At 65.0% G+C, this 115,343-nt stretch carries 82 protein-coding genes and 1 riboswitch (2 of these 83 cut by a window edge); of the genes, 36 read left to right on the top strand and 46 right to left on the bottom strand.

Translation table 11 applies throughout. The features are described 5' to 3' along the window. The 8 genes from AB0362_RS03420 to AB0362_RS03385 all read left to right on the top strand — a co-directional run. Nucleotides 1–340 carry the 3' end of a hypothetical protein gene (locus tag AB0362_RS03420; RefSeq protein WP_317533970.1) on the top strand. The gene continues 422 nt to the left of window position 1, outside the view, so only the last 340 of its 762 coding nucleotides appear in the window; its start codon lies off the left edge, out of view; its stop codon occupies nucleotides 338–340. A gap of 267 nt (nucleotides 341–607) precedes the next feature. Continuing rightward, nucleotides 608–1,024 (top strand): PaaI family thioesterase, encoded by a 417-nt coding sequence (locus AB0362_RS03415; protein ID WP_300523231.1) that lies wholly within the window; start codon nucleotides 608–610, stop codon nucleotides 1,022–1,024. 5 nt (nucleotides 1,025–1,029) lie between these two features. Next, nucleotides 1,030–2,310: an aldolase/citrate lyase family protein gene (locus AB0362_RS03410; protein ID WP_366234799.1), complete on the top strand. Its 1,281-nt coding sequence runs from the start codon at nucleotides 1,030–1,032 to the stop codon at nucleotides 2,308–2,310. 85 nt (nucleotides 2,311–2,395) lie between these two features. Next, complete coding sequence (locus AB0362_RS03405; RefSeq protein WP_094670151.1) at nucleotides 2,396–3,028, top strand: urease subunit gamma; 633 nt, start codon at nucleotides 2,396–2,398, stop codon at nucleotides 3,026–3,028. Beyond that, on the top strand, nucleotides 3,028–4,749 hold the full coding sequence (locus tag AB0362_RS03400) for an urease subunit alpha (RefSeq protein ID WP_094641743.1): 1,722 nt from the start codon (nucleotides 3,028–3,030) through the stop codon (nucleotides 4,747–4,749). The genes AB0362_RS03405 and AB0362_RS03400 overlap by 1 nt, the downstream gene beginning before the upstream one ends. Beyond that, a complete protein-coding gene (locus AB0362_RS03395) occupies nucleotides 4,749–5,405 on the top strand; it encodes an urease accessory UreF family protein (protein ID WP_366234798.1) in 657 nt (218 codons plus the stop codon). Before AB0362_RS03400 ends, AB0362_RS03395 begins: the two co-directional genes overlap by 1 nt. A gap of 39 nt (nucleotides 5,406–5,444) precedes the next feature. Beyond that, on the top strand, nucleotides 5,445–6,149 hold the full coding sequence (ureG, locus tag AB0362_RS03390) for an urease accessory protein UreG (RefSeq protein WP_094641747.1): 705 nt from the start codon (nucleotides 5,445–5,447) through the stop codon (nucleotides 6,147–6,149). Nucleotides 6,150–6,155: 6 nt separating this feature from the next. Beyond that, entirely contained in the window at nucleotides 6,156–6,824 is a 669-nt protein-coding gene (locus AB0362_RS03385; RefSeq protein WP_269594077.1) for an urease accessory protein UreD, read from the top strand. An 86-nt stretch (nucleotides 6,825–6,910) separates the two neighbouring features. Here AB0362_RS03385 and AB0362_RS03380 read toward each other — a convergent pair whose 3' ends face one another. The 5 genes from AB0362_RS03380 to dapA form a co-directional block, all read right to left on the bottom strand. Beyond that, nucleotides 6,911–8,314: an NAD(P)/FAD-dependent oxidoreductase gene (locus AB0362_RS03380; RefSeq protein ID WP_269594078.1), complete on the bottom strand. Its 1,404-nt coding sequence runs from the start codon at nucleotides 8,312–8,314 to the stop codon at nucleotides 6,911–6,913. Nucleotides 8,315–8,411: 97 nt separating this feature from the next. Then, entirely contained in the window at nucleotides 8,412–9,212 is an 801-nt protein-coding gene (locus tag AB0362_RS03375) for a DUF2470 domain-containing protein (RefSeq protein WP_317810443.1), read from the bottom strand. 23 nt (nucleotides 9,213–9,235) lie between these two features. Beyond that, a complete protein-coding gene (locus AB0362_RS03370; RefSeq protein ID WP_317810441.1) occupies nucleotides 9,236–9,913 on the bottom strand; it encodes a GAP family protein in 678 nt (225 codons plus the stop codon). An 83-nt stretch (nucleotides 9,914–9,996) separates the two neighbouring features. Beyond that, entirely contained in the window at nucleotides 9,997–12,381 is a 2,385-nt protein-coding gene (locus AB0362_RS03365; RefSeq protein WP_317810440.1) for an excinuclease ABC subunit UvrA, read from the bottom strand. A gap of 6 nt (nucleotides 12,382–12,387) precedes the next feature. Beyond that, nucleotides 12,388–13,332, bottom strand: coding sequence for a 4-hydroxy-tetrahydrodipicolinate synthase (dapA, locus tag AB0362_RS03360; protein WP_317810439.1), 945 nt, complete (start codon nucleotides 13,330–13,332; stop codon nucleotides 12,388–12,390). Between the two features lie 72 nt (nucleotides 13,333–13,404). Here dapA and AB0362_RS03355 point away from each other — a divergent pair, with 72 nt between their 5' ends. Next, nucleotides 13,405–14,304 (top strand): LysR family transcriptional regulator, encoded by a 900-nt coding sequence (locus AB0362_RS03355; protein ID WP_317810438.1) that lies wholly within the window; start codon nucleotides 13,405–13,407, stop codon nucleotides 14,302–14,304. Here the strand turns inward: AB0362_RS03355 and helR are convergent. The 4 genes from helR to AB0362_RS03335 form a co-directional block, all read right to left on the bottom strand. After that, complete coding sequence (helR, locus tag AB0362_RS03350; RefSeq protein WP_317810435.1) at nucleotides 14,265–16,442, bottom strand: RNA polymerase recycling motor ATPase HelR; 2,178 nt, start codon at nucleotides 16,440–16,442, stop codon at nucleotides 14,265–14,267. The two genes, AB0362_RS03355 and helR, sit on opposite strands and share 40 nt — an antisense overlap. A 231-nt stretch (nucleotides 16,443–16,673) precedes the next feature. Next, a complete protein-coding gene (locus tag AB0362_RS03345; RefSeq protein ID WP_317810433.1) occupies nucleotides 16,674–18,869 on the bottom strand; it encodes an EAL domain-containing protein in 2,196 nt (731 codons plus the stop codon). 96 nt (nucleotides 18,870–18,965) lie between these two features. Continuing rightward, nucleotides 18,966–19,640 (bottom strand): methyltransferase domain-containing protein, encoded by a 675-nt coding sequence (locus AB0362_RS03340; protein WP_317810430.1) that lies wholly within the window; start codon nucleotides 19,638–19,640, stop codon nucleotides 18,966–18,968. A gap of 37 nt (nucleotides 19,641–19,677) precedes the next feature. Further along, entirely contained in the window at nucleotides 19,678–20,217 is a 540-nt protein-coding gene (locus tag AB0362_RS03335; RefSeq protein WP_317810429.1) for a hypothetical protein, read from the bottom strand. A 103-nt stretch (nucleotides 20,218–20,320) separates the two neighbouring features. Between AB0362_RS03335 and AB0362_RS03330 the strand changes: the two genes are divergently transcribed. Then, on the top strand, nucleotides 20,321–20,821 hold the full coding sequence (locus AB0362_RS03330; protein ID WP_317810426.1) for a GNAT family N-acetyltransferase: 501 nt from the start codon (nucleotides 20,321–20,323) through the stop codon (nucleotides 20,819–20,821). An 8-nt stretch (nucleotides 20,822–20,829) separates the two neighbouring features. Here the strand turns inward: AB0362_RS03330 and AB0362_RS03325 are convergent, their stop codons facing one another. Together AB0362_RS03325 and AB0362_RS03320 are read right to left on the bottom strand one after the other, a co-directional pair. After that, entirely contained in the window at nucleotides 20,830–21,219 is a 390-nt protein-coding gene (locus AB0362_RS03325) for a transcriptional regulator (protein ID WP_149405751.1), read from the bottom strand. A gap of 2 nt (nucleotides 21,220–21,221) precedes the next feature. After that, nucleotides 21,222–21,710 (bottom strand): hypothetical protein, encoded by a 489-nt coding sequence (locus AB0362_RS03320; RefSeq protein WP_317533957.1) that lies wholly within the window; start codon nucleotides 21,708–21,710, stop codon nucleotides 21,222–21,224. Between the two features lie 80 nt (nucleotides 21,711–21,790). Here AB0362_RS03320 and AB0362_RS03315 point away from each other — a divergent pair, with 80 nt between their 5' ends. The 5 genes from AB0362_RS03315 to AB0362_RS03295 all read left to right on the top strand — a co-directional run bounded on the left by AB0362_RS03315 (nucleotide 21,791) and on the right by AB0362_RS03295 (nucleotide 25,489). Then, nucleotides 21,791–22,264 (top strand): hypothetical protein, encoded by a 474-nt coding sequence (locus AB0362_RS03315; protein ID WP_068047269.1) that lies wholly within the window; start codon nucleotides 21,791–21,793, stop codon nucleotides 22,262–22,264. Nucleotides 22,265–22,449: 185 nt separating this feature from the next. Beyond that, nucleotides 22,450–23,034: a hypothetical protein gene (locus AB0362_RS03310; RefSeq protein ID WP_317533956.1), complete on the top strand. Its 585-nt coding sequence runs from the start codon at nucleotides 22,450–22,452 to the stop codon at nucleotides 23,032–23,034. Between the two features lie 47 nt (nucleotides 23,035–23,081). After that, entirely contained in the window at nucleotides 23,082–24,233 is a 1,152-nt protein-coding gene (locus AB0362_RS03305) for a GNAT family N-acetyltransferase (protein ID WP_317533955.1), read from the top strand. A gap of 75 nt (nucleotides 24,234–24,308) precedes the next feature. Further along, on the top strand, nucleotides 24,309–24,653 hold the full coding sequence (locus tag AB0362_RS03300; RefSeq protein ID WP_317533954.1) for a nuclear transport factor 2 family protein: 345 nt from the start codon (nucleotides 24,309–24,311) through the stop codon (nucleotides 24,651–24,653). Next, the gene (locus AB0362_RS03295) at nucleotides 24,650–25,489 is read left to right on the top strand and encodes an SDR family NAD(P)-dependent oxidoreductase (protein WP_317533953.1); all 840 of its coding nucleotides are present in this window, start codon (nucleotides 24,650–24,652) and stop codon (nucleotides 25,487–25,489) included. The genes AB0362_RS03300 and AB0362_RS03295 overlap by 4 nt, the downstream gene beginning before the upstream one ends. A 1,096-nt stretch (nucleotides 25,490–26,585) precedes the next feature. On the opposite strand, the gene AB0362_RS03290 is transcribed toward AB0362_RS03295, so the two are convergent. The 3 genes from AB0362_RS03290 to AB0362_RS03280 all read right to left on the bottom strand — a co-directional run bounded on the left by AB0362_RS03290 (nucleotide 26,586) and on the right by AB0362_RS03280 (nucleotide 29,351). After that, a complete protein-coding gene (locus AB0362_RS03290) occupies nucleotides 26,586–28,259 on the bottom strand; it encodes a cation:proton antiporter family protein (protein ID WP_317784733.1) in 1,674 nt (557 codons plus the stop codon). A gap of 212 nt (nucleotides 28,260–28,471) precedes the next feature. Continuing rightward, nucleotides 28,472–28,927, bottom strand: coding sequence for a TerB family tellurite resistance protein (locus tag AB0362_RS03285; protein ID WP_032398482.1), 456 nt, complete (start codon nucleotides 28,925–28,927; stop codon nucleotides 28,472–28,474). Between the two features lie 91 nt (nucleotides 28,928–29,018). After that, the gene (locus AB0362_RS03280) at nucleotides 29,019–29,351 is read right to left on the bottom strand and encodes a hypothetical protein (protein ID WP_068051195.1); all 333 of its coding nucleotides are present in this window, start codon (nucleotides 29,349–29,351) and stop codon (nucleotides 29,019–29,021) included. Between the two features lie 192 nt (nucleotides 29,352–29,543). Between AB0362_RS03280 and AB0362_RS03275 the strand changes: the two genes are divergently transcribed. The 3 genes from AB0362_RS03275 to pabB all read left to right on the top strand — a co-directional run bounded on the left by AB0362_RS03275 (nucleotide 29,544) and on the right by pabB (nucleotide 32,642). Beyond that, nucleotides 29,544–29,882, top strand: a complete 339-nt coding sequence (locus tag AB0362_RS03275; protein ID WP_027497120.1) for an RNA polymerase-binding protein RbpA — start codon at nucleotides 29,544–29,546, stop codon at nucleotides 29,880–29,882. A 281-nt stretch (nucleotides 29,883–30,163) separates the two neighbouring features. Continuing rightward, a complete protein-coding gene (locus AB0362_RS03270) occupies nucleotides 30,164–30,559 on the top strand; it encodes a chorismate mutase family protein (RefSeq protein WP_082898863.1) in 396 nt (131 codons plus the stop codon). A gap of 10 nt (nucleotides 30,560–30,569) precedes the next feature. Beyond that, nucleotides 30,570–32,642, top strand: a complete 2,073-nt coding sequence (gene pabB / locus AB0362_RS03265) for an aminodeoxychorismate synthase component I (RefSeq protein ID WP_149405758.1) — start codon at nucleotides 30,570–30,572, stop codon at nucleotides 32,640–32,642. Between the two features lie 55 nt (nucleotides 32,643–32,697). Here pabB and AB0362_RS03260 read toward each other — a convergent pair whose 3' ends face one another. From AB0362_RS03260 to AB0362_RS03230, 7 genes are all read right to left on the bottom strand, one after another. After that, nucleotides 32,698–33,294, bottom strand: a complete 597-nt coding sequence (locus AB0362_RS03260) for a hypothetical protein (RefSeq protein ID WP_094641778.1) — start codon at nucleotides 33,292–33,294, stop codon at nucleotides 32,698–32,700. Nucleotides 33,295–33,394: 100 nt separating this feature from the next. Further along, entirely contained in the window at nucleotides 33,395–60,232 is a 26,838-nt protein-coding gene (locus AB0362_RS03255) for a non-ribosomal peptide synthase/polyketide synthase (protein WP_366234797.1), read from the bottom strand. A 658-nt stretch (nucleotides 60,233–60,890) separates the two neighbouring features. Next, nucleotides 60,891–62,414 carry an apolipoprotein N-acyltransferase gene (gene lnt, locus AB0362_RS03250; RefSeq protein WP_317810344.1) on the bottom strand — a complete coding sequence of 508 codons (1,524 nt, stop codon included), beginning with the start codon at nucleotides 62,412–62,414 and terminating at the stop codon, nucleotides 60,891–60,893. A gap of 58 nt (nucleotides 62,415–62,472) precedes the next feature. Next, complete coding sequence (locus AB0362_RS03245) at nucleotides 62,473–64,068, bottom strand: amidohydrolase (RefSeq protein WP_317810346.1); 1,596 nt, start codon at nucleotides 64,066–64,068, stop codon at nucleotides 62,473–62,475. A 17-nt stretch (nucleotides 64,069–64,085) separates the two neighbouring features. After that, entirely contained in the window at nucleotides 64,086–64,610 is a 525-nt protein-coding gene (locus tag AB0362_RS03240) for an FxsA family protein (RefSeq protein ID WP_094641784.1), read from the bottom strand. Between the two features lie 81 nt (nucleotides 64,611–64,691). Then, a complete protein-coding gene (locus AB0362_RS03235; RefSeq protein ID WP_094641786.1) occupies nucleotides 64,692–65,348 on the bottom strand; it encodes a response regulator transcription factor in 657 nt (218 codons plus the stop codon). Nucleotides 65,349–65,364: 16 nt separating this feature from the next. After that, entirely contained in the window at nucleotides 65,365–66,522 is a 1,158-nt protein-coding gene (locus AB0362_RS03230) for a sensor histidine kinase (protein WP_149405763.1), read from the bottom strand. Between the two features lie 17 nt (nucleotides 66,523–66,539). Between AB0362_RS03230 and AB0362_RS03225 the strand changes: the two genes are divergently transcribed. From AB0362_RS03225 to AB0362_RS03215, 3 genes are read left to right on the top strand one after another with little or no spacing between them, the layout of a single operon-like run. Continuing rightward, a complete protein-coding gene (locus tag AB0362_RS03225) occupies nucleotides 66,540–67,307 on the top strand; it encodes a TSUP family transporter (RefSeq protein WP_317784728.1) in 768 nt (255 codons plus the stop codon). Between the two features lie 11 nt (nucleotides 67,308–67,318). Then, on the top strand, nucleotides 67,319–68,845 hold the full coding sequence (locus AB0362_RS03220) for a TldD/PmbA family protein (protein ID WP_317810348.1): 1,527 nt from the start codon (nucleotides 67,319–67,321) through the stop codon (nucleotides 68,843–68,845). Further along, on the top strand, nucleotides 68,842–70,209 hold the full coding sequence (locus AB0362_RS03215; RefSeq protein WP_317810350.1) for a metallopeptidase TldD-related protein: 1,368 nt from the start codon (nucleotides 68,842–68,844) through the stop codon (nucleotides 70,207–70,209). The genes AB0362_RS03220 and AB0362_RS03215 overlap by 4 nt, the downstream gene beginning before the upstream one ends. A gap of 43 nt (nucleotides 70,210–70,252) precedes the next feature. Here the strand turns inward: AB0362_RS03215 and AB0362_RS03210 are convergent, their stop codons facing one another. From AB0362_RS03210 to cobN, 3 genes are all read right to left on the bottom strand, one after another. Next, the gene (locus AB0362_RS03210; protein ID WP_223145638.1) at nucleotides 70,253–70,690 is read right to left on the bottom strand and encodes a VOC family protein; all 438 of its coding nucleotides are present in this window, start codon (nucleotides 70,688–70,690) and stop codon (nucleotides 70,253–70,255) included. Between the two features lie 70 nt (nucleotides 70,691–70,760). Continuing rightward, complete coding sequence (locus AB0362_RS03205) at nucleotides 70,761–71,144, bottom strand: PPOX class F420-dependent oxidoreductase (protein WP_149405768.1); 384 nt, start codon at nucleotides 71,142–71,144, stop codon at nucleotides 70,761–70,763. 18 nt (nucleotides 71,145–71,162) lie between these two features. Then, nucleotides 71,163–74,768, bottom strand: coding sequence for a cobaltochelatase subunit CobN (gene cobN / locus AB0362_RS03200; protein WP_366234796.1), 3,606 nt, complete (start codon nucleotides 74,766–74,768; stop codon nucleotides 71,163–71,165). Between the two features lie 89 nt (nucleotides 74,769–74,857). After that, nucleotides 74,858–74,933, bottom strand: a riboswitch (cobalamin riboswitch). 82 nt (nucleotides 74,934–75,015) lie between these two features. Here cobN and cobG point away from each other — a divergent pair. From cobG to cobJ, 3 genes are read left to right on the top strand one after another with little or no spacing between them, the layout of a single operon-like run. After that, entirely contained in the window at nucleotides 75,016–76,146 is a 1,131-nt protein-coding gene (cobG, locus tag AB0362_RS03195) for a precorrin-3B synthase (protein ID WP_366234795.1), read from the top strand. 54 nt (nucleotides 76,147–76,200) lie between these two features. After that, nucleotides 76,201–76,827, top strand: coding sequence for a precorrin-8X methylmutase (locus tag AB0362_RS03190; protein WP_068050694.1), 627 nt, complete (start codon nucleotides 76,201–76,203; stop codon nucleotides 76,825–76,827). Continuing rightward, the gene (gene cobJ / locus AB0362_RS03185) at nucleotides 76,824–78,317 is read left to right on the top strand and encodes a precorrin-3B C(17)-methyltransferase (RefSeq protein ID WP_366234794.1); all 1,494 of its coding nucleotides are present in this window, start codon (nucleotides 76,824–76,826) and stop codon (nucleotides 78,315–78,317) included. The genes AB0362_RS03190 and cobJ overlap by 4 nt, the downstream gene beginning before the upstream one ends. Here the strand turns inward: cobJ and AB0362_RS03180 are convergent. From AB0362_RS03180 to AB0362_RS03170, 3 genes are read right to left on the bottom strand one after another with little or no spacing between them, the layout of a single operon-like run. Continuing rightward, entirely contained in the window at nucleotides 78,314–79,045 is a 732-nt protein-coding gene (locus tag AB0362_RS03180) for a cobalt-precorrin-6A reductase (protein ID WP_366234793.1), read from the bottom strand. The two genes, cobJ and AB0362_RS03180, sit on opposite strands and share 4 nt — an antisense overlap. Next, nucleotides 79,042–80,271 carry a precorrin-6y C5,15-methyltransferase (decarboxylating) subunit CbiE gene (gene cbiE / locus AB0362_RS03175; protein WP_366234978.1) on the bottom strand — a complete coding sequence of 410 codons (1,230 nt, stop codon included), beginning with the start codon at nucleotides 80,269–80,271 and terminating at the stop codon, nucleotides 79,042–79,044. The genes AB0362_RS03180 and cbiE overlap by 4 nt, the downstream gene beginning before the upstream one ends. Then, nucleotides 80,271–81,029 carry an SDR family NAD(P)-dependent oxidoreductase gene (locus tag AB0362_RS03170; protein WP_366234792.1) on the bottom strand — a complete coding sequence of 253 codons (759 nt, stop codon included), beginning with the start codon at nucleotides 81,027–81,029 and terminating at the stop codon, nucleotides 80,271–80,273. The genes cbiE and AB0362_RS03170 overlap by 1 nt, the downstream gene beginning before the upstream one ends. A 45-nt stretch (nucleotides 81,030–81,074) precedes the next feature. Between AB0362_RS03170 and AB0362_RS03165 the strand changes: the two genes are divergently transcribed. Continuing rightward, the gene (locus AB0362_RS03165) at nucleotides 81,075–81,488 is read left to right on the top strand and encodes a TIGR03618 family F420-dependent PPOX class oxidoreductase (protein WP_068050764.1); all 414 of its coding nucleotides are present in this window, start codon (nucleotides 81,075–81,077) and stop codon (nucleotides 81,486–81,488) included. Here the strand turns inward: AB0362_RS03165 and AB0362_RS03160 are convergent. Together AB0362_RS03160 and AB0362_RS03155 are read right to left on the bottom strand one after the other, a co-directional pair. Continuing rightward, nucleotides 81,485–82,081, bottom strand: a complete 597-nt coding sequence (locus AB0362_RS03160; RefSeq protein ID WP_366234791.1) for a nucleotidyltransferase family protein — start codon at nucleotides 82,079–82,081, stop codon at nucleotides 81,485–81,487. The two genes, AB0362_RS03165 and AB0362_RS03160, sit on opposite strands and share 4 nt — an antisense overlap. After that, nucleotides 82,078–83,220: a Xaa-Pro peptidase family protein gene (locus AB0362_RS03155; protein ID WP_149405775.1), complete on the bottom strand. Its 1,143-nt coding sequence runs from the start codon at nucleotides 83,218–83,220 to the stop codon at nucleotides 82,078–82,080. Before AB0362_RS03155 ends, AB0362_RS03160 begins: the two co-directional genes overlap by 4 nt. Nucleotides 83,221–83,247: 27 nt before the next feature. On the opposite strand from AB0362_RS03155, the gene AB0362_RS03150 reads away from it, so the two are divergent. Next, entirely contained in the window at nucleotides 83,248–84,225 is a 978-nt protein-coding gene (locus AB0362_RS03150) for a 5'-3' exonuclease (RefSeq protein ID WP_149406012.1), read from the top strand. Between the two features lie 19 nt (nucleotides 84,226–84,244). Here the strand turns inward: AB0362_RS03150 and AB0362_RS03145 are convergent, their stop codons facing one another. From AB0362_RS03145 to pafA, 7 genes are all read right to left on the bottom strand, one after another. Further along, a complete protein-coding gene (locus AB0362_RS03145; RefSeq protein ID WP_366234790.1) occupies nucleotides 84,245–85,156 on the bottom strand; it encodes a DUF4333 domain-containing protein in 912 nt (303 codons plus the stop codon). 94 nt (nucleotides 85,157–85,250) lie between these two features. Next, a complete protein-coding gene (locus tag AB0362_RS03140; protein WP_317547291.1) occupies nucleotides 85,251–88,025 on the bottom strand; it encodes a DEAD/DEAH box helicase in 2,775 nt (924 codons plus the stop codon). A gap of 27 nt (nucleotides 88,026–88,052) precedes the next feature. Further along, nucleotides 88,053–89,024 carry a twin-arginine translocase subunit TatC gene (gene tatC / locus AB0362_RS03135; protein WP_068050772.1) on the bottom strand — a complete coding sequence of 324 codons (972 nt, stop codon included), beginning with the start codon at nucleotides 89,022–89,024 and terminating at the stop codon, nucleotides 88,053–88,055. A gap of 111 nt (nucleotides 89,025–89,135) precedes the next feature. Then, on the bottom strand, nucleotides 89,136–89,402 hold the full coding sequence (tatA, locus tag AB0362_RS03130; protein ID WP_149405778.1) for a Sec-independent protein translocase subunit TatA: 267 nt from the start codon (nucleotides 89,400–89,402) through the stop codon (nucleotides 89,136–89,138). Between the two features lie 86 nt (nucleotides 89,403–89,488). After that, nucleotides 89,489–90,484 (bottom strand): YafY family protein, encoded by a 996-nt coding sequence (locus tag AB0362_RS03125; RefSeq protein WP_269594109.1) that lies wholly within the window; start codon nucleotides 90,482–90,484, stop codon nucleotides 89,489–89,491. Further along, nucleotides 90,481–91,473 carry a YafY family protein gene (locus AB0362_RS03120; RefSeq protein ID WP_317810358.1) on the bottom strand — a complete coding sequence of 331 codons (993 nt, stop codon included), beginning with the start codon at nucleotides 91,471–91,473 and terminating at the stop codon, nucleotides 90,481–90,483. The genes AB0362_RS03125 and AB0362_RS03120 overlap by 4 nt, the downstream gene beginning before the upstream one ends. A 69-nt stretch (nucleotides 91,474–91,542) precedes the next feature. Then, entirely contained in the window at nucleotides 91,543–92,901 is a 1,359-nt protein-coding gene (gene pafA / locus AB0362_RS03115; RefSeq protein ID WP_170944814.1) for a Pup--protein ligase, read from the bottom strand. 98 nt (nucleotides 92,902–92,999) lie between these two features. Between pafA and AB0362_RS03110 the strand changes: the two genes are divergently transcribed. Further along, nucleotides 93,000–94,469, top strand: a complete 1,470-nt coding sequence (locus tag AB0362_RS03110; protein WP_317810359.1) for a phosphatase PAP2 family protein — start codon at nucleotides 93,000–93,002, stop codon at nucleotides 94,467–94,469. Between the two features lie 33 nt (nucleotides 94,470–94,502). Here the strand turns inward: AB0362_RS03110 and prcA are convergent, their stop codons facing one another. From prcA to arc, 5 genes are all read right to left on the bottom strand, one after another. After that, nucleotides 94,503–95,276, bottom strand: coding sequence for a proteasome subunit alpha (prcA, locus tag AB0362_RS03105; RefSeq protein ID WP_068050778.1), 774 nt, complete (start codon nucleotides 95,274–95,276; stop codon nucleotides 94,503–94,505). After that, on the bottom strand, nucleotides 95,273–96,214 hold the full coding sequence (prcB, locus tag AB0362_RS03100) for a proteasome subunit beta (RefSeq protein ID WP_068050779.1): 942 nt from the start codon (nucleotides 96,212–96,214) through the stop codon (nucleotides 95,273–95,275). Before prcB ends, prcA begins: the two co-directional genes overlap by 4 nt. After that, the gene (locus tag AB0362_RS03095; protein WP_008716348.1) at nucleotides 96,211–96,405 is read right to left on the bottom strand and encodes a ubiquitin-like protein Pup; all 195 of its coding nucleotides are present in this window, start codon (nucleotides 96,403–96,405) and stop codon (nucleotides 96,211–96,213) included. The genes prcB and AB0362_RS03095 overlap by 4 nt, the downstream gene beginning before the upstream one ends. A 194-nt stretch (nucleotides 96,406–96,599) precedes the next feature. Continuing rightward, nucleotides 96,600–98,099, bottom strand: a complete 1,500-nt coding sequence (dop, locus tag AB0362_RS03090) for a depupylase/deamidase Dop (RefSeq protein ID WP_068050780.1) — start codon at nucleotides 98,097–98,099, stop codon at nucleotides 96,600–96,602. Nucleotides 98,100–98,181: 82 nt separating this feature from the next. After that, on the bottom strand, nucleotides 98,182–99,945 hold the full coding sequence (gene arc / locus AB0362_RS03085; protein WP_366234789.1) for a proteasome ATPase: 1,764 nt from the start codon (nucleotides 99,943–99,945) through the stop codon (nucleotides 98,182–98,184). A gap of 185 nt (nucleotides 99,946–100,130) precedes the next feature. Between arc and AB0362_RS03080 the strand changes: the two genes are divergently transcribed. Beyond that, entirely contained in the window at nucleotides 100,131–100,616 is a 486-nt protein-coding gene (locus tag AB0362_RS03080) for a hypothetical protein (RefSeq protein WP_317810413.1), read from the top strand. Nucleotides 100,617–100,650: 34 nt separating this feature from the next. Here the strand turns inward: AB0362_RS03080 and AB0362_RS03075 are convergent, their stop codons facing one another. Continuing rightward, the gene (locus tag AB0362_RS03075) at nucleotides 100,651–101,517 is read right to left on the bottom strand and encodes a tRNA (adenine-N1)-methyltransferase (RefSeq protein ID WP_149406013.1); all 867 of its coding nucleotides are present in this window, start codon (nucleotides 101,515–101,517) and stop codon (nucleotides 100,651–100,653) included. 393 nt (nucleotides 101,518–101,910) lie between these two features. Between AB0362_RS03075 and AB0362_RS03070 the strand changes: the two genes are divergently transcribed. Beyond that, on the top strand, nucleotides 101,911–102,717 hold the full coding sequence (locus tag AB0362_RS03070; RefSeq protein ID WP_317784744.1) for a RecB family exonuclease: 807 nt from the start codon (nucleotides 101,911–101,913) through the stop codon (nucleotides 102,715–102,717). After that, nucleotides 102,714–103,526 (top strand): thioesterase family protein, encoded by an 813-nt coding sequence (locus AB0362_RS03065; RefSeq protein WP_317810360.1) that lies wholly within the window; start codon nucleotides 102,714–102,716, stop codon nucleotides 103,524–103,526. The genes AB0362_RS03070 and AB0362_RS03065 overlap by 4 nt, the downstream gene beginning before the upstream one ends. A 48-nt stretch (nucleotides 103,527–103,574) precedes the next feature. Here AB0362_RS03065 and hisG read toward each other — a convergent pair whose 3' ends face one another. The 4 genes from hisG to metH are packed head-to-tail and all read right to left on the bottom strand — an operon-like array spanning nucleotide 103,575 to nucleotide 109,017. Further along, complete coding sequence (gene hisG / locus AB0362_RS03060; RefSeq protein WP_094642360.1) at nucleotides 103,575–104,426, bottom strand: ATP phosphoribosyltransferase; 852 nt, start codon at nucleotides 104,424–104,426, stop codon at nucleotides 103,575–103,577. A gap of 47 nt (nucleotides 104,427–104,473) precedes the next feature. Continuing rightward, entirely contained in the window at nucleotides 104,474–104,737 is a 264-nt protein-coding gene (locus AB0362_RS03055; RefSeq protein ID WP_032398466.1) for a phosphoribosyl-ATP diphosphatase, read from the bottom strand. Nucleotides 104,738–104,786: 49 nt separating this feature from the next. After that, nucleotides 104,787–105,455, bottom strand: coding sequence for an HAD family phosphatase (locus tag AB0362_RS03050; RefSeq protein ID WP_366234788.1), 669 nt, complete (start codon nucleotides 105,453–105,455; stop codon nucleotides 104,787–104,789). After that, a complete protein-coding gene (gene metH, locus AB0362_RS03045; protein ID WP_300516517.1) occupies nucleotides 105,448–109,017 on the bottom strand; it encodes a methionine synthase in 3,570 nt (1,189 codons plus the stop codon). Before metH ends, AB0362_RS03050 begins: the two co-directional genes overlap by 8 nt. A gap of 173 nt (nucleotides 109,018–109,190) precedes the next feature. Here metH and AB0362_RS03040 point away from each other — a divergent pair, with 173 nt between their 5' ends. The 6 genes from AB0362_RS03040 to AB0362_RS03015 form a co-directional block, all read left to right on the top strand. After that, nucleotides 109,191–110,093 carry a PAC2 family protein gene (locus AB0362_RS03040; RefSeq protein WP_068050790.1) on the top strand — a complete coding sequence of 301 codons (903 nt, stop codon included), beginning with the start codon at nucleotides 109,191–109,193 and terminating at the stop codon, nucleotides 110,091–110,093. A gap of 100 nt (nucleotides 110,094–110,193) precedes the next feature. Continuing rightward, nucleotides 110,194–110,541, top strand: coding sequence for a molybdopterin oxidoreductase (locus AB0362_RS03035; RefSeq protein WP_300516514.1), 348 nt, complete (start codon nucleotides 110,194–110,196; stop codon nucleotides 110,539–110,541). Continuing rightward, nucleotides 110,541–113,030, top strand: coding sequence for a nitrite reductase large subunit NirB (nirB, locus tag AB0362_RS03030; protein ID WP_366234787.1), 2,490 nt, complete (start codon nucleotides 110,541–110,543; stop codon nucleotides 113,028–113,030). Before AB0362_RS03035 ends, nirB begins: the two co-directional genes overlap by 1 nt. Further along, nucleotides 113,027–113,326: a Rieske 2Fe-2S domain-containing protein gene (locus AB0362_RS03025; protein WP_366234786.1), complete on the top strand. Its 300-nt coding sequence runs from the start codon at nucleotides 113,027–113,029 to the stop codon at nucleotides 113,324–113,326. Before nirB ends, AB0362_RS03025 begins: the two co-directional genes overlap by 4 nt. A 79-nt stretch (nucleotides 113,327–113,405) precedes the next feature. Then, nucleotides 113,406–114,929: a TIGR02677 family protein gene (locus AB0362_RS03020; protein ID WP_317784711.1), complete on the top strand. Its 1,524-nt coding sequence runs from the start codon at nucleotides 113,406–113,408 to the stop codon at nucleotides 114,927–114,929. Further along, nucleotides 114,926–115,343: the beginning of a DUF2398 family protein gene (locus tag AB0362_RS03015; RefSeq protein WP_317784710.1), read on the top strand. The gene runs 1,016 nt beyond the window's last position; only the first 418 of its 1,434 coding nucleotides appear in the window; the start codon lies at nucleotides 114,926–114,928; the stop codon falls past the right edge of the window. The genes AB0362_RS03020 and AB0362_RS03015 overlap by 4 nt, the downstream gene beginning before the upstream one ends.

Raw genomic sequence — 115,343 nt, 5'->3', positions numbered from 1 at the left:
GCGCGTGCTACCCGAGGATCCCGCCGCGGGTGAGCCCGGCACGGTCACACTTCCGTGCGAACAGGCTCTGTTGGTCTGGACTGCACATCGATGCACGACGTCGCTCGGCGCGGTGTTCCGCGCGATCGCCGACCGCGCACCGCTGGATGCGCGTGTCTTCTGGGCTCTGGTCGGCGACGCCATCCTGGGGGCCTCGACGTATGTACCGATTCTGGCTGGGGCGAGCGCATCGGCAGGTGCGCGCCGGGGTCAGATGCTGCTCGACGCCATGGTCGCGGCCGGGGCACCCGTGCGTTCACGCGTCGGCGTTCCTGGCCGCGCGAGACTACGGGCATCGTGAAGGCCTTGCGTCATAAATAAGGTTTGCCTATGCTGACTTCGTACCAACGGACCGTGCCGGAGTTCTGAGGGCTGCAGTGACTCCCGGTCCTTGCCACGGTGGGCCTCTCGTTCTTCGCGAACGAGAGGCCCACCGATTTTTGTGGGTCCATCGTCGTGTATCCCTGAACGGGAGCCGACTGCCGAGTCGGCCACCCTCTCGACGCAACCGAAAGGCACAGCAATGACGGACTCGAACGGCACCACGGGGGAGACCTCCTTCGACACCATGACGCCGGAACAGCTCACCGAATTGTGTGCACGAGGATTCGACGGGGTCATCGGCCTGCGGTACCTCGAGGTGTCCGGCGACGAGGTGCGCGCGGAATGGACCGTCACTCCGCAGCTCCATCAGCCGGCCGGAATCATGCACGGCGGGGTTTTGTGCTCGGTGGTCGAGTCGGTGGCGAGTATCGGCGGATCGGCCTGGTTCGGCTCCCGGGGGCACGTGGTCGGAACCAACAACAACACCGACTTCCTGCGCGCGACTCGATCGGGAACCCTGGCCGCGCACGGACATCCGATTCATCGGGGCCGCACCCAGCAGCTCTGGCAGGTCGACATGACGGACGAGAGTGGACGCCTGGTTGCTCAGGGCAAGGTCCGGCTGGCGAATATCGAAAACACGGCGCATCTGGGACAGTGATGCCCATGACGGGACACAGCGACAGCGCCGACTCTTCCATCCGGCCGGGCGCAACTTCACTGACTGCCGACGCCTTCGATCGCCTCGAATCACTGTTCGGTCCCATCGACGACGAACTCGCGCAGCATTATCCGGGCGACCGAGTCGGTGGCCAGCCCTCTCACACCGTCTACGTATCGGCCTCGGATGCGTCGGCGGCTGTGTCCGCCGAATGGGGTGCTGCCGCTCTGGCAATCCTGGACGCCCACCCCGAGGTGTTCGCCGGACTCGACACCCAGAACGCCTTACCTCTCGTACGCGACCGGCTCGGAAGTGCGCCCATCCAGGACCTCAGATTCGATTTCGAGGACGGTTACGGATGGCGATCCGACGCCGTCGAGGACCGCCACGCGACCGCAGTCGGGACAACACTGTCCACCTTGGCCGAAGATCCGGCCGGACCGACGTGGCTCGGGATCCGCGCCAAAGGGCTTGCCGCACATGAGCGTCGGCGTGGAATTCGCACCCTGGAGCTGGTCCTGGACGGAGCCGGGGGAGTACCCGACGGCTTCGTGTTCACCGTACCCAAGCTCCGTGCCGCCTCGCAGGTAGCCGCTGTGGTCGCCCTGTGCGAGGAACTCGAGCGTGCGCACGGCCTGCCCGATCGCGCCCTTCGCTTCGAGCTGCAGATCGAGAGCCCACAGGCGGTGATCGGGGCCGACGGAACGGCGACCCTCGCGAGGGCGATCACCAGGGCGGACGGCCGCTGCACCGCCCTGCACTACGGTACCTACGACTACAGCGCCGCCTGCGGAATCACCTCTGCACAACAGTCACTGGCCCATCCGGTCGCGGACCATGCGAAGAACGTCATGCTGGCGGCAGCGGCGCAAACCGGGGTATGGGTGTGCGACGGTTCGACTCAGGTGGTGCCGACGGGCGATTCCGCGCAGGTGGCCGCGTCCGCGCGTCGACATTTCGAGCTGGTGACCAGATCCCTCGAGCGTGGTTTCTATCAGGGTTGGGACATGCATCCCGGCCACCTGGTGACGCGATGGGCGGCGACATTCGGCTTCTTCCGTCAGGCCATGCCGGTCGCTGCTGCTCGGCTGGGCAGCTACCTCGACCGCCAGGGTGGTGAGGTGATGGACGAGCCGGCGACAGCGCAGGCGTTGGCAGGCGTTCTGGTGCGGGGCCTGGATTCGGGCGCATTCGGCATCGCCGAGTTGCAGAACGTGGCTGCCGGCATCGACCGAAACGTGCTGCGGGGACTGCTCGATCGATCGGTGACCGTGCCGCTCGGATGAGGTGCGTCGGCGCGCTCCGCTGCCGGCGGGTCGTAAGCGTGTCAGAATTGCCGGGCACCATCACCGATCGGGACGGAGAACTCCAATGCGGTTGTCTCCGCACGAGCAGGACCGACTGCTCGTCAGCTACGCGGCCGAGCTCGCTCGGCGTCGCCAGGCACGCGGCCTCAAACTCAATCACCCCGAGGCGATCGCGGTCATCACCGATCATCTCCTCGAGGGTGCCCGCGACGGCCGGTCGGTCGCAGACCTGATGTCCTCGGGTCGCGAGATTCTCGGGGCCGACGACGTCATCGACGGCGTGCCCGAGTTGCTCCCCGAGGTGATGGTCGAAGCGACCTTCCCGGACGGCACGAAACTGATCACGGTGCACGAGCCGATCTCTCCGAAGCGGGGTGACGGTCACCTGATTCCGGGCGAGATCATTACCGTCGCAGGCGACATCGAGATCAACGACGGCGCCGAGGTGATCTCTATGGCCGTCGTCAACGCGGGAGATCGACCGGTACAGGTGGGTAGCCACGTGCATTTCCCGCAGTCGAACGCAGCTCTGCAGTTCGACCGCGAACGGGCGCACGGCTGCCGCCTCGACATCCCTGCGGGCACGGCGGTGCGTTTCGAGCCCGGCATAGAACAGACGATTCGGCTCGTGCCCCTCGGCGGCACGCGCGAGGTACACGGATTGAGCATGACACCTCCCGGAAAGTTGGACAGCTGATGGCGCGTATGAGTCGCAGTCGATACGCCCAGTTGTTCGGTCCCACCACGGGTGATCGAATCCGCTTGGCAGACACCGATCTTCTGATCGAGGTCACCGAGGACCGCAGTGGTGGCCCCGGCAACGCCGGTGAGGAGGCCGTGTTCGGCGGTGGCAAGGTGATCCGTGAATCGATGGGTCAGTCCCGAGCCACCCGCGCCGACGGCGCTCCCGATACGGTCATCACCGGGGTTGTCGTCGTCGACTACTGGGGAATCATCAAGGCCGATCTCGGTATCCGCGACGGACGCATCGTGGCGCTGGGCAAGGCGGGCAATCCCGACACCATGACCGGGGTGCATCCCGATCTCGTCATCGGCCCGTCCACCGAGATCATCGCGGGCAACGGAAAGATCGTCACCGCAGGCGGTATCGACTGCCACGTCCACCTGATCTGCCCGCAGATCAAGGAGGAGGCTCTCGGTGGCGGCATCACCACGGTGATCGCAGGCGGTACCGGTCCCGCCGAAGGGAGCAAGGCCACCACCGTCACCCCGGGCGCATGGCACCTGTCTCGGATGCTCGAGTCACTGGACGACTGGCCGATGAACATCGTGCTCCTCGGCAAGGGCAACACGGTCAATCCCGACTCGATGTGGGAGCAATTGCGCGCCGGCGCATCGGGTTTCAAACTGCACGAGGACTGGGGATCGACCCCGGCCGCGATCGACGCGTGCCTGCGAGTGTGCGAGGACGCAGGCGTTCAGGCAGCGTTGCACTCGGACACTCTCAACGAGGCCGGATTCGTCGAGACCACCCTCGATGCGATCAGGGGACGCGGAATTCACGCGTATCACACCGAGGGTGCGGGCGGCGGGCACGCACCCGACATCATCACCGTGGCGGCGCAGCCGCACGTCCTCCCCAGCTCGACCAACCCGACGCGGCCCCACACCGTCAACACCCTGGACGAGCATCTCGACATGCTGATGGTGTGCCACCACCTCAGTCCGTCGATTCCGGAGGATCTGGCCTTCGCCGAGAGCCGAATTCGGCCGTCGACGATCGCAGCCGAGGACCTGCTGCACGACATGGGTGCGATCTCGATGATCGGCAGCGACGCTCAGGCGATGGGCCGGATAGGCGAGGTGGTTCTGCGCACCTGGCAGACGGCCCACGTGATGAAGTCTCGTCGCGGCTTCCTCGCAGGTGACAACGGAGCCGACAACAACCGAGTCATGCGCTACGTCGCCAAGTACACCATCTGCCCGGCCGTCGCACATGGCCTCGACGACGAGATAGGTTCGATCGAGCCGGGCAAACTCGCCGACCTGGTGCTGTGGGATCCGGCATTCTTCGGGGTGCGTCCCCACATGGTCATCAAGGGCGGCATGATCGCCTGGGCTGCCATGGGCGATGCCAACGCGTCCATCCCGACCCCACAACCCGAACTGCCACGTCCTATGTTCGGGGCGTCGCCGAAGGCAGCCGCCGCGACGTCGCTGCATTTCGTTGCCCCGCAGGCGATCGAGGACGGACTGGCCGGACGTCTGAACTGCGATCGTCGGTTGGTTCCGGTCAAGAACGTGCGCGGTGTCAGGAAGTCGGACATGGCACTCAACGACGCTCTGCCCGACATCCGAGTCGATCCCGATACCTTCACGGTCCGTATCGACGGGGACGTGTGGACGGAGCAGCCGGCAACCGAACTGCCGATGGCGCAGCGATACTTCCTCTTCTGATGCCCGATGCCCGACTGCAGGTGACCACGCTTCTCTCGCTTGCGGATTCACGGCTGCCCACCGGTGGCCACGTGCATTCCGGCGGCGTGGAGGAAGCGATCGCCTCGGGCTTCGTCCGAGACATCGCGACGCTCGAGGCGTTTCTGCGACGCCGCATCCGAACCTCCGGGGCCACAACGGCGTCCATTGCCGCATCGCTGGTGTACGGGTCGTCGAGCACGGACGAGGCAGATGCCGAATCCGACGCACGAACACCGTCCCCGGCCGCGAGGTCCGCTTCCCGTGCTCAGGGCCGCGGACTGCTTCGGCTGGCCAAATCTGCTTGGCCGCATCATGATTGGGCGGCCATCGGCCGCAAGCCGCATCTGGCCGTTGCCGCCGGACACGTCGGACTCGCGGCGGGCCTGTCGGTTACCGACACGGCCGCCGTGCAGGTGTACATCACCATGACCGGGTCGGCGATTGCCGCCCAGCGTCTGCTCGCGCTCGATCCGGCCGAGGTCGCGGCGTGCACCATCCGGTTGGGCGACTTCTGCGACGACGTGACCGCGGCGTTGTGCGAGTGCCTGCCCGAGCTGATGGAGTTGTCGGATCCGTTGCTGGACATGTTCGCCGAAGCCCACGCCGTCCGCGATCGGCCGTTGTTCGTATCCTGAGTACGGATCCATTTTTTCTCTAGCGACAAGGAGTTCGACATGCCCCCGCACCTGATCGACGGTGAGCCCCACGACCACGGTTTGGATCGGCCCAAGCGCGCACGGGTGGCAGGTGACGCGCTGCGCGTCGGCATCGGTGGACCCGTCGGTTCCGGGAAGACGGCGTTGGTTGCTGCGCTGTGCCGCGAACTGCGCGACGAACTTTCGCTCGCCGTACTCACCAATGACATCTACACCACCGAGGACGCGGACTTCCTGCGTCGGCACGCCGTGTTGCCCGACGAGCGCATCACGGCGGTCCAGACCGGTGGATGCCCACACACCGCGATCCGAGACGACATCACGGCCAATCTCGACGCCATCGACGATCTGATCGAGAACAACCCGCCCCTGGATCTGATTCTCGTGGAATCCGGTGGCGACAATCTGACGGCGACGTTCTCGTCCGGTCTGATCGACGTGCAGATATTCGTCGTCGACGTGGCCGGGGGAGACAAGGTGCCGCGTAAGGGCGGTCCCGGTGTGACGTTCTCCGACCTGTTGGTCGTCAACAAGACCGACCTCGCTCCGTACGTCGGAGCTGATCTCGGTGTCATGGAACGGGACGCGGCTCAGGTACGCGAGGGGCGCCCGACTGCGCTGATCTCCCTCACCGACGATCCGGCGGCGACCATGGTGCTCGAGTGGGTGCGGGAGCAGCTGAAGGTGATCGCCGACGCCGACGCGCACGCCCACACACACTGAGCGTCGATGCACACAGAGCTCTGCATCGACGCGAGCCGCAGCCGCAGCCCACGCATCACCTCGGTGGGCGGACTCGCCGGCCGACAGACCGGACCGGACACGGTTCACCTGATCGGAACGGCGGCAACTCCTCTCGGCGGTGACACCATCGTGGTCAGAATCTCGGTGGCGGCCGGCGCGCACCTGGAGGTGCGCAGTGTCGCAGCCTCGTTGGCTATGCCCGGTGGGCTGCATCGTCACTCCTCCGCGCAGTGGCACTTCGAGGTCGGTGCAGGTGCGTCGCTGGTCTTCGACCCGGAACCGATGGTCGTCGTCTCCGATGCCTCGCACTCGGTGATCAACACCGTTGTGCTGGAACAGGATTCGACTCTGTGGTTACGAGAGCGAACGCAGATCGGCCGCTTCGAGGAAGCGTCGGGACAGTGGAGCAGTGCGATGCGATGCGACGTCGGAGGCAGCCCGCTGCTGCGTCATCGGGTGGAACTGGGTGCGGGATCGGTTGCGCACGACGCGTTGTCGGCACCGCTGTCGATGTCCAGCACGCTGAGGTATCCCGATACTCGGGCGTCCGAGGTCGATCTGGCAGACGGTTCCGTCCGGCTGGCGCTGGCCGGAGGCGGTTCGCTGAGTACCTCGGTGGGGCGTCGTCTACAGCCTGTCGATTCGCTCGGCTGAGACAGCCCCGACAAACGAACGACGCACGGGCCGACGGAATGTCGTCGGCCCGTGCGTCGTAGTCGTAGCGACGGGTCAGCTGCTGATCAGCCTGCGGCCTTCTCGCGTTCCTGCTCCTGATCGGCTGCGTCCGTCTTGACGGCACCTGCACGTTCGAGGGAGTTGAGTTGCTCGATGGCCAATCGCGCGAACACCTGCTGTTCGGTCGACGCCATCTGCGCGCGGCCCTTGCCGAGGAACGTCACGAACCACGAGATGACGGTCGTGATGCGGCTGCGGTAGCCCACGAGGTAGTACAGGTGCAGAGCGAGCCACATGAGCCAGGCGATGAATCCACCGAACTCGAGCTTGCCGACCTTGGCGACGGCGTTGAATCGCGACACCGTCGCCATCGAACCCTTGTCGAAGTACTTGAACGGGGCCCGCTGCGCGGGATCGTCCTGGCCCTTGACCGACGCCTTGATCAGCTTGGCAGCGTAGGTCGCTCCCTGAATGGCGCCCTGCGCCATGCCCGGAACGTCCTTGACCGACATCAGGTCGCCGACCACGAACACGTTCGGGTGACCCTTGACGGTGAGGTCCGGTTCGACCAGCACGCGTCCGGCGCGATCGGTCTCGGATCCGGACTGGTCGGCGAGCTGCTTGCCGAGTGGGCTGCCCTGCACGCCTGCGGACCAGACCTTGCACTGCGCCTCGATGCGACGCGTCGTGCCGTCCTTCTCCTTGACGGTCAGGCCGTCGTTGTCGACGTCGGTGACCATCGCGTTGAGCTGGATTTCCACGCCGAGCTTCTCGAGCCGCTCGGCAGCCTTGCGGCCGAGCTTCTCACCCATCGGCGGCAGCACGGCGGGAGCGGCGTCGAGCAGGATGACGCGGGCGTCACGCGGATCGATGTTGCGGAAAGCTCCGTCGAGGGTGCGATCGGCGAGCTCGGCGATCTGCCCGGCGAGCTCGACACCGGTGGGACCCGCGCCGACGACCACGAAGGTCATGAGGCGGTCCTTCTCCTCCTGATCGTCGGAGAGTTCGGCCTGCTCGAACGCACCGAGGATGCGTCCTCGCAGTTCGAGTGCATCGTCGATGGTCTTCATGCCGGGCGCGAACTCGGCGAAGTGGTCGTTGCCGAAGTAGGACTGCTGTGCGCCTGCAGCGACGATCAGGCTGTCGAACGGAGTGACGGTGATGCGTTCGAGGAGCTTGGACGTCACCGTCTTGGCCTCGAGATCGATGTTCAGCACGTCTCCGAGCAGCACCTCGGCGTTTTTCTGCTTGCGCAGAATGACGCGGGTGGTGGGAGCGATCTCGCCGACGGACAGAATGCCTGTCGCGACCTGATAGAGGAGAGGCTGGAAAAGGTGGTGTGTCGTCTTGGCGACGAGGGTGATGTCGACGTCGGCTTTCTTGAGCGCCTTGACGCCGAACAGACCTCCGAACCCGGAACCGATGACGACGACGCGGTGACGCTTCGATTCGAGCGGTTGGATGCTCATTACCTGCTCCCTAACGATTGCGGTGTGCGGTCAACGGTAGTCGCCATCGATCGCGGCGTCTCGACAAGGTCGTCGTGTCTGTGGTGGCAGTGCACACCTATCGGCCGGCTGCTGCGCGCTTCGCCAGTTCCACGGTCGCGGCTCGCAGTTCGGCAGCCGAGCCGATCGGAGTCGCATAACCGACCCTGGTGTACGCGATTCCGCGCGGCGTGTGCACCTTCAGATCCAGTCCGTAGCGGTCCGCTGCCGTGCACTCCGCGGACGTCGCATCGGGAAAGCCGCCCAGTTCGCGGGCCATCGCAGTCAGCGACGTCGAGTGGTCGGCGTTGAGGTGCTCGACCGCGTACGCGGAGGTCGGCGACACCGGATCGGGCGCGGCCTGGGAATACGCTTCGGCAGTTGCAGAATCCATCCGGCCGTATCCGCCGACCCACCGGACCCGATGCACGCGCATGACCCAGAGCGTGAAATCGCTGTAGTCGAGGTAGTACTTCGCCGCCGGTACGCCGTCGAGGTGCGCCGCGCGTGCTGCGGCCAGCTCGTCGCCCTCCGGCCGCTCGACCACACCTGCCAGCGTGATTCGGCCCGACGCCAGCGGATCGGTCTGCGATTGCGGTGCCACGATCGACAGGCTCATCCGTTGATCACCGGTGAGGTTGCGTCCATGTTCGGCCATTCGCGAGACACACAGAACCGGAGCGCCGTCGAGCAATCCGTACGTGACGAACGAAGCCCAGGGATCGCCGTCCGCGGTCAGGCTCGCAAGAGTTGCGGTGTTGGTGGACGCAGCGATCGTGCGTGCTTCCTCGGCCGCGGACGGCCGACGGTCCTCGACGACGGGGGTCAGGGGAGGGGGAACGGACGGGGCGTCACCGGGATCGCCATGATCGAGTGCCATGCGCAGAAGCTTACGGCGACGACCTACAGGAGGTCTCGGGCATGAACGAGCGCGTCGGCGACGAGTGCGACACCGAGTACGACGAAGATGACGCGCACCGTCGGCGGGCCGTACCGCGTCAGGGCCCGTTCGGTCGCGGTGAACGCCCGCCGGGAACGTCGACTCTTCCTCGACGCCAGAATCAGAACGAGGATGGGCGGTAGCAGCCCGATCAGGCAGTACACCACGACGATGGCCGGCCACCACGGCGGACGGGGATCGTAGGTGGAGAGCATCGTCAACCCGGCGAGATACGGCACTGCCGTCGGGCCCTGCACCAGACCGATCGTCAGTCCGGTCAGGGCAACGACGGGAATGCTCGAGCCGGCGCGGGCTGCCCACGCCGGCGGGCGACGTTCGGTGGTGGGCAGTGCACCGAGACCGATCAGCACCAGCCCCACAACCAGTTCCGTTCGATACCGGAGCGTGGCAGTGATGGTGATGTCGAACAGATCGGTGAAGAAGTCGATGCCGAGAACGGTGAGGATGCCGAAGGTGGTCGTGGCCGTGAACACTCCGCCGACGAACGCCAGCCCGGCTCGGAAAGGAGACCGGCGGGTGGTTCTCGAATGCACAGCGATGGCAGCGGTCACGCCGATCAGCAGCACGTCGAGTGAATCGAGTAGTGCAAATCCGACAAGCGCAAGCAGCAAGGTCACCATGGAGGGTCCAGGATATCGGTCAGTCGAAGGTGACCTTCTCGGTGAAGACGGCCTCGGCGGTCCGGCCGGGAATCGGTTGCACGTCAACTCCCGACATACGTGGCCAAGTGCTTGCCCGTCAGGGTCGAACCGTCCGCCACCAGATCGGACGGCGTGCCCTCGAACACGACCAGTCCGCCGTCGTGCCCGGCACCGGGACCGAGATCGATGATCCAATCGGCGTGGGCCATGACGGCCTGATGATGCTCGATGACGATCACCGACTTGCCCGAGTCGACCAACCTGTCCAACAGCCCCAGGAGCTTGTCGACATCGGCGAGGTGCAGCCCGGTGGTGGGTTCGTCCAGCACGTAGATCCCGCCTTTGTCGGCCATGTGCGTCGCCAGCTTGAGGCGTTGGCGTTCTCCACCCGACAGCGTGGTCAACGGCTGGCCGATCTTCAGGTAGCCCAGTCCGACGTCGTTCAATCGCTGCAGAATCCTGTGTGCCGGGAGCAGTTTCGCCGGCCCGTCGGAGAAGAATTCCTCGGCCTCGGCGACCGACATCGACAACACCTCGTCGATGTTGCGCCCGCCGTAGTGGTACTCGAGTACCGATGCCTGGAATCGCTTGCCCTCGCACTCCTCGCACGTCGTGGCCACCCCGGCCATCATCGCGAGGTCGCTGTAGAGGACGCCAGCGCCGTTGCACGTCGGGCACGCGCCTTCGGAGTTCGAGCTGAACAACGCGGGTTTGACGGCGTTCTCCTTGGCGAACGCCTTGCGGATCGGTTCGAGCAACCCGGTGTACGTCGCGGGGTTGCTCCGCCGCGACCCGCGTATCGCCCCCTGATCGACCGACACCACATCGTCTGTCCCCGAGAGCGATCCGTGAATGAGCGAACTCTTGCCCGAGCCTGCGACGCCGGTGACGACAACCAGTACTCCGAGTGGAACGTCGACGTCCACGTCGCGCAGATTGTGGGAGTCCGCGCCGCGGATTTCGAGTACTTCGGAGAACTCGCGCACCGATTCCTTCAGTGATGCCCGATCGTCGAAATGCCGACCGGTGACGGTGTCGCTCTGCCGCAATCCGTCGACGGTGCCCTCGAAACAGACGTGCCCGCCCGCGCTTCCCGCGCCGGGGCCCAGATCGACCACGTGATCTGCGATGGAGATCGTCTCGGGTTTGTGCTCGACCACGAGTACGGTGTTTCCCTTGTCCCGCAACTGAAGCAGCAGGTTGTTCATCCGCTCGATGTCGTGGGGATGCAGACCGGTGGTCGGCTCGTCGAACACGTACGTCACGTCGGTCAACGAGGATCCGAGGTGGCGAATCATTTTGGTGCGCTGGGCCTCTCCACCGGACAACGTTCCCGACGGACGATCCAGGCTCAGGTAGCCGAGCCCGATCTCGACGAACGAGTCGAGGGTCTCGCCCAGTGTGGTCAGCAGCGGTGCCACCGACGGTTCCTTCAGGCCGCTCACCCACTTCGCCAGGTCGCTGATCTGCATCGAACATGCGTCGGCGATGTTGATGCCCTTGATCTTCGACGACCGAGCACCTTCGTTGAGCCTGGTTCCGAGGCAGTCCGGGCAGGTGGTGAAAGTGATCGCGCGTTCGACGAAGGCGCGGATGTGGGGCTGCATGGCGTCGACGTCCTTGGACAGGAACGACTTCTGAATCTGCGGCACGAGCCCCGAATAGGTCAGATTGATGCCGTCGACCTTGATCTTCGTCGGTTCGCGATAGAGCAGGTCGTCGAGTTCCTTCTTGGTGTACTTCGAGATGGGCTTGTCCGGGTCGAAATACCCGCAGCCGCGGAATATGCGGCCGTACCAGCCCTCCATGCTGTAGCCGGGGATCGTGATCGCGCTCTCGTTGAGCGACTTGCTCGCGTCGTAGAGAGCGGTGAGATCGAAGTCGCTGACGGAGCCTCTGCCCTCACAGCGCGGGCACATGCCACCGGTCACGGTGAAGGACTTCTTCTCTGTGGTCTGCCTGCCGCCCTTGTCCACCTTGTACGCACCTGCACCGGACACCGACGCGACGTTGAACGAAAAGGCCTGTGCGGAGCCGATGTACGGCTTTCCGATTCGGCTGAACAGAATCCGCAGCATGGCGTTGGCATCGGTTGCGGTGCCGACGGTGGAGTGAGGATTCGCGCCCATGCGCTGTTGATCGACGATGATGGCCGTTGTGAGTCCGTCCATGACGTCGACATCCGGGCGGCCGAGCGTGGGCATGAATCCTTGTACGAAGGCACTGTAGGTCTCGTTGATCATGCGTTGCGATTCGGCCGCAATCGTACTGAAGACCAGCGAGCTCTTTCCGGAGCCGGAGACCCCGGTGAACACGGTCAGTCGCCGCTTGGGCAGCTCCACATCGATGTCCTGGAGATTGTTCTGCCGCGCCCCGTGAACACGAATCGAATCGTGACTGTCGGCAGCATGCCGTGCCGAGCCCTCCGAGACCTTCTTCGTCGCCATGAGCAGTCACGCTAGTCGTACCGAAGCCTGCTCGCTTCTCGATTCCTGATCGAATCCGGTGGCGGACAGGGCCGCGTCGAGTCGGCTCAGGTCGGCGGCCGAGGAGGCGAGAAGTGGGCGTCGCACGGTCGCGTCGGAGATGACGCCGATCCTGGCGAGCGCGGCCTTCGCCATGATGGCCCCCTGCGTCGTGCGCATGACGGCGTCGGTCAACGGCAGGAGCGATCGCTGTACTGCGTTCGCTCGGTCCAGGTCGCCGACGCGGATTGCCGCGATCAGCTCGGCGTAGCGGTCTGCCACCACGTTTCCGGTGACGCTGACCAATCCTGTTGCACCGGAGGCGAGGTAGGGCAGCGCGAGTTCGTCGATTCCGCAGTAGTAGGCGAGGTCCGTCGAGGACATGACGGTCATGGCCTCGTACAGATCACCCTTGGCATCCTTGACAGCACCGATGAGCGGGTGGTGAGAGAGCTCGACGAGCGTCGACGCCTCGATCGCCACACCTGTGCGCGCCGGGACGTCGTACGCCATGACCGGTAGCCCACCTGCCTCGGCGATGGCGACGATGTGCTCCGCAATGCCGGCCTGAGTGGGGCGCGAATAGTAGGGAGCGGTGATGAGCAGTGCGTCGGCGCCGGCTGCCGCCGCGGACCGTGCCATCTCGATCCCCGCGGCGGTGTTGTTGGTGCCGATTCCCGCGGTCACGCGAAGAGCGTGACCGGAGTGCCTGCGGGCTCGAGCGATCAGCTGCGAGATCTCGTGGCCCGTCAAGGTCGGTGCTTCGCCGGTCGTTCCGGCGATGACGACGCCGTCGCATCGTGTAGCCAGCAGGTGTGCGAGAAGGGCATCGACGCCCGCAAGGTCGAGTGAACCATCGGGGTGCATCGGGGTCGCCATGGCGACGAGGTTCGTGCCGAAGATCGTCGAGGCCGGCGACGGAGCGATGGTCATGGTCCGAGTGTGGACTGCTCGATACATGAGGTCCAGCGAAGTATTTTCCGCATTACTGCGTACTGTTGCTTCATGATCGACATGGGTGCTTTGCACGCCCTGCGCGCTGTGGCAGCTCTGGGCACTCTCGCGCGGGCCGCCGACGAGCTCGGCTACACCTCCTCGGCGATCTCCCAGCAGATCAAACGACTCGAACGGCAGATCGGCACCCCGGTACTGGCCCAGGCCGGTCGGGGAGTCGTGCTCACCCCCGCAGGTCGGGCGGTGGTCGAGTCCGCAGGGGACGTGTTCGACGCTCTCGAACGGTGCGTCGAGGCTGCTCGATCCGCCGACGAGGGCGTCGCACGTGGGCTCGTTCGGTTGGTCGGCTTCTCGACCGCAGTTCGTGGGCTGCTGGCACCCGCGCTGATCGAGCTGAATCGACGGTATCCCGATCTGACGGTGCACATCAGCGAGGAGGATCCCGACCGCGCACTGCACAGCGTGTCTGCCGGGACCGCAGACCTGGCGCTGGTGCACGATGCAGACGGAGTATCCGCGCCCGCTCCGCCCTCGGTCGTTCGGCAACGGATTCACACGGATTTCGGCGACGTGATCATGAAGCGCACCCACCCCCTCGCCCACTGCGAGATCGCGTTGACCCATGCCGAACTCGCTCGGTACCCGTGGGTGACGAGCCCGGCCGGGACGGTGTGTCACCAGTGGTTTCGGCGGCTGTTCGCCGATACGTCCGCCGAGGTCGACGTTCGCCATCTCGTGGACGACTTCTCCACGCAACTCGCGCTGGTCGAAGCGGACGATGTCCTCGCTCTCGTGCCTCGCCTCGCGCGTCCGGTGCTCGGTGCAGGTCTCGTCGCGGTTCCGCTCGAGCGCGCTCCTGCTCGTGAAGTGCAGGCCGCGTGGCGGCGCAGCGCCGATGCCAGCCCGGCAATTCATGCCGTGCTGGACGTCCTCGACGCGGCCTCGCGCTGACTGGTCAGAACGACCAGATGGCCGGTCGCTCGCGTCATCGCCACGTACCTGTCTACGGCACCGGCGATTCCTGATCCGAACGAATCCGGGTCGATCAGGACGACCAGATCGAATTCGAGGCCCTTCGTCAACTGCGGTGTCAGCGAGCGGATGCGCTCCGACGGAGCAAACGTGGGATCACCGATGACGCAGGCGATTCCGTCGACGTTCGACTCCAGCCAGCGATCGAGGACCGATGCCAGCTGTGCCGCGTCGCCGTACTCGACGGGCACACCGGTGCTGCGGATGGAGACCGGAACATTGGCGTCCGGCATCGCCGCGCGGATCACCGGCTCGGCCTCGGCCATGACTTCCTGCGGTGTGCGGTAATTGACACCGAGGGTCGCGATCCTGACCCGGTCGAGTCCCGCACGTCCAAGCCGTTCGCGCCAGGACTCGGCGAATCCCTGTCGCGCTTGCGCGCGGTCTCCGACAATGGTGATGCTGCCCGACGGGCACCGGCGCAGAACCATCTGCCACTGGGCGTCGGTCAACTCCTGCGCCTCGTCGACGACGATGTGTGCGAACGGCCCCGCCAACGGATCCGACGGGATGTCCTCGAAGCCCGCCGAATCGACGAGTGCGTCGCGAATCCCGTCCTGCCGCAACTGTGCAGCCATCATCTCGTCGTCGTCGGCGGCCATGAGTTCATCGACCACGCGGTCCATCCGCACGCGCTCCGCAGCCGCGGCTACCTCCCTGCGCCGAGTGCGGCGCGCGTGCTCGGGATCTCCCAGCCTTATCCGTGCGGCGTCGAGCAGCGGCAGATCGGACACCGTCCATCGCGTCGGATCGGGTCGTTGTAGTGCGCGGACATCCTCGGGGGCGAGCCAGGGTGCGCACGAACGAAGGTACGCCGGCACGCTCCACAGGTCTGCGACGAGGTCGGCGGCATCGATGATCGTCCAGGATCGTTCCAGCTCCGCGCGTAGAGACTCGTTGTTCTGCAGTGACTTTCGTATGTCGTGGGGGGCCTCATCGCCGTCGTAGCGGTCCGTCAGAATCGTCAGCAGCAATTCCCAAACCTGTTCACGAGCCTCGTTGTGCGGAGTGCCGGGGTCGGGTGCCTCGAACGACTCGGCCCAATCGGCGGCAGTCAACGTCAGATCGTCCCATTCGGTCTCCACGATCATGGTCCGAGTCGGCGGCTGTTCGTAGAACGCAACGGCCGCCTCGATCGCCACGCTCATGTTCGCGGTCGCCTTCAATTGCGCCACAACAGGATTCGTCTCCTCGATCACGTTCGATCCTTCGGCGACGAGATCTCGAAGAGTGCAGGTCTGCACACCGTCCTCGCCCAGACTCGGTAGGACGTCGGAGACGTAGGCGAGGTACGGCTCGTGTGGGCCGACGAACAGCACGCCGCCGCGGCTGTGTCCGAGACGCGTCTCCGTGTACAGCAGATACGCGGTGCGATGCAGTGCGACCACGGTTTTCCCGGTTCCAGGACCACCGTCGACGACCAGCGCGCCGCGGGCGTCCGATCGAATGATCGCATCCTGATCTGCCTGGACGGTGCCCAGCACGTCGCGCATTCGAGGTGAACGCGCCGCACCCAGACTGGTGATGAAGGCGGACTGATCGTCCAGCGCAGCTTCGGTGATCGGTCCGGTCAGGTCGAACACCTCGTCCCAGTAGTCGGTGATGGTGCCGTTCGTCCACCTGTATCTACGACGACTTCGCAGCCCCATGGGATTGGCGTGAGTAGCGCCGAAGAACGGTTCGGCTGCGGGGGAGCGCCAGTCGACGAGGAGTTGCTCGCCCGCGGTTCCCAGCAGTCCGAGTCGTCCGATGTATACCGGCTCCTCCGCGTCGGTGGTCACGACGCGACCCAGGCACAGATCGACTCCGTACCGACGCAGTGAACGGAGACGGCCGCCCAAGCGGTGTATCTCGAAGTCGCGTTCCATCACTTCTCGGCCCATACGGCCCGACGACTTCTGCGCTGCCTCCAGCCGTGCCGACGTGTCGAGACGAGACTTCTCGATACTCGATCGAATAGCTGAAAAGTGTTGCTTGTCTTGGCCGATCAATGCCGAGTCACGCTTGCGCGCGAGATTGTCGGGTAGGTCGAAAACACTCGGGTACGCATGTTTCACAGGACTCCGATCGATTGCTACGTGGCTGCAGCGTGCAATTCTGAGCCCTGTACGGGGTCTTGCCGCAAGCCCCTGGGTGCGCTATACATTGAAAGGGGAAAAGAAGTAACAGTCGCTCTCGATCCCGTCCCCAGACACCAATGCCGACGAAACCGGCTGTGCATCAGATGATTCGAAGTCAGGATCAGGCCACAGGTGCGCGGCCGGCGAACTGCCCCTCGCGGTCGGGGTTCATCGATCGCCGAGAAGCAGATCGGCGATGGCTCCGGCACCGACCGGCCGACCCAAGAGGTATCCCTGCGCGAAGTCGCAGCCGGTGGCGGCCAGTGCGTCGAGTTGCTCCTCGGTTTCGACACCCTCGCCGACGACGGTGACGTCGAACGCGCGGGCGAGCGAGACGATTGCCGAGACGATCGCACGTGCCCGAGGGGCCGGCAGCCGGGCTATGTACGACTTGTCGATCTTGAAGCACTCGAACATGGGGTAGCGGTCGAGATACGACATGGAGCTGTGGCCTTTGCCCATGTCGTCGAGTAGGAGAGCCACCCCCATGGCGTGCAGTGCGGAGACGGTGTCGGCGACCCGTTCGGTGTCGGCGACCCACACGGTTTCGGTCACCTCGAGACCGAGAGCGAAGGCAGGCAGTCCTGTCTCTTCCAGTACTGAGGCGACCTCGGTGGGAAAATCGGGATCGCGGAGTTGAAGCGCGCTGACGTTGACGCGGACCACGATGTCGGAGAACGTTCGCCATCGCGCCGCGGCCGTGCATGCGGTGCGCAGCGCCCACGCGCCCAACGGCGTTGCAAGACCGGTTCTTTCGGCGACTCCGACGAACTCGCTCGGTTCGATGGGGCCGAGTTCGCGGTGATTCCAGCGGGCGAGCGCCTCCACGGCAACGATCTTCCGTGTGGCGATGTCCACCAACGGTTGGTAGGCGAGAGTGAGTTCATCGGCGAGCAGTGCGGCTCGGAGATCGATCGACAGCGATCTGATGCGATCCGCGTCGTAGAGATCGGTGGGATCGAACACTGCATGCCCACCGGTACCACTGTCCTTTGCGCGGTACATGGCCAAGTCGGCGCGGTGGATCAGCTCGTGCCGACTCGAATTCGGTTCGGACACCGCAATACCGATGCTGGCGCTCAGGGGGATGGGCACGTCTTCGGCGGAGAAGGGAACGGCGATGGAACTCGAGATGTGTCGAGCGAGTTCCTCCGCGTGAGCAACGCTGTCGACGCCTTCACAGACGATCAAGAATTCGTCTCCGCCCAGGCGCGCGATGGTGTCGGCGTCTCTGATTGCCGAGGCGAGCCGTTCGACGAACTTGACCAACGCCCTGTCCCCGGCGTCGTGTCCCAGGCTGTCGTTGATGATCTTGAAGTCGTCGATGTCGAGCAGAAGCAGTGCTACGGTGCCTGCCTGTTGTCTGGCACGGTCCAACGCCGAATCTATGACCTCGTACGCGAGGGTGCGGTTCGGCAGACCGGTCAGGGCGTCGTGCGTACTCCGTCGTCGCAGTTGGAGTTCGAGGTCGATGCGTCGTATCGCCGCGGATACGATCCCGGCAACCGAACTGAGAAACGATACTTCTTCGTCACGATAGAGACGGGCCTCAGCGCTGTGGATGGAGAGAACTCCCCAAACCTTTCCGGCGGCGGTGAAGATGGGGACTCCGACGCCGCTGCGGAGGCCGAGAGAGATCATCGTGTCGGTACGGAAACGATTCTCGGCGTGACTGTCGTTGCACACGACAGGCTCCGAGAGCGTCAGTACGAATCCCACCAACGAACCGTTCCCGGACGGAACGTTCTGACGCACGCCCAGTGCACCGCTGGCCGCGTCCATGGTCAAGTACGGATCGGTCGGGTGCTCGAGATGGGCGATGGCGGAGTTGCCCACGCCGATCAAGGTGGCGGCAGTGTCGGTTGCTGCGGTGAGCAACCTGGGTAGCTCGGCGATGACGGCGAATCGGCTCAGATCGGCGAGAGCCTTCTGCTCTAGCGCGTGACGACCGGCGATCACCGCGTCGGCCGCCATCCTGGCACTGCGCTGTTCCACCGTGTGTCGGTGCCTGATGGTGGATACGACCACGTCGGGGCCACCGTCGTCACGACTGATCACATAGGAAGACACCACGACCGGCATGCCGGTACCGGTCACGTGATGGCGCAGCTCGCAGTAGCCCTCCCACTTGCCTTCTGAGAGCAGACCGGCGGCGATGTCGTCGGTGAGATCGAGTCCGTCGGAAGTCAGCAGATCCAAAGCCGACAGTTGGCCGATATCGGCCACGTCCGTGACCCCGATCAGCTCCGAACCCGCCGGATTGATGTACAGAATCTTCCCCGTGAAATCGGACAGCGCAACGAAATCAGGGGAGCGTTCCAGGAAGGATCGAAGACTCACCGGATCACCCGGGAGATCGAACATCGGCCCTCCGATCCGTGTCGCCCGGGATACGTGCGGCTCCGGGCCCATATTATTCGTCGTTCGTGGCCAGTGTGCCCGAACAGTCCGCGCCGGGTATCAGTCTGTCCGTTGTCGTGCCTCGATGGGATGTCGAGCGACGAAAAGCGCCACATTTCCCACCATCGTGACCTCTACCTGCTCGAATCTGTCGGACAGGACTTGTCGTAAGCCGGGCAGATCGTCGTGCCGATTACCGAAGGCACCGATTCTGTTGTAGGCGAACATCAGCGCCGCACCGAGTGCTGTGTACTTCTGGTCGACGCCGATCACGGTCGATCCGAACAACACGCCTTCCGGTCTCAGCACGTTCGCTAGGTTCGTCAGTGCTACGGACTTGGTCGACCAGTCGCCGGGGAGGCAATGCAGGACATAGTTGATCGACACCGAATCGAATGTGTCGACGTTCTCCGGCAACGGCCGCATCACATCGTGTTCGATCAGTGTGGGCGAGACGTCCAGGCGCGAGTCGGTGTGCTCGAGTGAGTTGGCATTTAGATCGACGAGGGTGAGGTCGATATTGGTGGGAAGGTCGATGTTGGCGAGAACCCAGCCCGATCCGGGGCCGACTTCTAGGTGACGCCGACCGATACGCTCACGGTACAGGTCGACGAAATGTTTTCTGTTACAACGCCACCCGTAGTCGTTCGAGAGTCTGATCACCCACAGGTCGTAGATGGCGAGAAAGAGCTTGCTGTACGGGGCGGCCCCAGGTCGGGTGGATTGCGAGTTCATCGAATCTTTGCCTCGGAGCTGTGGGACGTCGGAACGGTCACCGCACCACCGTCCGATCCTCGACACGAACGCGACCGAAGAATCGGTGCATGATGTCGTTGCCGAAGTGGTTGTAGCTGTTCACGATTACGGCGATGTCGTCGACGAGAGCGCATAGCGCAGGGGAGTGGACGTCGATTCCGTCGTCGTGCTGCCAACCCCATGCGGTGGGGACGCAGCTGATCGTGACAACGATCTCGCAGTCGCGGCGGGCTTCGACCTCGAACCGTATGTCGGCAGGCGCGTCAGCAACCGGATTACTCCTCGCCAGGCCGTAGGGTTCGGCCGGGCAGGGTCGGTCGGTGCGCGCCGACGCCAGGTCGTGGCGAATCATCTCGGCGACATCTTCGAGGCCCGCATGTCGACCCAATCGGCCGTGACTGGAACCGTACTGTCGAGTGCTGCCGGAGGTTGAACGCATCGAGCGGAACAATCGATTCAGCATGCGCTGCGCCACATCTCGTTCCGAGTTGCCAGTGCGAGGGTGATCGATCAATGCCTGCAGCCGAGACATTCGGACGGCGGGATCGATGGGCACGGGGTGAGGATATCGCGTCGATTCGATCGTCGGGCAGCTATGTTGGGCAGATGGTGATGTCGCTGTGTGAGCGCGCGAGAATCACCCCGATTGTGACGGGTGCATGAAACGTTCCGGTAGACCCGTCATCGTGGCCGGAGATCCCGAGGACCTGCACGCGGTGGCGTCGATCTGGGCACGCTCGACTGCCGTTCGCGACGGGCGTCGGACACCGGGCAGTCCATCATCGGCGGTCGCGGGGATCAGACGCAGACTCGACATCGCCGGTGCGGCGATTCTGGTGGCCGAAACGGATAATCGGACAGTCGGTTTCGTCCTCTTTGCCCCGCGCGGTCGCAACTTCGAGATCTTCTACCTAGCCGTGGATCCGGCGATGTGGGGCGAAGGGGTTGCCACGGAGTTGCTGCGCAGCGTCGAGACGCATGTACACGCTGTCGATTGCGCAACTCTGGAACTATGGGTGATCGATGACAACGACCGCGCAATTGGCGTGTACGAGAATGCAGGGTGGATCGGAACCGATGTCACGCAGGTGGACGGCGCATCAGGGCGAGTGGAGCGGCGGTTCGTTCGGATGCTGGGTGGTGGAAATTGCACCCGGTGACATGCAGTTCAGCCCAATTCGGGGGTGGCACCGAAGGTCGGACTCCACGTCATGAGGGGCGGTCGCGACGGCGATGGTTCCGGGTGGCCGTGGGCGATGACATGAAGTTCGGCGATATGAGCATCGAACGCCTCCCGTCCGGCACCTGTCAGCTTCACCCACGTCACTCTCCTCGAGTCCGAACGTGACAGCGACGCAGTCTTCTTCATCGAGACGTAGCCCGCGTCGGAGAGCGCTTTGAGATGTTTCGACAGCGACGCGTCGCTGATCTCGAGTGTGTCGCGTATGACCGCGAAGTCGATTTCGTCGATTCGCCGCAGAATTCCGCAGACACGCAGGCGGATTGGAGCATGTATGACGGAATCGAATTTCGGCCCGAAACCGGGATCTTCGGTCACGATCAGTTACTCCTGGACCGGCGGCCGGTGAGCTGCCGGACGCCTCCAGCGTGCAGATGGGTTCGGTACACGCCGTCGAACAGACGACCGCCGAACAGCACGACGACGAAGCACACGGCCTGCGGCACAAGTACCCACCACGCAGACAGCGACGCCACCACACCGTAGGACACGCTCAACAAGCCGAGCACGCTCACCAGGAGCCCGATGAGAACACCCCATCCCACCATGCCTACTGCCGCCGGTCGCACCCCGGATATCCGGGGGTAGAGCAGAGCCAATGTCGCGGCTGCCGCTACCGGGAGAGCGGCGAATGCGGCACCCACGTTGCTGTCCGACAATACCGGCGTTCCTACGTGCAGAGCGGTCACGGCGGCGAAGACCGGGTAGAACCAGGACGGTGCAGCGAGACGATCTGCGAGGGAGACGCGATCGGCGTGGAGCGCATCCAGAAGATCGCGCACGTCGTCCGGCGACTGATTGCTTTCCATGTTGGCAACTCTAACACTTTCCGTCTAGGCAAGTGTTACGTTGAATCCTGAAAGTACACCGCGCACATCCATGGAGGGTCATGAAGAAGCATCCGGTCGTCACTCGTTCACTCGTCCTCGCCAGCGCGCTCACAGCCGTGATCGGTACCAGCGCCGCGCAAGCCGGTGCCCAGGAGAGATACTTCTCGCCGCAACAACGGATTTACACGCTCGCCGAGGTTCCCCAATGTCTCGGCGGTACCGTCGATGTGAATGTCCAGAGCGGCTACGCGCCCAACGAGATTCGTGCGAATTTCACCACCCACCTGTACAGCCCGGCATGGGCCGGATCAGCCGACTACGAGTGTTATCTGAGCATCTATGCGGATTGGCGTAACCACGACACAGGACTCAGCGGAACCGCCGAGCAGCGGGTGGCGAGCTGGCGGTTCCAGGGCCCCAATGTGGCAAACCCTTACGTGGACATCGAGACAGGGGAGGGGCCGCTTACGGTCACCTTCAGAACGAGTGCCGCGCATACACCGAGCCCCACCTTCGAGGTGCCGGCCCGCTGAACAGCGCCGAACCGGCTTCCGGCGGGCGAGAGCCGTGACGTCTTCATGTCGACTCGAAAGAGAAAAGAGAAAACGTGACAATTGCTCGGAAGTCAGTTGTTCTGGTCGCGACTGTGTGCGGATTGGCCCTAGGTGGTTGTGCGAGTGGCGATTCGGACACCAGTGCCGCGCCGGACACGACACGTGTGCCCGCTGGGACGACGACGTCGCCCGCGGGGACGAGCACCGAGTCGTCGGTTGTGGCCGAGCCGCCGACTCGGCTCGAGGCCGAATCCCCACAGAAATCTGCAGTCGCTCCGTCGACGCGAACGCCGGAGGAAGCAGCGGACCTGGTGCCGGGTGGTGGTGGTGCGATCTTGCAGCCGTCGGGAGACGAAGCAGGCAACGTCGATCCCGTGACGTTCCGGACGGGGAGTGACAAATACAACTTCACGTCGCCGACGGGCAACATTCACTGCGGCATCTGGGACGCCGACGGGCCCGAGGGGCGAGTGGGATGTCAGGCCGTGGACGGCAGAAATCCTTTCGACGGACCGCAATGCTCGAACGCAGAGAACGACAAGGTCGCTGTTCGCGTAACCGCGGCGGGCTCGGAAAGCATGTGCACGACACAGGGCATCTACGTGGATGCGAACGCCCCAATACTCGAGTTCGGCCAGGTGCTGTCGGTCGAGGACGTGGTGTGCCGGTCCGGGCCCGACGACATAATCGGGTGTACCGCACCCACGGGCGGATTCACGTTCTCCCGAGGTATCAACTACACCTACTGATTCGAACGTTGCGGGGTGTGAGTCGACAGTCCACACTTGGACCCACCATGACGAACTACGATCTGCGCGCCAACCCCCGGAAATTGCGGCCGCGGCCAGCGGTCCCGCGCGAGGTGGCGGTCGAGCTGACGTCCAGCGGGGTGCCTGTTGCCGAGCGCGACTTCTTCGTCGAGGAGTTCCGAGGGGTCACGATCGTGATCGCCCTTCCCATAGTGAGCGTCGCGGCTCTGGAAGCAGTGGAACGGACGGTCGGTGAGTTCGGCACCGGCGACACGCGATTCATATTCGTGGTTCCGGCCGACCATGCTCCGGAAGTCACCGCTGCAGTCGGTGGTGTGGCCATGACCGGTGCGACTGTCTGGAACGACGAGTCCGTCGCCCGTCTGTGGCTCGCAATCGCGGACTCGGAATGCGTCGTGATCGGGGCGGAGGCGGCCGCTGTCGCGCGCACTGCCGGCACCGTGTCTGCGAGCGTGCGGGCATCGAAAATGGTCCTGACCGATCCGGGCGGGGGCTGGGGTAATCCTCCTCGTAGCTTCGCCGACATCGACCTGCACCGCGAGCGCCTGGTCGCCCACCTGGCCGAACGGGGGCTCGACGATTTCCCCCCAGCCGCCGAGGCAGCACTTGCCGGTGGTGCATACAGCGTAAACCTCTGTCGTGCTGAGGATCTCGAATTCGAGCTGTTCACATTCGACGGCCGAGGGACCGTCCTGACCCAAGGCCGCTACCTGCACTTGGCCTCGCTACAGGTGGACGACTTCCCGGCGATAGAGGCTTTGGTGGCACAGGGAGTGCGAGAAGGGGTTCTCAAGCAGCGCAGTCGGATCGAGATTGCCAGGATGGCTGTCGGTGGGCTCGGTGCTCGGGTACTGCGCACGGGGCACCTCGCCGGCATCGTCGGACTCGAGGTGGACCGTTACGCCGGAACCGGATTCGGCGAAGTGTCCGGCTTGATCACCGTTGCCGAGTTCTCCGGACTGGGAGCAGGCGGCTTGTTGATGGACGGATTGTTGGAGGTCTGCCGCACGAAAGGCATCTCGACCCTGTTCGCGGTCACCGTCAGCAGTGAGGCCGCGGAGTTCTTCGCCAAACGCAGTTTCGTCGAGGTCGGGCATCAGGATGTGCCTGCCGCGAAGTGGGAGGACTACGACGCCGATCGGCTCGAGTCTGCTCGCTGTTTTCTACGATCCGTCTGAATATTTGCGAGGAGTGTTTTACCCGGGTGGACCTGGTGTTGACACTCCCCTTGGGGGAGGCATCACCGTGGGGTCATGACCACACAATGGGATGGACTCCCGGACAACGTGAAGAAGTTCATTACCGCACTCGACTCCAAGCAAGGCGCTCGCGGGCTCTCCGTATTCACCGCGGATGCCGTGGTAACCGATGAGGGCCACGACCACTCGGGCCGAGACGAGATCGAGGCCTGGCTGATCGCCTCGGTCAGTGAGAGTGAGTACACCTACACGAGCAAGTTCACCGGAGCGACCACATCCGGCACGACTGTCGACGTCGAGCAGCACCTGGAAGGCAACTTCCCCGGGGGAGTCGTCGACCTGCACTACCGCTTCACGCTCGACGGTGCGCTGATCCAGGGGCTGGTGATCGAGCCATGAGCAAGCGATGGTTCATCACCGGTGGCACACCCGGCGGTTTCGGCATGGCGTACGCCGAGGTGGCGCTGGAGGCGGGGGACCGCGTGGTACTCACCGCCCGGCGTCCGGAGGAATTGGTGTCGTGGGCCGATCGTTACGGTGACCGCGTGCTCATCGTGCCCATGGATGTCACCGACGCGGCGCAGGTGCTCCGCGCGGTACACACGGCCGAGGAGCATTTCGGCGGTATCGACGTGCTGGTCAACAACGCCGGTCGCGGCTGGTACGGATCGATCGAGGGAATGGACGAGTCCTCGATACGGGCGATGTTCGAGCTGAACTTCTTCGCCGTGCTGTCCGTCACGCGCGCAGTGCTACCAGGTATGCGCACCCGCGGAAGCGGGTGGATCGTCAACGTGTCCTCGGTGGCCGGGCTTCTGGCGGCGGTCGGATTCGGCTACTACAGCGCCACGAAATACGCGATCGAGGCCGTCACCGACGCGCTGCGCCAGGAAGTCGCCGAGCACGGCATCTCCGTGTTGGCAGTCGAACCGGGCGCTTTCCGCACGAACGCTTACGCCGGATTCGCCGACGAGCCCATCGCGGAGGCCATTCCGGAATACCGCGAGATGCTGGAACAGGTGCGGGCCGACTTCGTCGACATGAACGGGGTGCAACCGGGAGACCCGCATCGCGGTGCCCGTGCAGTGGTCGCAGCGATGGCCCAGAACCCACCGCCACACCGGCTGATCCTGGGCAACAGCGGATACGACGCCGTGATCGACGCGCTGGAACAAAATCTGAGCGACATCCGGTCGAACGAAACACTGTCTCGCAGCGTGGATTTCCCCGCCTAGCCAGGCCCGCTGAATCAAAATTCGATAGCGACCCATCCGGAACATCGGACTACCGATGCCACGGTGGTGACGGCCAGGTCGTTCTCGACGACCCGGCCGTCACCACGGCACAACAGCAGCCTGCAAAGCTGTGCGAATGGCCTTCACCATTACACTGTCGACACCGATCGCCGCGGACCCAACAGCAGTCTTCGAACTGGAGTCGGATGCCCAGGTCCACGCGGAGTCTCAGGGTTCGTTCGGAGAAAGTGTTCGGTTCACATCCGATCGCAGTAGCCTCCGCCGGGGGGATGAGATCCAGATCCGCTCCAGACACCTCGGGTTCTGGTTCACCTTGACCAGCCGTATCACAGAGCACGAACGTCCTCGATATTTCGTGGACGAACAAGTCACCGGCCCTTTCTCTTCGATGCGTCACGAACACTTCTTTCTCGCAACACGTGATCACACCCAGATGGTCGACGTCATGTCAGTACAGTTTCGCGGAGGACGACTCGCCGCTCTGATTCTGGATATCCCAGGAAAGCTGTACCTTCGACGCATCCTGTGTATTCGGAACGAGTTCATCAGGCACCGCGCCGAAGCCGATCAGGCAGCGAAGGGTCGGTAACTGGTCAGAGTGTCAGCGCCCTCTGGCATTGTTCCTACTCGGAAATGCTTGGACGGCGAGAGGTATTGCGCTGCAACAAGCAGTGGGTTCCGGTTAGTTGACATAATGTTGATTATCGGCAAAACGGAGCCGCAGTTCAGGGGGTGTCGATGGACGCTGCGGCGGTTCGGTTCCTGTGGCCGACGCATTGACGGCGCTTCAGCGTCGAACGCTGTGTGCACGTCCCACTCGAACGCTGCGGCGGACACTCGACGCTGTTGTCCAACGGGCAGCTCCTCGCGACTGTTGACTGAAATGTGTGGATCCGGATGAAATGTGCGATTCCGATCGAGCTTGCGCCACTCTCTTGCATTCCCCTCGCCCAGCTCCACCCTTCCGAATCGTCACTGTGACGATTCGGAAGGGTGGAGCTGGGACGAGCAGGCCGCGGTCCAGTCGCCGATTCGGTGTCTCTCCCATGGCCCTCGAATATCCCACGCGAATCGGTCAGGGATGCTCGTCGAGCGGTACCGGTTTCGTGGTCGGCCGAGGGATCTTTTCGGACTGTGAGGTACCGAGGTCGGAGTCGCTTTCGTTGCCGACGGGATCGGGCGATGTCGTGGCGACCTGATCCGCCAATTCCAACCCCGCACCTGCATAGACATTGAACGCGATGTCCACGCCGTGCTCCTTGGCCCACTGCACTTCGTCGTCGTAGCGGGCCACTGCCGCAACTGTTCCACTGAATCCGGATTCGCGCAGACAGGCGAGTGCTGTGACATTGGCACCGTGACGCGGCATCGCGAGCACGGCAATGCGTACCGACTCGGAATGCCGTAGTTGATGCCAGAAATCGAGATCGGTTGCGTCCCCTTCGATGACTCGTAATCCCTGATCGGCCAGGCGACGAATGCGAGGCCCGTCGTAGTCGACGCCTACGGCATCGAGGCCGTAGTGATCGGTGAGCCGCTGATATGCCGCGAACCCGACACGCCCCATTCCGATCACGACCACCTCGGCGTCGCCGGCATCGCCGGAGCGTTCCTCGGGATGCAGGCTCAACTCGTCCTGCTCGGGTAGACGTGTCGCGATCTTCTCGACCATCAGGTGGCCACGGCCGTTCACCAGAGCCGACGCGACGAAACTCAAAGCCACGGCGATCGACATCTCGACCAGCCAGGCCGGTGCGAGTAGGCCGGTCGTCACTCCTACCGACACGACGATCAAGCCGAATTCGGAATAGTTCATCAGGCTCAGTCCGGCCAGGAGCGCGGTCCGATACCGCAACTTCATCAGGGCGAACAGCGCCAGGTACAAGACGGATTTGAGTGGCAGCAGAAGCACCATGAGGAGGGCGACACCGAGACTGGGTAGGTCCGGCAGCCCGGACAAACCGATCGAGACGAAAAAGCCCACCAGGAGCAGTTCCTTGATGTGGAACAGCGATCGTGACAGTTCGGACGAGGCCGGATGCGATGCCAGCAATACGCCGATGACCAGTGCGCCCAGGTCCCCCTTGAGACCCAGGGCGGAGAACAAGGCGTAACCCGGGACCAGCGCCATCACGATGCCGAACAGTGACTGCATTTCGCCGTGGCCGAGTCCGCTCCAGATCCTCCGAAGGATCCGCGTCACCGGCCACAGCAGTACGAGCGTCACCGCCCATGGGCTCGGCAGCGAGCCGCTGGTTATGGTGAGAAAAACCACGGCAACGATGTCCTGCATGACCAGGACGCCGATCGCCACCCGTCCGTAGAGGGCGTGCGACTCCCCTCGCTCTTCCAGAACCTTGACCACGAACACTGTGCTCGAGAACGACATCGCGAAGGCGAGCAACGCTATCGTCGTCAGGCTCTGGCCTGACAGCATGGCCAACCCGGCGACGGCGGCGAGCCACAGCACGGTGGTACCGACCACGATGCTCGCCACCAGATGCACCGACGTCGTCAGCCACACCTCCCGGCGCAGAAGAATACGAACGTCGAGCTTGAGACCGATAGCGAACAACAGCAGCGTCACACCCAGGTCGGCGATCAGCTCGAGCTGGGGCACCTCACCGACATCGAGCGCATTGATGACGAAACCGGCAGCGAGAAACCCGACCAAGGGAGGTAGCCGTACCACCATGGCAAGTCCGCCCAGACCGAAGGCGATGACGAGGTAGATCGCGGCAACTGTCATGCACGGTCCCTTTGCTGGTGGGGCTGCAACCGGATCTCCAACGGATCGTTCGACGTCGGCCCATGCCGTCGGAGTGCCCCTAGTATCCCGGCATACGCCACATTTCACAGCGGACGACTGCCGACGAGAACGGCGATCGACGAAGTCGCCTGATGACTTCGTCGATCGCCGTCAGCACGATCGACTACCGCGGTCCTTCCGTACGGAAGGACTCAGAGCTCGAACTCGGCCGGATCGATTCCGACTGCGAAGCACGCATTGCGCACGGCAGCCTTCTCGTGATCGTCGAAGTGGCCGTCCGCGCCGCCGATGATGATGCCGATCTGGATGACGGCCCGTGCCTGGTCGGGCTTCGACTTCAGCTTGCCGATCGTGGCTGTCGCCTCGACCTTCCCGAAGTCGAAATCTCCCTGCAGCTTGTCGCAGTACCAGTCGAACTTCTGCCGAAGCTCGTCGGGCTCGAACACTCTCAGAGCCTCGTTGCCGGCGATCAGAGATGCCGTCTTCTGGCGCTCGGCAGGATCGATGGTGCCGTCCGCCGCCGCGATCAGGGCACACATGGCCATGCTGCCGTTGGCGAATTCCTTGTTCTTGAACTGGCTGGTCTTGGTCTGCAGCTGGCCGTTCAATTCCTGTGCCTTGGATTTGAGTTGATCCCAGAACGCCATGGAGCTCCTCACTAGGTCGTACCGCCTGCGCAGTCGCGCGGGCGGTACGACCATTGTCCATGGAGTCGGTGAACGGGTAAGGAACCGCAGTTCAGCGCAGTCGCTCTGCGTCGTGAGCTTTGGCCAACAGCTCGGCGCACAGTCGGTGCAGTTCCGCAGCGTCGGCACCTTCCGCCACCGCGGTGCTGACGTCCTCGGCGGCACACCGAACCTCGAACGCTCTGTCTGCTACGGCCGACACCTCCTCCGCTGTCAGCACGACGGCGTCGTCGGGAATCGACGTCCCTTTCGTCGCGCTGCGCTGCTCGTAGGCTCGCTGACGGCACGATTGACGACAGTACCGCCGCTTACGGCCGGTTCCTGTGTCGGCGACCGGACGCCCGCACCAGGCGCATGTCTGGTCGCGGCGGGTTCTGGCGGACATGGTCGTTCAGCCTACTGCGGTCGCGAGGTAAGATCGCCCGATAAGCTGCGCCGATGGGATCGCACCGGGACTCATCGGCCCGGGAACGAACCGACGCGCGGCGACGTTGTAGATCAGTGGGTAGACGGTGTAGTTCGATGTCAACGGATGGCTTCGACGCACGTACCTACTATCGATGGAGAGGACTTCACCATGGCAGATCGTGTACTTCGAGGTAGCCGGCTGGGAGCGGTCAGCTACGAGACCGACCGTGATCACGACCTGGCACCCCGCCGCGTTGCGCGCTACCGGTGCGACAACGGCGAAGAGTTCGACGTACCGTTCGCCGACGATGCCGAGATTCCCGGCACCTGGGCTTGCCGCAACGGTCTGGAAGGGTCGCTGATCGAGGGAACCGCGCCGGAGGCCAAGAAAGTCAAGCCTCCCCGTACCCACTGGGACATGCTGCTCGAGCGTCGTTCCGTGGACGAGCTCGAAGAACTTCTCAAAGAGCGTTTGGATCTGCTGAAGGTCAAGCGCCGCGGCGCATGATGGTCGCCGTTCACTGCACCGCCTGATTGGAAACAATCCGGCGGTGCAGTTTTTTTATGTATATCGAACTTGTCGGATGTTTTCGCGGACCTTTGTTGCATTCATTGTCGCCTGACCAGGTATTCCAATACGATCGAGTGGCGAGGTGGCTGTCCGAGGTGCCATCATCGAGTATCGGTTGTCACACAAGTGGACGATTCGTGAACGGTCGCCGTAACAGTTGTCGGAGAATACCGATAAACAGCGGCATCGCACTCGAAAAAATCAGGGGGCAATAACTCGTGAGCCAGGATTCTGATCAGCGCTCGACCGATGCTTTGCGCACGGCGGCCTCCGAAGCGGAATCGGAAGGTCATCGCGCAGTCGGCGAGCAGAAGCTTGCGGAGTTGAGGCGCGAGTTGGACGGAATCGACGAAGTTCTGCGCGCTGCAATTCGAGACCGCATCGATGTGTGTGTACGTGTTGCACACGTAAAACGAGAACACGCCATTCCCATGATGCAACCAGGCCGTGTCGGATTGGTGACAGAGCGAGCGAGAGAATTCGCGTCGGCGAATGGGATGTCCCCCGACTTTCTCGAAGATCTGTACCGAACGATGATTGCAGAGGCATGTCGCGTCGAGGATTCGATCATCGATTCTCCGACGCCCGGGCCGGGCCTCGACAGGAAACGGTAGAAGCACGCCGATGACGATTCATACGCTCCTGGTGGACAATTACGACTCGTTCACCTACAACCTGTACAGCCTTCTCACCGAGGTGAACGGACGGCCGCCGACGGTGGTCAAGAACGACGTCGAGTGGACGTCCTTGGATTTCGAGGCTTTCGACAACGTCGTGATCTCACCCGGTCCCGGGCGGCCCGATGTGGAGCAGGACTTCGGGATCAGTTCTCGCGTGATACTCGAGTCCGGTCTACCGATACTCGGCGTGTGCCTCGGGCATCAGGGTCTGTGCCATCTGTTCGGGGGCAGTGTCGATCTCGCGCCCGCGCCGATGCACGGCAGGATCACCGACATCACTCATTCCGGCGTGGACCTGTTCGCCGGAATCCCCTCGCCCTACTCGGTGGTGCGGTACCACTCGCTCGTGGTGACCCGCACCCCTGCCGACTTCGAGGAAGTCGCATGGACGCCCGACGGACTGGTCATGGCCGTGCGGCACCGGAGCAAGCCCATGTGGGGCGTTCAGTTCCATCCCGAGTCGATCAGTACCGAATACGGCCGCGAACTACTCGCCAACTTCCGCGATCTGACACTGGCTCAATCGGCCGCATCGAGCGCCGCACGGACTCAGGATTCGATCTTCACCATCGAAACACGTTCGCTCGACGAGGCTTTCGACTCCGAGCAGGTATTCGAGGCTCTTTTCGCGGACGGCTCGAAGAGTTTCTGGCTGGACGGCAGCGCGGCTCTCGAACCCGACTGCAGATTCACCGTCATGGGCGACTGCTCGGGTCCCCACGCGGAGTACGTGACCTACTCGGTTGCCGAGACCACGGTGACCGTGCAAGGTGCCGACGGTACGACCGAGCGCATCCACTCGACATTCTTCGACTACATAGACGAGCGATTGCGAGAGCGGTCCACTCCCCCTCGACACGACCTACCGTTTGCTTTCGGTCTCGGCTACGTGGGGTATCTGGGATACGAACTCAAGGCCGATACCGGTGGCCAACTGGTTCACACGGCCTCGACTCCCGACGCGTCGATGGTCTTCGCAGATCGCGCGCTGGTGTTCGACCACGAAGCCGGCACCCTGTATCTGATGGGGTTGGCCACCACCCCCGGGGATCCTGTGTTGGCGCAGTGGTTCGACTCTGTCACCGAGACCCTGCGTGGCTTGTCGCGAAAGGCCGTCCCGAACGACCGTGCGGGTGCGCCAGCGTCGGGCACTCCCCTGCTCGGAGCCGATCGATCGCTCGAGCCCCGTCTACGCCACGACCGTGCCCACTACCTCGATCTGATCTCCCAGTGCCTCGCCGAGATTCGCTCCGGTGAGACGTACGAGGTCTGTTTGACCAACACGGCGACCGTAGCCGGTTCGATCGACGCGACCGCCACCTACTCGTACATGCGTGAAATCAACCCCACTCCGTACAGTGCGCTGCTGAAGTTTCCCGAGCTGTCGGTGTTGAGTGCGTCTCCGGAACGCTTCTTGCGCATCGACGCCGACCGCGTAGTCGAGTCCAAGCCGATCAAGGGGACGCGTCCCCGCGGAGCCACTGCGGAAGAAGACAACGCGCTCAAGGCCGATCTCGTCGCGAACGAGAAGGACAAGGCCGAGAATCTGATGATCGTGGATCTGGTGCGCAACGACCTCGCCCAGGTCTGCGTTCCGGGGTCGGTTCACGTACCGAAGCTGTTCGATGTCGAAACCTACGCTCCCGTGCACCAATTGGTTTCGACCGTTCGTGGTCGCCTGCGCGAGGACGCATCCGCGGCGGACTGTATCCGTGCCGCGTTTCCCGGTGGTTCGATGACAGGAGCCCCGAAGATCCGCACGATGGCGATCATCGACAAGCTCGAAGACGGACCGCGAGGGGTGTACTCGGGTGCCATCGGTTACTTCTCGATCACCGGCACCGCAGACTTCTCGATCGTCATTCGCACGATCGTGGCCACCGAGCACGAAGTGACGTACGGAGTGGGTGGTGCAATCGTGGCACTGTCGGATCCCGACGAGGAGTTCGAGGAGACGATGGTCAAGGCCGTGTCGATGCGCCGGGCATTGACCGGGCGAACAGCGAACAGCGGGTAGAGCGCACGCGCTCCACCCGCTGTTCGGACCTCCGTCGGCTCGGGGCCGTTCTGCCTTACGGAGTGGTGAAGTACTCGAACACCGCAGGCTGAGCCTGCGGGTTTCCGTTGGACGTACCGATGACCGCGCCGGCAACCGTACCGATGACGGTTCCGATGATGCACCCGGAGATGAAGTTCGGGAAGATCGACACACAGCCGATGGCGAAACCGAGGCCTGCGCCGATCGCCGTGCCGACACCGCCACCGTTGTTCCAGCCGATTGCGAGCTGGTTGACCATGTTGTCGAATGCCTGCTGCTTGGTCCGCGGACCTGCGACCTCGGCGACGGGAACCGTCTGCGGAGTCAACGTCAGTTCGCGACCCTCGGCACCGATCAGCGGTGCGATCGAGTAGACGGTGCCGTTGATGGTGTATTCCAGCGGAACAGTTGCGAGCGTGGCACCGGCCTGGTCGATGACGGACACGTTCTCGCTCGTGGCGTCGACCCGGAACAGCCCGGCATCGAGGATGGTGGTGACCGTGCCGTCCGGGTTGACCGAAGTCTCGTAGTTCACCGGGTCCGACGACGGGTCTGCCACAGCATGGCCTGCTCCGGTGGCCACCGCAGCGGTCAACGCCACCGCTACCGTTGCTGTTCTGATCAGTTTCACTTCTGTCCCCTGGTGGTAGTGATTCGTATTCGACGGCATTCGTCTCGAGTGCCGATGGTATTCGTAGATGTGCCCTGCGATGTGAAGAACACATCAATTGTTATTCAGGTGTATTCCCGAGATGAGAATCGACGACCGGCCCGATCACAGTGGCTGCATCTGCATTGGTCATCTCGTTGTGGAAAACGTCGACATCGTGGATGACGATATCTCCTGTCACATACGGCCGCCATTCCTGCGGGGATCGAACAATTCCATCGCTCGCACCCTTCGTTGCGGAGAAGAACAAAACATCTCCGTCGAACACGTCCGGGATGAACTCGGCCATTATTCGAGTCGAGTTCTCGAATCCCGCATTGATACGTCGCAGATGATCGGCGGAAACGCCGGTCGTCTGTCCCAACGACTCGTCGAGTAGTTCGACGCCCCGTTCGTAGGTCAACGGCTCGGTCGAGGGCTGAGCAGTCAGATCGAGCCCCAATCCCGCAAGCAGGTTCTCGACGCTCAACGCTCCCTCGACCGCTTCGCCGTCGTGGCCGTCGACGTAGCTGTCCAACAGTGCGAGGGTGCGAACATCGCTGCCGGTGCTGCGCAGTTCCACCGCTATCGCATGAGCGAGCGAGCCGCCGAGCGACCACCCGAGCAGGTGGTACGGACCCACCGGCTGGACAGCGCGAATCTCGTCGGCGTAGCGGTGCGCGAGATCGCGAATGGACCCGAACGTCGACCCTTCGACGATGCTCGGCAGCTGCAGGCCGTACACGGGACGGTCGTCGCTCAGATGCGAGACGAGACCGGCGTAGCCCCACGACAACCCGATTCCCGGGTGAACGCAGAACAACGGTGCCTTGGACCCGCTGCCGCGCAGCGGAATCACGACCCCGAACACCGAATCGAGATCCGCGCCCCCGGCGTCGGCATCCGCGGCGACCCGCGCTGCCAACCCTGCCGGTGTCGGATCGACGAACAGCGCTTGCAGCGGGACCCGCACTCCGATGGCGTTCTCGATCGCAGGCACGATCTTCGTGGCCACCAGCGACGTCCCGCCCAGCTCGAAGAAATTGTCGTCCATGCCGACCCGATCGACTCCGAGTACCTGCGCGAACGCATCGGCGATCGCAGCTTCCACGTCGGTGGCCGGTGCCCGGTACGGAGTTGTCGACGTCGTCAGCTCCGGAACCGGCAGGGCCCGCCGATCGAGCTTGCCCACAGGCGTCAGCGGAATGTCGTCCAGCTCGATGATCGCCGACGGAACCATATGACGCGGAAGCACTTTGGCGACTCGGTCTCGAAGTGCTTCGGTGTCGACCGATTCGCCGTCGGCCGCGAGAACGTAGGACACGAGGACGGTGTCACCCGACGCCGCCGTGTGCCCGATCGTGGCGGCGAATCCGACCTGGTCGTTCTCGGTGAGGGCGGAGTCGATCTCGCCGAGTTCGATGCGGAAACCGCGCACCTTGACCTGGAAGTCACTGCGTCCGACGAACTCGACGGCCCCGGCACTTCCCCAGCGCACGACGTCACCGGTTCGATACATCCGGTCGCCAGGAGTGCCGAACGGATCGGCGACGAAACGCTCGGATGTCAGCCCGAAACGCCCGAGGTATCCACGGGCGGTACCGGGACCGGCGATGTAGAGCTCGCCCGACACTCCGGCCGGAACCGGCCGCAGTCGTGCGTCGAGCACCTGGAACCGGAATCCGGTTCCAGGCCTGCCGACGTCCACTGTGCCACCGGGCACCAACGGTCCACCGACACTCGCCTGGATGGTGGTCTCGGTCGGACCGTAGCCGTTGAACATCTGGCGGCCCGGTGCCCATTTCGCCACCAACTCCGGAGTACAGGCCTCACCTCCGACGGCGAGGACCCGAACGTTGCCCAGACGTGTCTCGTCGATCGACGACAGCGCCGCGGGCGTCAGGAATGCATGCGTGACGTGTTCGGATTCGAGAAGGTCGGCCAAGTCGCCGCCGCCGAAGACTCCCGGCGGCACGATCACGACGGTGGCACCGACGCCGAATGCCATCGTCAGCTCGTAGATCGATGCGTCGAAACTCGGTGATGCGATGTGCGAAACACGCGAATCCCGAGTGGGGCGGAATCGCTCGAGCACCTCGGCCTGGAGGTTGGCCAAGCCACGGTGCCGAACTGCAACGCCCTTCGGGCGACCGGTCGAACCCGAGGTGTAGACCAGGTAGGCGGGGTGGTCGATGTGCAGGGTCGCCGTACGTTCTACGTCGGTCACCGCGTCTGCCGGGTAGCGAGACAACTCCGCGGAAATTTCCGGATCGTCCAGAACCAGCCACGGGACGGTGTCGGGCAGCGATCCCCTGCTGTCGATGTCGGTCAGACCCATTGCGGCATGCGAATCTTCGAGCATGTGCGCGATTCGGTCCGCCGGGTAGTTCGGATCGACGGGCAGGAACGCGGCACCGGTCTTGGCCACAGCCCACACCGACAGCACCGACTCGATCGATCGAGGCAGAGCCAAGGCGACGAACGTCTCCGGCCCGACGCCGTAGTCGATCAGCATTCGAGCGATTCGGTTGGACCAGCTGTCCAGATCGGCGTAGGAAAGGCTGATGCCTCGGTAGGTGACGGCGACTGCGTACGGGTCGAGCGCGACCGCCGCCGCGAGCAACTCCGGCCACGTCCGGACTGCCGCGTCCGGGTTTCCTCGCGCCGGCACCAACGCGCGCTGCTCGTCGGCACCCAGAATTTCGATGTCTCCGACCACCGCGTGCCGGTCGCGTCCGACGGCATCGAGAACTCGAATCAGTCGCGCCGCGATGGCCTCGACGCTGGCCGCGTCGAACAGCGATGTGGCGTAGTCGAATGCGGCCTCGAAGCCGGACGGACGTCCCGCCTCGTCGAAGGTCTCGGACAGCAGCAGCTGAAGATCCTGCTTGGCTACCGGAACGTCGAAGTCGAAGCCTTCGACGCGGAGGTCCGGGAGCTCGAGCGAGGCCTTCTCGTTGTTCTGGAACGACAGCGCGACCTGTGACAGCGGAGCGTATGCCGTCGACCGGGTGGGATTGAGAACCTCGACGATTCTCTCGAAGGGCATCTCGGTGTGATCGAACGCGTCGAGATCGTGTGCCTTGACCTGGTTCAGCAGATCGTCGAACGTCGCGGACTTGTCGACTCGGCTGCGCAGCACGAGCGTGTTGACGAACATACCCACGAGGTCGTCGAGCGCCGCGTCGCCGCGCCCGGCCACCGGAGTGGTGATCGCGATGTCGTCGGTGCCGCTCAAACGAGCCAGAACGACCGCGAACGCCGCGTGCAGCACCATGAACATGCTGACGTTCTGTTCGCGAGTGATGTCGACGAGCGTCCGATGGATGTCGGCGTCGACGGTGAAGCGAACTCGGCCACCGCGGAAGTCCTGAGTGGTCGGCCTCGGTCGGTCCGTCGGCAACGGCAGCAGGTCGGGAAGACCCGCGAGCGCGGTGGACCAGTGCTCGAGCTGGGCCGCTGCCACGCTCGACGGGTCCTGCTCGTCTCCGAGCAGCGAACGCTGCCAGATCGTGTAGTCGGCGTACTGGACGGGCAGCGGCTGCCAGTTCGGTGCCTTGCCTGCGCTGCGCGCCGAGTACGCGAGCACGACGTCGCGAGCGAGCGGTGCCATCGACGCGCCGTCGGCGGCGATGTGGTGCACCACCATGGCGAGTACGAAGACGGGATCCTCGGACGCGTCGACGCCGGCATCGAGCACCTCGAACAGCTCGACGTGCACCGGGATCTCGGTGGTGACGTCGAATCCTCGACCGGCCAACAGAGCGACGCGATCGGTCAGAACTGCGGCATCGATCCGTTCGGAATCGACCGCAGGCGCGACCTCGGCAGCCGGGTGCACGAGCTGCACCGGGAATTCCGGGCCGTCGGGGAAGGTCGTGCGCAGAGACTCGTGGCGTCCCAGAACATCGACCACCGCGGCGGCCAGAGCAGCGGTGTCGAGCCGTCCGGTCAGTTTGACGACCAGCGGCACGTTGTACGCGGCCGACGAGGTGTCGAACTGGTTGATGAACCACATCCGCTGCTGCGCGAGCGAGAGCGGAATGTGCTCCGGACGTGCCGCGGCGACGAGAGCCGGGCGCTGCGCGCGAGTGTCGGCAGTCCCGACTGCGCTCGCCAGTCCCGACACGGTCGGGGTCTCGAAGATCGTGCGTACACCGATGGAGGTACCGAACTCGGCGTTGACGCGAGCGATCACCCGCGTTGCGCTGAGCGAGTCACCACCGAGCTCGAAGAATCCGTCGTCGGCACCGACTCGATCCACCTCGAGAATCTCGGCGAAGACCGCCGCGACCGTCAGCTCGGCCGGCGTGCTCGGCTCTCGGTACGAGGTGGCCGAGCCGAACTCCGGTACGGGCAGTGCGGCGCGATCGAGCTTGCCCACCGGAGTGAGCGGAATCGACTCGAGCACGACGATGGCGCTGGGCACCATGTGCGACGGCAGCGCGGCGGCGAGATGGTCACGCAGAACCGCCGTGTCGAAGGTGTCGACCGCGTGTGCCGGGTCGTCCCCCGTCAGGCGCACGTACGCCACGAGAACAGTGGCACCGGACGGCCCGGGAGTTCCGAAGGTGGCTGCGAAATCCACCGCGGGATGTGCCGAGAGCGCGGCGTCGATCTCGCCGAGTTCGATGCGGAAGCCGCGGACCTTGACCTGCGAGTCGCTGCGACCGACATATTCGATGGTCAGATCCGGCGACCAGCGCACCACATCTCCGGTGCGGTACATGCGGGCACCGGGAGCACCGAACGGGTCGGCGACGAATCGTTCGGCCGTCAGCCCCATCCGATCGTGGTAGCCGCGAGCCAGGCCGACGCCTGCGAGATAGAGCTCACCCGCGACCCCGACGGGAACCGGCTGCAGTCGCGAGTCGAGAACCACCTCGTACACACCCCGCACCGGCCCACCGATCGACACCGGCTCGCCGGCGACCATCGGTGCACTGATGTTGGACATGATCGTGGCCTCGGTCGGTCCGTACCCGTTGAACAGGTTGCGACCGGGAGCCCACTTGGTGACCAACTCGGACGGAACGGCCTCGCCGCCGACCACGACATCGGCGAACGTGTCGAGACCGGCCGGATCGACCGAGGCGAGGGCGGACGGGGTGATGAAGCCGTGAGTGACCGATTCCTCGGCCAGCAACGACGCCAGCTCGGCTCCGCCGTACACCGTGGGTGGAACGATCACCATCGTGGCACCGACGCCGAACGCGAGCAGGTACTCGAGTACGGACGCGTCGAAGCTGGGTGATGAAACATGAAGCGTGCGTGAGTCCTTCGTGACTCGATAGCGCTCGCGCTGCTCGGTCGCGAAGTTGTCGAGGCCGGAGTGGGTGACCACGACCCCCTTCGGTACACCCGTCGAACCCGACGTGTAGATCGTGTACGCCGCACTCGCGAGGGTGACGCGACCATGGCGTTCGTCGTCGGCGACGGGCTCGTCGCTCACCGCGTTCGGACCGTCGGTGGCGAGGTCGTCCAGGACGATCCACGGCACGGTCGACGGCAGGTCGTCGAGGTGAGTGCGGGTGGTGACACCGAATGTTGCTCCGGAGTCGGCCAGCATGTGCTCGATGCGATCGGCCGGGTAGTTCGGATCGACCGGTACGAAGGCAGCACCGGACTTCGCGACGGCCCAGACGGTCAACACCGACTCGATGGATCGTGCGATCCCGAGAGCGACGAACGTCTCGGTGCGGACACCGCGGCCGATCAGAATGCGAGCGAGCCGGTTCGACTGTCGATCCAGCTCTCGGTACGTCAACTCGCCGTCGACGCTGCGCACTGCGATGGCGTCCGGGTCTACGGCAGCTGCGTCGGAGAAGATCTCCGGTAGCAATCGAGTCGATCGGCCTTCGAGGCCGAATACCGGAGCCAGAGAAGCGAATTCGGTGTCGGCCAGCAATCGCAGCCGAGCCAGTGGCTGCTGCTCGTCGGCCAGCACTGCGTCGAGCACCCGCTCGACCCGATCGACGATGGCGTGCACGTCTTCGAGCTCGAAGAGTTCGGGCAGGTACTTGGCCTTGAGGTTCAGGCGCTCGTCGACCGAAGACACCAGTGTCAGCGGATAGTGCGCCGCGTCGGTGCCGAGGATGTCCGTCACCTGCATACCTGCGAAATCCGTTGCAGCAGAGGCTCCGGCGCGATCGACCGGGTAGGACTCGAACACCGTCAGCGTGTCGAACGCGACGCCGGCTCCGGCCGCGCGCTGGATGTCGGTCAGACCGAGGTAATGGTGATCGAGCAGCGCTGCCTGTTCGGCCTGCACACGATCGACCAGAGCGCCGAGTGTCTCGGCCCGATCGAGCGTCACCCGAACGGGAAGCGTGTTGATGAAGAGCCCGATCATGCCTTCGATGCCCGGAACCTCGGGTGGACGACCCGACACCGTGGCACCGAAGACGACGTCCTCGCGACCGGTCAGAGTGGCGAGCACGATGCCCCACGCGGTCTGAACGAGGGTGTTCAGAGTGGACCCGCGGCGCGCCGCGAAATCGCGCAACGCCGCTGTGGTCTCGATCGACAACGACCGCTCGGTCTCGCTCGAGACAGTGGGCAACTGACGACCCCGGTCACCGGTGACGAGCAGTGTCGGCTCCTCGACGCCGGCCATCGCACTGACCCACTGCGCGGTGGAAATGGCGACGTCGCGTTGCCGCATCCACGCGAGGTAGTCCCGATACGCGGGAACTCGCGGCAGCATCGAATCGTCGGATTCGGTGACGTAGAGGGTGATCAGTTCCTTGACCACCAGCGGCGTCGACCAGCCGTCGAGCAGGATGTGGTGATTGGTCAGCAGCAGTCGCCAGTGATCGTCGGCGAGGGTGATCAGCGTGAACCGCAGCAGCGGTGCCGAGTCCATCTCGAATCGCACGCCGCGATCGGCCTCGAGTACGGCTTCCAGTGCGGCCTCGACATCGGTTTCACCGCGGAGATCGACCTCGGACCACGGCACCGTGACCGAACCCTGCACGATCTGCAGAGATTCGCCGGTGCTGTTGTGCACGAACGCTGCTCGCAAGTTCGGATGACGAGAGACGAGCTTGTTCACGGCGGAATGCATCCGCTCGGCATCGACGACGCCGCGAAGCTCGAGACCGAGCTGCACCATGTAGGCGTCGACTCCCGCACTGTCGCTGCCGACCTCGCCTGCGAGACGGGCGTGGAAGAGCAGTCCGGCCTGCAGCGGCGACATCGACCACACATCGTCGAGATCGGGGAACTGCTTCTCGAGCACCTCGATGGAACGCTGATCGATGTCCACGAGCTCGAGGTCGGACGGGGTGAAGCCGCCCGCGCCCTCGGTCGAGGCGTGCTCGGTGATCGCGGTCAGTGCCTGCGTCCACAGTTCGATCAACCGATCGACCTCGCCCGCATCCAGGATGCCGGCCGGGAACGCGAAGGTGGCGTCGAGCTGGGGACCGTCGGGTGTCGAGGTGGTGACGGCGTTGATGTCCAGCGCGGCCGGCACCGGCATGTCCGGGTTCTGTGCGTCGCCCAGTTCGGCGTCGGCCACAGGAATCCAGCCCACGTCCTCCATGCCCTCGGACGATCCGGTCGAGAAGCGCCCGAGGTAGTTGAAGCTGACCTGCGGAGCGGCGTAACCGGACAGTGCCTCGGTCCCGTCGGAGTCCAGGTACCGCAGCATGCCGTAGCCGATTCCGTGATCGGGGATCTCGAGCAGCTGTTCCTTGACGGCCTTGATCAAGGCTCCGGCGGAGTCGCCACCGGACAACGCGTCGGCGATGTCCAGGGAGCCGAGGTCGAGTCGGACCGGGAAGATCGTGGTGAACCAGCCGACGGTTCTGCCGAGATCGGCTCCGGGCACCACGGCGTCTTCACGGCCATGACCTTCGAGCGTGATCAACGCACTGCGGACAGTGGCTCCCCGTTCGCGGCGCCACGCCGTCAGTGCCAAGGCCAGCCCGGCCAGGAGACCGTCGTTGACGCTGCCGCGGAAGGCATTCGGCACCGCTGTCAGCAGTCGCTCGGTCACCTGGACCGGGAGCGATGTACGGATGCGCTGCACGGTCGCGTCTACATCGACGCGCTTGTCCAGTGGTCGCGAACCGATCGTCGGATCGTCACCGTTCAGAATGCGCTGCCACAGGCCGATTTCGTCGGCGCGGCCCGCGGTGACCTCGGTCAAACCGGTGGACCACCGTCGCATCGATGTGCCGATCGGTGCCAGCGCAGGCGTGTCGCCCGCGACGATCTGGCTCCAGGCCGTCGCCAGATCCGGGACGAGGATGCGCCACGACACGCCGTCGATCACGAGGTGATGTGCGACGACGAGCAGTCGGCCGGACCCGTTCGGGGCCTGGAACCACACCATCTGCACCATGACCCCGTCGGCGGGGACCAGTCGATCTGCTGCAGCGTCGAGTTCCGTTGCGGCACAAGAGGAGAATTCGGGACCGTCCACGGAATCGACCGAGACCGCGTGGATCACCGACGCGGCGGACACAGTGCCGATCGGAGCTACTTCCTCGTGCCAGATTCCGTCCGTGTCCTGGAACAGTCGCGATCGCAGCATGTCGTGACGATCGAGCACGGCCTGCACGGTGCGCTCGAGCGTGACGCTCTCGATACCGACCGGGAGCTGAAGCAGTGCCGTCTGGGTGTAGCGCCCGAAGTCGGTGCTGCGCTCCAACATCCAACGCACGACCGGAGTGAGGGGCAGCGGGCCGACTCCCCCACCGTCGAGTTCTTCCAGTACGACGACGTCGCCTCCGAGGACCACGACCTCGGCCAATGCCGCGACGGTCTTGCGCTCGAAGATGTCGCGCGGAGCCAGGACCAGACCGGCCGCCTTGGCGCGTGAGACCAGCTGGATGGACATGATGCTGTCGCCGCCGAGCGCGAAGAACGAGTCGTCGACGCCGACGGTGTCGAGGCCGAGGACGTCGGCGAACAATCCGGCGAGGATGGACTCGACTTCGGTTGCCGGCAAGCGGCTCTCGGTGACATTGGCGGAGAAGTCCGGAGCCGGCAATGCCCGGCGGTCCAGCTTTCCGTTGGCGGTGAGCGGCAGCTCGTCCAGCACGATCAAAGCGGCCGGAACCATGTACGACGTCAGTGAGTGTCCGACGAATTCGAGAACGGCGGAGTGGTCGAGTGTTCGGCCCGCCTCGGCGACGACGTATCCGATCAGTCGATCACCGAATCCGTCGTCTCGAACCGAGACCACGGACGCCGCGACGCCGTCGAACGCCAACAGCGCGCTTTCGATCTCGCCGAGTTCGATACGGAAGCCGTGCAGCTGCACCTGCATGTCGCTGCGGCCCAGGTACTCGAGCGCGCCGTCACGATTCCACCGTGCGGTGTCGCCGGTGCGGTACATCCGGGCACCGGCTTCTCCGGCCGGATCTGCCACGAAACGGGTGGCCGACAGGCCGGCCCGGCCGAGGTATCCGCGAGAGAGCTGTGCCCCGGAGACGTACATTTCACCGGTGACGCCGGGTGGTACCGGATTGAGACGCGTGTCGAGAACGGCGACGCGCAGTGCGGGGATGGCCTGACCGATGACGCTGGCCGAGGCCGATGCCGCGAACTGCTCGGTCAAGGCCAGGTGGCTCACGTGGACTGTCGTCTCGGTGATGCCGTACATGTTGACCAGAGTCGGGGCGGACTCGTCGTGCCGGGCGTACCAGCGAGCCAACTGCCCGAGATCGAGTGCCTCGCCGCCGAAGATCACGTAGCGCAGCGAGAGATCGGAGTCCGTGGTGCCGGCGAGGTTTCCGGTGGCCACACGATCGGCTTCCGCGAACTGGTAGAACGCCGTCGGTGTCTGGTTGAGCACCGTGACCCGCTCGCGAACCAGCAACTCGCGGAACAGCTCCGGAGAGCGTGCCGTGTAGTAGTCGACGACCACGAGTGTTCCACCGTGCAGCAGCGGTCCCCACAGCTCCCACACCGAGAAATCGAACGCGTACGAGTGGAACATCGTCCAGACGTCACGATCGTCGAAATCGAAGAGATCAGCGGTGTTCGCGAACAGCGTCGCCACGTTGCGGTGCGCGATCTGCACGCCCTTGGGGCGACCGGTGCTGCCCGAGGTGTAGATCACGTACGCGATGGAATCGGCGCTGGTTCCACCCGAACGGTCCGCGTCGGTCAGCGGGGCACCCGACATGCCGGCCAGCTCCGCGATCAGCTCGGGCGAATCGATCTCGAGCACATCGAGATCCGAGGCGGGCACCGCCGCACTGTCGGCAACAGTGGAGATCACACAGACGGGCGAGGCGTCTTCGAGCATGAACGCCAGCCGGTCCGCTGGGTAGGACACGTCGATCGGAAGGTAGCCGCCACCGGACTTGATCACCGCGAGCAGCGCGACGATCAGCTCCTCGTTGCGAGGCATCGCGACCGCTACCAGCGATTCCGACGTCACACCGCGCTGTACGAGAAGCCGTGCGAGGCGGCTGGAGCGGTCGTCGAGCTCGGCGTAGGTCAGCGTGTGATCTCCGAAGACGACGGCGCGCGAATCGGGGAATCGCGCAGCGGCAGCAGCGAAGCGATCGGCCAGCGTCGCATCGGATGCCACCCGGCCAGCGTGGTTCCAGTCATGCGTCATGGCGTCGAGCTCACCCGGCAGGAGCAGATCGATATCGCCGACTGCGCGCTCGGGATCGCTCGTCACGGAGGCGAGCACGGCACCGAATCGTGCCGCGAACTCCTCGACGGACGATTCCTCGAACAAGTCGGTCGCGTAGGTGATCGCGGCGGTCATCCCGGCCGGTGCACCGGCCTCGTCGAACTCCTCGGCGACGGTCAGTTGCAGGTCGAACTTCGCAATGTGAGCATCGATGTCGACGGCTTCGACCGTGAGGTCCGGCAGTTCGAGCGTCGCGGACGTGTTGTTCTGGAACTCGAGAAGCACCTGGAACAACGGCGAGCGGTCGGTCGAACGAGCGGGGTCGAGAACGTCGACCAACCGCTCGAACGGCACATCGGTGTTCTCGAACGCCGCGAGATCGGCTGTACGCGTGGCCCGAAGCAGATCGGTGAACGAAAGCTGCGGTGCCACCTCCGTGCGCAGAACCAGGGTGCCGACGAACATGCCGACCAGATCGTCGAGTGCAGCGTCACCTCGTCCGGCGATCGGCGTTCCGACAGCGATGTCCTCGGTGCCGCTGATGCGCGCCATCAGGATCGACCACGCCGCGTGGACGGCCATGAAGACGGTCGCCTCGTTGGCACGCGCGAGGTCGACCAGCCCGGCATGAGTGGTGCGGTCGATCTCGAACCGAACACTGTTGCCGCGCATGGACTGCCGAGCGGGCCGCGGGTGATCGAGCGGTAGCGGCAGAACATCGGGAAGATCCGCCAGGGCGGTCTTCCAGAAGTCCAACTGCTGCGCGGCGAGGGACGCGGGATCGGACTCGTCGCCGAGCACGGTGCGTTGCCAGAGTGCGAAGTCCGCGTACTGAACGTCGAGCGGTGTCCACATCGGCGCGCCGGCAGCCGCGCGAGAGCCGTAGGCGACCATGACATCTCGCGCCAGGGGTGCCATGGATGCGCCGTCGGCAGCAATGTGATGCACGACGATCGAGAGCACGAACTCGTCCGGTGCGATCCGGTACAGGACCGCGCGGAACGGTAGATCGGTCGAGACATCGAATCCTGTTGCAGCAGCGGCCGAGATGGCCGCAACGACCTCGGTGGCGTCCAGATCGACGACGACGAGTTCGGTTCTCGCCGCCTGCACGTCGAGGATCTTCTGCTCAGGACGATCCCCGCGGGTGGGGAACACCGTCCGCAGCGACTCGTGGCGTTCCAGGACGTCCCCGACGGCCGCGCTCATCGCGGCGATGTCGAGTCGACCCGTCAGTCTCACCGCAAGCGGGATGTTGTACGCCGCCGAGGTCACGTCGAACTGATTGATGAACCACATTCGTTGCTGCGCAAGCGACAACGGAATCGAATCCGGTCGCGGCTTCGCCACGAGTGCGGGACGGCGAAGGGTGCCGACCGGGTTGCTGAGCACTCGCACCGCAAGTGACTCGACGGTGGGAGCCTCGAACAATGCGCGGACGCTGATCGTGGTGCCGAGGGCGGAGTTGACGCGCGCAGTGAGTCTGGTGGCACTGAGCGAGTCGCCACCCAGATCGAAGAAGCTCGAATCGATTCCGACGCCGTCGATCCCCAGTACCTCGCCGAAGATATCGGCGATGACCTGCTCGGTGTCGTTCCGCGGTGCACGCGAGTCGCCCCCGAGATGGAGGTCGGGTGCAGGTAGGGCATTGCGGTCCAACTTGCCTGCCGGTGTCAGCGGAATCGACTCCAGTGCGACGAAGGCCGTCGGGATCATGTGGGTCGGTAGCGAACTCGAGACATGAGTGCGCAGAGCTGCTGCATCGACCTGCTCGCCGGACCTCGGGAGGACGTAGGCGACCAGAATGGTGTTGCCCGTCGGACCGTCGACACCCACGGTGGTGGCGAACTCGACCATCGGATGGTCGGTCAGGACGGCGTCGATCTCGCCCAGTTCGATGCGGAAGCCGCGCACCTTGACCTGGAAATCGCTGCGTCCGACGTACTCGAGCGTTCCCGACTCGGTCCACCGCACCACGTCGCCGGTGCGGTACATCCTGGCACCGCTCTCGCCGAATGGATTCGCGACGAAACGGTCTGCGGTCAGACCGAATCGGCAATGGTAGCCACGAGCCAGTGCCGGCCCGGCGAGATAGAGCTCACCCACGACCCCGACCGGAACGGGATGCAGTCGTGCGTCGAGGACCACCTCGCTGAAACCGATTGTCGGAGAACCGATGTCGATGGCGGAGTCGACGTCGAGTCGATCGCTGATGGACGAGAAGATCGTCGCCTCGGTGGGACCGTACGCGTTGAACATCCGACGGCCCGGTGCCCAGCGAGCCACGAGCTCGGGCGGACACACGTCGCCACCGGTGGCCACCACGGCCAACTCGGTCAGGCCGTCCGGATCCACCGATGCCAGCGCGGCGGGCGTGACGAACGCATGCGTGACGTGCTGTGCTGCAAGCAGTTCGGCCAACTCGGTGCCGCCGTAGACGGAGGTCGGCGCGATGACCATGGTCGCGGCACCGGAGAACACCATCAGCAGTTCCAGGATGGAGGCATCGAAGCTCGGGGACGCGAACGCGAGAACCCGAGCGCCCGGGGTCACCTCGAAACGAGTCCGCTCCTCCTCGGCCAGATTCGCCAGCCCGCGGTGGGTGACGGTGACGCCCTTGGGAACACCCGTCGAGCCCGAGGTGTAGATCAGGTACGCGAGCTGATCGATGTGCATCGGGCGAATTCGGTCGCCGTCGCGAACCGGGGCGGTCGAGTGACCGGCGAGTTCGGTGCGCGTGTCGTCGTGGTCGAGCACGGTCCACCGAGCAGAGCCGAGACCGGAGACCGCGGCCTCGTGCTCGGACAGGGTCAGACCGATCGACGCGTTCGAGTCGACGAGCATGTGTTCGACGCGATCGCGCGGGTAGCTCGGATCGATCGGCAGGAATGCCGCCCCGGTCTTGGCGACTGCCCAGATGCCGAGTACGGATTCGACGGACCGTGGCAGAGCCAGTGCAACGACGGTTTCCGGGCCGGCACCGCGAGCGATCAAAGTTCTTGCGAGAGCAGACGATTGCGCGTCGAGTTCGGCATAGTCCACGGTGCGGCCGTCGCTCAACAGAGCGGTGCCCTGCGGGTCGACTGCGGCAGCGTCGGTGAAGATATCGGGAAGCAGTCGAGTATCCGACGACGCCGGTCCACGAACCGGTGCCAGCTGGCGCAATTCGTCCTCGGACAGCAACGAGAGCGATCCGACGCGTCGACCGGTGTCGGTTGCGATGGCCTCGAGAACACGCACGATTCTGTCGACCGTCGCCGCAACGACGCTGTGCTCGAACAACTCCGGCAGGTACTTCGCCTCGATGTGCAGCCGGTCGTCGACCATGGCGACCAAGGTCAGGGGATACTGCGCCGTGTCGCTTCCGTCGTGCACGTCGTGCACCTGCATTCCGGCGAGGTCGGTCTCGGCCGACAATCCCGCGCGGTCCATCGGGTACGACTCGAACACCGTCAGGGTGTCGAAGGAGACTGCCGGTCCGACTGCTCGCTGAATGTCGGTGAGCCCGAGGTAGTGGTGATCGAGTAGCGCGGCCTGTTCGGACTGCACCCGTTCGAGGTACTCACCGAGTGTCTCCGACGGATCGAGCACGATCCGGACCGGCAGAGTGTTGATGAACAACCCGACCATCGACTCGATGTCGGAGACCTCCGGCGGGCGTCCGGACACGGTGGCACCGAACACGACGTCGGAGCGACCGGTCAGAGTGCCGAGAACCAGCGCCCAGGACGCCTGGACCATCGAGTTGATCGTCACGCCACGGGCGCGAGCGACGCTGCGCAAGCGGTTCGTCTGCTCCACATCGAGTGAGACCAACGAGCGGCCCGCCAACGTCGATTCCTGGCGTCGGCTCTCGACCGGCGTCAACAGCGTCGGCTCGGACAAACCGGCGAGAGCGTTCGTCCACGCTTCGAGAGCCGACGAGCGATCACGCTTGGCCAGCCACGACAGGTAGTCGCGGTAGGCCGGAACCCGTGGGAGCACGGTCTCGTCACCGTCGACCACGTAGAGCGTCAGAAGGTCCTTGAGCAACAGCGGCGTTGACCAGCCGTCGAGCAGGATGTGGTGGTTGGTCATCACCAGACGCCACTCGCCCGGTGACACGGTGATGAGCATGAAGCGCAACAGAGGCGCCTGTGCCATGTTGAATCGGGTGGCACGGTCCTCGTGTTCGATGCGATCGAGCTCGAGGGCTCGATCCTCCGGATCCAGTCCGGTCAGGTCGATCGACGACCAGCGGGCATCCACGTCGTGGTGGACGATCTGAATCGACTCGCCGTCGCTGTTGTGCACGAAAGCGGTCCGCAGGTTGGCGTGCCGACGCAGCAGCCCCCGAGCAGCACGCCGGAACCGCGCCTCGTCGACGCTTCCGCGCAACTCCAGCACCAGTTGGACGATGTAGGCGTCGACGGACTGATCCGACAGCTCGGCGTGGAAGAGCAATCCGGCCTGCAGCGGCGTCATGGACCAGATGTCGTCCAGCGTGGGATAGACCCGTTCGAGGTCGTCGATGGAACTCTGATCGAGCCGCACCAGATCGAGGTCGGAGGGCGTGAAGCCACCGGCCCCCGGTCGCTGGGCCAGCTGCGTCAGCGAGGTCAGGGCCTGACGCCACAGCTCCGCCAGCTCGGTGACCTCGTCCGCGTCGAGCACACCGGTGGGGAAAGCGAACGTCGCCTCGAGCCGCGGGCCGGTCGGCGTTGCGGTGGTGACGGCATTGATGTCGAGAACGGCTGCGACCGGCAGATCCTCGTCCTGCGAATCGCCGACACCGGAGTCGTCGACCGGAAGCCAGCCGTGTCCGCGAAGCTCGTCGGGAACATCGGTGCTGTAGCGCCCGAGATAATTGAAACTGATCTGGGGAGCCGGGAAGTCACGCAGTGCAGCGGCACCGTCCTCGTCCAGGTAGCGGAGCATGCCGTAGCCGATACCGTGGTCCGGAACGGCCAGCAGCTGCTCCTTGACCGACTTGATCAGACGCGCTGCGTCGACGCCGCCTGCGAGTGCGTCGTCCAGATCCAGATCGGCGAGGGTCAGCCTGAGCGGGTAGATCGTGGTGAACCAACCGACGGTCCGGCCGAGATCTGCACCGGGCACCACGTGGTCCTCGCGGCCGTGACCCTCGAGCGAGATGAGAGCGTCGTCGACGACCACTCCCCGACCACGTCGCCACACCGCCGTAGCGAGGGCGAGAGCCGCGAGCAGGCCGTCGTTGACGCTTCCGTGGAACGCGTCGGGCAGTGCCGTCAGTAGCCCCTCGGTGACGTCGGTGGACAGTGTCAACTCGACCTTGGCCACTGTTCGGTACACGTCGATCTCGCGATCGAGTGCTCGCGATCCGATGAGTGGATCCGGTTGTGCCAGAACGTCGCGCCAGATCGCCAGTTCGTCCCCGCGGGTGGCGGTGACCTCACGCAAACCGTGCGACCAACGACGCATGGAGGTGCCGACCGGAGCCAGCTCGGGAGTGCTTCCGCCGATGATCTGGGCCCACGCCGACGCGAGGTCGGGAACCAGGATTCTCCAGGACACGCCGTCGACGACCAGGTGGTGGGCGACGACGAGCAGACGGCTCCCCTCGGAGCCGGCGTCGAACCACACCATCTGGATCATGACACCGGCATCGGGTGCCAGCCGGCCGACTGCTGCTTCTGCCTCGGCGTTTGCCTGCTCCGAGAACTCCTGCCCCCGAACGGTTGTCGAGGTCACGCGGTACACGACCGAGTTCGCAGAGACCGATCCGACGGGAAGAACCTCCATCGCGGGGTGCTCACCCCGGTGCAGGACACCGCGAAGCATGTCGTGGTGATCGAGGACCGTCTGGACGGTGGCTTCGAGCACATCGAGTTCGATGTCGACCGGAAGTGTGAGAACCGCCGTCTGCGTGTGCTTGTCGAGAACGTCCGTCCGATCGAGCATCCACGCCACGATCGGAGTCAGAGGTACATCGCCCACGCCGCCGCCGGGCAACTCTTCCAGTACGAGAGGTGCGGTGCCGTCCGAGGACGCGACCACCTCGGCGAGCGCCGCAACCGTCTTGTGCTCGAAGACATCTCGTGGCGACAGAGACAGTCCGGCCGCCTTGGCGCGCGAGACCAACTGAATCGACATGATGCTGTCGCCGCCGAGAGCGAAGAACGAATCGTCGACGCCGACACGGTCGAGTCGAAGCACCTCGGCGAACAGTCCGGCCAACGTCTTCTCGACCGCATTGTCCGCGTCGCGACCGGACGTGACCTGAGCGGACCAATCGGGTTCGGGGAGTGCGGTGCGGTCGAGTTTGCCTGCCGGAGTCAGAGGAATGGACTCCAACATCACGAACGCAGAGGGCACCATATGCGCAGGCAGCATCGAACCGGCATGCTCACGCAACGCATCGACCTCGAGAACCGTACCGGCCACCGGCAACACATACGAGACCAACACCGTACTGCCGGCTCTTCCGGTCGCTCCTGCAGGCTCCGCTCCTGCCGCCCTCTCACGCCCGATGGTGACCACGAAATCGACACCCGGCACCGCAGCCAACACCGAATCGATCTCACCCAACTCGATCCGGAAACCACGCACCTTCACCTGAAAATCGCTACGCCCCACATACTCCAACGCACCCGAGGCATTCCACCGCACCACATCACCGGTGCGATACATCCGCGAACCCGCAGCACCGAACGGATCGGCCACGAACCGCTCCGCCGTCAAACCCAACCGCGCGTGATACCCACGAGCCAACGCCGGACCCGCCAGATACAACTCACCCACCACACCGACGGGCACCGGATTCAACCGCGAATCCAACACCACCTCAGCGAAACCGATCGTCGGCGAACCGATATCGACCGACTCCCCTACCACCAACGCCGACGAGATCGACGAGAAAATCGTCGCCTCCGTCGGACCGTACGCATTGAACATCCGCCGACCCGGCGCCCACCGCGCCACCAACTCCGGCGCACACACATCACCACCGGTCACCACCACCTCGACCGACTCCAACCCCACCGGATCCACCGACGCCAACGCCGCAGGCGTGACGAACGCATGCGAAACCCGCTCCTCGGCGAGCAACGACGCCAACTCCACCCCACCGAACACCAACGGCGGAGCAATCACCATCGTCGCCCCACCCGAGAACGCCAACACGAACTCGAGAATCGACGCATCGAAACTCGGCGACGCGAACGCCAACACCCGCGACGACGGACCCACACCGAACCGAACCCGCTCCTCGGCAGCCAAGTTCCCCACACCACGATGAGTGACCACCACACCCTTGGGCACACCCGTCGACCCCGACGTGTAAATCAGATACGCCGCATCATCGAGCCGCAACACACCCGAACGCTCCACATCCAACACCGGAGCAGACGACCGAAACGCCAGATCCGCCACCACATCCGGATCATCGAGCACCACCCACGACACCCCACCCACACCCGAGAGCGCACCCACATCCGCACCCAACGTCACACCCACCACAGCACCCGAATCGACCAACATGTGCTCGATCCGATCCACCGGATAATTCGGATCCACCGGCAAGAACGCACCACCGGCCTTCGCCACCGCCCACACCGCCACCACAGACTCCACCGACCGCGACAACGCCAACGCCACGAACGACCCCGGACCCACCCCACACGACATCAACATCCGCGCCAACCGCGACGACGCCGCATCCAACTCACCATACGAAACAGACCGCGACCCCGACACCACCGCAACACCACCGACACCAGCAACACCCACCGCACCAGCCAACAACTCCGGCAACACCACACCCACCACAGACCGCGGACCACGAACCGGAGCCAACGAGTCGTACTCGTTGGCAGACAGAATCTCGATGTCACCGACTCGGATGGACGGCGTTGCTGTCACGGCGTCGAGGATCCGTACGAGGCGATCGGCGAGAACCCGGACGGTGTCTGCATCGAACAGTTCTGTGGCGTAGCGGAATCCGGCTTCCATGCCGACCGGTGCGCCGGAACTGTCGAATTCTTCCGAGACCGTCAACTGCAGGTCGAAGTTGGAAATGTCGTTGGGTAGCTCGATGCTCTCGATCGACAGTCCGGGCAACGTCACCGTCGGTCGGTCGGTCTGCTGGAACTCGAGCATCACCTGGAACAGCGGCGCATGGGCAGTCGACCTCGCGGGATCGACCGCATCGACCACTCGCTCGAACGGGACATCCGAATGAGTGAACGCGGCCAGGTCGACCGAGCGAACCTCCGAGAGCAGGTCCTCGAACCGTGTCGAGCCGGGCACCTGGGTGCGCAGAACGAGGGTGTTGACGAACATGCCGACGAGCTCGTCGAGTGCGGCGTCTCCTCGGCCCGAGATCGGCGTTCCGACCGAGATGTCCTCGGTGCCCGAGAGTCGGGCCAGAAGGACGGCCAGAGCCGCGTGCACGATCATGAACGCGCTGGAATTGTGCTCGGCGGCAACAGCAGCAAGACGAGCATGGATTGCGGCGTCGATCTCGAAGGAGACGCTGTCGCCACGCAGGGATGCGACCGCGGGACGCGGGCGATCGGTCGGCAACGCCAGGACCTCGGGGCTGCCGGACAGTGTGTCGACCCAGTAGGCGAGCTGCTTGGCCATCATCGACTCGGGATCGGACTCCGCACCGAGGAACCGGCGCTGCCACAGCGCGTAATCGGCGTACTGCACCGGCAACGGTTCCTGGCTCGGTGCATGTCCTGCGGCGCGGGCGCTGTAGGACACCATCAAGTCACGGGCCAGCGGAGCGCTGGAGAACCCGTCGGAGGAGATGTGGTGCACCACCATCACGAGCACGTGCTCGTTCTCGCGAACCCGAACCAGTCGGACCCGCAGCGGAACATCCGCCACGACGTCGAAACCCGAGCCGGCGACGTCGGCGATCAACTCGAGAACGTGACGCTCGTCGTTCGCGTGAATCGGCGTCAGATCCGGCAGTGCCGATGCCACGTCGAGGATGGACTGCGCGGGAACGTCGTCGGTCAGCGGGAACATCGTGCGCAGCGACTCGTGCCGGCTCAACACGTCACCGATGGCCGAGTGCATCGCGTCGACATCGAGCACACCACTCAGGCGCATGGCAAATGCGACGTTGTAGGCAGCCGACTCGGTGTCGTACTGATTGATGAACCACATTCGCTGCTGCGCGAGCGACAGCGGCACCACATCCGGGCGCTCCTGCGGAACCAGTCGAGGGGCAGCCGCAGCGTCGTGCTCGCCGATGTCGATGCCTGCCGACAACGCTCGCACCGTGGGGGCGTCGAACAGATCCCTGATGCCGATGTCCGTTCCGAGGGCCGCGTTGACGCGCGCGACCAAACGCATCGCGATCAGCGAGTTGCCACCGATCTCGAAGAAACTCGACGTGACACTGACCTGAGCGATACCGAGTAGATCACCGAAGACACCGGCGACGATCTCTTCTACCGGGTTCTCCGGGCCGAAGAACTCCGACGCGGCGACGGTGAATTCCGGCGCAGGCAATGCCTTGCGATCGAGTTTGCCGCTGGCGTTGACCGGCAGCGAGTCCAGTACCACCACGTGTGAGGGCACCATGTACCCCGGCAGGCGGCGCGAGGCTTCGGCCGTCAGCTGTGCGGGGTCGACGGCGGAGCCGGGTGCACCGACCACGTAGGCCACGAGGGTCTCACCGGTGTTCGGGTCCTTGTGCACCAACGCGACCGCCTGTGCGACCGACTCGGATCGAAGGAGAACCGATTCGATCTCGGGTAGTTCGATGCGCAGGCCGCGCAGCTTGACCTGGAAGTCCGTTCGGCCGATGTACTCGAGTTCGCCGTCGGCGCGCCAGCGCACCAGATCGCCTGTGCGATAGAGCCTCTCGCCGGGCTCGCCGAACGGATCCGCGACGAAGCGATCCGCTGTGAGGTCGCCGCGACCGACGTACCCACGAGCGAGTTGCACGCCGGCGAGATACAGCTCGCCGGGAGCACCGATGGGAGCCGGTCGCAACGAGGCGTCGAGCACGTACAAGCGTGTGTTCCACACCGGTGCGCCGATGGGGATCGAGACGGCGTCGCGGCCGGTCACGTGGTAGTAGCTGACGTCGACGGCCGCTTCGGTCGGGCCGTAGAGGTTGTGCACTTCTGCGTTGGAGAACTGCGCGAACTGTGCCGCGGTGGCAGGCGGAAGTGCCTCGCCACTGCAGAAGACGAGTCGGAGCGAGACACATTCCGCAGCTCGTCCACCTGCCGCGAACACCGCGAGCATGGACGGTACGAAGTGCGCGGTGGTGATGTGCTCGTCCGCGATGATGCGGGACAGGTAGACCGGATCGCGGTGTCCGTCGGGTTCGGCCACGACGAGCCTGGCACCGACCTGCAGGGGCCAGAAGAATTCCCACACCGAGACGTCGAACGTGGCCGGTGTCTTCTGCAGAACGGTGTCCGCAGGCTCGAGGTGATACTCGTGCTGCATCCACAGCAACCGATTCACGATGGCCGAGTGCGTGACTGCAACACCCTTGGGTCGACCGGTCGAACCGGAGGTGTAGATGACGTACGCGGTGTTGGAGCCGTGCAGTCTTCCCAGTCGATCCGAATCGGTGACAGAGGTGTGGTCGCGATCGGACACGTCGAGCAGATCGACGGCGAGGACCGGAGTTGCGACCGGGATGTTGATCCAGTCGCGGCTCGTGGTGAGGATGCACACAGGCTGGGCGCTGGAGAGGACGTAGGACGAACGCTCGACCGGATGGTCCGGGTCGATCGGCACATAGGCACCACCGGCCTTGACGATCGCGTACATGCCGACGAGCAGGTCGATCGACCGTCGGATCGCGAGGCCGACGTGCGATTCGGTCGTCACGCCGAGCGAGATCAGATGTCGCGCGAGCTGATTCGCACGTTCGTCCAGTTCGAGATAGGTGATGTGCTCGTCCTCGAACACCAACGCGGTCGAGTACGGGCTGCGCTGCACCTGTCGGTCGAACAGACTGCTGAGCGTCATGTCGACGTCGCCGGCCGGGATGTGCTGGTGGACCGGAGGTTCGATCAGCCGTGCGGTGTCGTTCCACTCGAACAGGACGAGTTCCCGCTCTGCGGCGGACAGGATGTCTATGTCACCGGTGCGTACGTCCGTCGACGCCCCGATGGTCGACACGATCCGCAGGAAGCGATCGACGAACCGGTCGATGGTTTCGGGATCGAACAGATCTGTGGCGTAGGTGAACGAGGCCGACAGTGCCCCGGACGGATCCACGGGCTCCTGATCCACGCGCAGCTGCAGATCGAATTTGGCTGTGTCGGTGCTGATCTCCTCGAAATCGACGGTGAGATCGGGTAGCTCCAACGTGACAGCTGCATTGTTCTGGAACTCGAGGAGAACCTGGAACAGCGGCGAGTGGTCGGTCGACCTGACCGGATCGAGTACGTCGACCAGTCGCTCGAACGGGATGTCGGTGTTGTCGAAGGCGGCGAGGTCGGAGCGACGAGTGTCGGCGAGCAGTTCGGCGAAGGTCGCTCGAGGCTCTACCTGCGTTCGCAGCACGAGGGTCCCGACGAACATGCCCACGAGGTCGTCGAGGGCCGCGTCGCCGCGACCCGCGATCGGAGTGCCGACAGCGATGTCCTGAGTGCCGCTCAGCCGCGCGAGCAGCAATGCAAGCGCGGAATGTACGACCATGAACAGCGTCGAGTCGTGTTCGGCAGCAACCGAACTCAACCGAGCGGCGACATCGGCGGGAATCGTGAACGGGGTGACGCTGCCACGCATCGACTGCCGGGTGGGCCGCGGGCGATCGAGTGGCATCGGCAGCACGTCCGGCAGGTCTGCCAGAGCCGTCTGCCAGAACTCGATCTGCCGCGACGCCACCGACGTGGAGTCGCTCTCGTCGCCGAGAACGGCGTGCTGCCACAGTGCGAAGTCCGCGTACTGAACGGTGAGTGGCTCCCACGCCGGAACCGAACCGGCGGAGCGGGCGCCGTAGGCGACCATCACGTCTCGGGCCAGCGGTGCCATCGACGCACCGTCGGCCGCAATGTGGTGGACGACGATGGAGAGCACGAAGCTCTCCGGGCCGGTCCGGTACAGCACCGCGCGGAACGGAAGATCGACCGTGACGTCGAATCCTGTTGTCGCAGCAGCACGGACGAGCTCATCGACCGAACCGGCGTCGACGTCCACCACGTCGAGGGGGAGCTTCGATCCGGTGACGTCCTCGACGGGTGCGATGACCTGGTTCGGCAGATCGCCCACAGTCGGGAACACCGTGCGGAGCGACTCGTGCCTGGACAGGACGTCGCCGACGGCAGCAGCCATCGCACTCACGTCCAGACGACCGGTCAGGCGCACGGTGAGCGGAATGTTGTACGCGGGCGAGGACACATCGAACTGGTTGATGAACCACATCCGCTGCTGCGCGAGAGACAGCGGGATGGAATCGGGCCGGTCGACGGGGACGAGCGCCGGGCGGCGATGCAGCGACGCGCCCTTGGCTTCGGCACGTTCCGCCAGAGTCCGAACCGTCGATGCCTCGAACAGATCCAGCACCTTCAGATCGGTTCCGAGAGCCGAATTGACCCGTGCGATCAAACGCGTGGCCACGAGGGAGTTTCCGCCGAGATCGAAGAAGCTGTCCGTGACACCGACCCGATCGACCTCGAGAACGTCGCAGAACACGGACGCCACCGCGGCCTCGTATTCCGTTTCCGCGGCCTCGAATGCACCCTGTGAACCGAGTTCGGGTTCGGGGAGTGCGGTGCGGTCGAGTTTGCCTGCCGGAGTCAGAGGAATGGACTCCAACATCACGAACGCAGAGGGCACCATGTGCGCAGGCAGCATCGAACCGGCATGCTCACGCAACGCATCGACCTCGAGAACCGTACCGGCCACCGGCAACACATACGAGACCAACACCGTACTGCCGGCTCTTCCGGTCGCTCCTGCAGGCTCCGCTCCTGCCGCCCTCTCACGCCCGATGGTGACCACGAAATCGACACCCGGCACCGCAGCCAACACCGAATCGATCTCACCCAACTCGATCCGGAAACCACGCACCTTCACCTGAAAATCGCTACGCCCCACATACTCCAACGCACCCGAGGCATTCCACCGCACCACATCACCGGTGCGATACATCCGCGAACCCGCAGCACCGAACGGATCGGCCACGAACCGCTCCGCCGTCAAACCCAACCGCGCGTGATACCCACGAGCCAACGCCGGACCCGCCAGATACAACTCACCCACCACACCGACGGGCACCGGATTCAACCGCGAATCCAACACCACCTCAGCGAAACCGATCGTCGGCGAACCGATATCGACCGACTCCCCTACCACCAACGCCGACGAGATCGACGAGAAAATCGTCGCCTCCGTCGGACCGTACGCATTGAACATCCGCCGACCCGGCGCCCACCGCGCCACCAACTCCGGCGCACACACATCACCACCGGTCACCACCACCTCGACCGACTCCAACCCCACCGGATCCACCGACGCCAACGCCGCAGGCGTGACGAACGCATGCGAAACCCGCTCCTCGGCGAGCAACGACGCCAACTCCACCCCACCGAACACCAACGGCGGAGCAATCACCATCGTCGCCCCACCCGAGAACGCCAACACGAACTCGAGAATCGACGCATCGAAACTCGGCGACGCGAACGCCAACACCCGCGACGACGGACCCACACCGAACCGAACCCGCTCCTCGGCAGCCAAGTTCCCCACACCACGATGAGTGACCACCACACCCTTGGGCACACCCGTCGACCCCGACGTGTAAATCAGATACGCCGCATCATCGAGCCGCAACACACCCGAACGCTCCACATCCAACACCGGAGCAGACGACCGAAACGCCAGATCCGCCACCACATCCGGATCATCGAGCACCACCCACGACACCCCACCCACACCCGAGAGCGCACCCACATCCGCACCCAACGTCACACCCACCACAGCACCCGAATCGACCAACATGTGCTCGATCCGATCCACCGGATAATTCGGATCCACCGGCAAGAACGCACCACCGGCCTTCGCCACCGCCCACACCGCCACCACAGACTCCACCGACCGCGACAACGCCAACGCCACGAACGACCCCGGACCCACCCCACACGACATCAACATCCGCGCCAACCGCGACGACGCCGCATCCAACTCACCATACGAAACAGACCGCGACCCCGACACCACCGCAACACCACCGACACCAGCAACACCCACCGCACCAGCCAACAACTCCGGCAACACCACACCCACCACAGACCGCGGACCACGAACCGGAGCCAGGCGCGCGCGCTCGGCGGTGGACAGCAGATCCACGTCGCCTATCGGCAGATCGGGCTCGTTGGTCGATGTGTCGAGAACGCGGACGAGGCGACGGGCGAGTTGAGCCGTGCTCGCGGCATCGAACAGTTCTGTGGCGTAATCGAAAACGACGGTGACAGAATCGGACTCGTCGACGGTGACGACCAGATCCATGCCGACTCCGTCACGCGGCAGTGCGGACGGACCGAACCGGAGCGCAACCTGAGCGAGAGGGCTGTGCGATTCCGTTCGAGGCAGATTCAAGGCCTGAACGACGTCGTCGAACGACGTGTCACCGTGTGCCATCGCCGCATCGAAGTCGGCTGCGGACGCATCGACGAATTCGGTGAACGACTGCCGAACGTCGGGACGGCTACGTAGCGCGACGGTGTTTCCGTGACCCGCGGGTACGGCTATCACCAGGTCGTCGGTGTTCGCCAGCCGCGAAAGCAGCACGGCGAGAGCAGATTCGAGGACCACGAACGGTGTCGTGGACCGTTCCGCCGCCAATCGAGTCACTCCGGACCACGTTTCGGATCCGATCGTCACCTCGTGGGATGCGCGAACGTGTCCGATGTGCGAGGCGCGCGAGCGGTCGGTCGGAAGATCGAGGAGATCGGGGGCGTCGGCGAGCCGGTCGGTCCAGTAAACGAGCTGGGCTGCAGCGCGCCGCCGGCGCTGGCCCTCGCGTGCGCTGACCGGATGGACGTCCAGAACTGCGGTCTCGGGTCCGGCCGCGATGAAGGCTTCCACCATGTCGACGAAGCTCGAGTGGTGCGCGGTGAGGTCGTCGTCGTCGTACCGGTTGGGGTTGGCCCTGAAATCGACGAACGTCCGGGCCGGAGATCCGCTTTGATAAACGTTGACCAGGAGGTCCTCGACCGGACCCGAGGTCACGATGTTGAACTCGCCGACGATCGACCCGAGTTCGATCTGCTGATGGAACAGCATCATGTTGACCATCGGGCCGGACAGCTGCTTGTCACTACCCGAGGCCGCCAGCTCGCGCCGAATGTCCTCGATGCTGAAGCGCTGGTGCCGCAGCGCTCCCATCAGTTCGAGCTGCACCTGCTGAACCAGCTCGCCGACGGTCGCGTCCTGGGGCACGTGGATCGAAATGGGGGCGACGTTGACGAGCATTCCACCGGATCGGCGAAGCAACGCGGTGGTGCGCGCGGACACCGGGATGTTGACCGAGACGTCTTCTCGCCCGGTCATTCGCGAGAGGTAGCAGCCGAAAGCGGCGATGAACACCGCAGCCGCGGTTCCACCCTTGGTCGCGTCGGACGCCTCGAGCTCGGCGACGACGTCCTCGGGGAGAGCGACGCTGCGCAACTTGCTGGCAGCGATCGTGCGACCGGCCGTGTTGGACAGAGAAGCTCCGTCCTGGATGTCCGCGGCGCGAGCAGTCCAGTACGCCTTGTCGGACTCGAAGCGCGACGACGTCCGGTATTCCTGATCGAGCTCGTAGAGTCGGCGAAGCTCGGCCGCCTTGTTGGGGGCAGGCTCGACGTGTTCGACGGCCGCCGTGTACAGCGCGGCGGTTCGGTTGACGAGAGTCATGGCACCGTAGCCGTCGAGTGCGACGTGGTGAATCTTGCTGTACCAGAGGTTGCGATCGTCCTCGACCTGAATGATCCAACTGTCGACGAGGGGATCGCGTTCCATGTCGACGGGCTTGACGTAGTTCTCGTCGATCCACCTCAGCGCCGACGCCATCGGGTCCTCGGCATCACGCAGATCGAGGTAGTGCACCGACTGGTCGATGGAGTGATCGACCAGCTGTACGGGTTCGCCGTCCACCTCGGCCAGTCGGAGATATGCGGACTGGAACTCGTGTCCGGCCTGAGCCGAGGCCTCTTGCAGAACGCCGATGTCGAGGTTGCCGCGAAGGTCGACATATTGTGCGATACAGACCGGGACGTCAGGGGCAAGCTGCTGAGCGAACCACATGCCACGCTGAGCGGACGACAGCGGGAAACCGTTCTCGAAGCCGGGGCCTGTCGGGGGCGTCTGAGATCCACCGGAAATTGCTGCGCGCATTCACTTGCCCTTCGACGGCACGGTCACGATGGCCGACATCGGGTCGGTGGACCCGGAGACCTCGGTTCGGTTCGGACTGTCGAGCCGCGGCGGCCTGTGCGCGCGATTGAGCAATTCTGGCTTCCGTTCTGGTCTGCGTTCGTGTCGATTCACACACGTTCGGTGGTGATATGCCGTCGTATCGATTCGTCGCGCACGGCCCACTGGATTGAAACAGGGAAATGGTTCGGTTCTACCGAGGAGAACCAACCTCGAGTTCGCGAACCGAGTGTGTGGTGACTCTCGAATTCGACGTCCTGTCCGACATGAACTCCCCTCCCCACCAGGCGTACGACACGTTCGACCACGTCGGCGTTCGTGCTGCACTCACATGCACACGCGAGACCGTCGGCCAACCGCCGAAAGCCGACCCGAAATTCCGCGTCGAGCATCCCAGCGGCTTACAAAGATACAACATCGGCAGGATTCTTTTGTGCGGTAATCATAAGAACCATCGATCGCCGACTCCAGCCTGTTACAGAAGTGACCCCGAGTGCTACCCGAACAGGCGCTATTCGGTCGAACGAATGACTGCCCACGCCGCGTCGCACAGCATTGTCCGACCCGTATCGGACCTGTTGTTCTGATCGACCCGCCGTTTACCGACTCGACGATTGTTTCAGGAGGCGGAGCGGCGGCGCCCGACCACGAGCGTCGCGCCGAGGGCTGCGACTGCTGCCAGACACAACACCAGTTCCGATCCGAAGCCGATTCGTGTCGCGACGGTGAGGGATTGTCGCAGTACAACACTGGAAACCAGCACGTCGGGAGTGAAGAGTGGCGAATCCTGCAGAACCTCTCCGTCCGGTGCCACGATCGCGCTCACACCACTCGTGGCGGCCACCACGACAGTTCTTCCGTGCTCGACGGCGCGCACCCTGGACATCGCGAGTTGTTGGTAGGTCATTTCGGTGTCGCCGAAGGTCGCGTTGTTGGTTGGAATTGCGATGAACTCCGCGCCCGATCGGACCGATTCCTCGAGGGCACGGTCGAATGCGACTTCGTAGCAGGTCGCTATTCCGGCTGCTATTCCCCCGGTGCGGACGACTCCGTTTCCGTTACCGGGAACGAAATAACCCGCTCGGTCGGCATATTCCGAGAACAATCGAAAAAAACTTCGGAATGGCAAGTATTCGCCGAACGGTTGAATTATCTTCTTGTCGTGCCGCTCACCGGGCCCGTCCGTACCGTTCCACGCAATCACCGAATTCGTGTTCGTGCCATCGGCATTGACGAGTACGGTCCCGACGAGAATCGGAGCCCCCACAGCCACGGACGCCTGTGTGATGAGAGTTGCGGCATCGGCATTTCTCAATGGATCTATGTCGGACGCATTCTCGGGCCACACGACGAGATCCGGGGCAGGTTGCCTGCCTGCCTCGACGTCGGCGGCCAAACTCATCGTTTCACGGACGTGATTGTCCAGCACCGCTCGCCGCTGTGCGTTGAAGTCCAGACCCAGACGCGGAACGCTTCCTTGGACGGCTGCGATCGTCACGGTCCGTTCGTCGCCTTCCGGTGCGTCGTTGCTGTGCAGCGTGGGTAGCAGCGCCACGGCCGCTATGGACGCGACCGTCGTGGCGGCGACCGGTCCGAGGAACGAGCGCACTCCGTCGCGCCGACTGCCCGCGACCAGCAGCGCGGCCGTTCCGGTTCCGGTCAGTGCCACACCGAAACTGAGCAACGGTGCACCCCCGATGCTCGCCAAGGGAAGCAGCCAGCCCTCGGGTTGTCCGAACGCCAACCGGCCCCACGGGAAACCGCCGAAGGGAACACTGGACCGAAGCCACTCGGTCAGGCTCCAGGCCAATGCCATCGACACGGGCCACCAGGCACTCCGTGCTGCGACCACACCGAGCACTCCGAACAAGCCGACGAAGACGGACTCGGCGGCGGCGAGCGCCAGCCAGGGCATCGGTCCCACGTAGACACCGATCCACGGGAGCAGTGGAACGAAGAATCCGAGTCCGGCGGCACAGCCGTAGCCGAATCCCGCTTTCAGCGACAACGGACGTCGGCCGCCGAAGCCGGTCAGGACGAGGGCCAGCAGCGCGATTCCGAGCGGTGCCAGAAACCACAGGGTTCGCGGAGGAAAGCTCGCGAATATCAGGGCACCACCGGCAACGGAGAGTGCAGTGGACATCGAGGCTCGTCGTAGTCGCCCCGCCGACGAGGCCCCGGCCCCGACACCCGAGGTGGACTCAGTTCTCATGGATGACCTGCCCACGATGGACGGTCATCGAGCACTGTGGGCTCGTGGACGACGGGTCGAGACCCGGCAACGGAGATACCCCCGCACGGGGGTCCGTCGACCAGCGTTGCACGCTGTCCTTGGGCGCTCGGACGACGAGTTCGTCGACCTCCCACACCGCGAAGGACGCGGGCGCTCCCGGCACCAACGTTCCCGCCAATCCGTCTCGGACTCCGCCCGCACGCCACGCTCCGCGGGTACCGGCAGAGAAAGCGGCCCGAGGCGAGATGGCACTGCCCGGCGTGCGGTGGTTGACCGCGGCTCTGATCGTCGCCCACGGATCGAGTCGGGTGACCGGCGCATCCGAACCGAATGCGAGCGCCACCCCCGCCGATGCCAGGCGCGCGAACGGATGGAGCGCCGACGCACGATCTGCGCCGAGTCGCGCCGAGTACAGCCCGTCCGAACCGCCCCACAGGGCATCGAACATCGGCTGCATGCTGGCTATGACGCCCCACGAGGCCAATTTGTCGGCCTGCTCGGGTGCGACCATCGCCAGATGTTCGAGCCGATGCCCGCACGCGGCGACGGCAGGAGTTCCGAGCTCGGCCACCACCCGCTCGAACGCTGTGACGGCAGCCGACACAGCCGCGTCGCCGATGACGTGGAAACCCGCCTGTATCCCGGCGGTCGTGCACGCCGAGATGTGTGCGGCGATCGCATCGACGTCCTCGTACGGGACACCCGATCCGGCGCCGTCGGCGTAGGGCGACGACAGCCACGCGGTCCGCGACCCCAGCGAGCCGTCGACGAAGATGTCGCCGGCCAGTCCGTGGGCACCGGTGTCGCCGAGCAGCTGCCGCGCCTGCTCGGCCGTCTCGACCAGCTCGCCCCAGTATCCGCGAACCTCCACCCCGTGTTCGGTGGCCATCAGTTCGCGGAAGTCGTCGATACCCGACACGATCGGACCGGCACATTCGTGGACTGCGACGATTCCCTGCGCCGCAGCACTGTCGAGCGCAGCCGTTCGTGCCCGATTTCGGGTGTCGGGCGTGATCATCGACCGCGCTGTCTGCCGCGCGAGGTGATGCGCGGCAGCGGTGAGCGGGGACTGCTCCGAGAAGCCGGTGACGGATTCGATACCGGTCGCGGCGACGCGCAACGGCGTCGAGACGGCGGCCGAATGCGAATCGATGCGAGTGAGGTACACCGGACGACCAGGAGCTGCCGCATCGAGGTCGGCTGTGGACGGTGCACGATGTTCGGGCCACCCGGTTTCGTCCCAGCCGTGTCCCCAGATCAGTGCGTCCGAGGACGATGATGCGTGTTCGGCGAGCACCCGCAGGCAGTGTTCGAGCGAAGTGCAGCCGGACAGATCGAGTCCGATCAGCGACAGACCCAGATCGGTGACGTGCACGTGAGTGTCGACGAACGCCGGTGCCAGGAAGGAGCCCGCCAAGTCGGTGATGCGGACTCCTGGATGCAGCGCTCGCCCGGTGCGGTCCTCACCGATCCAGCTGACGATTCCATCGGTCACGGCCATGGCGGTGGCGTCGGAGGCCATCGGACTGTAGATCCGTCCGCCGCAGAACAATTCGGTGGTCACGAACGACCAGTCTGCCCCTACCGGTGTGGCTTCCGGAAATCCCCGGCTGCGGGATCGAAGCGGTCGGCCTCGATCACCTGTCCCTCGAGTATCGGCGCAGAACCGGATGCATTCGGTGCTCGCGTGCTGTCGTCGAGGATCTCACCGTCGATGACGGTGGGGCGCATGCGCCGGGTGGCGGTAGCGACCTGTGGCAACCAGCGCGCGGCGGCCCACATCACCGCTGGGCGCAGTAGCCACCTGGTCGGCGGGATCAACAGCAGCAACCCGATCACCGTGGTCACCAGGCCGGGCACGAACATCGCGACCGACCCTGCGGCGAAGAGAGCGCCGTCGGCCACGGCACCGCCGGCCGATCGCTCGCCTCGCGATGCCCGCTGCAGACCGTCCAACACACGTCTGCCCTGCGATCGCACGAGGAGTGACCCGACCAGCGATCCACCGATCAGCAGCACGACGGTCCAGAGCACGCCGAGCGCGCTTCCTACGGCGACCAGCGCTGCGACCTCGACCACGACATAGAGTACGAACAGAGCGAGCATGACGGTCCTTTCTTCGCTTCACCGGTACAACGCGCGGGGCATCGAAATAGCTCCCGACTTGCCGTGTTTGTCGGCAGATTCTCAGGAACCCGGCCGGACGAGGCCGGTTTCGTACGCCACGACGACGGCCTGGACTCGATCGCGGACGTCCAACTTCGTCAGGATTCGGCCGATGTGAGTCTTGATCGTCGCCTCGGACAGATGCAGGGCGGCCGCAATCTCGGCGTTGGACAAGCCGGTAGCCAAGTGCACCAGCACCTCGCGCTCGCGTCCGGTGAGAGCATCGAGAACGGCGGCATCGGTGGTCGATACGGACTGCTCGACGAACCTCGACAGCAAACGCTTGGTGACCTTCGGCGAGACGACGGCATCGCCTGCGGCGACGCTGCGAATCGCGGAGACCAGGTCCTCTGGTGGAGTGTCCTTGAGCAGGAATCCACTGGCCCCTGCCCGGAGTGCCCCGAGGACGTGTTCGTCGAGATCGAAGGTCGTCATCACCAGAACCTTGGCGTCCGAACCCGATTCGGTGATGCTGCGGGTGGCGGCGACGCCGTCGATGCCGGGCATGCGGACGTCCATCAGCACTACCGCCGGTGCCAGTCTGGCGACGGCCTCGACGGCACCCGCCCCGTCCGAGGCCTCCCCCACCACCTCGATGTCGTCCTGCGCCTCGAGCACCATGTTCAATCCCATGCGCATGAGTTCCTGGTCGTCCACGACGACAACGGTGATCGGCACCGACCCAACCTAGCCCTCACTCGATCGGCAGCGTTGCCCGCACGAGCCAATTGCCGTGCGGCGTCCGCCCGGCGTGCAGGGTGCCTCGAAGCACCGCTACTCGCTCGCGCATTCCGAGAAGTCCGTGTCCACCACCGTCCTCGGACGGTGGTGCGCCGGAGCCGTTGTCGGAGATCTCGACGGTGACCGCATCTTCTCCGCGAACCACCTTGACGACAGCGCGTGGCGCGTGACCGGCGTGGCGGAGGACGTTGGTCAGTGATTCCTGCACCAACCGGTGCACTCCCAGGCTGATCGCCGGACTGATGTCGTCCAGGTTTCCGGTCTGTTCGAGCTCGACGTTCAATCCGGCGCGACCCATCATCTCCACGACACGGGCCAGACCGGCGGTGCCGTACTGGGGCATGTCGTCCGAGTCGGGCGAGGTCCGCAGCAACGCGACCGTTCGACGCAGCTCGGCCAGTGCCGAACGGCCCGTTGCGGAGATGTTGGCCACGGCCTGCTCTGCACGATCGGGATTGCGCCTGATGGCGTACGAGGCACCGTCGGCCTGCACCACCATGACACTGACGCTGTGGGCGATGACGTCGTGCAGTTCGCGTGCAATGCGAGTGCGCTCGGTGAGCACGGCCTCTTCGGCGCGTCGGTCCCTGTCGTACTCGGCCACGACGAGTCGGGCCTGAGTCGCTTCGTCGTACGCCCGGCGGGCACCGAGAAATTCCGCCGCAACCCACGACAGGGCGTACATCAGCGCGCTGAACAGCAGCGTCGTGAACACCGGTTGGGCGAACAGAAGCAGGTTCGCGGCGGTGTACACGGCGAGTGCGGCGGCATAGACGCCGCCCTGCAGTCGACCGACGTAGGCGACCAGCGTGTAGAGCATGATCGGCAGGGCGAGCGCTGCCGGGTGACCGTTGTACGCATCGCCCACCAGGCTGCCCGCTATGTCGGAGCTGAGCGTGGTGACGAGAGTCAGTGCTGCGATCGTCCGGGGCAGACGCCGCCGCCACGCGACGGGAATCGTCAGCACGACCGAGAAGACCAGGAACAACGGCCCGTTCAGACCGTCGACCGAGCTGACGAACACCAGAATGTCGACGACGAACAGCCCGACGGCCAGCAGGGCATCGGCCACGAACGGCTGCCCACGGAGCCACAGACTGAATCGACGCATGTGATTGAGTTTGCCGTATGACTGCCGCCGACTGGGGATTGCTGATGGTCGCGGCCACGGCCGCCGGTTGGGTCGACGCAGTGGTGGGCGGAGGTGGCCTCATCCTGTTGCCGGCGATTCTTCTCGTGGCACCTCAGCTGACGCAGCAGGCAGCGCTGGCGACGAACAAGGCGACTGCAGTGTTCGGTACCGTCGCCGCCGTCGTGACCTTCGCACGGAAGGTTTCGCTGAATTGGGCGGTGCTCGTTCCGGCCGGCGTCCTCGCCGCCGTGACCTCGGCGGCCGGCGCTGCTGCGGTGTCGTTGATCGATCGCGAGCTGTTCGTCCCGATCATCATGGTGGTTCTCGTGGGTGTGGCAGTACTGGTCACCTGCCGTCCGACCATCGGCCTGACCGCGGCGCCGTCGCCGCCGACCCATCGCAAGGTTCTGATCGTCATCGGTTGTGCAGCTGCCGGAATCGGCTTCTACGACGGCATTCTCGGGCCCGGCACCGGAACGTTCCTCATCATCGTCTTCGCCACGATGCTAGGCACCGAGTTCGTGCGCAGCGCCGCGATGGCCAAGGTGATCAACGTCGGGTCCAATGTCGGTGCCCTCGCCTTCTTCGCCGTCACCGGCAGCGTCTACTGGCAACTCGGAGCAGTCATGGCGGTGTGCAACGTGTTCGGTGCCGTCCTCGGGTCAAGAACGGCGGTCGCCCGCGGTGCCGGATTCGTGAGAATCGTCCTGCTGGTCGTGGTCGTGGGGATGGTCGTTCGACTCGGCTGGCAACAATTCGGCTAGCGTCTTCAGACGTGACGAGACAATCGGATCGGTCGGTCGACGCCGACTTCCTGGCTCTGCCCCTGCAGGCCCTCGCGGACGCCGCCCTGAGCACGGCTCGATCCGCCGGGGCAACGCATGCCGATGTTCGCGTGCAGCGCTTGACGACTCAGTCGATCTCGCTGCGCGACGGCTCGGTTCAATCGGCAATCGACGCCGGGGAGATCGGCCTCGCCGTGCGGGTCGTGGTCGACGGCACCTGGGGTTTCGCATCGCACGCCGAACTCGGTACCGACGCAGCCGCAGCTACGGCCCGTAGTGCTGTCGAGGTGGCCACCGTACTACGGGCACTCAATCGCGAACGCGTCGAACTCGCCGCCGAGCCGGTGTACTCGAACGCGACGTGGGTGTCGGAGTACGACATCGATCCGTTCGAGGTACCCACCACCGAGAAGGTGGCACTGCTGGCGGAGTACTCCTCCCGGCTGGCGGCGTCGGACGGCGTCGATCACGTGACCGCCTCGGTTCTGCAGGTCAAGGAGCAGTCGTTCTACGCGGATCTGGCCGGCAGCAGCATCACTCAGCAGCGGGTGCGACTGCATCCACAATTCGAGGCCACCACGGTGGATCGATCTGCCGGTGCGTTCGAGACCATGCGCACCCTCGCTCCACCCGTCGGACGAGGCTGGGAATACCTGGGTGAGCACAGCACGTGGGACTGGGCCGACGAGCTGGCCCGGATCCCGGACTGGTTGGCCGAGAAGGTGAAGGCGCCCTCTGTCGTGGCAGGCTCGACGGATCTGGTGATCGATCCGACCAATTTGTGGCTCACCATTCACGAGTCGATCGGGCACGCAACGGAATACGATCGCGCCATCGGCTACGAGGCCGCCTACGCCGGCACGTCGTTCGCGACCCCGGACCAGTTGGGGACGCTGCGCTACGGATCGCCCATCATGCACGTCACCGCCGACCGGACCGAGATCAACGGCCTGGCCAGCATCGGTTGGGACGACGACGGAGTGGCGTCGCAGAGATGGGACCTGGTCCGCAACGGCACACTGGTCGGCTACCAACTCGATCGAGTGTTCGCCCCCAAACTCGGTCTGGAGCGGTCCAACGGATGTTCGTACGCCGATTCTCCGCATCATGTTCCGATCCAGCGGATGGCGAACGTATCGCTGCAGCCCGACCCCGATGTCGATCGATCCACCGCCGACGTCATCGGCGAGGTGGAAGACGGCATCTACGTCGTCGGAGACAAATCCTGGTCGATCGACATGCAACGCTACAACTTTCAGTTCACCGGCCAACGCTTCTACCGTATCCGCGACGGCGTGCTCGACGGCCAGGTGCGTGACGTGGCGTACCAGGCGACGACCACCGAATTCTGGGGCTCGATGGAACTGCTCGGCGGACCGTCCACGTGGCGACTCGGCGGCGCATTCAACTGCGGCAAGGCCCAACCCGGGCAGGTGGCCGCCGTCAGCCACGGGTGCCCCGTCGCGTTGTTTCGCGGCGTCAACGTCCTCAACACCCGATCGGAGGCAGGTCGATGATCGCGCCGCAGCTCGTGATCGAGCGTGCACTCGCCTACGCGAGTGTCGACGACACCATCGTGATCGTCACCGACTCCAGCGATGCAACACTGCGGTGGGCCGGAAACTCCATGACCACCAACGGAATTGCCACCTCCAGGCGCTGGGAAGTGATCTCGATCGTGCGAGAGGCCGACGTCGTTCGAGTCGGCACTGTGTCGTCGACGAGTGTCGATCCGGAGGACATCGAGGCAGTGGTTCGGGCGAGCGAGGCGGCGGCACGATCGGCAGAGCCCGCCGAGGACGCGATGCCCTTGCTACCTCGCGAGTCGGTCTCGGACCCGCACGACTGGGACCGCCGAGCACAACATACGTCGATCGACGTGTTCGGCTCGCTGGCAACGGAATTGAACGTCGGATTCGATGGTGAGGACGCGTTGTACGGATTCGCGCAGCACACCGTCGACAACGTCTGGCTCGGAACCTCGACCGGGGTGCGTCGTACTTTCACACAGCCCACCGGATCGGTCGAGATCAACGGAAAGCGATCCGGGGCGAGCGCCTGGGTGGGCACCGGAACCACCGACTTCGAGAACGTGTCGGCCGAGACGATGTTGGCGGAGCTGTCCACCCGGCTCGGCTGGGCCCGAAACACCGTCGAACTGCCCGCCGGTCGCTACGAGACCGTGCTTCCCCCGTCGGCGGTGGCCGACCTGATGATCTACCTGATGTGGACCATGGAAGGCCGCGGAGCGCAGGAGGGTCGCACCGCACTCTCGCGGGCAGGTGGGACGCGAGTCGGCGAGAAACTCACCGACCTGCCGCTCACCCTGTACTCCGATCCACACGCATCCGGACTCGAGTACGCGCCGTTCGTGGTGGCCGGGTCGTCGAGTGATTCGGTGTCGGTGTTCGACAACGGCATGGACATCGAGCGCGTCGACTGGATCCGCGACGGATCGGTCGCCGCCCTGGCCTACCCACGTGCAGCGGCGCAGAAGTTCGGAGCTCCCGTCGCGGTCCCGGGCGAGAACCTAGTTCTGACAGGCGGAACGGACATCGGTCTGGACAAGATGGTTGCCGACACCGAACGCGGGTTGCTCCTGACGACGCTCTGGTACATCCGTGAGGTCGATCCGACCTCGCTGCTGCTGACCGGACTGACCAGAGACGGCGTCTATGCCATCGAGAACGGTCGAATCACCGGTGCGGTGAACAACTTTCGCTTCAACGAGAGCCCGCTGGATCTGCTGCGACGCGTCACCGAGGCGGGCGCAACCGAGGCGACACTGCCGCGCGAGTGGAAGGACTGGTTCACTCGCACGGCGATGCCACCGCTACGCGTTCCCGACTTTCACATGTCGTCGGTCAGCGCAGCACAGTAGGGCCGGATTCTGGTCGTTCCTGCAGGCTCCACTCCTGCCCGGCCTACTTGTCGGGACCGGTCAGTTCGAGGGCGATGTTGTCGGGGTCTCGGAACTCCACGATGGACATGCCGGGGCCCGCGTCCTTGATGCCTTCGTGCGCAATGCCCAACTCGTCGAGGGTCTTCACGGCATCCTCGAGTGCGGCTCGGGTGTCGACGGTGAAGCTGAGATGATCCAGTCCGCACCGGTCCTCGCCGAAGGTGTCGTCTTTCGGTGCGACCGGGCGCAGCCCGAGCAGCCCGCCGCCGAATTTGTAGATGACGCCGCCGAAGAGAAACCACAGGGCCTTCTTGGTCTCTTCGTCCGCGTCGGGATCCCAGGCGTAGGCGACGTCGAAGCCGAACACCGAGTCGTAGAACGACCGGGACCGGTCGATGTCACTGACGGTGAGGCGAACATGGTTGTAATCGGTCACTGCGATAGGCACGTGGTGCTCCATTCCGGCAGCAGGGGAAGCTGCCTCACGAAGCATTCGGAACTGCGCATACGAGCGATGGTGCCGACTTTCGCTACCTGGCGGCGGTGATCGCCAGTCCGACGGAGCCGCTCTTGCCCCGGCGCAGCACACTGCCCTTGACGGTGAGCCACCCGAGAATTCCGTACTTCGAAGCGATCGCTGCCCGGGCCTTCTCGGTTCCGTCGGCATCGAGGATCTCGGCGGTGGCGTCGATCGCCTCGCCCTGAGGATTGCCGCGCATGTCGCACGGTGCCAGGGTGACTGCGGAGTTGCGGCGAATCCGTTTGACCTTCCACGAATCGGATACCGTCCAGACCAGCAGCCGATCACCGTCGAGGGCACCCCACAGCGGGGTCGGTACCCCGGTGCCGTCCTTCTTGAACGTCGTCAGCAGTACGTACTTGCCCTTGGCAATGTCTTCGAAGGTGGCAGCCATACCGCTCAGAGTACGTCGCTACTCCCCTTCGAGCTCGCCCTCGGTTTCCAGATACACCTGGCGCAAGCCGTCGAGAACCTGCTTGTTCGGCTCGGCCCACATCTTTCGCTCCGCGGCCTCGAGCAGTCGCTCCGCGATACCGTGCAGGGCCCACGGATTGGACTGTTGCATGAACTTCTTGTTCTGCTCGTCGAGCACGTACGTCTCGGCCAGCTTCTCGTACATCCAGTCCTGAACCACGTCGGTCGTCGCGTCGTAGCCGAACAGGTAGTCCACGGTCGCCGCCATCTCGAACGCGCCCTTGTAGCCGTGCCTGCGCATGGCGTCGAGCCACTTGGGGTTCACCACCCGGGCGCGGAAGACTCGTGCGGTTTCCTCCGACAGTGTCCGCGTACGAACCGATTCCGGCCGTGTGCTGTCACCGATGTACGCCTCGGGCGACTTTCCGGTCAACGCGCGCACGGTCGCGACCATGCCGCCGTGGTACTGGAAGTAGTCGTCGGAATCGGCGATGTCGTGCTCACGCGTGTCGGTGTTCTTGGCGGCGACGGCAATGCGCTTGTAGGCGGTGCGCATGTCGTCCGAGGCCGGAACGCCGTCGAGACCGCGGCCGTACGCGAAGCCACCCCAGGTGGTGTAGACCTGCGCCAGGTCGTCGTCGCTGCGCCAGGTCTTGCTGTCGATCAGCTGGAGCAACCCGGCACCGTAGGTGCCCGGCTTCGATCCGAAAATGCGCGTCGTGGAACGTCGTTCGTCGCCGTGCTCGGCCAGATCGGCCTGCGCATGGGCTCGCACGTAGTTCTGCTCGGCCGGCTCGTCCAACGCGGCGACCATCCGGACCGCATCGTCGAGCAACGCGAGAACGTGGGGAAACGCGTCCCGGAAGAAGCCGCTGATCCGGACCGTCACGTCGATGCGGGGACGGCCGAGCTCGACGAGGTCGATCACCTCGAGCCGCGTCACCCTGCGCGATGCCTCGTCCCACACCGGCGAGACCCCCAGCAAGGCGAACACTTCTGCGATGTCGTCGCCGGAGGTGCGCATGGCCGAGGTTCCCCACACCGACAGTCCGACGGATTTCGGCCACTCGCCGTGATCCTGGCGGTAGCGAGCGAGAAGTGATTCCGCCATCGCCTGCCCGGTCTCCCATGCCAACTTCGAGGGCACGGCCTTCGGGTCGACGGAGTAGAAATTGCGGCCGGTGGGGAGAACGTTGATCAGCCCGCGCAGCGGGGAACCGCTCGGCCCGGCCGCGATGAACCCGCCGTCGAGAGCGTGCAGTACCTGGGCGATCTCGCGTGAGGTCCCGCGCAGACGCGGAACGACCTCGGCTGCGGCGAACTCGAGAATCTGGGTGACCACGCCGCCGTGCTCACCCGCGACCCGTACAGCAGCTGCGGGATCCCACTGCGCTGCCTGCATCGCCGCGACCAACCCGTGGGCCACGGCCTCGATGCTGTCGACGCGGGTACGGTCCTCGTCGCCGTCCTCGCTGAGCCCCAGTGCTTCTCGCAGACCGGGAACCGTCTGCTCTCCACCCCACATCTGCCGAGCTCGGAGCATCGCGAGCACCAGTTCGACCTCGGCGTCTCCGACGGGTTCCTGGCCCAGGATGTGCAGTCCGTCGCGGATCTGTACGTCCTTGATCTCGCACAGCCACCCGTCGACGTTCAGCAGCATGTCGTCGAACACTTCTTCGTCGGGGCGCTCCTCGAGTCCGAGGTCCTTGTGCATCTGCGCCGCTGTCATCAGGGTCCAGATCTGCTGGCGGATGGCGGGCAGCTTGGCCGGGTCGAGGGCCGAGATGTTCGCGTGCTCGTCGAGCAGTTGCTCGAGGCGGGAGATGTCGCCGTAGCTCTCCGCGCGCGCCATCGGCGGAATCAGGTGATCGACGAGGGTGGCGTGCGCTCGACGCTTGGCCTGCGTGCCCTCCCCCGGATCGTTGACCAGGAACGGGTAGATCAACGGCAGATCTCCCAGAGCCGCGTCGGTTCCGCAGGAAGCGGACATACCGAGTGTCTTGCCCGGCAGCCATTCCAGGTTGCCGTGCTTGCCCAGGTGCACCATGGCGTCCGCACCGAAGCCGCCGTCGGCCTGCGTGGCCGAGATCCACCGGTAGGCCGCCAGATAGTGATGGCTCGGCGGCAGGTCCGGGTCGTGATAGATCGCAACCGGCTTCTCGCCGAATCCGCGCGGCGGTTGCACCATGATCACCACGTTGCCGAATTGCATTGCTGCGATGACGATCTCACCGTCCGGATCGGCAGACCGATCAACGTAGAGATCACCCGGTGCCGGGCCCCAGTGCTCGACGACGCCGTCGCGCAGATCCGCGGGAAGCTTCTCGAACCACCGGCCGTACTGCGCGGCCGAGATACGAATGGGATTGCCCTCGAGCTGGGCATCGGTGAGCCAGTTGGGATCCTGGCCGCCGCGGGCGATCAGCGCATGGATGAGGGCGTCACCGTCGCGGGCAGCCAGACCGGGCACCGAATCCGGGCCGTCGAGTGGACCGAGGTCGTAGCCGGCGGTGCGCATTTCGGACATCAACGCGATCGCGCTGGCCGGAGTGTCGAGGCCGACGGCGTTACCGATCCGCGCATGCTTGGTGGGATAGGCCGAGAACATCAGGGCGATACGGCGATCGGCGGCCGGAATGTGCCGCAGCCGCGCGTGCCGTACTGCAATGCCTGCTACTCGAGCGGCCCGCTCGTGGTCCGGGACGTACGTGGTCAAGCCGTCGTCGTCGATCTCCTTGAACGAGAACGGGACCGTGATGAGGCGGCCGTCGAACTCCGGAACAGCGACCTGCGTGGCGACGTCCAGAGGGGAGAGTCCGTCGTCGTTCTCGGCCCACGTCGCGCGAGAACTCGTCAGGCACAGTCCTTGCAGAATCGGCACATCGAGCGCGGCGAGCTCGGCGACGTCCCAGGCTTCGTCGTCGCCGCCGGCAGACGCGCCGGCAGGTTTGGTGCCACCGGCCGCGAGCACGGTCACGATCAGGGCGTCCGCCGACTTCAGGGTCTCGAGCAGATCGGCTTCCGCGGTGCGCAGGGAGGCGCAGTAGATCGGAAGCGCGGTGGCCCCGGCGTTCTCCACAGCCGTGGCGAGAGCATCGATGTACGTGGTGTTTCCGGCCAGATGCTGGGCGCGGTAGTACAGGATCGCGACCGTCGGCCCCGCGGACTGCGGAGCTGAGACTCGTTCGAGGTGGCCCCACGTCGGCAGGTGCCGTGGTGCATCGAAACCGTGCCCGGTCAGCAGCACCGTGTCGGAGAGAAAGTTGTACAGCTGACGAAGATTGTCCGATCCGCCCTCGGCCAGATAGTTGTGTGCCTGCGCCGCGACGTTGGCAGGCACCGTCGAGATCTCCATCAGATCGGCGTCGGGTGCCTGTTCACCGCCGAGCACGACGACCGGCAGTCCGGTGGCCAGAACCGCGTCGATGCCCGACTCCCACGATCGCCTCGACCCCAGGATGCGCACGATGATCAACTCGGCCGACTCGGCCATCGCCGGAATGTCCGCGGCGAGCAGCCGGGAAGGGTTGCCCCAGGCGAAGTCGGCTCCGCTCGCACGGGCGCTGAGCAGATCGGTGTCCGACGTGGACAGCAACAAGAACACGGGTAACGCCCTCCTCGGGGGTTTCGCGCCCCTGACTTCGGTGGTTCGAATGATCGGTGGAGACTGCTCTTCGACTCGTCGGCGAGAGGGTCTGACTCCAGCCCCGACCCGAAGGATCGAAGGCCGTCACAGTGGCGCGACCGTACCGGATTCTCGCCGGTTTCCTCTCGGCCAGAGCCGTGGACATCGAATGCTACCGGGGCGAGCGGGGAATCGGGCCACCCGTTGCGCTTGTAGCCTGGTGACCATGAGTTCGCCAGAGAGGTCGGTGCCCGACGGCTGCCCAGGAGCGCTGACGACCCATCTGGCGGCGGACGGGCCGCTGGCACGAATCCGGCTGCCGGGTGGCGTCGTGTTGCCGGGGCAGATGCAGGTGCTGGCGCAGGCCGCTGCCGAGCTGGGCGACGGCACGTTGGAGCTGACCTCGCGGGGCAATATCCAGGTGCGCGCGGTGTCGGACCCGGACGACTTGGCGACCAGATTGGCTGACGCCGGGCTGCTTCCGTCCTCGACCCACGAGCGTGTGCGCAACATCCTCGCCTCACCCCTGTCGGGCCGGGTGGGAGGTCTCACCGATGTGCGCGCGCTGGTCGGTGCGCTGGACGAGGGCCTGTGTGCACAACCCGATCTGGCAGACCTGCCGGGTAGGACGCTGTTCGCGCTCGACGACGGCCGCGGCGACCTGTGCGGACTCGAACCGGATTTCGGTGCCCACGCCCAGTCCGACGGGTCGTACGCACTGCTGTTGGCAGGCCGGGACAGTGGCGTGCGCGTGGACCGCGACAGTGTCGTGTCGATGCTGCTGAACTGCGCGGGTGCCTTCGTGGAACTTCGGCAGTCCCAGTGGCGGGTAGCCGAAATGGACGAAGGCCCGGCCCGGATCCTCGACCGACTCGGTCTCGCGGCCGGCCCTGTCCTGCCGACGCCCGCACCCGTGGAGGTGCCACCGATCGGTTGGCTCGATCAGGACGACGGCCTGGTCGCGCTGGCGGCGGGACTGGCCAACGGTGTTCTCGGGGCGCGGCTCGCGGAGTTCCTCGCGGCGATCGACCGCCCGCTGATCATGACCCCGTGGCGATCGCTGATCGTGTGTGATCTGGACGAGGAACCGGCCGAACAGGTCGTCCGCGTGCTTGCCCCGATGGGACTGATCTTCGACGCGGCATCGCCGTGGATTCGAGTGAGCGCATGCACCGGATCGCCGGGGTGCGCGAAGTCGTTGGCCGACGTACGAGCCGACCTCTCCGCCGCGGTCGATGCCCGCATGACCCCGCGCGACGAACGGCAACACTGGTCCGGGTGCGAACGGCGTTGCGGACGACCCAAGGGCGAGGTGACCGACGTCATCGCAACGGGAATCGGCTACCGCGTCGAGTGAGGGGACCCAGACCGGCTTCCGGCCGAGGGGCCCCTCTCCCCTATCGTGACACGCATGCACGACTACGTCCGCGACGGCGCGGAGATCTACCGACAATCGTTCGCGACCATCCGAGCCGAAGCAGATCTGTCTCGATTCGCACCGGACGTCGCACAGGTCGTCGTGCGCATGATTCACGCGGTCGGAGAGATCGATCTGACCGAGACCATCGGCTACACCCCAGCAGTCGTGACCTCCGCTCGCGCGGCACTGAACTCGGGCGCGCCGATTCTGTGCGACGCCAACATGGTCGCGGCCGGCATCACTCGTCGCCGTCTTCCGGCCGACAACGAGGTGTTGTGCACCCTGTCCGATCCTCGGGTACCGGATTTGGCTCGGAGTATGAACACCACGAGAACCGCTGCCGCGCTGGAGTTGTGGGGCGACAAGCTCGGCGGTGCCGTCGTCGCCATCGGAAACGCTCCGACCGCTCTGTTCCACCTGATGGAGATGCTGGAGGCAGGGGCACCGAAACCCGCAGCGATCGTCGGCGGCCCGGTCGGATTCATCGGGGCGGCGGAGTCGAAGGAAGATCTGATCGCCGCGGGCCTCGGCGTCGAGTACCTGGTGGTCCGCGGTAGGCGTGGTGGCAGCCCCATCACCGTCGCCGCCGTCAATGCCATTGCGAGCGAACAAGAATGACCGGCACCGGAAAGCTGTGGGGAGTCGGAGTCGGTCCCGGCGATCCGGAGTTGTTGACCGTCAAGGCCGCTCGCGTGATCGCCGAGGCCGATGTGGTTGCCTTCCACAGTGCACAGCACGGTCGTAGCATCTCCCGCGGGCTGGCAGCCGGGTACATGCGGGACGGGCAGCTCGAGGAACATCTGGTCTACCCGGTGACCACCGAGACCACGGCGCACCCCGGTGGATATCAGGGTGCGATCGACGAGTTCTACGAGTCCGCCGCTTCGCGGTTGGCGGCCCATCTGGACGCGGGACGCTCCGTAGTGCTTCTCGCCGAGGGTGATCCGCTGTTCTACAGCTCCTACATGCACATGCACAAGCGGTTGGCCGACCGCTTCGAGGTCGAGATCGTGCCGGGCGTGACCTCGGTCAGTGCCGCGTCGGCTGCGTTGGCCACCCCGCTCGTGGAGCGCGACGAGGTGTTCACCGTGTTGCCCGGCACGCTCCCGGCAGACGAGCTCACTCGGCGACTGCGCGGCACCGACGCGGCCGTCATCATGAAACTGGGCAGGACCTACCCGACGGTCCTCGAGGCCCTGGAACGTTCCGGTCGGCTGGGTGAAGCGCGCTACGTGGAACGGGCCAGCACACCCGAGCAGCGGGTGCTCGACGCCGTCGACGCAGACAACGTTCCCTACTTCTCGATGATCGTCGTACCGAGTCCCTCGAATCGAACCGAAACACGTACTTGCGCCGGTGAAGTGGTGGTCGTCGGCCTCGGACCAGGGGACGACGCATGGACGACGGACGAAGTGCGCGCCGAACTCGCCGCCGCCACCGATCTGGTCGGCTATGTCACCTACATCGATCGGGTACCGCAGCGCCCCGGTCAGATCCGGCACGCGAGCGACAACAAGGTCGAGTCGGAACGTGCGGCGTTCGCTCTCGATCTCGCCAAACAGGGTCGCCGCGTCGCCGTGGTCTCCTCGGGCGATCCCGGTGTGTTCGCGATGGCAACCGCGGTCATCGAGGTCGCGGCCGAGGAGCAGTGGAGCTCGGTCCCGGTGCGGGTGGTGCCCGGGATGACGGCAGCCAACGCCGTCGCCAGTCGGGTGGGCGCACCACTCGGACACGACTACGCCGTCATCTCTCTGTCCGACCGCCTCAAGCCCTGGAACGTCGTGGCAGCGCGGCTCTCGGCGGTCGCCGGAGCCGATATGGCGATCGCGATCTACAACCCCGCGTCGAAGTCGCGGACCTGGCAGGTTGCGGCAACGAAAGAGATTCTGCTCGAGCATCGTTCGCCACAGACACCCGTGGTCATCGGACGCGCGGTGGGCAGCCCGAAGGAATCCGTTCGCACCGTGGCGCTGGGCGAACTCGACTCCGAGTCGATCGACATGCGATGCCTGCTCATCATCGGATCGTCGATGACGACGGTGGTCGAGACGGGAAGCGGGCCGAAGGTGTTCACCTCCAGGCGTTATCCGTCGGCAGGCAGTTCTTAGCGATCCGTCAACCAGTCCACGGCGGCTGCGACGTCGAACACCGTCGGTGCCGAGCCGGTTCGCGTGGGACGGTCGACCATGAGAACCGGAATCGACGCCGCTCGGGCGGCATCGAGCTTTGCTCGCGTCATGTCGCCGCCGCTGTTCTTGGTGATCAGCAGGTCTATTCGGTTCTCTGCCAGCATCATCGACTCGTGGTCGATGTCGAAAGGGCCACGGCTGAGTTGCAGCGTCATGTGCGGCGGCACCGGACCGGTCGGAGGGTCGATCGCCCGGACCAGAAACCACGAGTGATCGACACTCGAGAAATGGTGAACACCCTGCCTGCCTGTCGTGAGGAACACCCGGCTGCCGGGGGTGATCGCCGACGCCGCGTCGGGCAGTGAGGCAACCGAGATCCATCGATCACGCTCGCCCGCGGTCCACGGTGGCCGCGTCAGCACCAGGAGCGCGACCGACGTTGCCCGAGTGGCCTGCTCGGCGTGTGCGGCGATGGTGGAGGCGAACGGGTGCGTCGCGTCCACCACCACGTCGATTGCGTTGTCTCGCAGCCACACTGCAAGGGCATCCGGACCTCCGAATCCGCCGATGCGAGTCTCGCCGACGGGCAATTTCGGCTCGGCGACCCGGCCGGCCAGTGAGGTGACCGTCTCGATCCCCTGCACCGTGTCCAGAGCGGCCGCGAGTGCCCTCGACTCCGTCGTACCACCGAGAATCAGGACCTTCACCGTTTGGTCGCACTCCATTGTGTGACCGGCAGCTGCGGTCTCCACGTCGTGAACGCGCCCAGCGGTTCGCCGCGATAGATCTGGAACCTGCGGAGCTCGCCGCCGTACTTCGCCGCGGCGGTCAGCAACAACGAATCCGATTCGGCCGTCACCGAATTCGCGACCAGTCGCCCGCCGGTGCGCACCGCCTCCCAGCAGGCCTCGAGCATGTCGGCACCGGTCAACCCGCCACCGATGAACACTGCGTCGGGAACAGCGTCTGCGTCCGAGACCGCCGCGAAACTCTCCGGGGCGCCGCCGTGCACCACGAGGCTCGGAACTCCCAGAAGCCGTGCATTGGTCTCGATCTGCTCACGGCGCACCTGCGAACTCTCGAACGTCACCGCACGACAGGATTCGTCGGTCCGCATCCATTCGATGGCAATGGTTCCCGATCCGCCCCCGATGTCCCACAACAGCTCTCCGGGTGCCGGTGCCAACGCGCTGAGCGTCAATGCTCGAACCTCCCGCTTGGTCATCTGACCGTCTCCGGTGTACGCGGAATCGGCCAGGCCGGGAATGCGGGTGTGGCGGGCAGCGTCGGGATCCCGGACACACAGCAGTGCAACGACATTGAGTGGATCGACGCCTTCGAACGTCGACTCTCCGGCGATCCCGCGGGCGACGCGCTCGGCCGGTCCGCCGAGCTGCTCGAGGACCGTCATCTCGCTCGCGCCGAAACCGTTGGCGGACAACACCAGCGCGATCTCACCAGGAGTGCTGCTGCCCCGGCTCAACACCAGTATCCGACGACCGTCGGCCAACTCGGGCAACACCGTCTCGGCCGGGCTGTTCACCAGCGACACCGTCGTGGTGTGGTGGAGCGCCCAGCCCAAGCGAGCGCATGCCAACGACACCGAAGACGGGGCCGGGTACATCCGCAAGCGATCGGCACCGAACTCCCGCGCCAACGTCACCCCGATGCCGTGGAACATCGGATCGCCGCTGGCCAGCACGCACACGTGAGAACCCGTGCAGGCGTCGATCATCGGCCGCAGATTCGGCACCAACGGACTGGGCCATGTCCTGGTCTCGCTGCAATGCTCCTGTACTCCAGCGACCTGGCGCGCGGAGCCGAACACCACATCTGCTTGCTCGACGGCCCTGCGCGACGCGAGAGGCAGTCCGTCCCAGCCGTCCGCACCGATTCCCACGACCACGATCGGAGTGGGCACGGGTGCCACCATCAGCGCGGCATCCTGCGCCAGAGCCACTGCGGCAGTAGACGCATGGCGAAGAACACCGGTCGCAGCGTGCCGGGGATCCACACGGTGGCCCGACGCGTGCGCAGCGCAGCGACGACGCCGTCGGCCACCTGATCCGGCGTACTCGACATGGGTGCCGGGGTCATCCCCTCGGTCATCGAACCGATGACGAATCCGGGACGAACGAGCAGGAGGTGCACTCCGCTACCGTGCAGTGAGTCGCTCAGTCCGCTGGCGAAGCCGTCGAGACCGGCCTTCGCGGATCCGTACACGTAGTTGGCGCGTCGCACTCGAACCCCCGCGACCGACGAGAACACGACCAGGTCGCCGCTCCCCTGTGCTCGGAGGATCTTCGATGCGTGCGTCAGCACCGAAACCTGAGCCAGGAAGTCGGTGGTGATGACGTCGAGAGCGTGCTGCGCGTCGTCCTCGGCGCGCGCTTGATCCCCGAGGATCCCGAACGCCAGCACCACGATCCCGATCGGGCCGTATCGCTCGGCCACCCGGCTCAGAAGCTCGGCGTGAGTGTCCATCTCGTTCGCGTCGAACTCGACGGTGTGAACGGCGTCCGCGCCTGCCTGCTCCACTCGTCGTTGCTGAGCATCGAGGTCGGTACTGCGCCGAGCTGCCAGTACGACGGTTCGCCCCGAGGCGAGTCGGGTGGCGACCTCGAGTCCGATCTCGCTGCGCCCGCCCAACAGCAACAGCGTTCCGGCCGCGGGTTCTGCTCGTCTGCTCACGACGACCAGTCTTGCCGATGAAATCGCATTCACTACAGTCGGGGCATGGCCGCCATCCCCGCAGACGCGACTGCCCTCGCCGACGACGCATTCGAGTTCCTTGCAGAGCGGCACCTCGCCACTCTGACGACACTGCGACCCGACGGAACCCCGCACGTCGTCGCCGTCGGCTTCACCTACGACGCCGAGGCCCGGTGTGCTCGGGTGATCACCAACGACGTGTCACAGAAGGCGATCAACGCCGGCCGCGGTGCCTACGCCGCCGTCACTCAGATCGACGGCGCCCGCTGGCTGACGTTGGAAGGGCCCGCGTCGGTCCGGAACGACCGTGAATCGGTCGTCGATGCGGAGAACCGCTATGCGCAGCGCTACCGCGTACCCAGAGAGAACCCGACCCGAGTCGTCATCGAGATACAGGTGCAGCGGGTGTTGGGTAGCCGTTCTCTGCTGAACCGCTAGCGCGTCGTCGGCTCCGTCGGCCACGGCAGAACCGTCAGGTTCGGCCACTCCGTCGTCCACCGGGCAGCCTTGGCCTCGTACACGTGTCGCATCGGCAGCCGCGGGTTCGGCCGCACGATTCCCCCGAAGAGATCGTCGAATCCGTGCGGTGCGTACACGACATCGGTTCCTCCCTGGTCGGTGGTGATGCCGAAGCAGCACGTGGTGGACACGAAATGATCGATCGCATCCTCGGTACTTCGGTACGGCGCGATCGGAGTGCCGAAATGCTGTTCGTACCAGAGGTGTACGCGCGCCTCGTTGCGCACTTCGACGTTCACCCCGAGGTCGTCGAACACCGAGGCCGCGCGCTCGATCACCTCGTTCTCCGCGTCGTAGGACAGATCGGAGTCGTCGAAGTAGAAGAAGTCGTAGTCCCGGATGCCGGCACGAAGGTCCCGGCCGTCCAGGTGGTTCCAGACAGTCTGGAAGAGGCCACCTGCCGTCAGATACCACCCGGGAAGCCCGAGTTGCGGCGCGCGCCCCAGTATTTCGGCGACAGCCGGATTGGACCTGACGACCGAGACGAACTCGTCCTCGCCCGGACGCGTCACACCGGCAGGACGGCCAGAGCGTGAGGCCTGAGGTTGACCGACTCGCACCCGTCTGCGGTGACCACGACAATGTCTTCGATGCGTGCACCCCACTGCCCGCGGAAATAGATTCCCGGCTCGATGCTGAACGCCATCCCCTCGGTCAGCGTGATGTCGTTGCCCGCAACGATGTACGGCTCCTCGTGTACCGACAGGCCGATCCCGTGACCGGTGCGGTGCAGAAACGCCTCGCCGAGACCGGCGTCGACCAGGACGTCGCGGGCGGCCGCGTCGATGGACTGCGCCGTGACACCGGGCACCACCGCGTCGACAGCCGCCTGCTGCGCACGCTCGAGTACCGCGTACTGCTCGGCGATCTCCGCCGACGGTTCGCCGAGACTGTAGGTGCGGGTCGAGTCGGAGTTGTATCCCGGTGCGACGGGTCCGCCGATGTCGATCACCACGATGTCTCCTGCCTCGACGACTCGATCGGATACCTCGTGGTGTGGATCGGCACCGTGCGGCCCGGAACCGACGATGATGAATTCCGGTGCAGTGTGGCCTTCTTCGACGATCGCGGCAGCGATGTCCGCGGCGATCTGCGCTTCCGTTCGGCCCACCCGAAGCCATTCGCCCATCCGGGCGTGCACGCGGTCGATGGCATATCCGGCTCGCCGCAACGCGTCGATCTCGGCCGCATCCTTGACCATTCGGAGTTCGCGAAGCACGTCGGTGGCCAAAACCGGGACCGTGCCGAAGACACCCGCAAGCGGCACGAAATGCAGGGCGGGCATGGCGTCGGCAACGGCTGTTCTCGTTCCGCCGGGAACTGCCGCTGCCACCAGTGCGTACGGATCGACACCGTCGACCCAGTCGACGAGAGTCAGAGACAGTTCCTGCGCTGCGGAATCGCCCAGTGCGGCGAGCTCGAGTCGCGGAACGACGACCGTGGGGGTGCTGCCGTCCGCCGGAACGACCAGCGCGATGAGCCGCTCGAACGAGCTGGCCTTCGACCCGATCAGGTACTGCAGATCCGGCCCCGGGGTGATCAGCAGGGCATCCAGGCCTGCATCCGACGTCAGGCGAGCCGCGCGGGCGAGTCTGGACGCGTAGACATCGCTGGAGAAACGTGAGGAACTGACCGAAGAATCGACACTCATACCTTCAGGCTAATGCCGTACGGCAAGATGAGCCCCATGACCGCCCCCGGAAAGTCTCCGTTGCTGCTCCTCGACGGTGCGAGCCTGTGGTTCAGGGCCTACTACGCACTGCCCGAGTCGATTACGGCCCCCGACGGGCGACCCGTCAATGCCGTGCGCGGCTTCCTCGACATGATCTCGGCGTTGATTGCGCGCACCGAACCCGGCCGACTTGCAGTGTGTCTCGATCTGGACTGGCGGCCACAGTTCCGCGTCGACCTCGTGCCGTCCTACAAGGCGCATCGTGTTGCCGAGGCCACGCCGGAGGTCGCCGAGAGCGAAGAGGTGCCGGAAACGCTGACACCACAGGTGGACATGATCATGGATGTGCTCGCCGCGTTGGGGATCGCGACTGCAGGCGCAGACGGTCTCGAAGCCGACGATGTGCTGGGAACCCTGGCCGCGCGCGAGCGTCAGGACCCGGTGGTCGTGGTCAGCGGAGACAGAGACCTGCTTCAAGTTGCCGCCGACGAGCCGAACGAGGTGCGCGTTCTGTACGTGGGACGCGGCCTGGCGAAAGCCGAACTGTTCGATCCCGCAATGGTTTCCGAGCGCTACGGGGTGCCGCTCCATCGTGCGGGCGCGGCGTATGCGGAACTCGCCCTGCTGCGCGGCGATGCCTCGGACGGTCTGCCCGGAGTGAAGGGCATCGGGGAGAAGACAGCGTCGACGCTGATGCTGCAGTACGAATCCGTGGAAGCGTTGCGCGCTGCTGCACTCGACCCGTCGTCGGACATGGCCAAGGGCATCCGGGCGAAACTGGCCAATGCGAGCGACTACCTGGACGCGGCGCTGCCGGTTGTCCGAGTCGTCACCGACGCCGATGTCGTCCTGTCGAAGTCCGACGAGATTCCCGCCGAGCCCGCCGACGTCGATGCACTGAACTCGCTCGCCGAGACTCTCGGCATCGAGAACGCCGTGGCGCGCCTCGTCGCCGCGATGGCGGCCACGGCGTCGACGACCTGAGCGTGCGACCTGATCGGGTCTACTCGGGCAGGGAGACTTCGTAGTTGGCGTCGTCGTCGAGGAAGGTCAGAGTCACGGTCTTGAACGCACCGTCGACAGTCAGGGTGCATTCGACACTGGTCTGGGCCTCGACCACGATGTCCTGGGGACAGGACACACCGGAGACGTCGGACGCACCGTAGGACTCGGTGACGACCGTGCGAACACCCTCCTCGGCCGCCGCAGTATCGAGGGTGGTCGTTCGACCGAAAGCGAAGAACGACACCACAGCGATCACGGCGAGCACTGCTACCACGGCACCCGCGATGATCAGGGGCTTCTTCGATCGAGCCCCGACCTGCCCTGGCCCGTGCTGATTCGGATACTGCTGGTTCGGATACTGCTGGTTGGGATTCCAGGGTTGCTGTGGTTGCTGGCCGTACGGACCCGGCCCGTATTGCCCACCACCGAATTGCTGTGGTGCGTAAGGATTCTGGTACGCCGCATCGCCCGATGCAGGCGCGCCGTACTGCTGACCGGCGGGGTAGTGCGCGGTGGGGTTCTGCCCCTGGGGGTAGCCGCCCTGTGCATTCGGGGCCGAGGGGTACTGCCCCTGCGGATAGCCGGCAGGTGGGTACTGACCTTGGGGGTACTGGCCCTGGGGGTACTGACCCTGAGGATATTGCCCCTGTGGGTATTGACCCTGAGGATATTGCCCCTGCGGGTACTGGCCGCCGGGTTGTTGCGGGTTCTGCCCGTAGCTCTGACCGGGTTCGCCGTACGGCGTGGCCTGCGGCTGTCCGTACTGACCCCACGCCGACGGCGTCGGAGTCTGCGACTCGGCGGAAGGAGCGGGCTGCGTGTCCGGTGTGTCGTTCGCGGCACCGTCCTGCTGATCGGGCGTGCGCGACCAGCTGTTGTCCGGATCGGTCGGACCGTATGGGCCGCTCATCTCGCCTCCACTGAAAATTCGGATTCGTCGGGGGTACAGTAACCCGCCCGTACGACTCTCCGCTGTACCGACCCGGCAGTCCGATTCGGCGCTGTCATGCGGCATCTACGGCGACCACGCCGCGGCGCAAGGCCGCGATCGCGCGCGCCGCAGTTCGCGACAGTTCCGGCTCCGGTGCCGCGAGCCGAACCTGGTCCAACAGGTCGATCACCTGCCGACACCAGCGCACGAAGTCTCCACCCGAGAGTGCTTTGCCGTTGTCACCCGCGGTGACGAGCGCATCGACCAACGAATGGTTCGACGCCCACTTGTAGATCGCCTTCACGAAGCCCATGTCGGGTTCTCTCGTCGGCGGCAGCTTGTGTCGCACCTCGTCGGACCGCAGCTCGTGCCACACCCGGACGGTCTCGGTCAGCGCGTGCCGAATCGGACCCGTCGGTCCGTGCGGGGTGATGTCACCCTCCGATCTGGACTCGTAGACCACCGCCGAGACCACAGCCGCCAACTCTGCCGGAGAAAGCCCCTGCCACAGGCCGCCGCGCAAGCATTCGGCGACCAGCAGATCGGACTCGGAATAGATTCGGCTCAGCCTGGCACCGTCCTCGGTGACCTTCGGATCCTTGCCTGCCGTCACGTAACCGCGGTCGGCGAGCAAAGCCAGGATGCGGTCGAACGTTCGGGCGAGGGAGTTCGTCGTGGCCGACACCTTCTGGCGCATCGTCTCGGTCTCTCGCGCCAACCGGTTGTAGCGTTCACCGGTGCGGCCGAGCTCGTCGCGGTCGGGACGAGCGTGCACCGGATGCGAGCGGATTGCTCGCCGAAGGGTGGCGAGCTCCTTGTCGTCCGCTGCCGTCGACTTGCGTCGGATACGGTCCGACGGCTGCGAAATTCCGCGGGTGACCAGGGCGGCCGCGAGATCGCGCCGGGTCTTCGCGGTGCGGTGGTCGACGAATCGCGGCAGTCGCATTGTTCCCAGAGACGTTGCGGGCGATGGGAAGTCCGCTGCCGAGAGCCGGCCGGCCCACTTGTCCTCGGTCAGCACCAGCGGACGCGGATCGGCCCGGTCGTCATCGGGCTCGAGAACCACGGCAAGGCCGCTGCGGCGACCGGTCGGCACCGAGATCACGTCGCCGCGGCGCAGGGCACGCAGCGAATCGACGGCCTTGTCCCGCCGATCGGACCTGCTCTGGCGTTCGAGGGTCTTCTCCCGATCCTTCAATCGCTCGCGCAGCCGCGCATACTCGAAGTACTCGCCCTCGGGGCCACCGAGGCGTGCACCGAGTGCCTCCAACGTCTGCATGTTCTTCTCGATACCGCGAACCATCCCGACGACGGAGCGGTCCGCCTGGAACTGTGCGAAGGACCGTTCGAGCAGCAGACGCGAATCGGCCGCACCGAACTGTTCGATGAGGTTGATCGACATGTTGTATGCCGGCGCGAACGAACTGCGCAGCGGGAACGTACGCGTCGACGCCAGCCCCGCGACCTCGGTCGGCTCCGTGCCGGGCTGCCACAGCACGACGGCATGCCCTTCGACGTCGATGCCGCGGCGTCCGGCCCGGCCGGTCAGCTGGGTGTACTCCCCCGGCGTCAATTCGGCGTGTGTCTCACCGTTGAACTTGACCAACTTCTCCAGCACGACGGTTCGGGCCGGCATGTTGATCCCGAGAGCCAAGGTCTCCGTGGCGAACACCGCTCGGACCAGACCCTTGACGAACAACTCCTCGACGGTGTGCCGAAAGACCGGCAACATCCCGGCGTGGTGGGCGGCGAATCCCCGTTCCAGTGCGTCGCGCCACTCCCAGAAGCCCAGAACTTCGAGGTCCTCGCGCGGCAGCTCCGAGGTGTGTTTCTCGACGATGTACCGGATCTCCTCGGCCTGCTCGGGCGTGGTCAACACCAGCCGCGAACGCATGCACTGGGTCAGCGCGCCGTCGCAGCCGGCACGGCTGAAGATGAATGTGATGGCCGGGAGCAGACCCTCTTCGTCGAGTTTGGCGATCACATCGGGTCTGGCCAGTGGTCTGTTGTTGGCACCGCTGCCCTGACCGCCACCGCGACCTCCGCCACCCGAACGTCCGCCGCGGCCCCTGCTGTGTGGCGCGTGCCAGCGGTCCATCGAGTCGAGGGACTGGCGTTGTTTGACGTGTCGGACGAGTTCTCGGTCGACGACGATCTTCTGACTGCCGTCGGCCGACTGGGCTCGCGTGTCGAACAGATCGAACAGTCGGCGGCCGACCATGATGTGCTGCGAAAGGGGCACCGGACGGTTCTCGTCCACCACGACCGCGGTGTCACCGCGAACCGTGCTCATCCAGGCACCGAACTCCTCGGCGTTGCTCACCGTTGCCGACAGGCTGACCAGTCGAACGTCGTCGGACAGGTGCAGGATGACTTCTTCCCACACCGCCCCACGGAAACGGTCGGCAAGATAATGCACCTCGTCCATGACGACGTGCGAGAGTCCTCGCAATGCATCCGAGGATGCGTACAGCATGTTGCGCAGCACTTCGGTCGTCATGATGACGATGGGCGCGTCGGGGTTGATCGACGAATCTCCGGTCAGCAGCCCAACCGTGTCGCGCCCGTACCGTGCGGTCAGCTCCGCGAACTTCTGGTTGCTGAGCGCCTTGATCGGGGTGGTGTAGAAGCACTTACGTCCCGCGGCGAGCGCCAGGTGCACCGCGAATTCGCCGATGACCGTCTTGCCCGCACCGGTGGGGGCACAGACCAGTACCCCGTGACCGTTCTCCAGGGCTGTGCAGGCATCCACCTGGAACCGGTCGAGGGGAAAGCCGAGCTCGGCGGAGAATCGTTGCAGCTGGGTGGGTCGGGGGCTCGTCCCCGTATCGAGAACCGTCTCGGTCATGCTTTCGACCCTACGGGCCGGTCGATGTCAGATCGTGTCGTCGTACTGCGCCTGTACTCGGGTCGCGGTACCGAGACCGCTGGACGGCGGTGTCGGAGCGACAGCATCCGGTGATTCGATCGAACTTGCGCCGTCGATGCGCGTTGCTTCGTCATCTGACACATCACCCCATTCGTCTCTTCTCTTGCGCAACTTACGCTTGTCGTGAATTCGCGCAATCTGCACTGCCATCTCGAAGAGCACCGTCAACGCCAAGGCCAAGGCCAGCATGGAGAACGGGTCCTGGCCAGGAGTTGCGATGGCCGCGAAGACGAACAATCCGAAGATGAGACCTCGACGCCACGCCTTGAGTCGCTCGTAGGTGAGTACGCCGACGAAATTCAAGGCAACGACCAGCAACGGAATCTCGAAGCTGACGCCGAAGATGATGAGGAGGTTGATCAGGAATCCGAAGTACTGATCACCGCTCAGAGCGGTGATCTGCACGTTGTCGCCGATGGAGAGCAGGAAGTGCAGGCCTTTGGCGACCACGAAGTAGGCCAGGACCGCTCCGGCGACGAACAGCGCAGCCGCTCCGGAGACGAACGAGACTGCGTGTCGCCGTTCGTTGGCGTACAGGCCGGGGGTGATGAAAGCCCAGATCTGATACAGCCAGATGGGGCAGGCCAGTACGACACCGGCGGTGAACGCGACCTTGAACCGCAGCAGGAACTGATCGAACGGTCCGGTCGCGAGCAGACGACACTGATCGTCGTTGCTCAGATTCGCACGCAGACTCGGGTCGAGCGTGCAGTAGGGACCCCGTAGGAGGTCGCCGAGGCTCTCGACGCCGAAGATGGTGTGCGAGTACCAGAAGAACCCGAAGGCAGTCGTCACTGCGACTGCTACCAGCGACCACAGGAGCCGGGTTCGCAGCTCGTACAGATGATCGACCAACGACATGGTGCCGTCGGGATTGATTCGGCGCTTGCTTCGCCGCGGATCGAACGGAATGCGCATGGTGTTCTACGGTCAGCCTTCTTCGGTCGGACGACAGCGAGAAGCCGTCACCGACAGCAGTGAACCTTCGGTGCCGAACTGGCACCGAAGGTGTGCTGAGCGGCCGTGCGCTCAGGCAGACTTCGCGTCGTGCTGGGTTTCGGTGTTCGGCTGCGCGACCGGGGCGGGCGAGGGCAGCTGAGCGGGAGCGACGGGCTGCTGAGCGGGAGCGGTGTCGGCGTCGGACTTGCCGTCGTTCTGCATTTCCTTCACCTCGCTCTTGAAGATGCGCAACGACCGGCCGAGTCCGCGAGCGGCCTCGGGCAGCTTCTTGGAACCGAACAGAATGATGACGACCACCGCAACGATGGCCCAGTGCCAGGGACTGGTGAATCCCATGTGAACCTCCTACAGATCAGATGAATCGAGCGTACCCGACCACGGGTGCCGACTTCGGCAGCGGCGGGTCCGGGTTTGCCCGGTGTTCATGTGGCGACGGGACCGTCCGCGCTGGTGGCGTCGAACTCTGCGTACGCGTCCAGGGCCGAACGTGCTCGGTCGCGGACGGAGTTCACCAAGGATTCAGGTGCCAGTACCGTGACTCCGCCGCCGAAGCCCAACGTCAACCGTGTCATCCACTGCAGCGTGGCGAATCGCATCGTGACCACGATCGACCCGTCCGCATCCGCCGCGACCTGTGTCATCGGGTAGTAGTCCAGGATCCAGGTGAATGCAGGTGAGACCTTCAGCCGCGCCTGCGACAGCGAGGGATCGTCGTTGAAGATCTCGAAGGCGTCCTCGTCCTGCACCGATTCCGGCGGCGCGGCCGGTTCGTCGAGTTCGGTGGCCGAGTCGATGCGGTCGAACCGGAACAGCCGAACACCCTCGGCGCTTCGGCACCACGCCTGGACATAGCTGTTGTCGTCGACGACCACCGTCCTGATCGGGTCCACGGTCCGCTCGGTCAGGACGTCCCGCGACGCGGAGTAATAGGTCAGTTCCAGAGCGTGCCGGTGCCGCAATGCGGATCGGACGGTGGCAGGGACCGGCCCCTCCTCCGTATCCGTGCCGTCGTGATCGGACGAGAGTGGCACGTTGGCCGCCGCCGATCCTGCCGCGGTCTCGATCTTCGCGATGGCGCGCTGAGCAGCGGACGGGTCGACCATCCCTGGCATCGACGTCAGAGATCGAAGCGCAACCAACAGGGCCGTCGCCTCGGTCGACGTCAGGCGCAGCGGTCGATCGATGCCGGCCGAGAACGTCACGTCGATGCTCTCCTCGGAGAACGACAGATCGATGAGATCACCCGGGCCGTAGCCGGGCAGACCGCACATCCAGAGCTGATTGAGATCGGCCATCAGCGTTGCCGTCGACACCCCCAGCTCCCGCGCGGCCTCCTCGGCGCTCAACCCGGGATTGGCCATGAAGAACGGCACCATGTTGAGCAACCTGGCCAGCCGAACCGACAGTCGCGCGCTCATCGCTCGTTCTCCACATCGGCCGCTGTCCGCAGTGTCGAGATCACATCGGCGCGCAGTTCGGCGGGTTCGAGTACCACCGCATCCGCGCCGTGACCTGCGATCAACCGCGAGATCCAGTCCCAGGACCGCACGGGAACCTCCACGACGGTGCCGCTGCGGGCACCGAGACTCTGCACACCCACCACCGTCCCCATCCTGCGTAATTCCAGCGCCTTGCCGTCTTGCAGCCATACCCGGGCCGTGCCCGAGACCGAGGACGTGCCCGCCACTCGGCGGACGATGTCCTGCAGGTCGATGCCGTCGGGCTTGCGCACGCTCTGCGCGGCGCCGAACGGTTTGACGTCGTCGCCGATTCGGGAGAGGCGGAACGTGCGGGTGTCGTTGCGATCCACGTCGTGTCCCACCAGATACCAGCGGCCGCGAAATGTCACGACACCCCACGGCTGGACGGTTCTGGTGGTGAACGGCTCGGTCAGCGAGGGTCGGTGTTGGAAACGTACCGATCTACCGTCGTCGATCGCGGCCAGCAAGGCACCCAGCGCAGGTTCCGAGCCCCTGGTGCGTGCGGGAACCGCGGTCACCGCCGCAGCGGACTCGCTCTGGTCGACCTGGATTCCCGCCGCTCGAAGTTTGAGCAGCGCGCTCTGCGCCGCGGAAGTGAGCTCCGGTGATTCCCACAGTTTGACGGCCACCGCGACGGCGGCCGATTCCGCGCTGGTGAGGTCGATGTCGGGCAGTTCGTACGCGTCGCGGTTGATGCGATAGCCCTCGACGCCCCCGAACCTGGTGGCAGTGCCGGTCTCCAACGGGACTCCGAGATCGCGCAGTTCGTTCTTGTCCCGCTCGAACATCCGGCTGAACGCCTCGTGGCTGGTGGAGTCGTCGTATCCGGCAACGCTCTCGCGGATCCACTCCGCGGTCAGGAACTGACGTGTCGACAACAGACAGATGACCAGGTTCATCAGGCGTTCGACTTTGGTGGTGGCCACGACAGTCGAGCCTAGTTGCTCATCGGAGGACCGAGCGGTAGCGACCCGAGCTACCGGAGGTCCACCTGGCTACATCGACGCGATCAACCGCTCGACCCGCTCGTCGACCGAGCGGAACGGGTCCTTGCAGAGCACGGTTCGCTGAGCTTGATCGTTGAGCTTGAGGTGCACCCAGTCGACCGTGAAGTCGCGACCTGCCTCCTGGGCGGCCGTGATGAATTCTCCGCGCAGCTTGGCTCGGGTGGTCTGAGGCGGTAGATCGACGGCCTCGTCGATCTGTTCGTCCTCGGTGACTCTCTTCGCAAGACCCTTGCGCTGCAACAGGTCGAAGACCCCCCGGCCACGCTTGATGTCGTGGTACGCCAGGTCCAACTGAGCGATCTTGGGATCGGACAGCTCCATCGAGTACCGGTCCTGGTAACGCTGGAACAGCTTGCGCTTGATGACCCAGTCGATCTCGGTGTCGACCTTCGCGAAATCCTGTGTCTCGATGGCGTCGAGCGTGCGTCCCCACAGATCGACGACCTGCTCCACCTGAGTGTTCGGCTCGCGCGTCTTGAGATGCTCGACGGCTCGCGCGTAGTACTCGCGCTGAATGTCGAGGGCGCTGGCCTGTCGTCCCCCGGCGAGTCGAACGGGACGGCGTCCGGTGAGATCGTGGCTGACCTCTCGGATGGCGCGAATCGGATTGTCCAGTGCGAAGTCTCGGAAGGACACGCCCGCCTCGATCATTTCGAGAACGAGGGCTGCCGTTCCGACCTTGAGCATCGTCGAGGTCTCGGCCATGTTCGAGTCGCCCACGATGACGTGCAGCCGGCGGTACTTCTCGGCGTCGGCATGCGGCTCGTCGCGAGTGTTGATGATCGGCCGCGAACGGGTGGTGGCCGAGGAGACGCCCTCCCAGATGTGCTCGGCGCGCTGCGACAGGCAGAACGTCGCCGCCTTCGGCGTCTGCAGTACCTTGCCTGCGCCGCAGATCAACTGACGCGTGACCAGGAACGGCAGCAGAACGTCCGAGATTCGGGAGAACTCCCCCGCCCGCTGAACCAGGAAGTTCTCGTGGCAGCCGTAGGAGTTGCCGGCCGAGTCGGTGTTGTTCTTGAACAGGTAGATATCGCCGCCGATGCCCTCCTCTGCCAGGCGCTGCTCGGCATCGATCAGCAGATCTTCCAGTACCCGTTCGCCGGCGCGGTCGTGGGTGACCAACTGCAGCAGACTGTCGCACTCGGCGGTGGCGTACTCGGGGTGCGAGCCCACGTCGAGGTACAGGCGGGCACCGTTGCGAAGGAACACATTCGAGCTGCGACCCCACGAGACGACTCGACGGAACAGATAGCGAGCCACTTCGTCCGGACTCAGGCGTCGATGTCCGTGGAAAGTACATGTGACACCGAACTCTGTCTCGATGCCCATAATTCGTCGCTGCACACTTCGACACTACAACGCAACCCTGGAAACGATGTGTCGGAGCGCCCCGATGTCGTCCGTCGGTGAGGATGCTGTCGCGCGTGCTTAGGCTGGGCGTCATGACTTCCACGCGCACCTCGATCTCGACGGCCGTTCACGCGTGGGATCTGTCCCTGGTGGCACGAAGTGCTGCTCTGCGGCAGAGCCGAGCGGACGGCGGCCTGCGCGCGCTGAGCAACGCCGCCGATCACGGTCGTCTGTGGCTCGGCGCGGCTGCGCTTCTCGTTGCTGCGGGTGGCCCGGCCCGACGCGGGGGCGTTCGGGGTCTCGTCGCTCTGGCGGGTGCGAGCTCGGTCGCGAACGGCCTGCTCAAACCGTTGTTTCCGCGAATTCGCCCGGATTCCGAGTCGGTTCCCGTTCTGCGTCAGGTGCTGGCTCCACCGGTGTCGTCGTCGTTCCCGTCCGGTCATTCGGCGTCCGCGGCTGCGTTCGTCACGGCGGTGGCGATCGAATCCCCGGTAGCGGGTGTGCTGCTGGCGCCCGTTGCGGCTGCGGTGTGTTACTCGCGGGTCCACGTCGGGGTGCACTGGCCGACAGACGTCATCGCCGGTGCCGCTCTCGGCTCGGCCATCGCGTTGTCGACCCGTCGCTGGTGGGCCGTGCGGTCGGGCAAGCCCGCCGATCTGGGCTCGCCGGTCGACGTCGAGCCGCTGCCGGGCGGCCGGGGGCTGCTGGTGCTCGTCAATCCGGGTTCGGGCGACGACTCGGAAGCCGTGCCCGACTCGATCCGTCGAGCACTTCCCGAGGCAGATCTGTTCGTACCCGATCCCGACCGGGACTTCAACGAGCAACTCGAGCAGCGAATTCGGAGCACCTTCCCGCGTGCGCTCGGTGTCTGCGGCGGCGACGGAACTGTGGTCAGCGTCGCCGCGTCGGCGGTGCGCAACGGATTGCCGCTTGCAGCATTTCCGGGCGGCACCCTCAACCACTTCGCTCGCGACACCGGGCTGACCGTCGTGGAGGACACCGCTGCCGCCGTGGAAGCAGGCACCGCAGAACTGGTCGACATCGCCGAGGTGTCCGTCGACGGCCGTAGCGTGTCGTTCGTCAACACCGCTACCTTCGGTGGCTACCCCGACTCTGTGCGACTGCGTCAGAAGTTGCAGCGCCGAATCGGCAAATGGCCGGCAGCCGCCATTGCGATGACGAGGGTGCTGGCGGCTGCGGAACCACTGAACATCGGGCTCGACGGCACCAGGCATTCGGTCTGGATGTTGTTCGTGGGCAACGGCAACTACGTACCGGCAGATCAAGTTCCCATGTCTCGCAGCAGCATTCACACCGGAACCCTCGATGTCAGGTTTCTACCGTCGGAGCCGAAGGCATCGAGAACCAGACTGCTGTGGGCAACGTTGACCGGCACCCTCGGCTCGTCACCTGCCTACGTCCGTCGAGCGGTGAAGAAACTGACCGTCGAGGTGGAGGGCGCCCCGGTTGCGCTGGCGGCCGACGGCGAAGTGGTGGGCGACGGAACGTGGTTCGAGTTCACCAGTGACAAGAACGGTCTCGCGCTCTATCGGAAGCGATAGAGCGCGAGACCGTGGGAAAATCGGGGCCACCGATCAGGAGGGCGGTGCCGCTTCGGTATCGGTCACTGCCTCGGCCGCCGCAGACGGCGTCGGCAACATGTCTTCCAGCGCAGCTCCGGCTATGCGTCGGAACGCTCGCCTCGGCCGACCCTGGTCCAGCACCGCAACCTCGAGCGCCGACACCTCGAGAACCTTCTTCTCCGGCTCACCGCCCGCCGCAGGCGGCGTCGCCGGACCTGCCGTGAGTGCGTCGACGGCGACACGGACCGCGTCGGCCAGATCGAGTCCGGACCGGTACGTGTCCTTGAGCGCAGCCACGATCGGCTCGGTCGTTCCGCCCATGACGACGAAATCCTGCTCGTCGACGATGGATCCGTCGTAGGTGATGCGGTAGAGCTGGGTCGCGATCGGCTCGTCCTGATGCGAGACCTCCGCGACACAGATCTCGACCTCGTACGGCTTGAGCTGCTCGGTGAAGATCGTGCCGAGTGCTTGGGCGTACGTCTTGGCGAGCGAACGACCGGTCACGTCACGCCGATCGTAGGTGTATCCCTTGATGTCGGCGTGCTGAATTCCGGCCTTGCGCAGGTTCTCGAACTCGTTGTACTTGCCCACGGCCGCGAAGCCGATCCGGTCGTACAGTTCGCTCACCTTGTGCAACGCGGTCGAACGGTTCTCGGCCACGAAGAGCACCCCGTCCGCGTACGTCAGCACGATGACGCTGCGGCCGCGGCCGATTCCCTTGCGCGCCAACTCCGAACGATCGCGCATGATCTGTTCGGCAGATGCGTAGTACGGCATCGTCATGGTGCGCTACCCCCTTCGCTCACTTGCTGACCGGCCCGGGTGTGATGCTCGGCACCGCCGGAATGTGCGGCGCTCTCGGTTCGCTCCGCGAGGACGGACCGAGCTGCAGCCGAAATCCTGTCGTGCGCAACATCGTCCGCACCGACGCTGGTGATGGCGACAGCCGTCGGGTAGATCCCGCGGGTGACGTCAGGACCACCGGTGGCCGAGTCGTCGTCGGCGGCGTCGTACAGCGATTCCACCGCTGCGCGAATCGCCTCCTCCTCGGTCATTCCGGGGCGATAGAGCTTCTTGAGCGCGGACTTGGCGAACAGCGAGCCCGATCCCACCGCGTGGTAGCCCGAACGCTCCTCGTATCGCCCGCCGACCACGTCGTAGGACACAATTCGTCCGGCACGATCCGGATCCGAGATGTCGATGTCGAATCCGACCAACAGCGGGACCGCGGCGAGCCCTTGCATCGCGGCACCGAGATTGCTTCGGACCATCGACGACAGCTTGTTGGCCTTGCCGTTGAACGTGAGCGGCACGCCCTCGATCTTCTCGTAGTGCTCGAGTTCGACGGCGAAGAGCCGCACCAGTTCGATCGCTATGCCGGCAGTTCCGGCGATACCCGCTGCGGAGTAATCGTCGGTGACGTAGACCTTCTGCATGTCGCGATTGGCGATCAGATTGCCCTGCGTGGCTCGCCGGTCACCCGCGATCAGAACGCCGCCCGCGTAGGTCAGCGCGACGATCGTCGTCCCGTGCGGGGCGATACCGGACTTGTCCGACCCGCCGTTCGCGGTGTGGGACGCCAGGTCCGCTGCGATACCGCTCTCGGGCAACAGATGAGGGGCGTGCTGACGAAGATAATCGGAGAACGACGAGCTGCTCGACCCGAACGGAATCGCCGTTCCGTCGCCGGCCGACCGTGGGTCCGAACGATCCACCGTCACTGGCCGCCCTTCTGAACGTAGGCGCGCACGAAGTCCTCGGCGTTTTCCTCGAGCACGTCGTCGATCTCGTCGAGAAGGTCGTCGGTCTCCTCGGCCAGCTTCTCGCGTCGTTCCTGACCACCGGCTCCGGTGTCGCCTGGAACCTCATCGTCGTCGCCGCCGCCAGAGCGCCGTGTCTGCTCCTGTGCCATAGTCGCCGACCTCCTCCGTATATCGAGAAAACAGATCTACTGCACTCTCACCGGTCGATCCGAGGTGCACCGTCGTGGATGTGCAAGTGCAACCGAACGTTCCGCCGAAAGTGCACGGACCTTTACCCTACCGACAGACCGACTCCGTCGGTCGGCAAGACACCGCGAATAGTCGGTACCGGTCTTCGGGCGCGTCAGTTGGTGAGCTGATCGACGAGTTCGGCGGCACTGTCGACCGACTCGAGCAGCGCACCGACGTGCGATTTCGTGCCTCGAAGCGGCTCGAGGGTCGGGATGCGGACAAGGGAGTCGCCGCCGAGATCGAAGATGACCGAGTCCCAGCTCGCGGCGGCGATGTCGGCACCGAACTTGCGCAGGCACTCACCGCGGAAGTACGCCCTCGTATCATCCGGCGGCGTGCCGACGGCATCGAGCACCTGCTGCTCGGTGACCAGTCGATCCATCGACCCACGAGCAACCAGCCGGTTGTACAGGCCTTTGTCCAGGCGAACATCGGAATACTGCAGGTCCACCAGATGCAGCCGAGGAGCCGACCACCCGAGCCCCTCCCGCTGGCGGAACCCTTCGAGCAGGCGCAATTTCGCGGGCCAGTCCAACAGATGGGCGCACTCCATCGGATCCCGTTCGAGAAGGTCGAGGACCATCGCCCACTTGTCGAGCACATCCAGAGCGCGCGCGTCGTCGCTGCCCTCGGCGGCCACGAACTTCGCAGCACGCTGGTGGTAGATCCGCTGCAGCGCAAGCCCGGTCAGCTCGCGGCCGTCGGCGAGCGCGACGGCCTTACGCAGCGTCGGATCGTGGCTGATCTGATGGACTGCGGTCACCGGCCTGGCCAGCTGCAGATCGGACAGATCGACCCCTGCTTCGATGAGATCGAGCACGAGCGCGGTGGTGCCGACCTTGAGGTAGGTCGACATCTCGGCGAGATTGGCGTCGCCGATGATGCAATGCAGGCGGCGGTACTTGTCCGCGTCCGCGTGTGGTTCGTCGCGCGTGTTGATGATGCCGCGCTTGAGGGTGGTCTCGAGGCCCACCTCCACTTCGATGTAATCCGCCCGCTGCGAGAGTTGGAAGCCCGCTTCGTCACCGGACTGGCCGATTCCGACGCGTCCCGATCCGGTGATGACCTGCCTGGAGGCGAAGAACGGAGACAGACCGGCGATGACCGCCGAGAACGGCGTCTCGCGCGACATCAGGTAGTTCTCGTGGGTGCCGTACGACGCGCCCTTACCGTCGACGTTGTTCTTGTAGAGCTGCAGGCGCGGGGCACCGGGCACACTGGAGGCGTGACGAGCGGCGGCCTCCATGACGCGCTCGCCGGCCTTGTCCCAGATCACTGCGTCCAACGGATCGCGGACCTCCGGGGCGGAGTACTCCGGGTGCGCGTGGTCGACGTACAGACGAGCCCCGTTGGTGAGAATCATGTTGGCCGCGCCGATCTCGTCGGCGTCGATCACCGGTGCCGGGCCGCTGAAGCGCCCGAGGTCGAATCCGCGGGCATCACGCAGCGGCGACTCGACCTCGTAGTCCCAGCGTGTGCGCTTGGCCCGGGGTACCCCGGCGGCTGCCGCGTAGGCGAGCACTGCCTGGGTCGATGTCAGGATCGGGTTGGCGGTGGGTTCGGTGGGCGAAGAAATGCCGTACTCGACCTCGATACCGATGATGCGCTGCATATGTCGAGCCTAGACGTCGGCTACAGACCGCATTCGGGGCGCGCCCTGTGCGGACGCGCCCCGAAAGTGGTGTTCGACGAAGCTACAGGTACTGACCGGTGTTGGCCTCGGTGTCGATCGCCCGGCTCGCGCTGGCGTTCTTGCCGGTGACCAGCGTGCGGATGTAGACGATCCGCTCGCCCTTCTTGCCGGAGATTCGAGCCCAGTCGTCCGGGTTCGTGGTGTTCGGTAGGTCCTCGTTCTCGGCGAACTCGTCGACGATGGAGTCGAAGAGGTGTTGAATGCGCAGCCCGCCGTTGCCGGTCTCGAGTACCGACTTGATGGCGTACTTCTTGGCGCGGTCGACGATGTTCTGGATCATGGCACCGGAGTTGAAGTCCTTGAAGTACAGAACTTCCTTGTCTCCGTTGGCATACGTCACCTCGAGGAAGCGGTTGTCGTCGCTTTCGGCGTACATGCGCTCGACGACGCGGTCGATCATCCCTCGGATGCAGGCAGCGCGATCTCCGCCGAACTCTGCGACATCGTCGGCGTTGACCGGCAGCGAGTCGGTCAGGTACTTGGAGAAGATGTCCTGTGCCGATTCGGCGTCCGGCCGCTCGATCTTGATCTTCACGTCCAGGCGACCGGGCCGCAGGATCGCGGGGTCGATCATGTCCTCACGGTTGGAGGCACCGATCACGATGACGTTCTCCAAGCCCTCCACGCCGTCGATCTCGGCGAGCAGCTGCGGGACCACCGTCGTCTCGACGTCGGACGAGACGCCCGAACCACGGGTGCGGAAGATCGAGTCCATCTCGTCGAAGAACACGATGACCGGGGTGCCCTCGGAGGCCTTCTCCCGTGCACGCTGGAAGATCATGCGGATGTGACGCTCGGTCTCGCCGACGAACTTGTTGAGCAGCTCGGGGCCCTTGATGTTGAGGAAGAACGACTTCGCTTCCTTGGCGTCCTGGCCGCGGGCCTCGGCGATCTTCTTGGCCAACGAGTTGGCAACCGCCTTGGCGATCAACGTCTTTCCGCAGCCGGGAGGGCCGTAGAGCAGCACACCCTTGGGCGGACGCAAGGAGTACTCGCGAAACAGATCCTTGTGCAGGAACGGGAGTTCGACGGCGTCGCGAATCTGGTCGATCTGCCGACCGAGACCACCGATGTCCTCGTATCCGACGTCCGGCACCTCTTCGAGGACCAGGTCCTCGACCTCGGCCTTGGGGACACGCTCGAAGGCGTAGCCGGCCTTGGTGTCGACGAGCAGGGAGTCGCCGGGGCGGAGTTTGCGGGACGGTTCGTCCGGGTCGATGGGGCCCTCGTCGTTGACCATGTCGATCAACGGCTTGGCCAGCCACACCACTCGCTCCTCGTCGGCGTGACCGACGACGAGTGCTCTGGATCCGTCGCCCAGAAGCTCACGCAGAGTGCTGATTTCGCCGACCTGGTCGAAGGTGCAGGCCTCGACGATGGTCAGCGCTTCGTTCAGGCGCACCGTCTGTCCCGGTGCCAGTGAGTCCGCCTCGATGTTGGGTGAACACGTCAGCCTCATCTTGCGTCCGGAGGTGAACACGTCCACCGTGCCGTCGTCGAAGACGCTCAGCAGAACGCCGTAGCCGCTCGGCGGTTGGCCGAGGCGGTCCACTTCCTCGCGAAGTGCGATGAGCTGTTGCCTGGCCTCTTTCAGGGTGTCCATCAGCTTCGCGTTGCGCAGCGACAGAGAATCGACGCGTCCTTCGAGTTCGCGTACCTGTTCGGGGGACTCCCCCAGTTGACGGCGCAGTGAAGCAGCTTCGGCTCGCACGGCGTCCAGTTCGGCTCTGGCCGCGGCCACATCCGGATTGTCTGTTGAGCTCATGAGCGACTCCTCCCAGTGACGATCTATCAACGCTACCGGCACCGGCCCGAATGTGCGGACCGACACCACGATCGGGACGGAGAAGCAGTGTGTCTCGACCGCACCCGAGCGTCGGTCGAGTTCATGTTAGCCTCACCTGACCAAGCAGCGGACCGACCATGGAATCAGGGGCTTCACCAGTGAAGATGCGCATTTTCTCGGCAGGTGTCGCGCTCGCGGCAGCGATGATTTCGGTGGCCGGCTGCAGTTCGGCCGACGATTCCGATCACACCGATCACAATTCGACGGCGGCCGCCGAAATCAGCGATCCCGCAACCGATGCACCCACCGTCGCAGCACCTACCGCGGCTGAACTCGAAGCATCTCTGCTGCAACTGGTGGCACCGGATGTCGACGCGGCGAGGAAGGCGGCTTCGGTCGAGAACGGGCAGGCACGCCTGACCAACCTCGAAGCGATGACCGCGGCTCTGGCGAACTACGGCACCATCACGTTCGAGGTTGCCGAACCGACGGTCGAGGGCGAGACGTCCACCGCCGACGTCGCGATCGCCACTCCGCGGGGAACGGCAGCACCGTCCCCGCAGACCTGGGTGCTGATCGACGGCGACTGGAAGCTCTCCGATGCCAGTACGTGCCAGATTCTCGCCATGGGGCAGGCACCCTGCGCATAGAGGCCGGGAATCCTCGGCGACGCCGCTGGGATCGTCAGCCCTTGCCGGACCGACGCTGCGGCTTCGGCGTGACGGTGCCCTCGGCGAGGCGTCGGACACTGACGAGAAATGCCGTGTGTCCCTGCATCCGATGCTCGGGGCGAACGGCCAGTCCGACGACGTGCCACCCGCGCACCATCGACTCCCAGGAACGAGGTTCGGTCCAGCACTCCTGCGCGCGAAGGGCTTCGACGACCTTCGACAACTGCGTCACCGTTGCGACGTAGACCAGCAGCACGCCGCCGGGAACGAGAGCCTTCGATACGGCAGGCAGTGCGTCCCAGGGCGCGAGCATGTCGAGGACGACGCGATCTACCTGCTCACCGGGACGATCGACACCGAACTGGTCCACGTCCGCCACCGTCAGGTGCCAGTTGGCCGGCCGCTCGCCGAAGAACGTCTCGACGTTCTTGATCGCGTAGTCGGCGTGGTCCTGGCGAATCTCGTAGGAGATGACCGTCCCTGCGGTACCGACGGCACGCAGCAGCGAGCACGTCAGAGCGCCCGATCCGGCACCGGCCTCCAGCACGCGCGCACCGGGGAACATGTCGCCCTCGTGCACGATCTGGGCTGCGTCCTTGGGGTAGATGACCTGCGCGCCGCGCGGCATCGACAGCACGTAGTCGGTCAGCAGCGGCCGAAGCGCGAGGTAGGGGGTGCCGTTGACGGAGGTGACGACGCTGCCCTCGTCGGCACCGAGCAGTTTGTCGTGCGTGATTCCGCCCCGGTGGGTGTGGAACTCCTTGCCCGCCTCGAGCACCACCGTGTAGTGGCGGCCCTTCCCGTCGGTGAGCTGGACTCGATCTCCGACGCGGAACGGTCCGCTGCGGGCGGGTCCGGTCGGTACCGACTCGACCGGCACGTCGTCATCGGTCGCGAGAGCTTCGTCGAGTTCGATTTCGTCGACAGTTGCGGTGACCACTTCGTCCGCACCGATGACCGGGGCATCGACGATCGCGTCGACCTCGGGCCCGTCGGTCGACGCGGACGCGGAATCACCGAAGGACACAGCATCACCGGACGGCACAGCGGAACCTGCTTTCGTAGCTCTGTTCGGTGCCCGACCTGTTGCGGTCCGACACCCGGGACGACTCGACGTGCCAGACTACGGCCTTGACCGAAGATGTCGGACCAACGGCATAGGGTCGCAGTCGTGAGTATTTCCGCGTCGACGCCCGTCGACTTGCCTCTACTCGATCTCGGCGACAGCGAGCAGACGTCGCCGGCGACGTCCGGCTCCCGCAGTACACCGGCGTTGTCGCCTTCGCGCGCAGGTGATTTCAAGCAGTGCCCACTCCTCTATCGCCTGCGTGCCGTCGACCGGATTCCCGAGGTCTCCACCGAAGCTCAGGTGAAGGGAACTGTGGTGCATGCCGCATTGGAGGCCCTGTACGCGTTGCCCGCACAGGATCGTGTTCCGGCCACTGCGCGAGAACTCGTCGATCCTGCGTGGGAGCGAGTGGTCGCTCGGTCACCCGACATCGAGAGTCTGGTTCCGGCGGACGAAAGACCGGCGTTTCTCGACCGGGCTCGCGCGCTGGTCGCCGGATACTACGAGCTCGAAGACCCCACTCGATTCGAGCCCGAGTCCTGCGAACAGCGCGTGGAGGTAGTGCTGGACGACGGTACGCCGCTGCGCGGATTCATCGATCGGATCGACGTGGCACCGAACGGGATGATCCGCGTCGTCGACTACAAGACCGGCCGGGCACCGCGAGAGTTCACCGAGTCCAAGGCGCTGTTCCAGATGAAGTTCTACGCGTTGATGATCATGCGGATGCGCGGAGTCGTTCCGGCACAACTGAAGTTGATGTACCTCTCCGACAAGCAGGAGCTGACCTACACCCCGGACGAGGGCGAGTTGCGGAGGTTCGAGCGCATGCTCTCGGCCATCTGGAAAGCGATTCTGGCTGCGGGCGAGACCGGCGATTTCCGCGCCAAACGGGGCGCGTTGTGCAAGTGGTGCGACCACCAGGCGCTGTGTCCGGAATTCGGTGGTACTCCCCCGGCGTATCCGGGTTGGCCCACGGCCGCTGCCGAATCGGCGGGCGCCGAGCTGTGACGGTTCCGAACGCCTTCTTCGTTCCCGCCGGTGTCGGCAGCGAAGGCCACGAGCGGGTCACCGCTACCGAGCACACCGTCAGCCTGTGGGCACCGACGATGCAACACGGCGCTCCGCCGTCGGCCCTGTTGGTCCGGGCGCTCGAGCGAGTCGACGCCAGGGAGGACACCCGTATCAGTCGCGTAGCCGTCGACATCCTCGGACCGGTTCCGGTCGGGGACATCGAGATCCGGTCATGGACGGAGCGTCCCGGTGCCAATATCGAGCTCGTCGTCGCGGAACTCTGGGCGGACGGCACGTCGGGAACTGCGCGGGCGGTGGCCCGCGGCAGCGCATGGCGATTGCGCACCACGCCGACCGACGACGTTGCACACTCCGGGGATCCGGTGATGCGACCGGTGAGCGACGGTGTCGATTACACCTTCGGTGGCACCTGGTCGTCGGGTTATCTCGACGCCGTCGAGTTCAGGACTCTCACCGGACTCGGCGAGCCGGGGCCGGGCCAGGTGTGGGCAAGGCCCAGACCCGTTCTGGTGCAGGGTGAATCGATGACTCCGTTGGAGAGACTGTTCTCGATCGCCGACATCGCCAACGGAATCGGAGCCAAGCTCCCGATCGACGAATGGACGTTCCTGAACACCGATCTGACCGTGCACGTGTTCCGCGTGCCGCAGGGAGATTGGATCGGGGTGTCCGCCGAGACCTCCACCGGGCCGGACGGAATCGCAATGTGCGCGGGCACCCTCAGCGACGAACGAGGACCTGTCGGTCGCATCGCTCAGACGGTGTTGGTTCGACGTCGCAGCTGACGTCTCGTCCGATCGAGACGTCAGCGCTGTGACGACATGAATTCGGATTCAGAACGCGCGGCAGGACCTGATGTCGGAGGCGAGGATCGCCTTGGCACCGAGATCGGCGAGCTGGTCCATGACGTTGTTGTGGACCTTACGAGAGACCATGGCGCGCACGGCAACCCAGTTGTCGTCGACCATCGGCGCCAGGGTGGGCGATTCGATTCCAGGAGTGATCTTGACGGCCTCGTCGAGGATCGACTTGGGGCAGTCGTAATCGAGCATCAGGTACTGCTGCGCGAAGACGACGCCCTGTACGCGGGCGATGAGTTGCTTGCGTGCGGAGTCGGTGCCCGGGGTGCCTGCTCGTTCGATCAAGACGCCCTCGGAATCGCACAGAGATTCGCCGAATGCCACGAGGTTGTTCTGACGCAGTGAGCGACCCGACTCCACGACGTCGGCGATCGCGTCGGCGACCCCGAGCTGGATGGAGATCTCCACTGCACCGTCGAGGCGGATGACCGTTGCTTCGAGTCCTCTGGCGGCCAGATCCTTGCGCACCAGGTTGGGATAGGACGTCGCGATGCGCAATCCGCCCAGATCCTCGGGTGCCCACTCCTTGCCCGCGGGTGCGGCATAGCGGAAGGTCGATCGGCCGAATCCGAGTGCCAGCCGCTCTTCGACAGCAGCACCCGAATCGAGAGCCAGGTCGCGTCCGGTGATGCCCAGATCCAGCTGCCCGGATCCGACGTAGATCGCGATGTCCTTGGGTCGCAGAAAGAAGAATTCGACGCCGTTCGCCGGATCGAGAACCGTCAGGTCCTTGGAATCGCTTCGGCGTCGGTAGCCGGCTTCACTGAGAATCTCGGCGGCGGACTCGGAGAGAGCGCCCTTGTTGGGTACGGCTACGCGCAGCATGGAGTTTTCCTTGTTCGACGAGTTCGTGAGCGACATGCGGATCGAACTCACAGATGTTTGTAGACGTCCTCGAGTTCGAGGCCTCTACCCACCATCATCACCTGGACCCAGTAGAGCAGCTGCGAGATCTCCTCGGCGAGTGCCTCGTCGCTCTCGTGCTCGGCGGCGATCCACACTTCACCGGCTTCTTCGAGGACCTTCTTGCCCTGGAAATGAACTCCCGCGTCCAACGCTGCTACGGTGCCCGAACCCTCGGGGCGGGTCTTCGAGCGGTCGGTGAGCTCGGCGAACAGCGAATCGAAAGTCTTCACGGATGGATATTCTTTCACGTCGTCGCTCGGGGGTACGAATCGGTCGAGATCAGGATGCCCAGGCTCGTCGCACCTCGTCGGCGGTCAATCCGACGAGACCATCGCGGATGGTGTACCCCGGTGCGGCCTGCACCGCGATTTCGGACGGAACCACCAGCACCGGACAACCGGCGGTGTGCGCCGACAGCGAGCCGGTGGGCGAATCCTCGACCGCAAGGCACGAGGCTGCGTCGAGTCCGAGCAACGCTGCACCACGCAGGTACGGGGCCGGGTGCGGTTTGCCTGCCTCGACCTCGTCGCCGGTGACCGTGATGTCGAAGTACTCGCGCCCCAGGGTATCCAGAGCTCGCTCGACCAGACCCCGCTCGGTGTTGGTGACCAACCCGGTGGACAGACCCATCTCGCGCACGAGCGCAAGAGCGTCCTTGGCACCGGGTCGCCACGGAATCCCCTCGGCGAACAGGTCTCCAACGCGGGCCGTCAGCCACTCGCGGCCCTCGACCAGGCGCTCGTCGGTGACCTCGACCCCGGCATTCGCCAAGACCTTCCGCAGTGCATCCCACATCGAGTTGCCGAGGGTGCTTTCACGCACCTCCGCGCTGAGTTCCGTTCCCAGTGAGCGGGAGTACTCACCGATGGCGACGTCCCAGATCTTCTCCGAGTCGAGCAGTGTGCCGTCCATGTCCCACAGGACACCCTGCAGGTGGGTTCTAGACATTGAAGTACTTGGCCTCCGGGTGATGAAGTACGAACGCATCGGTCGACTGTTCGGGGTGTAGCTGCAGTTCCTCGGAGAGCTTCACGCCGATTCGCTCGGGTTCCAGAAGTGCGGCGAGCTTGATGCGGTCCTCGAGATCGGGGCATGCGCCGTAGCCGAACGAGTAACGCGCACCACGATATTCGAGTTTGAAGAAGCCCTCGGCCTCGGTGGGATCCTCCGAGGCGACGGAATTGCCGTCGGAGAGCTTCAGTTCCTCGCGTACCCTGCGGTGCCAGTACTCGGCCAGGGCTTCGGTGAGCTGAACGCCGATTCCGTGGACCTCGAGGTAGTCGCGGTACGAGTCGGCGGCGAACAGCTCGTTGGCGAAGTCCGCGATGGGCTGGCCCATCGTCACCAGGTTCATCGGCAGAACATCGACCTTGCCCGATTCCCGTGCCGCCGAACGTGACCGAACGAAGTCCGATATGCAGAGGAAACGGTCGCGGTGCTGCCGTGGGAAAGTGAACCGAAAGCGTTCGGGCGCATCGGGTTCGGGTTCGGTGAGCACGACGACGTCGTCGCCCTCCGAGACCGCCGGGAAGTACCCGTACACCAATGCCGCGTGTGCGAGGATGCCGTCGGTGCTCAGTCGATCGAGCCAATACCGCAGGCGCGGTTTGCCTTCCGATTCCACCAGGTCCTCGTACGTGGCACCTTCGCCCTTGCGGGCACCGCGCAGACCCCATTGCCCCAGGAACAGGGCCCGCTCGTCGAGCAGCCCCGAGTACTCCGACAGTGATACGCCCTTGACGATGCGCGTGCCCCAGAACGGCGGCACCGGGATGTCGATGTCGGCAGCGACATCGGATCGTTCGGGCACGACCACCGGCGCTTCGGCGGCCTTGCGCTTCTCGGCGATGCGCTTGGACCGCTCGTGGCGTTCCTTGCGCTCGGCCGTCTTGGCCTTCGCAGCGAGTGCCTCGGGGCTGTCCGGGGCCGGTCCGCCACCACGCTTGGTGGTCATGATGGTGTCCATCAACCGCAGGCCCTCGAACGCGTCGCGCGCATAGTGCACGTCACCTTCGTAGACATCCTGCAGATCGTTCTCGACATACGACCGGGTCAGCGCCGCACCGCCGAGCAGAACCGGGAATTGCTCTGCCACGCCGCGGGAGTTGAGTTCGATCAGGTTGTCCTTCATGACCACCGTCGACTTCACCAGCAGTCCGGACATGCCGATCACATCGGCGCGCTTGTCGATCGCGGCTTCCAGAATGGTCGAAATCGGTTGCTTGATACCGAGATTGACCACCTCGTACCCGTTGTTGCTCAGAATGATGTCGACGAGGTTCTTACCGATGTCGTGCACATCGCCCTTGACGGTACCGAGCACGATGCGACCCTTGCCGTCGTCGTCGGTCGCTTCCATGTGCGGTTCGAGATACGCCACAGCAGCCTTCATCACCTCGGCGGAGGCGAGCACGAACGGCAGCTGCATCTGACCTGAGCCGAACAGCTCGCCCACGGTCTTCATCCCCGAGAGCAAGGTCTCGTTGATGATTTCCAGCGGCGGCTTCTCGGCCATCGCGGCGTCGAGATCGACGTCGAGGCCGTTGCGTTCGCCGTCGACGATGCGTCGTTCGAGGCGCTCGAACAGCGGCAAACGGCCGAGTTCCTCGGCGCGAGATTCACGCGCCGACGCCGCGGAGACCCCCTCGAAGAGCTGCATGAGCTTCTGCAGCGGGTCGTAGCCCTCGCTGCGGCGGTCGTACACCAGATCGAGGGCCGTCTCGCGCTGCTCGTCGGGAATCTTGTTCATCGGCAGGATCTTCGACGCGTGCACGATGGCGGTGTCGAGGCCGGCCTGTGTGCACTCGTGCAGGAACACCGAGTTCAGCACCTGGCGTGCAGCGGGATTGAGGCCGAACGAGATGTTCGACAGCCCGAGGGTGGTGTGCACCTTCGGGTACTTCTCCTTGAGCTGCCGGATCGCCTCGATGGTCTCGATGCCGTCGCGTCGCACCTCTTCCTGGCCCGTGGAGATCGGGAAGGTGAGGGTGTCGACGATGATGTCCTCGTGGCGCAGGCCCCAGTTCTCGGTGATGTCGGTGATCAACCGGTCTGCGACGCGCACCTTCCACTCGGCCGTCCGCGCCTGTCCCTCTTCGTCGATGGTCAACGCAACGACGGCGGCGCCGTGCTCCTTGACCAGACGCATGATCTTCTGGAATCGCGAGTCGGGTCCGTCGCCGTCCTCGTAGTTGACCGAGTTGACCGCGCTGCGGCCACCGAGGTGCTCCAAACCTGCTTCGAGAACGGCAGGTTCGGTGGAGTCGAGCATGATCGGCAGGGTCGACGCCGTCGCCAGTCGGCTGGCCAGCGCGGCCATGTCCGCGGCGCCGTCGCGGCCGACGTAGTCGACGTTGAGGTCGAGCATGTGCGCGCCGTCGCGGGTCTGGTCCTTGGCGATGTCGAGGCACTTCTCGTAATCCTCGGCGAGCATCGCGTCGCGAAATGCTTTGGACCCGTTGGAGTTGGTGCGCTCACCGATCATCAGGATGCTGGCATCCTGCTCGAACGGAACGGCGGTGTAGAGCGAGGAGACGCCCGGCTCGGGCGCGGGCTGCCGTTCGAGTTTCGTTGCCCCGTGCACCATGTCGGCAACCTGGCGGATGTGCTCGGGCGTGGTGCCACAGCAACCGCCCACCAGAGCCAACCCGTACTCGCTGACGAAACCGCTCAGGGCCTCGGCCAATTCGGGAGCGGTCAGTGGGTACTCGGCCCCTTTCGCGCCCAGGGTGGGCAGGCCGGCATTGGGCATCACCGACACCGGAAGACGCGAATGCTTGGACAGATGGCGCAGGTGCTCGCTCATCTCGGCCGGGCCGGTCGCACAGTTGAGCCCGATCATGTCGATACCGAGGGGTTCGAGTGCCGTCAGTGCGGCACCGATCTCGCTGCCGACGAGCATCGCGCCCGTCGTCTCGACGGTGACGTGGGTGATGATCGGGATGCGGACGCCCAGCTTGTCCATCGCGTGTTGGCTGCCGATGATCGCGGCCTTGACCTGTAGCAAGTCCTGGCAGGTCTCGACCAGGATGGCGTCGGCACCGCCGTCGATCATGCCGAGGGCGGCTTCGGTGTACGCGTCGCGCAGTCGGGCGAAGGGAGCGTGGCCGAGCGTGGGGAGCTTGGTACCGGGGCCCATGGAACCCAACACGAAGCGGCCCATCCCGTCGCGGCCCGGGCCCATCTCGTCGGCGGTCTCACGCGCGAGCCGGGTGCCTTTCTCGGCCAACTCGCGGATGCGGTCCTCGATGTCGTAATCGGCCAGGTTGGGCAGATTGCAGCCGAAGGTGTTGGTCTCGACGGCGTCCGCACCGGCCGCGAAGTACTCGCGGTGAATCTCACGCAGCACGTCGGGCCTGGTGGCATTCAGGATTTCGTTGCATCCCTCCAGACCGAGAAAGTCGTCGAGAGTGAGGTCGGCGTCCTGGAGCATCGTGCCCATCGCTCCGTCGCCGATGACAACACGACGTGAAATCGCATCGAGCAGACTGGGCTTGTGTTGAGCGGGCATCACTACAGAGTAGTGGGCACCGAAGTTACGTCGGGTCGTAGGCTGTCGTGGTGAGTCCCCGAAACCTCGATGGCCAGTCCCCGATCGACGACGGAAACGAAAATACGGACATTTCAGGTGCCGGATCGGATGTGCCTCTGGATACTGCATTGATCGAGGCCGTCCACGATGCTGTGGCCAATGCCACAGACCTCGACGATCTCGACGATCTCGACGACGTCATTCCCGAGTTGCGCTCCCCGATCCTGGTCGCTGCCTTCGAGGGCTGGAACGACGCGGGAGATGCGGCCAGCGGCGCGATCGAGCATCTGGAGCTGATCTGGGACGCGAGCCCGCTGGCCGAACTGGACTCGGAGGACTACTACGACTACCAGGTCAACCGCCCGACGGTCCGGCAGGTGGACGGTGTCACGCGCGAGATCGAGTGGCCCTCGACTCGGCTGTCGGTGTGTTCGCCTCCCGGCAGCTCGCGCGATGTGGTGCTGCTACGCGGCATCGAGCCGAACATGCGCTGGCGCAGTTTCTGCGACGACCTCCTCGAATTCGTCGAACAGCTCGGCGTCGAGACCGTGGTGATCCTGGGCGCACTGCTGGCGGACACTCCCCACACCAGACCCGTTCCGGTGACCGGCACCGCCTACAGCACCGAATCGGCCGAACAGTTCAACCTGGAACAGACTCGCTACGAGGGACCGACCGGGATCACCGGTGTGCTGCAGGACGAGTGCGTCAAGGCCGGGGTGCCTGCGGTCTCCTTCTGGGCTGCGGTCCCGCACTACGTCTCCCAGCCGCCCAACCCCAAGGCCACCGTGGCGCTGCTGCAGCGGGTCGAGGACGTGCTCGACATCGAGGTACCGCTCGGCGAACTGCCCACCCAGGCCGAGGAATGGGAAGAGGCGGTGACCGAGATGACGAAGGAAGACGAGGAGATCAGCGAATACGTCCGCAGCCTCGAGGAACGCGGCGACGCCGAGGTGGACATGTCCGATGCGATCGCCAAGATCGACGGCGACGCCATCGCGGCCGAATTCGAGAAGTACCTGAGGCGACGCGGTCCGGGCAACTTCGGGCTCTGATCGACCGCACAGGAGGAGCCGGGGGCCGGTGAGGTCTTTCTGATCCCGACGTAACGTCACCGCAGCGGTGACGTCACCCCGACCCCGCAACCTCGTGGGTATGGCCAGCACACCGCGATTCCTGCAAGGCGTCTTCTCGTTCACCGGACACGGTCTGGACAAGCCCGAGCTGATCGATCCCAGCCTCAGCTTCGTCGTCCCCGAGGGTGCGACGGCTCAGCCGCTGTACTTTCGCGGCGGGAATTCGAGCGACGAGCTGGTGGTCGTGACCTTGCTGCGCGACGGCAGTCCGATGCGCATGTTCCCGATGGGTGCCAAGAGCGGGGTGAACATTCCGCTGCGGGTGGTCGAGGACGTCGATCCCGACACGGTGCTCGAATTGGTCGTCGCCGCCCCTGCCGGAACCAGCGGAGAGGTCGTCGTCGATTTCGGTCTGGTGCTGATCTGATGACCGCGGGCAAGCAGCGGCTGTTGGTGGTCGGTAACGGGATGGCCGGTGCCAGGGCGGTCGAGGAAATCATCAAACGCGGCGGCAGTTCGTCGTTCGAGATCACCATGATCGGCGACGAGCCGTACGGCAACTACAACCGAATCATGCTCTCGCACGTGTTGTCCGGCGAGGCCACCGTCGACGACGAGGACCTGATCCTCAACCCGATGAGCTGGTACAGCGAGAACGGCGTCACGCTGCACGCCGGAGACCGCGCGATCTCACTCGACCGGTTCTCCAAGACCGTCGTCTGCGAGAGCGGTCGGTCCGTCGACTACGACGTGCTGATCATCGCCACCGGCAGCAACACGTTCTTCCCCAACATGGACGGTCTCCGCGAGTCCGACGGCAGGCTGGCGCGCGGCGTGTTCGGCTTCCGCACCATCGCCGACACCAACGGCATGCTGCAGATGGCTCAGTCGCGTGACGACGTCTGCGCCGTCGTCATCGGCGGCGGTCTGCTCGGACTCGAAGCCGCATACGGCTTGCGCACGCAGGGCCTGGAAGTGAACGTGGTGCACTCCCCCGGTCACCTGATGAATCAGCAGCTCGACGAGCGTGGCGGCCGCGTACTGCGTAACAAGATCGAGTCACTCGGCGTCGGCGTGCACACCTCCAAGCGAACCACCTCGGTGTTGCGCTCCGAGGACGGCGTCGTCACCGGCGTGGGGTTCAACGACGGCACCTCGCTCGCCGCTGACATGGTGGTGGTCACCGCGGGCATTCGTCCCAGCGTCGATTTCGCTCGCGCCGGCGGACTTGTGATCGAACGCGGAATCGTCGTCGACGACCAATTACGTTGCGAGGACGAGGGTTCCATCTATGCCGTCGGTGAATGCTGCCAACACCGCGGCGAGGTCTACGGCCTCGTCGCTCCGCTGTGGGAGCAGGCCGTCGTGTTGGCAGACGTGCTCACCGGAGCCGATCCCACTGCGGCGTACCACGGTTCGCGTCTGACCACCAAGCTCAAGGTCGCCGGTGTCGACGTGGCCTCGATGGGGATCACCGCCCCCGAACGCGACGACGACGAGTTCGTCCAGTTCTACGAGCCGCGCAGCGGTACGTACAAGTCGGTGATCGTGCGGAACAACAAACTCGTCGGTGCCACCCTGCTGGGCGACATCTCCAAGGCCAACTTCCTCACCCAGGCGTTCGACGAGAAAGTGCCGTTGCCCGACGAGCGCATCAGCATGCTCTTCGACATGGGAACCCCCTCTGCGGCAACAGGAGCCGCCGAATTGGCCGACGATGTCCAGGTGTGCAACTGCAACGGCGTCACCAAGGGAGCCATCGTGGCCTGCGTACACGCAGGCGCGAAGAACCTCGGCGACGTGACCGCGAAGACCCGGGCGGGCAAGGGGTGCGGATCGTGCAAGGGACTGGTGAAGGACATCATCGCGTGTGCAGCAGGCGGTGCCGTCGAGGCCGACCCGACCGCAGACTGGTACGTGCCGTGTATTCCGATGACCAAGCCGGAGCTGATCGACGCGATTCGCGCGCAGGATCTCCGGGCGGTGTCTGCGGTCTTCGCCGCGTTGGCGACCGGCGGAGCGGAGGATGCCGCGGCCAAGATGCCGTTGGCGTCGTTGCTGCGGACGGTGTGGGGCCCGGACTGGGTGGACGAGCGCGGCGCGCTGTTTATCAACGACCGAGTCCACGCCAACATCCAGCGGGACGGCACATTCTCGGTGGTGCCGCAGATGAAGGGTGGCGTCACCACCCCGGATCAGTTGCGCAAGATCGCCGACGTCGCGGACAAGTACCACGTTCCGCTGGTCAAGGTCACCGGCGGTCAGCGTATCGACCTCCTCGGCATCAAGAAGGAAGACCTGCCGAAGGTGTGGGGCGATCTGGACATGCCCTCCGGCTTCGCCTACGGCAAGAGCATGCGCACGGTGAAGACCTGCGTCGGCAGCGACTTCTGTCGCTTCGGCCTCGGCGACTCGACGGCACTTGGCATCGCCCTCGAAGAACGGTTCCAGGGCTTGGAGACCCCGGCGAAGTTGAAGCTCGCGGTCGCGGGCTGCCCGCGCAACTGCTCGGAGGCACTGTGCAAGGACTTCGGCGTCGTCTCGGTGGGTGAGGACAAATGGGAGATCTACGTCGGAGGTGCAGCCGGTGCACACATCCGCAAGGGCGATCTACTGGCCACCGTGACGGGGTCCGAGGAGGTTCTGACCGTGGCAGGCAGGTTCATTCAGCATTACCGTGAGAACGCCCAGTGGCTCGAGCGAACGTACGCGTGGGTTCCGCGTGTCGGTCTCGAAGAACTGCAGAGCGTGCTGATCGACGACCGCGACGGCATCGTCGCCGGACTCGACGAACGAATGCAGGCATCGGTGGACGGGTACATCGACCCGTGGCAGGACCGCGCCGCACCGAAGTCACCCGCCCAGTTCACCCCATCGCTGCCCCTGCTCCCGCTGCCACAGGTACCTGTCCGATGAGCGTGCCGGTCGGGGCCGTGGAGGACCTGACGCCCGGCGAGGGACGGGCCTACGTGGTGGACGGCAAACAGGTGGCGGTGTTCCTGCTCGGTGACGGCTCGGTCCGGGCGATGGATGCCGTGTGCCCGCACAAGGGCGGACCGCTGGCAGACGGTCAGATCGACGGATCCATCGTCGTGTGTCCGCTGCACCAGTACACCTTCTCGCTCGACGACGGCACCTGCCCCAGCGGCATCGACTCGGTGCGCACCTACCCCGCCGCAGTGGTGGACGGAAAAGTGACCGTCGAGCTGTAACCGGCACGGTTGAACGACCGACACCGCTGCACCGCCTGGTCGTTTCGCAGGCTCCACTCCTACCCCCTACCCTGTTCCAGTGAGCGAATCAGGCGAGGACGCACGGCAGGGTGTCGTGAATGCGTTCGTGGAGGAAGATCGCCTCGGTCTCTTCTCGTTCGCCGTTGCCGAGAAGCGCTCCGAGTACCTGGCTGTTCTCCGGGCATTCGACACCGCACGAGCCAACTACGTCGTCCTGCTGCACTCCGGAGACGTCGCCGACCTCATCGCACGCAGCTCCGGGCGTCACGAAGCGCTGAGCACCCTCGACATCGCGCCTCTGCTCGATCAGCTCCACGCCTGGGGCCTGCTCGAACGCAGCTACGACGGCACCCGCGCCGCCACCCTCGCCGAGTACCGCAACCGTCACTTCGTCTACCAGTTCGGCCAAGCCGGCTACAAGGCCTACCGAGCGGTCGAGGACGTGCTCGGGGCCCGCCTGGACGACGCCGCACTGTCGCGGCTGGTGCTGCCCGAGCTACTGGCCGACATGCACGAGCTGGCCGAGGCGAACCGTCAGGCCGACGGCGATCGCATCTACCGCAAGCTCAGTCGACTCGATTCGACGTTGTCGGAGATGGCGACCCGCGCCGCCCACTTCTACCTGGTGCTCGGCGACCTCGTGCGCACCACCGAGATCACGCCGGAGTCGTTCCTGGTCCACAAGGACGCCCTGCTGACGCACATGCGTGAATTCAGCTCCGACCTGACCCGCTACGCACCGAAGCTCGCCGAGGCGATAGCACTCGTCGAGAGCACCGGAATCGAGGAACTCGTCGAGCGAGCCGCGATCAGCGACGAACGAGTCTTTCTCACTGTCGCCGAACGCCGCGCCGACTGGACCGATCGCTGGGCCGGTCTCTCGCACTGGTTCGTCTCGGCCGAGTCCGAACTCAGCGAGTCCGAGCGACTCCGCGAGGGCACGATGAGCGCGATCGCCGCCGTGCTGTCGCTGTTGCGCCGGGTCACCGAGACCCGCAAGGGCGGAGTCAGTCGCGAGAGCCAATTGCGCCACCTGGCCGGTTGGTTCGCTGCCGCACCGACCGAAGACAGCGCGCACGCTCTGTTCCATGCCGTGTTCGGCCTGGGCAGACCGCGGCATCTGTCGATGGTGCATCCCGACGCCGACATCATCCCGACATCCCGATCGTGGTGGGAGGCACCTCCGGTCGAGATCTCGCGCACCCTGGCCGAGACCGGACGCACCCCGACCCCCGGTGTTCCGGGACGGGTGCAGCGCAACGACGGCGGCATCAGACGGCTTCGCGAGCAGCAACTCGAGTCGCAGCGATCACGCAGTGCCGCAGCGCAGTCGCTTGCCTCCGCCGGAATCCACGACCGGATTCTCGACGAGCAGGAAACCGAGGTGCTGTTGAGTCTGTTGAATGCTGCGTTGACCGCCCGGGTACGCGTGAGCGGACGCACCACCGACTCGTCCGGATCGGACAGCGGCGTACGCCTGACACTCAGCGACAGCGACCGTTCGACGATCGTGCGGACCAGCAGAGGCCGGCTGCATCTGGACCGCCTCGCGCTCGAGGTCAGCGAGGTGGCACGCCGATGAGAGCTCGCGAGATCTCCACCCTCGCACTGGATTCCTACCAGCGGGCCGCCCGGGTTGCGCTGTCGAATCACCTGGTGACCACGACGTACCCCGATCGGATCGCGCTGCCACTGCTGCGCAGATGGGCCACCGAGTTGCGCGAGGATCTGCTCGAGCTGTTCGGGTATCGCCTCGAGGTCACCGAGACCACGGCTCGCCTGTTCCCGGTGATCGACGCACTCGACGACAGTCAACCCGCGCGAACGCCCACCGACCGAATCTTCGACCGCCGCAGGTACGCGTACCTGGCGTTGGCGCTGGCGGCACTCGGCCGGGCGGGCAACCAGATCACCCTGTCCGAACTCGCCGATCATGTTGCAGCAGAGGCGAGTCAGGTCGACGGTGTCGAGCTGACAACCGACCGGGCAAGCGACC

It is taken from the genome of Rhodococcus sp. NPDC079359 (assembly GCF_040702585.1).
Classification (GTDB): domain Bacteria; phylum Actinomycetota; class Actinomycetes; order Mycobacteriales; family Mycobacteriaceae; genus Rhodococcoides.
Note: the sequence above shows the minus strand (reverse complement) of the source record. Positions and strands in the feature narration are given on the sequence as shown.

Coding starts and splice junctions, on each gene's coding strand:
- AB0362_RS03330 (WP_317810426.1), top strand. CDS start 20,321: ATGAAACGTTCCGGTAGACCCGTCATCGTGGCCGGAGATCCCGAGGAC.
- dapA (WP_317810439.1), bottom strand. CDS start 13,332: ATGACCATCGCTCCGTCGCCGGCCTCGACGATCTTCGGCACGAACCTC.
- AB0362_RS03275 (WP_027497120.1), top strand. CDS start 29,544: ATGGCAGATCGTGTACTTCGAGGTAGCCGGCTGGGAGCGGTCAGCTAC.
- AB0362_RS03405 (WP_094670151.1), top strand. CDS start 2,396: ATGCGGTTGTCTCCGCACGAGCAGGACCGACTGCTCGTCAGCTACGCG.
- AB0362_RS03305 (WP_317533955.1), top strand. CDS start 23,082: ATGACGAACTACGATCTGCGCGCCAACCCCCGGAAATTGCGGCCGCGG.
- AB0362_RS03205 (WP_149405768.1), bottom strand. CDS start 71,144: ATGGCTGCCACCTTCGAAGACATTGCCAAGGGCAAGTACGTACTGCTG.
- AB0362_RS03145 (WP_366234790.1), bottom strand. CDS start 85,156: ATGAGCGGCCCATACGGTCCGACCGATCCGGACAACAGCTGGTCGCGC.
- AB0362_RS03255 (WP_366234797.1), bottom strand. CDS start 60,232: ATGCGCGCAGCAATTTCCGGTGGATCTCAGACGCCCCCGACAGGCCCC.
- nirB (WP_366234787.1), top strand. CDS start 110,541: ATGACCGCGGGCAAGCAGCGGCTGTTGGTGGTCGGTAACGGGATGGCC.
- AB0362_RS03080 (WP_317810413.1), top strand. CDS start 100,131: ATGCGCATTTTCTCGGCAGGTGTCGCGCTCGCGGCAGCGATGATTTCG.
- AB0362_RS03385 (WP_269594077.1), top strand. CDS start 6,156: ATGCACACAGAGCTCTGCATCGACGCGAGCCGCAGCCGCAGCCCACGC.
- tatA (WP_149405778.1), bottom strand. CDS start 89,402: ATGGGATTCACCAGTCCCTGGCACTGGGCCATCGTTGCGGTGGTCGTC.
- AB0362_RS03230 (WP_149405763.1), bottom strand. CDS start 66,522: ATGCGTCGATTCAGTCTGTGGCTCCGTGGGCAGCCGTTCGTGGCCGAT.
- cobG (WP_366234795.1), top strand. CDS start 75,016: ATGAGTTCGCCAGAGAGGTCGGTGCCCGACGGCTGCCCAGGAGCGCTG.
- AB0362_RS03365 (WP_317810440.1), bottom strand. CDS start 12,381: ATGGCGACGAAGAAGGTCTCGGAGGGCTCGGCACGGCATGCTGCCGAC.
- AB0362_RS03320 (WP_317533957.1), bottom strand. CDS start 21,710: ATGGAAAGCAATCAGTCGCCGGACGACGTGCGCGATCTTCTGGATGCG.
- AB0362_RS03150 (WP_149406012.1), top strand. CDS start 83,248: ATGAGCCCCATGACCGCCCCCGGAAAGTCTCCGTTGCTGCTCCTCGAC.
- AB0362_RS03035 (WP_300516514.1), top strand. CDS start 110,194: ATGGCCAGCACACCGCGATTCCTGCAAGGCGTCTTCTCGTTCACCGGA.
- AB0362_RS03355 (WP_317810438.1), top strand. CDS start 13,405: ATGATCGACATGGGTGCTTTGCACGCCCTGCGCGCTGTGGCAGCTCTG.
- AB0362_RS03140 (WP_317547291.1), bottom strand. CDS start 88,025: ATGACCGAGACGGTTCTCGATACGGGGACGAGCCCCCGACCCACCCAG.
- AB0362_RS03190 (WP_068050694.1), top strand. CDS start 76,201: ATGCACGACTACGTCCGCGACGGCGCGGAGATCTACCGACAATCGTTC.
- pabB (WP_149405758.1), top strand. CDS start 30,570: ATGACGATTCATACGCTCCTGGTGGACAATTACGACTCGTTCACCTAC.
- tatC (WP_068050772.1), bottom strand. CDS start 89,024: ATGCGCATTCCGTTCGATCCGCGGCGAAGCAAGCGCCGAATCAATCCC.
- AB0362_RS03370 (WP_317810441.1), bottom strand. CDS start 9,913: ATGGTGACCTTGCTGCTTGCGCTTGTCGGATTTGCACTACTCGATTCA.
- AB0362_RS03125 (WP_269594109.1), bottom strand. CDS start 90,484: ATGAGCGCGCGACTGTCGGTTCGGCTGGCCAGGTTGCTCAACATGGTG.
- AB0362_RS03240 (WP_094641784.1), bottom strand. CDS start 64,610: ATGCTCGCTCTGTTCGTACTCTATGTCGTGGTCGAGGTCGCAGCGCTG.
- AB0362_RS03165 (WP_068050764.1), top strand. CDS start 81,075: ATGGCCGCCATCCCCGCAGACGCGACTGCCCTCGCCGACGACGCATTC.
- hisG (WP_094642360.1), bottom strand. CDS start 104,426: ATGCTGCGCGTAGCCGTACCCAACAAGGGCGCTCTCTCCGAGTCCGCC.
- prcA (WP_068050778.1), bottom strand. CDS start 95,276: ATGACGATGCCGTACTACGCATCTGCCGAACAGATCATGCGCGATCGT.
- dop (WP_068050780.1), bottom strand. CDS start 98,099: ATGCAGCGCATCATCGGTATCGAGGTCGAGTACGGCATTTCTTCGCCC.
- AB0362_RS03210 (WP_223145638.1), bottom strand. CDS start 70,690: ATGGAGCACCACGTGCCTATCGCAGTGACCGATTACAACCATGTTCGC.
- AB0362_RS03415 (WP_300523231.1), top strand. CDS start 608: ATGACGCCGGAACAGCTCACCGAATTGTGTGCACGAGGATTCGACGGG.
- AB0362_RS03215 (WP_317810350.1), top strand. CDS start 68,842: ATGATCGCGCCGCAGCTCGTGATCGAGCGTGCACTCGCCTACGCGAGT.
- AB0362_RS03290 (WP_317784733.1), bottom strand. CDS start 28,259: ATGACAGTTGCCGCGATCTACCTCGTCATCGCCTTCGGTCTGGGCGGA.
- AB0362_RS03300 (WP_317533954.1), top strand. CDS start 24,309: ATGACCACACAATGGGATGGACTCCCGGACAACGTGAAGAAGTTCATT.
- AB0362_RS03380 (WP_269594078.1), bottom strand. CDS start 8,314: ATGAGCATCCAACCGCTCGAATCGAAGCGTCACCGCGTCGTCGTCATC.
- ureG (WP_094641747.1), top strand. CDS start 5,445: ATGCCCCCGCACCTGATCGACGGTGAGCCCCACGACCACGGTTTGGAT.
- cobJ (WP_366234794.1), top strand. CDS start 76,824: ATGACCGGCACCGGAAAGCTGTGGGGAGTCGGAGTCGGTCCCGGCGAT.
- AB0362_RS03315 (WP_068047269.1), top strand. CDS start 21,791: ATGAAGAAGCATCCGGTCGTCACTCGTTCACTCGTCCTCGCCAGCGCG.
- lnt (WP_317810344.1), bottom strand. CDS start 62,414: ATGTCCACTGCACTCTCCGTTGCCGGTGGTGCCCTGATATTCGCGAGC.
- AB0362_RS03155 (WP_149405775.1), bottom strand. CDS start 83,220: ATGAGTGTCGATTCTTCGGTCAGTTCCTCACGTTTCTCCAGCGATGTC.
- AB0362_RS03410 (WP_366234799.1), top strand. CDS start 1,030: ATGACGGGACACAGCGACAGCGCCGACTCTTCCATCCGGCCGGGCGCA.
- arc (WP_366234789.1), bottom strand. CDS start 99,945: ATGAGCTCAACAGACAATCCGGATGTGGCCGCGGCCAGAGCCGAACTG.
- AB0362_RS03345 (WP_317810433.1), bottom strand. CDS start 18,869: ATGTTCGATCTCCCGGGTGATCCGGTGAGTCTTCGATCCTTCCTGGAA.
- AB0362_RS03095 (WP_008716348.1), bottom strand. CDS start 96,405: ATGGCACAGGAGCAGACACGGCGCTCTGGCGGCGGCGACGACGATGAG.
- AB0362_RS03340 (WP_317810430.1), bottom strand. CDS start 19,640: ATGAACTCGCAATCCACCCGACCTGGGGCCGCCCCGTACAGCAAGCTC.
- AB0362_RS03395 (WP_366234798.1), top strand. CDS start 4,749: ATGCCCGATGCCCGACTGCAGGTGACCACGCTTCTCTCGCTTGCGGAT.
- AB0362_RS03375 (WP_317810443.1), bottom strand. CDS start 9,212: ATGGCACTCGATCATGGCGATCCCGGTGACGCCCCGTCCGTTCCCCCT.
- AB0362_RS03295 (WP_317533953.1), top strand. CDS start 24,650: ATGAGCAAGCGATGGTTCATCACCGGTGGCACACCCGGCGGTTTCGGC.
- cbiE (WP_366234978.1), bottom strand. CDS start 80,271: ATGGTGGCACCCGTGCCCACTCCGATCGTGGTCGTGGGAATCGGTGCG.
- AB0362_RS03110 (WP_317810359.1), top strand. CDS start 93,000: ATGACTTCCACGCGCACCTCGATCTCGACGGCCGTTCACGCGTGGGAT.
- AB0362_RS03050 (WP_366234788.1), bottom strand. CDS start 105,455: ATGTCTAGAACCCACCTGCAGGGTGTCCTGTGGGACATGGACGGCACA.
- AB0362_RS03400 (WP_094641743.1), top strand. CDS start 3,028: ATGGCGCGTATGAGTCGCAGTCGATACGCCCAGTTGTTCGGTCCCACC.
- AB0362_RS03285 (WP_032398482.1), bottom strand. CDS start 28,927: ATGGCGTTCTGGGATCAACTCAAATCCAAGGCACAGGAATTGAACGGC.
- AB0362_RS03025 (WP_366234786.1), top strand. CDS start 113,027: ATGAGCGTGCCGGTCGGGGCCGTGGAGGACCTGACGCCCGGCGAGGGA.
- metH (WP_300516517.1), bottom strand. CDS start 109,017: ATGCCCGCTCAACACAAGCCCAGTCTGCTCGATGCGATTTCACGTCGT.
- AB0362_RS03280 (WP_068051195.1), bottom strand. CDS start 29,351: ATGTCCGCCAGAACCCGCCGCGACCAGACATGCGCCTGGTGCGGGCGT.
- AB0362_RS03225 (WP_317784728.1), top strand. CDS start 66,540: ATGACTGCCGCCGACTGGGGATTGCTGATGGTCGCGGCCACGGCCGCC.